Source organism: Serratia proteamaculans, from assembly GCF_013337185.1.
Lineage (GTDB): Bacteria > Pseudomonadota > Gammaproteobacteria > Enterobacterales > Enterobacteriaceae > Serratia > Serratia proteamaculans_D.
The window spans coordinates 459,934-569,109 of the sequence record NZ_SWDE01000003.1 but is presented as its reverse complement, the minus strand read 5'-3'; the positions used below and the strand labels follow the sequence as shown (position 1 = coordinate 569,109).

102 protein-coding genes, 4 tRNA genes, 2 pseudogenes and 1 other annotated feature (1 of these 109 only partly in view) are annotated in these 109,176 nt (G+C 54.8%); of the genes and pseudogenes, 51 read left to right on the top strand and 57 right to left on the bottom strand.

Annotated features, from left to right (window positions below; translation table 11 throughout):
- Positions 1–196: 196 nt before the first annotated feature.
- From clpB to rluD, 3 genes are all read right to left on the bottom strand, one after another.
- Positions 197–2,770, bottom strand: a complete 2,574-nt coding sequence (gene clpB / locus FCL49_RS16230) for an ATP-dependent chaperone ClpB (protein ID WP_174354342.1) — start codon at positions 2,768–2,770, stop codon at positions 197–199.
- A 130-nt stretch (positions 2,771–2,900) separates the two neighbouring features.
- Positions 2,901–3,632 (bottom strand): purine nucleoside phosphorylase YfiH, encoded by a 732-nt coding sequence (yfiH, locus tag FCL49_RS16225; RefSeq protein ID WP_174354341.1) that lies wholly within the window; start codon positions 3,630–3,632, stop codon positions 2,901–2,903.
- Positions 3,632–4,609 (bottom strand): 23S rRNA pseudouridine(1911/1915/1917) synthase RluD, encoded by a 978-nt coding sequence (gene rluD, locus FCL49_RS16220; RefSeq protein ID WP_135315212.1) that lies wholly within the window; start codon positions 4,607–4,609, stop codon positions 3,632–3,634. The genes yfiH and rluD overlap by 1 nt, the downstream gene beginning before the upstream one ends.
- Before the next feature lie 131 nt (positions 4,610–4,740).
- On the opposite strand from rluD, the gene bamD reads away from it, so the two are divergent.
- The 4 genes from bamD (at position 4,741) to pheA (ending at position 7,573) form a co-directional block, all read left to right on the top strand.
- A complete protein-coding gene (bamD, locus tag FCL49_RS16215) occupies positions 4,741–5,472 on the top strand; it encodes an outer membrane protein assembly factor BamD (RefSeq protein WP_012005328.1) in 732 nt (243 codons plus the stop codon).
- Between the two features lie 312 nt (positions 5,473–5,784).
- Positions 5,785–6,126, top strand: a complete 342-nt coding sequence (gene raiA, locus FCL49_RS16210; protein WP_012005327.1) for a ribosome-associated translation inhibitor RaiA — start codon at positions 5,785–5,787, stop codon at positions 6,124–6,126.
- Between the two features lie 122 nt (positions 6,127–6,248).
- Positions 6,249–6,375, top strand: a sequence feature (Phe leader region).
- Complete coding sequence (pheL, locus tag FCL49_RS24590; protein ID WP_198010413.1) at positions 6,250–6,297, top strand: pheA operon leader peptide PheL; 48 nt, start codon at positions 6,250–6,252, stop codon at positions 6,295–6,297. It overlaps the preceding feature by 48 nt.
- A gap of 40 nt (positions 6,376–6,415) precedes the next feature.
- Positions 6,416–7,573 carry a bifunctional chorismate mutase/prephenate dehydratase gene (pheA, locus tag FCL49_RS16205; RefSeq protein WP_174354340.1) on the top strand — a complete coding sequence of 386 codons (1,158 nt, stop codon included), beginning with the start codon at positions 6,416–6,418 and terminating at the stop codon, positions 7,571–7,573.
- Positions 7,574–7,614: 41 nt separating this feature from the next.
- On the opposite strand, the gene tyrA is transcribed toward pheA, so the two are convergent.
- Positions 7,615–8,736 (bottom strand): bifunctional chorismate mutase/prephenate dehydrogenase, encoded by a 1,122-nt coding sequence (gene tyrA, locus FCL49_RS16200; protein ID WP_115183247.1) that lies wholly within the window; start codon positions 8,734–8,736, stop codon positions 7,615–7,617.
- Positions 8,737–8,742: 6 nt separating this feature from the next.
- A complete protein-coding gene (locus FCL49_RS16195; protein ID WP_135315208.1) occupies positions 8,743–9,816 on the bottom strand; it encodes a 3-deoxy-7-phosphoheptulonate synthase in 1,074 nt (357 codons plus the stop codon).
- 584 nt (positions 9,817–10,400) lie between these two features.
- Here FCL49_RS16195 and FCL49_RS16190 point away from each other — a divergent pair.
- Positions 10,401–11,165, top strand: coding sequence for a DUF481 domain-containing protein (locus tag FCL49_RS16190; RefSeq protein WP_174354339.1), 765 nt, complete (start codon positions 10,401–10,403; stop codon positions 11,163–11,165).
- A 54-nt stretch (positions 11,166–11,219) separates the two neighbouring features.
- On the opposite strand, the gene FCL49_RS16185 is transcribed toward FCL49_RS16190, so the two are convergent.
- A complete protein-coding gene (locus FCL49_RS16185) occupies positions 11,220–12,116 on the bottom strand; it encodes a helix-turn-helix domain-containing protein (protein ID WP_174354338.1) in 897 nt (298 codons plus the stop codon).
- Between the two features lie 247 nt (positions 12,117–12,363).
- Between FCL49_RS16185 and FCL49_RS16180 the strand changes: the two genes are divergently transcribed.
- The 22 genes and pseudogenes from FCL49_RS16180 to FCL49_RS16075 all read left to right on the top strand — a co-directional run bounded on the left by FCL49_RS16180 (position 12,364) and on the right by FCL49_RS16075 (position 31,011).
- Positions 12,364–12,669: a hypothetical protein gene (locus tag FCL49_RS16180; RefSeq protein WP_037424877.1), complete on the top strand. Its 306-nt coding sequence runs from the start codon at positions 12,364–12,366 to the stop codon at positions 12,667–12,669.
- A gap of 74 nt (positions 12,670–12,743) precedes the next feature.
- A complete protein-coding gene (locus FCL49_RS16175) occupies positions 12,744–12,965 on the top strand; it encodes a TraR/DksA C4-type zinc finger protein (protein ID WP_174354337.1) in 222 nt (73 codons plus the stop codon).
- 4 nt (positions 12,966–12,969) lie between these two features.
- Entirely contained in the window at positions 12,970–15,033 is a 2,064-nt protein-coding gene (locus tag FCL49_RS16170) for a replication endonuclease (protein WP_174354336.1), read from the top strand.
- A gap of 63 nt (positions 15,034–15,096) precedes the next feature.
- Entirely contained in the window at positions 15,097–15,291 is a 195-nt protein-coding gene (locus FCL49_RS16165) for a hypothetical protein (protein WP_174354335.1), read from the top strand.
- Positions 15,292–15,496: 205 nt separating this feature from the next.
- Positions 15,497–15,700: a tail protein X gene (locus tag FCL49_RS16160; protein WP_012005318.1), complete on the top strand. Its 204-nt coding sequence runs from the start codon at positions 15,497–15,499 to the stop codon at positions 15,698–15,700.
- A gap of 3 nt (positions 15,701–15,703) precedes the next feature.
- On the top strand, positions 15,704–15,922 hold the full coding sequence (locus FCL49_RS16155; RefSeq protein ID WP_012005317.1) for an HP1 family phage holin: 219 nt from the start codon (positions 15,704–15,706) through the stop codon (positions 15,920–15,922).
- Entirely contained in the window at positions 15,906–16,418 is a 513-nt protein-coding gene (locus FCL49_RS16150) for a lysozyme (RefSeq protein ID WP_174354334.1), read from the top strand. The genes FCL49_RS16155 and FCL49_RS16150 overlap by 17 nt, the downstream gene beginning before the upstream one ends.
- Positions 16,419–16,457: 39 nt before the next feature.
- Positions 16,458–16,922, top strand: coding sequence for a phage tail protein (locus tag FCL49_RS16145; protein ID WP_174354333.1), 465 nt, complete (start codon positions 16,458–16,460; stop codon positions 16,920–16,922).
- Between the two features lie 88 nt (positions 16,923–17,010).
- Entirely contained in the window at positions 17,011–17,646 is a 636-nt protein-coding gene (locus FCL49_RS16140; RefSeq protein WP_174354332.1) for a phage baseplate assembly protein V, read from the top strand.
- Positions 17,643–17,993 carry a GPW/gp25 family protein gene (locus FCL49_RS16135; protein WP_174354331.1) on the top strand — a complete coding sequence of 117 codons (351 nt, stop codon included), beginning with the start codon at positions 17,643–17,645 and terminating at the stop codon, positions 17,991–17,993. The genes FCL49_RS16140 and FCL49_RS16135 overlap by 4 nt, the downstream gene beginning before the upstream one ends.
- Before the next feature lie 4 nt (positions 17,994–17,997).
- On the top strand, positions 17,998–18,906 hold the full coding sequence (locus FCL49_RS16130) for a baseplate assembly protein (RefSeq protein ID WP_174354330.1): 909 nt from the start codon (positions 17,998–18,000) through the stop codon (positions 18,904–18,906).
- A pseudogene (locus tag FCL49_RS24815) lies at positions 18,899–19,420 on the top strand (phage tail protein I); the annotation flags it as partial. The gene FCL49_RS16130 and the pseudogene FCL49_RS24815, both read left to right, overlap by 8 nt.
- Before the next feature lie 2,768 nt (positions 19,421–22,188).
- Entirely contained in the window at positions 22,189–24,168 is a 1,980-nt protein-coding gene (locus FCL49_RS24690) for a phage tail protein (protein WP_254611083.1), read from the top strand.
- Between the two features lie 3 nt (positions 24,169–24,171).
- Complete coding sequence (locus tag FCL49_RS16115) at positions 24,172–24,684, top strand: tail fiber assembly protein (protein ID WP_174354328.1); 513 nt, start codon at positions 24,172–24,174, stop codon at positions 24,682–24,684.
- A 143-nt stretch (positions 24,685–24,827) separates the two neighbouring features.
- Complete coding sequence (locus FCL49_RS16110; RefSeq protein WP_135315194.1) at positions 24,828–25,997, top strand: phage tail sheath protein; 1,170 nt, start codon at positions 24,828–24,830, stop codon at positions 25,995–25,997.
- 13 nt (positions 25,998–26,010) lie between these two features.
- Positions 26,011–26,520: a phage major tail tube protein gene (locus tag FCL49_RS16105; RefSeq protein WP_006323695.1), complete on the top strand. Its 510-nt coding sequence runs from the start codon at positions 26,011–26,013 to the stop codon at positions 26,518–26,520.
- Between the two features lie 65 nt (positions 26,521–26,585).
- Positions 26,586–26,873, top strand: a complete 288-nt coding sequence (locus tag FCL49_RS16100) for a phage tail assembly protein (protein ID WP_012005306.1) — start codon at positions 26,586–26,588, stop codon at positions 26,871–26,873.
- Positions 26,874–26,893: 20 nt separating this feature from the next.
- Positions 26,894–27,028 (top strand): GpE family phage tail protein, encoded by a 135-nt coding sequence (locus tag FCL49_RS16095; RefSeq protein ID WP_084797495.1) that lies wholly within the window; start codon positions 26,894–26,896, stop codon positions 27,026–27,028.
- Entirely contained in the window at positions 27,021–29,078 is a 2,058-nt protein-coding gene (locus tag FCL49_RS16090; RefSeq protein ID WP_174354327.1) for a phage tail tape measure protein, read from the top strand. Before FCL49_RS16095 ends, FCL49_RS16090 begins: the two co-directional genes overlap by 8 nt.
- 12 nt (positions 29,079–29,090) lie before the next feature.
- Entirely contained in the window at positions 29,091–29,552 is a 462-nt protein-coding gene (locus tag FCL49_RS16085; protein ID WP_174354326.1) for a phage tail protein, read from the top strand.
- On the top strand, positions 29,549–30,703 hold the full coding sequence (locus FCL49_RS16080) for a contractile injection system protein, VgrG/Pvc8 family (RefSeq protein WP_174354325.1): 1,155 nt from the start codon (positions 29,549–29,551) through the stop codon (positions 30,701–30,703). Before FCL49_RS16085 ends, FCL49_RS16080 begins: the two co-directional genes overlap by 4 nt.
- A gap of 89 nt (positions 30,704–30,792) precedes the next feature.
- On the top strand, positions 30,793–31,011 hold the full coding sequence (locus FCL49_RS16075) for an ogr/Delta-like zinc finger family protein (RefSeq protein WP_061807308.1): 219 nt from the start codon (positions 30,793–30,795) through the stop codon (positions 31,009–31,011).
- Positions 31,012–31,166: 155 nt separating this feature from the next.
- Here FCL49_RS16075 and rplS read toward each other — a convergent pair whose 3' ends face one another.
- The 5 genes from rplS to ffh form a co-directional block, all read right to left on the bottom strand.
- Positions 31,167–31,523, bottom strand: a complete 357-nt coding sequence (gene rplS, locus FCL49_RS16070) for a 50S ribosomal protein L19 (protein ID WP_012005300.1) — start codon at positions 31,521–31,523, stop codon at positions 31,167–31,169.
- A gap of 54 nt (positions 31,524–31,577) precedes the next feature.
- Positions 31,578–32,345 carry a tRNA (guanosine(37)-N1)-methyltransferase TrmD gene (gene trmD / locus FCL49_RS16065; RefSeq protein ID WP_012005299.1) on the bottom strand — a complete coding sequence of 256 codons (768 nt, stop codon included), beginning with the start codon at positions 32,343–32,345 and terminating at the stop codon, positions 31,578–31,580.
- A gap of 52 nt (positions 32,346–32,397) precedes the next feature.
- On the bottom strand, positions 32,398–32,946 hold the full coding sequence (gene rimM, locus FCL49_RS16060; RefSeq protein ID WP_037424830.1) for a ribosome maturation factor RimM: 549 nt from the start codon (positions 32,944–32,946) through the stop codon (positions 32,398–32,400).
- Positions 32,947–32,964: 18 nt separating this feature from the next.
- Complete coding sequence (gene rpsP / locus FCL49_RS16055; RefSeq protein WP_004932501.1) at positions 32,965–33,213, bottom strand: 30S ribosomal protein S16; 249 nt, start codon at positions 33,211–33,213, stop codon at positions 32,965–32,967.
- 216 nt (positions 33,214–33,429) lie between these two features.
- Positions 33,430–34,791 (bottom strand): signal recognition particle protein, encoded by a 1,362-nt coding sequence (gene ffh, locus FCL49_RS16050; RefSeq protein ID WP_135315188.1) that lies wholly within the window; start codon positions 34,789–34,791, stop codon positions 33,430–33,432.
- Positions 34,792–34,960: 169 nt separating this feature from the next.
- Here ffh and FCL49_RS16045 point away from each other — a divergent pair, with 169 nt between their 5' ends.
- Both FCL49_RS16045 and FCL49_RS16040 read left to right on the top strand, forming a co-directional pair.
- Positions 34,961–35,752, top strand: coding sequence for a cytochrome C assembly family protein (locus tag FCL49_RS16045; RefSeq protein WP_017891659.1), 792 nt, complete (start codon positions 34,961–34,963; stop codon positions 35,750–35,752).
- 40 nt (positions 35,753–35,792) lie between these two features.
- Positions 35,793–37,082, top strand: coding sequence for an HlyC/CorC family transporter (locus FCL49_RS16040; RefSeq protein ID WP_167796608.1), 1,290 nt, complete (start codon positions 35,793–35,795; stop codon positions 37,080–37,082).
- Positions 37,083–37,150: 68 nt separating this feature from the next.
- Here FCL49_RS16040 and luxS read toward each other — a convergent pair whose 3' ends face one another.
- From luxS to pncC, 13 genes are all read right to left on the bottom strand, one after another.
- Entirely contained in the window at positions 37,151–37,666 is a 516-nt protein-coding gene (gene luxS, locus FCL49_RS16035; RefSeq protein ID WP_037424812.1) for an S-ribosylhomocysteine lyase, read from the bottom strand.
- A 166-nt stretch (positions 37,667–37,832) separates the two neighbouring features.
- Positions 37,833–39,395, bottom strand: a complete 1,563-nt coding sequence (gshA, locus tag FCL49_RS16030) for a glutamate--cysteine ligase (protein ID WP_135315187.1) — start codon at positions 39,393–39,395, stop codon at positions 37,833–37,835.
- 82 nt (positions 39,396–39,477) lie between these two features.
- Positions 39,478–39,906, bottom strand: a complete 429-nt coding sequence (locus FCL49_RS16025; protein WP_135315186.1) for a YqaA family protein — start codon at positions 39,904–39,906, stop codon at positions 39,478–39,480.
- Positions 39,903–40,469: a fructose-1-phosphate/6-phosphogluconate phosphatase gene (yqaB, locus tag FCL49_RS16020; protein WP_174354324.1), complete on the bottom strand. Its 567-nt coding sequence runs from the start codon at positions 40,467–40,469 to the stop codon at positions 39,903–39,905. Before yqaB ends, FCL49_RS16025 begins: the two co-directional genes overlap by 4 nt.
- Positions 40,470–40,781: 312 nt before the next feature.
- Positions 40,782–40,858 (bottom strand) — tRNA-Arg (locus FCL49_RS16015).
- 50 nt (positions 40,859–40,908) lie between these two features.
- Positions 40,909–40,985, bottom strand: a tRNA-Arg gene (locus FCL49_RS16010).
- Positions 40,986–41,046: 61 nt separating this feature from the next.
- Positions 41,047–41,123, bottom strand: a tRNA-Arg gene (locus tag FCL49_RS16005).
- Between the two features lie 3 nt (positions 41,124–41,126).
- Positions 41,127–41,219 (bottom strand) — tRNA-Ser (locus FCL49_RS16000).
- Between the two features lie 310 nt (positions 41,220–41,529).
- Positions 41,530–41,715 (bottom strand): carbon storage regulator CsrA, encoded by a 186-nt coding sequence (csrA, locus tag FCL49_RS15995; RefSeq protein ID WP_002209449.1) that lies wholly within the window; start codon positions 41,713–41,715, stop codon positions 41,530–41,532.
- 252 nt (positions 41,716–41,967) lie between these two features.
- Positions 41,968–44,595: an alanine--tRNA ligase gene (gene alaS, locus FCL49_RS15990; RefSeq protein WP_174354323.1), complete on the bottom strand. Its 2,628-nt coding sequence runs from the start codon at positions 44,593–44,595 to the stop codon at positions 41,968–41,970.
- A gap of 133 nt (positions 44,596–44,728) precedes the next feature.
- Positions 44,729–45,235, bottom strand: coding sequence for a recombination regulator RecX (gene recX / locus FCL49_RS15985; RefSeq protein ID WP_174354322.1), 507 nt, complete (start codon positions 45,233–45,235; stop codon positions 44,729–44,731).
- A 64-nt stretch (positions 45,236–45,299) separates the two neighbouring features.
- The gene (recA, locus tag FCL49_RS15980; protein WP_012005289.1) at positions 45,300–46,361 is read right to left on the bottom strand and encodes a recombinase RecA; all 1,062 of its coding nucleotides are present in this window, start codon (positions 46,359–46,361) and stop codon (positions 45,300–45,302) included.
- A gap of 112 nt (positions 46,362–46,473) precedes the next feature.
- Positions 46,474–46,962, bottom strand: a complete 489-nt coding sequence (pncC, locus tag FCL49_RS15975; protein WP_174354321.1) for a nicotinamide-nucleotide amidase — start codon at positions 46,960–46,962, stop codon at positions 46,474–46,476.
- Between the two features lie 250 nt (positions 46,963–47,212).
- On the opposite strand from pncC, the gene FCL49_RS15970 reads away from it, so the two are divergent.
- Complete coding sequence (locus FCL49_RS15970; RefSeq protein WP_174354320.1) at positions 47,213–48,604, top strand: MFS transporter; 1,392 nt, start codon at positions 47,213–47,215, stop codon at positions 48,602–48,604.
- 26 nt (positions 48,605–48,630) lie between these two features.
- On the opposite strand, the gene chbG is transcribed toward FCL49_RS15970, so the two are convergent.
- The 6 genes from chbG to FCL49_RS15940 form a co-directional block, all read right to left on the bottom strand.
- A complete protein-coding gene (gene chbG / locus FCL49_RS15965; RefSeq protein WP_174354319.1) occupies positions 48,631–49,392 on the bottom strand; it encodes a chitin disaccharide deacetylase in 762 nt (253 codons plus the stop codon).
- 153 nt (positions 49,393–49,545) lie between these two features.
- On the bottom strand, positions 49,546–50,409 hold the full coding sequence (gene chbR, locus FCL49_RS15960) for a transcriptional regulator ChbR (RefSeq protein ID WP_174354318.1): 864 nt from the start codon (positions 50,407–50,409) through the stop codon (positions 49,546–49,548).
- Positions 50,409–51,794 (bottom strand): glycoside hydrolase family 1 protein, encoded by a 1,386-nt coding sequence (locus tag FCL49_RS15955; RefSeq protein ID WP_174354317.1) that lies wholly within the window; start codon positions 51,792–51,794, stop codon positions 50,409–50,411. Before FCL49_RS15955 ends, chbR begins: the two co-directional genes overlap by 1 nt.
- A 49-nt stretch (positions 51,795–51,843) precedes the next feature.
- Positions 51,844–53,205, bottom strand: a complete 1,362-nt coding sequence (gene chbC / locus FCL49_RS15950) for a PTS N,N'-diacetylchitobiose transporter subunit IIC (RefSeq protein ID WP_012005283.1) — start codon at positions 53,203–53,205, stop codon at positions 51,844–51,846.
- Positions 53,206–53,216: 11 nt separating this feature from the next.
- On the bottom strand, positions 53,217–53,534 hold the full coding sequence (locus FCL49_RS15945) for a PTS sugar transporter subunit IIB (RefSeq protein WP_020825274.1): 318 nt from the start codon (positions 53,532–53,534) through the stop codon (positions 53,217–53,219).
- Between the two features lie 492 nt (positions 53,535–54,026).
- Positions 54,027–54,941: a LysR family transcriptional regulator gene (locus FCL49_RS15940; protein WP_174354316.1), complete on the bottom strand. Its 915-nt coding sequence runs from the start codon at positions 54,939–54,941 to the stop codon at positions 54,027–54,029.
- 106 nt (positions 54,942–55,047) lie between these two features.
- Between FCL49_RS15940 and FCL49_RS15935 the strand changes: the two genes are divergently transcribed.
- From FCL49_RS15935 to mutS, 4 genes are all read left to right on the top strand, one after another.
- Positions 55,048–55,851 (top strand): SDR family NAD(P)-dependent oxidoreductase, encoded by an 804-nt coding sequence (locus FCL49_RS15935; protein ID WP_174354315.1) that lies wholly within the window; start codon positions 55,048–55,050, stop codon positions 55,849–55,851.
- Between the two features lie 34 nt (positions 55,852–55,885).
- Entirely contained in the window at positions 55,886–56,860 is a 975-nt protein-coding gene (locus FCL49_RS15930; protein WP_254611084.1) for an aldo/keto reductase, read from the top strand.
- A gap of 35 nt (positions 56,861–56,895) precedes the next feature.
- Positions 56,896–57,891 (top strand): hypothetical protein, encoded by a 996-nt coding sequence (locus FCL49_RS15925; protein ID WP_254611085.1) that lies wholly within the window; start codon positions 56,896–56,898, stop codon positions 57,889–57,891.
- A gap of 344 nt (positions 57,892–58,235) precedes the next feature.
- The gene (mutS, locus tag FCL49_RS15920; protein ID WP_174354314.1) at positions 58,236–60,791 is read left to right on the top strand and encodes a DNA mismatch repair protein MutS; all 2,556 of its coding nucleotides are present in this window, start codon (positions 58,236–58,238) and stop codon (positions 60,789–60,791) included.
- Between the two features lie 80 nt (positions 60,792–60,871).
- Here mutS and rpoS read toward each other — a convergent pair whose 3' ends face one another.
- The 4 genes from rpoS to surE all read right to left on the bottom strand — a co-directional run bounded on the left by rpoS (position 60,872) and on the right by surE (position 64,617).
- Positions 60,872–61,870: an RNA polymerase sigma factor RpoS gene (gene rpoS / locus FCL49_RS15915; RefSeq protein ID WP_012005280.1), complete on the bottom strand. Its 999-nt coding sequence runs from the start codon at positions 61,868–61,870 to the stop codon at positions 60,872–60,874.
- A 53-nt stretch (positions 61,871–61,923) separates the two neighbouring features.
- Positions 61,924–62,910, bottom strand: coding sequence for a murein hydrolase activator NlpD (gene nlpD, locus FCL49_RS15910; RefSeq protein ID WP_167796607.1), 987 nt, complete (start codon positions 62,908–62,910; stop codon positions 61,924–61,926).
- 325 nt (positions 62,911–63,235) lie between these two features.
- Positions 63,236–63,862 carry a protein-L-isoaspartate(D-aspartate) O-methyltransferase gene (locus tag FCL49_RS15905; protein ID WP_012005278.1) on the bottom strand — a complete coding sequence of 209 codons (627 nt, stop codon included), beginning with the start codon at positions 63,860–63,862 and terminating at the stop codon, positions 63,236–63,238.
- Positions 63,856–64,617 carry a 5'/3'-nucleotidase SurE gene (gene surE, locus FCL49_RS15900; RefSeq protein ID WP_012005277.1) on the bottom strand — a complete coding sequence of 254 codons (762 nt, stop codon included), beginning with the start codon at positions 64,615–64,617 and terminating at the stop codon, positions 63,856–63,858. The genes FCL49_RS15905 and surE overlap by 7 nt, the downstream gene beginning before the upstream one ends.
- 279 nt (positions 64,618–64,896) lie before the next feature.
- Here surE and FCL49_RS15895 point away from each other — a divergent pair, with 279 nt between their 5' ends.
- Positions 64,897–66,003, top strand: coding sequence for an acyltransferase family protein (locus tag FCL49_RS15895; RefSeq protein WP_174354313.1), 1,107 nt, complete (start codon positions 64,897–64,899; stop codon positions 66,001–66,003).
- A 41-nt stretch (positions 66,004–66,044) separates the two neighbouring features.
- On the opposite strand, the gene truD is transcribed toward FCL49_RS15895, so the two are convergent.
- Genes truD through ftsB form a run of 4 tightly spaced genes read right to left on the bottom strand, consistent with a single transcriptional unit; the run spans position 66,045 to position 68,611 of the window.
- Positions 66,045–67,091, bottom strand: a complete 1,047-nt coding sequence (gene truD / locus FCL49_RS15890; protein ID WP_174354312.1) for a tRNA pseudouridine(13) synthase TruD — start codon at positions 67,089–67,091, stop codon at positions 66,045–66,047.
- Between the two features lie 4 nt (positions 67,092–67,095).
- On the bottom strand, positions 67,096–67,569 hold the full coding sequence (gene ispF / locus FCL49_RS15885; protein WP_006317702.1) for a 2-C-methyl-D-erythritol 2,4-cyclodiphosphate synthase: 474 nt from the start codon (positions 67,567–67,569) through the stop codon (positions 67,096–67,098).
- Between the two features lie 10 nt (positions 67,570–67,579).
- Positions 67,580–68,287 (bottom strand): 2-C-methyl-D-erythritol 4-phosphate cytidylyltransferase, encoded by a 708-nt coding sequence (gene ispD, locus FCL49_RS15880; RefSeq protein ID WP_174354311.1) that lies wholly within the window; start codon positions 68,285–68,287, stop codon positions 67,580–67,582.
- A gap of 3 nt (positions 68,288–68,290) precedes the next feature.
- On the bottom strand, positions 68,291–68,611 hold the full coding sequence (gene ftsB, locus FCL49_RS15875; protein ID WP_012005273.1) for a cell division protein FtsB: 321 nt from the start codon (positions 68,609–68,611) through the stop codon (positions 68,291–68,293).
- Positions 68,612–69,017: 406 nt separating this feature from the next.
- Here ftsB and FCL49_RS15870 point away from each other — a divergent pair, with 406 nt between their 5' ends.
- From FCL49_RS15870 to FCL49_RS15860, 3 genes are all read left to right on the top strand, one after another.
- Positions 69,018–69,788 (top strand): basic amino acid ABC transporter substrate-binding protein, encoded by a 771-nt coding sequence (locus FCL49_RS15870; protein ID WP_174354310.1) that lies wholly within the window; start codon positions 69,018–69,020, stop codon positions 69,786–69,788.
- 116 nt (positions 69,789–69,904) lie between these two features.
- On the top strand, positions 69,905–70,624 hold the full coding sequence (locus tag FCL49_RS15865; protein WP_049767937.1) for an amino acid ABC transporter permease: 720 nt from the start codon (positions 69,905–69,907) through the stop codon (positions 70,622–70,624).
- The gene (locus tag FCL49_RS15860; protein WP_174354309.1) at positions 70,608–71,330 is read left to right on the top strand and encodes an amino acid ABC transporter ATP-binding protein; all 723 of its coding nucleotides are present in this window, start codon (positions 70,608–70,610) and stop codon (positions 71,328–71,330) included. The genes FCL49_RS15865 and FCL49_RS15860 overlap by 17 nt, the downstream gene beginning before the upstream one ends.
- Positions 71,331–71,382: 52 nt before the next feature.
- Here the strand turns inward: FCL49_RS15860 and FCL49_RS15855 are convergent, their stop codons facing one another.
- From FCL49_RS15855 to FCL49_RS15830, 6 genes are all read right to left on the bottom strand, one after another.
- On the bottom strand, positions 71,383–71,700 hold the full coding sequence (locus FCL49_RS15855; RefSeq protein WP_012005269.1) for a DUF3561 family protein: 318 nt from the start codon (positions 71,698–71,700) through the stop codon (positions 71,383–71,385).
- A gap of 85 nt (positions 71,701–71,785) precedes the next feature.
- On the bottom strand, positions 71,786–72,415 hold the full coding sequence (gene cysC, locus FCL49_RS15850; RefSeq protein ID WP_174354308.1) for an adenylyl-sulfate kinase: 630 nt from the start codon (positions 72,413–72,415) through the stop codon (positions 71,786–71,788).
- A 1-nt stretch (position 72,416) separates the two neighbouring features.
- Positions 72,417–73,862: a sulfate adenylyltransferase subunit CysN gene (cysN, locus tag FCL49_RS15845; RefSeq protein ID WP_174354307.1), complete on the bottom strand. Its 1,446-nt coding sequence runs from the start codon at positions 73,860–73,862 to the stop codon at positions 72,417–72,419.
- 11 nt (positions 73,863–73,873) lie between these two features.
- Positions 73,874–74,782 carry a sulfate adenylyltransferase subunit CysD gene (gene cysD / locus FCL49_RS15840; RefSeq protein ID WP_012005266.1) on the bottom strand — a complete coding sequence of 303 codons (909 nt, stop codon included), beginning with the start codon at positions 74,780–74,782 and terminating at the stop codon, positions 73,874–73,876.
- A gap of 9 nt (positions 74,783–74,791) precedes the next feature.
- A complete protein-coding gene (gene cysG / locus FCL49_RS15835) occupies positions 74,792–76,228 on the bottom strand; it encodes a siroheme synthase CysG (protein ID WP_174354306.1) in 1,437 nt (478 codons plus the stop codon).
- 187 nt (positions 76,229–76,415) lie between these two features.
- Positions 76,416–76,709, bottom strand: coding sequence for a hypothetical protein (locus tag FCL49_RS15830; protein ID WP_174354305.1), 294 nt, complete (start codon positions 76,707–76,709; stop codon positions 76,416–76,418).
- Positions 76,710–76,984: 275 nt separating this feature from the next.
- On the opposite strand from FCL49_RS15830, the gene FCL49_RS15825 reads away from it, so the two are divergent.
- The 3 genes from FCL49_RS15825 (at position 76,985) to FCL49_RS15815 (ending at position 78,763) form a co-directional block, all read left to right on the top strand.
- Positions 76,985–78,058 (top strand): aminopeptidase, encoded by a 1,074-nt coding sequence (locus FCL49_RS15825; RefSeq protein ID WP_174354304.1) that lies wholly within the window; start codon positions 76,985–76,987, stop codon positions 78,056–78,058.
- Between the two features lie 91 nt (positions 78,059–78,149).
- A complete protein-coding gene (locus tag FCL49_RS15820) occupies positions 78,150–78,425 on the top strand; it encodes a hypothetical protein (RefSeq protein WP_174354303.1) in 276 nt (91 codons plus the stop codon).
- Positions 78,426–78,436: 11 nt separating this feature from the next.
- A complete protein-coding gene (locus tag FCL49_RS15815) occupies positions 78,437–78,763 on the top strand; it encodes a type II toxin-antitoxin system RelE/ParE family toxin (RefSeq protein WP_174354302.1) in 327 nt (108 codons plus the stop codon).
- Between the two features lie 45 nt (positions 78,764–78,808).
- Here the strand turns inward: FCL49_RS15815 and FCL49_RS15810 are convergent, their stop codons facing one another.
- From FCL49_RS15810 to cysJ, 3 genes are all read right to left on the bottom strand, one after another.
- Positions 78,809–79,543 carry a phosphoadenylyl-sulfate reductase gene (locus FCL49_RS15810; RefSeq protein ID WP_174354301.1) on the bottom strand — a complete coding sequence of 245 codons (735 nt, stop codon included), beginning with the start codon at positions 79,541–79,543 and terminating at the stop codon, positions 78,809–78,811.
- A 71-nt stretch (positions 79,544–79,614) separates the two neighbouring features.
- Positions 79,615–81,330, bottom strand: coding sequence for an assimilatory sulfite reductase (NADPH) hemoprotein subunit (cysI, locus tag FCL49_RS15805; protein WP_174354300.1), 1,716 nt, complete (start codon positions 81,328–81,330; stop codon positions 79,615–79,617).
- On the bottom strand, positions 81,330–83,129 hold the full coding sequence (gene cysJ, locus FCL49_RS15800; RefSeq protein ID WP_174354299.1) for an NADPH-dependent assimilatory sulfite reductase flavoprotein subunit: 1,800 nt from the start codon (positions 83,127–83,129) through the stop codon (positions 81,330–81,332). The genes cysI and cysJ overlap by 1 nt, the downstream gene beginning before the upstream one ends.
- Before the next feature lie 437 nt (positions 83,130–83,566).
- Between cysJ and queD the strand changes: the two genes are divergently transcribed.
- Entirely contained in the window at positions 83,567–83,926 is a 360-nt protein-coding gene (gene queD, locus FCL49_RS15795) for a 6-carboxytetrahydropterin synthase QueD (protein ID WP_012005257.1), read from the top strand.
- Between the two features lie 29 nt (positions 83,927–83,955).
- Here queD and queE read toward each other — a convergent pair whose 3' ends face one another.
- Positions 83,956–84,627 carry a 7-carboxy-7-deazaguanine synthase QueE gene (gene queE / locus FCL49_RS15790; protein ID WP_174354298.1) on the bottom strand — a complete coding sequence of 224 codons (672 nt, stop codon included), beginning with the start codon at positions 84,625–84,627 and terminating at the stop codon, positions 83,956–83,958.
- 323 nt (positions 84,628–84,950) lie between these two features.
- Here queE and FCL49_RS15785 point away from each other — a divergent pair, with 323 nt between their 5' ends.
- The 8 genes from FCL49_RS15785 to FCL49_RS15750 all read left to right on the top strand — a co-directional run bounded on the left by FCL49_RS15785 (position 84,951) and on the right by FCL49_RS15750 (position 95,897).
- Positions 84,951–86,288 carry an MFS transporter gene (locus tag FCL49_RS15785; protein ID WP_174354297.1) on the top strand — a complete coding sequence of 446 codons (1,338 nt, stop codon included), beginning with the start codon at positions 84,951–84,953 and terminating at the stop codon, positions 86,286–86,288.
- A gap of 564 nt (positions 86,289–86,852) precedes the next feature.
- Complete coding sequence (gene hutU / locus FCL49_RS15780) at positions 86,853–88,544, top strand: urocanate hydratase (protein ID WP_174354296.1); 1,692 nt, start codon at positions 86,853–86,855, stop codon at positions 88,542–88,544.
- Complete coding sequence (gene hutH / locus FCL49_RS15775; protein WP_174354295.1) at positions 88,541–90,076, top strand: histidine ammonia-lyase; 1,536 nt, start codon at positions 88,541–88,543, stop codon at positions 90,074–90,076. The genes hutU and hutH overlap by 4 nt, the downstream gene beginning before the upstream one ends.
- 100 nt (positions 90,077–90,176) lie before the next feature.
- A complete protein-coding gene (locus FCL49_RS15770; RefSeq protein WP_174354294.1) occupies positions 90,177–91,568 on the top strand; it encodes an amino acid permease in 1,392 nt (463 codons plus the stop codon).
- Positions 91,569–91,620: 52 nt separating this feature from the next.
- Positions 91,621–92,586: an ABC transporter substrate-binding protein gene (locus tag FCL49_RS15765; protein WP_174354293.1), complete on the top strand. Its 966-nt coding sequence runs from the start codon at positions 91,621–91,623 to the stop codon at positions 92,584–92,586.
- A gap of 68 nt (positions 92,587–92,654) precedes the next feature.
- The gene (locus FCL49_RS15760; RefSeq protein WP_174354292.1) at positions 92,655–93,500 is read left to right on the top strand and encodes an ABC transporter permease; all 846 of its coding nucleotides are present in this window, start codon (positions 92,655–92,657) and stop codon (positions 93,498–93,500) included.
- A gap of 5 nt (positions 93,501–93,505) precedes the next feature.
- On the top strand, positions 93,506–94,363 hold the full coding sequence (locus tag FCL49_RS15755; RefSeq protein WP_174354291.1) for a quaternary amine ABC transporter ATP-binding protein: 858 nt from the start codon (positions 93,506–93,508) through the stop codon (positions 94,361–94,363).
- A gap of 10 nt (positions 94,364–94,373) precedes the next feature.
- Positions 94,374–95,897 carry an HAL/PAL/TAL family ammonia-lyase gene (locus FCL49_RS15750; protein ID WP_174354290.1) on the top strand — a complete coding sequence of 508 codons (1,524 nt, stop codon included), beginning with the start codon at positions 94,374–94,376 and terminating at the stop codon, positions 95,895–95,897.
- 35 nt (positions 95,898–95,932) lie between these two features.
- Here the strand turns inward: FCL49_RS15750 and FCL49_RS15745 are convergent, their stop codons facing one another.
- The 8 genes and pseudogenes from FCL49_RS15745 to FCL49_RS15710 form a co-directional block, all read right to left on the bottom strand.
- Positions 95,933–97,123 carry a methionine gamma-lyase gene (locus FCL49_RS15745; RefSeq protein WP_174354289.1) on the bottom strand — a complete coding sequence of 397 codons (1,191 nt, stop codon included), beginning with the start codon at positions 97,121–97,123 and terminating at the stop codon, positions 95,933–95,935.
- 46 nt (positions 97,124–97,169) lie between these two features.
- Positions 97,170–97,541: a hypothetical protein gene (locus tag FCL49_RS15740; RefSeq protein ID WP_174354288.1), complete on the bottom strand. Its 372-nt coding sequence runs from the start codon at positions 97,539–97,541 to the stop codon at positions 97,170–97,172.
- Between the two features lie 10 nt (positions 97,542–97,551).
- Positions 97,552–98,742, bottom strand: coding sequence for an NAD(P)/FAD-dependent oxidoreductase (locus tag FCL49_RS15735; protein ID WP_174354287.1), 1,191 nt, complete (start codon positions 98,740–98,742; stop codon positions 97,552–97,554).
- A gap of 312 nt (positions 98,743–99,054) precedes the next feature.
- On the bottom strand, positions 99,055–100,350 hold the full coding sequence (eno, locus tag FCL49_RS15730) for a phosphopyruvate hydratase (RefSeq protein ID WP_099063057.1): 1,296 nt from the start codon (positions 100,348–100,350) through the stop codon (positions 99,055–99,057).
- A gap of 81 nt (positions 100,351–100,431) precedes the next feature.
- Positions 100,432–102,069, bottom strand: coding sequence for a glutamine hydrolyzing CTP synthase (gene pyrG, locus FCL49_RS15725; protein WP_174354286.1), 1,638 nt, complete (start codon positions 102,067–102,069; stop codon positions 100,432–100,434).
- A gap of 367 nt (positions 102,070–102,436) precedes the next feature.
- Entirely contained in the window at positions 102,437–103,231 is a 795-nt protein-coding gene (gene mazG, locus FCL49_RS15720) for a nucleoside triphosphate pyrophosphohydrolase (RefSeq protein ID WP_174354285.1), read from the bottom strand.
- A gap of 57 nt (positions 103,232–103,288) precedes the next feature.
- Positions 103,289–105,520 carry a GTP diphosphokinase gene (gene relA, locus FCL49_RS15715; RefSeq protein WP_135315142.1) on the bottom strand — a complete coding sequence of 744 codons (2,232 nt, stop codon included), beginning with the start codon at positions 105,518–105,520 and terminating at the stop codon, positions 103,289–103,291.
- A gap of 9 nt (positions 105,521–105,529) precedes the next feature.
- Positions 105,530–105,970: pseudogene (locus FCL49_RS15710) on the bottom strand (hypothetical protein); the annotation flags it as partial.
- 80 nt (positions 105,971–106,050) lie between these two features.
- On the opposite strand from FCL49_RS15710, the gene barA reads away from it, so the two are divergent.
- Positions 106,051–108,771, top strand: coding sequence for a two-component sensor histidine kinase BarA (gene barA / locus FCL49_RS15705; protein WP_174354284.1), 2,721 nt, complete (start codon positions 106,051–106,053; stop codon positions 108,769–108,771).
- A 57-nt stretch (positions 108,772–108,828) separates the two neighbouring features.
- On the opposite strand, the gene degP is transcribed toward barA, so the two are convergent.
- On the bottom strand, positions 108,829–109,176 hold the end of the coding sequence (gene degP, locus FCL49_RS15700; protein WP_174354283.1) for a serine endoprotease DegP. It continues 1,095 nt past the right edge of the window; 348 of the gene's 1,443 nt are visible here — the last part of the coding sequence; its start codon lies beyond the right edge, outside the window — the gene reads right to left on this strand; it ends in the stop codon at positions 108,829–108,831.

Sequence of the window (109,176 nt, the reverse complement as noted above, 5' to 3'; positions counted from 1 at the left end):
GGCCGCAACCCCTAAATGCAAAAAATCTTTCAAGCGCTCAAATAACAATCAATAAAGCCATTTCAGGATATTTATTAGCCAGAAAAGTGGTGTTTTAAGGGCGTTAGCCCGGAAAACTCTATGAGAGTAATGAAAACAGATAAAGAAAAGGGAGCGGTCACCCGCTCCCTTTTATCGCAATGACTATAGATAGCCGTTACTGTTTGGCTACAATATGCTCGTCTTCTACATCCAGCGTCACCGGTATGCCCGGAATCAACTTGCCGGAAAGGATTTGCTGCGCCAATGGGTTTTCGATCTCCTGCTGGATAGCGCGTTTCAACGGACGCGCACCATACACAGGATCGAAACCGGTTTTGCCCAGCAGCTCCAACGCCGGTTCGGTCATAGTGACTTCGTAACCGCGTTCTTCCAGACGTTTGTACAGACGTGCCAACTGAATCTTGGCGATCTCGGCAATGTGTTTCTGACCGAGTGGGTGGAATACCACCACCTCATCTATACGGTTGATGAATTCCGGACGGAAATGATGCGTAACCATTTCCATCACCGATTCCTTCATCTGTGCGTAGTTCATCTGACCGAAGTGTTCCTGGATCAGATCGGACCCCAGGTTAGAAGTCATAATCACCACGGTATTACGGAAATCAACGGTACGTCCCTGACCATCGGTCAGACGCCCATCGTCCAATACCTGCAGCAGGATGTTGAACACATCCGGATGCGCCTTCTCCACTTCATCCAGCAGGATCACTGAATAAGGTCGACGACGCACTGCCTCGGTCAGATAACCGCCCTCTTCATACCCGACATAGCCCGGAGGCGCCCCCACCAGCCGCGATACCGAATGTTTTTCCATAAACTCGGACATGTCGATACGCACCATCGCGTCGTCACTGTCGAACAGGAACGAGGCCAGCGCCTTACAGAGTTCGGTTTTACCCACCCCGGTCGGACCGAGGAACAGGAACGAACCGATAGGACGGTTTGGATCTGAAAGCCCGGCTCGGCTACGGCGAATTGCGTTAGATACCGCGCTTACGGCTTCATCCTGGCCAATGACCCGAGAATGCAGTTCCTGCTCCAGACGCAACAACTTGTCACGCTCACCCTCCAGCATTCTGGCAACAGGAATACCGGTGGCACGCGCCAGCACTTCGGCGATTTCTGCGTCGGTCACCCGGTTACGCAACAGCTTCATGGTTTTGCCTTCGGCCAGCGTGGCGGCAGCAAGCTGTTTTTCCAACTCTGGGATCTTACCGTACTGCAGTTCCGACATCCGCCCCAGATCACCGACACGACGCGCCTGCTCCAGGGTGATCTTGGCCTGCTCAAGTTCCGCTTTGATATTCTGCGTACCGGAGAGTGAAGCTTTTTCCGCCTTCCACTCTTCTTCCAGCTCTGAATATTCACGTTCTTTCTGTTCCAGCTCACCGCTAAGCATTTCCAGGCGTTTCTTGCTGGCGTCGTCCGACTCTTTACTCAGCGCCTGCTGCTCCAGCTTAAGCTGAATAATACGGCGCTCCAGACGATCGAGCGATTCCGGCTTGGAGTCCATCTGCATGCGGATGCTGGACGCCGCCTCATCGATCAGGTCAATAGCCTTATCCGGCAATTGACGATCGGAGATATAGCGGTGTGACAAGGTCGCCGCAGCAACAATCGCCGGGTCAGTGATCTGCACATGGTGATGCAGTTCATAACGTTCTTTCAGGCCTCGCAGGATAGCGATGGTGTCTTCGACACTGGGTTCCGCCACATAGACTTTCTGGAAACGACGTTCGAGCGCCGCATCCTTCTCTATATACTGACGATATTCGTCAAGCGTGGTGGCACCGACGCAGTGCAGCTCCCCACGCGCCAGCGCCGGTTTCAACATATTGCCGGCATCCATAGCGCCATCGGCTTTACCCGCGCCGACCATAGTATGCAATTCATCAATAAACAGAATGACGCTGCCTTCCTGTTTGGACAGATCGCTCAGCACCGCTTTCAGACGCTCTTCAAACTCACCGCGATACTTGGCCCCGGCGATCAGCGCACCCATATCGAGGGACAGCACACGTTTATGCTTTAGGCCTTCCGGGACTTCACCATTAATGATGCGTTGCGCCAAACCTTCGACGATGGCGGTTTTACCCACGCCAGGCTCGCCGATCAACACCGGGTTGTTTTTGGTACGACGTTGCAGCACCTGAATAGTGCGACGGATCTCTTCGTCACGGCCGATAACCGGGTCAAGTTTGCCTTGCTCGGCACGTTCGGTCAGATCAATAGTGTATTTCTTCAATGCCTGACGTTGGTCTTCAGCACCTTGGTCTTCCACGCTGTCTCCACCTCGCATTTGCTCAATAGCCTTGCTGATTTTATCGGTTGTCGCACCGGCTGCTTTCAACAGATCGGTCAATGTTCCACGATCCTCAAGCACCGCCAGTACAAAGAGTTCGGAAGAAATGAATTTGTCCGCCCGCTTTTGCGCCAGCTTGTCGCACAGGTTAAGGACACGCACCAGTTCATGGGACGGTTGAACGTCACCACCGGTACCTTCGACTTGAGGCTGACGAGACAGTGCCTGTTCGATTTCAGTGCGCACGCGCCCTGCATCGATACCGGCAGAAGTTAAGAGTGGACGAACCGTGCCCCCGTCCTGATTGAGCAGAGCGCTCATCAGATGTAACGGTTCAATAAACTGGTTGTCGCGCCCAAGGGCTAAAGATTGGGCATCGGCGAGGGCAAGCTGGAATTTGTTAGTAAGACGATCCAGACGCATAACACCTCCAAGATTGGTCGAAATTGCTACTGGAGATTAAATGAGGTCATCCCTCAAAAATTCAAGGTTATTTCGACTGTATATTTTCGGTACTACATCATGCGTCTTTGGACCGTCCTAATTCAATAGGTTATATCAGCCAGATTAAACTTGCCAGACGTCCGGTTATTCCATCGCGACGATAGGAGAAAAAATGACTGATTTCGCTCACCGTACAGCGATCGCCACCGTAGATGGCGTGGATGCCTGCGCGTTGCAGGCGCTGACGAGCTAATAAATAGATATCGGCCAGGAATTTATCACCCAGGGGGGTAAAAGCTGCCGCCGCTGCGTCATCCACAGCAATAAATGCCGCACGAACCTCGGGCCCTACCTCAAACTGCTGCGGGCCAATCGCCGGGCCGAGCCAGGCGGTAATGCTCCCCGGTTCAGCAGCAAAAGCGGACAGAGTTTGTTCCAGCACGCCATTGCACAACCCACGCCAACCGGCATGGGCTGCAGCAACTTCATCACCGGCCTGCGAACAAAACAGCACCGGCAAGCAATCCGCCGTCATCACGGCACACACTTGCCCCGGAACATTACTGTAAACGGCATCCGCTTGCAGGTCGGCTGGCGTTTGCCCATCCAGCCGCACGACACGAGTACCATGAACCTGCTCCAGCCAGACTGGCATCTGCGGCAAGTCGGCACCCTCCACCAGCCGTTGGCGATTACCCGCTACCGCCTGCGCTTCATCACCCACGTGGGTTCCGAGGTTGAGCGCGTCATACGGCGGCAGACTAACGCCGCCATGACGGGTGGTGCTGCAGGCTTTTACCCCAGCAGGCAACGGCCAATCGGGCAGGATGAGCGAATCCATTACCAGTTCATCTGATCTTTAAATTCTTCGGTATCGGCTTTCAGCGCGTTAATCAAATCGACCATATCCTGAGGCAGCGGCGCATGCCACTCCATCTGGATACCGCTGATTGGATGATATAAACGCAGCATGGTAGCGTGCAGTGCCTGACGATCGAAACCGCGCAGCGTGGCAATAAATGCATCCGACGCACCTTTTGGCGGACGTGGACGGCCACCGTACAGCTGATCGCCCACCAAAGGATGGTTGATGTGTGACATATGCACGCGGATCTGGTGAGTACGGCCGGTTTCCAGACGCAGACGCAGGCGGGTGTGCGCACGGAAATGCTCCATAATACGGTAATGCGTCACCGCGGGTTTCCCCATCGGGTGCACTGCCATATGGGTGCGCTTGGTCGAATGGCGCGAAATCGGCTCTTCGACGGTACCGCCGGCGGTCATGGTACCAATGGCGACCGCTTCATATTCACGGGTAATATCCCGCGCCTGCAGCGCTTCTACCAGTCGGGTTTGCGCCGGAACAGTTTTGGCCACGACCATCAAACCGGTCGTGTCCTTGTCCAGACGGTGCACGATGCCGGCACGCGGCACATCGGCAATTTCAGGATAGTAGTGCAGCAACGCATTGAGCACCGTGCCATCCGGGTTGCCGGCGCCAGGGTGCACGACCAGGTCGCGTGGCTTGTTGATGACCAGAATGTCACTGTCTTCGTAGACGATATTCAGCGCGATGTCCTGCGGTTCCCAACGGGCGTCTTCTTCTATCTGTGCATCAATGGCGACCGTCTCTCCCCCCAGTACCTTCTCTTTCGGTTTGTTTATCGTTTTGCCATTAACCTGTACCCGATCGTCCAGGATCCAATCTTTTATGCGAGATCGTGAATAATCAGGGAACAATTCGGCCAAAGCTTGATCTAAACGTTGTCCGAGTTGAGATTCGGCCACCGTTGCGGTGAGTTGTACTTGTTGTGCCATATGCAGCTTCTTCGTTAACGTTGGGTTTTCACGGCGATGCCGTTTAATATAATGTGCTATTGTAACTGGTCTTTGTCGGGAGCTTAACGGACAGTCTCCCGGAATAACACCCTGAGGATAATCAAAACGTCATGACGCGTATGAAATATCTGGTGGCGGCAGCCACGTTGAGCCTGGCGCTGGCAGGTTGCTCCACATCCAAGGATGCGGTTCCCGACAACCCACCTTCGGAAATCTATGCTACTGCCCAGCAAAAACTGCAGGACGGTAACTTTAAGGGCGCGATTACGCAACTCGAAGCGTTAGATAACCGCTATCCTTTCGGGCCGTACTCTCAGCAGGTTCAGTTGGACCTGATTTATGCCTACTACAAATCTGCCGATTTACCACTGGCTCAGGCGTCTATCGATCGTTTCATGCGTCTGAACCCTACGCACCCGAACATCGACTACGTGATGTACATGCGTGGGCTGACCGATATGGCGTTGGATGACAGTGCATTGCAAGGCTTCTTCGGGGTCGATCGTTCAGACCGCGATCCACAGCATGCTCGCGCTGCGTTTCGCGATTTCAGCCAGCTGATTCAGCAGTACCCGAACAGCCAGTATGTAACCGATGCCAACAAGCGTCTGGTGTATCTGAAAGACCGCCTGGCCAAGTATGAGCTTTCGGTGGTGGAATACTACACTAAACGCGGTGCCTACGTCGCGGTCGTTAATCGCGCCGAACAGATGCTACGTGAATATCCGGATACCAAAGCGACGCGCGACGCGCTGCCGCTGATGGAAAATGCGTATAAGCAGTTGCAACTGAACGGTCAGGCCGACAAAGTGGCCAAAGTGATTGCCGCCAACCCGGCATAACCGAATTGGCAACGGCAGAAAAACAAAACGGCAGCTTCGGCTGCCGTTTTCATTTGCTGCGAACTTAGCCAGAGCTGGAAAAATACACAAGCAAAAACACGATGTTAGCAAGTCTGCCCCACCGCTTATCCTTTCAATAATGCGCGTTCCGCTCACAAGACTCAAGCGTTAGATAGCCAATTCAAATGCTGAATCACAGATTGAACTAACTTTGCAAAAAGTGACAAAAATACGTGATTTTCATCACGCATTTAAGCAAAAAGCGAGGTATGCTGGATCCATCCAAGACGGAAAGACAGAGAGGTAAGTTATATGACATTGAACATTACCAGCAAACAAATGGATATCACTCCCGCAATCCGCAGTCACGTCGAAGACCGTCTCACCAAACTGGAAAAATGGCAGGCCCAACTGATTAACCCACATATCGTCTTATCCAAAGAACCGAAAGGGTTTGTTGCCGACGCCACCATTACTACTCCTAACGGCCCGCTGGTCGCCAGCGCAAAACATGAAGACATGTACACCGCCGTTAACGATCTGATCGCCAAGCTGGAGCGTCAGTTGAATAAGGTGCAGCACAAAGGCGAAGCACGCCGTGCCGCGACCAGCGTGAAGGACATCATTCCGGAAGTCGAACCGGAACAGGAATAACCGTTTAGCGGCTGTTTCACATCAAACGCGCCTGAGGGCGCGTTTTTTGTCTGGTTTTTTTATTGACGAGATAAAGGCCTGCGGTTACTTTAAAACCTGTCTCATACATACTCTGGGTACCCCATGCTCCGTAAACCGTTTTTCTTCGCATTCTTTTTTACCTTCCCCTGATTGGGAGGCGTTTCGTCGTGTGATAAAGAATGCGAAGACGAACAGCAAAGCCTCCTGAAAACAGGGGGCTTTTTTTATGGCTATTTACGACGTATAAAAAATAAGGCAGAAGCTGATTATGACTGACAACCCGTTACTCGTGCTGCGCGAACGCATCAGCGCACTGGATCTGAAACTGCTGTCCCTGCTGGCAGAACGCCGTGAGCTGGCAGTAGAAGTAGGGAAAACCAAGCTTCACTCTCATCGACCAATCCGGGATAAAGAGCGTGAGCGCGACCTACTGGACGCCCTGATCGCCGCCGCCAAACCCTACGATCTGGACGGGTTCTACGTCACCCGCCTGTTCCAGCTGATTATCGAAGACTCGGTATTAACCCAGCAGTCGTTACTGCAAAACCAGCTCAATCAAATCAGTCAGCATTCAGCCCGCATCGCTTTCCTCGGCCCGAAAGGTTCTTATTCACACCTGGCCGCGCGCCAATATGCAGCTCGCCATTTCGACCAGTTGATCGAGTGCGGTTGCCAGAAATTCCAGGACATATTTACCCAGGTCGAAACCGGTCAGGCGGATTACGCCATTCTGCCAATCGAAAATACCAGCTCAGGTTCGATTAACGACGTCTACGATCTGCTGCAGCACACCAGCCTGTCGATCGTCGGCGAGCTGACCAACCCTATCGATCATTGCGTCCTGGTCGCCAGCGACACCGATCTTGCCCAGATCGAAGTCGTGTATAGCCACCCGCAACCATTCCAGCAGTGCAGCCAGTTCATTAATCGCTATCCACACTGGAAAATCGAATATTGTGAAAGCACTGCCGCAGCGATGGAAAAAGTCGCCAAATTGAACTCGCCAAAAGCCGCAGCGCTAGGCAGCGAAGCTGGCGGGGCACTGTATGGCCTGCAGGTGCTGGAGCACAATCTGGCCAATCAACAGCAGAACATCACCCGCTTCATCGTGCTGGCACGTAAGGCTATCGACGTCTCTGAGCAAGTGCCGGCTAAAACCACGCTGATCATGGCCACTGGGCAGCAGTCTGGGGCACTGGTTGAAGCGCTGCTGGTGTTGCGCGAAAACGGTATCATCATGACCAAACTGGAATCTCGCCCGATTAACGGCAATCCGTGGGAAGAAATGTTTTATATCGATGTGCAGGCTAACCTACGTTCTGAATCAATGCAGAAAGCATTGAGAGATCTTGCCCCAATAACCCGCTCACTGAAGGTATTGGGTTGTTACCCCAGCGACAACGTGGTGCCGGTTAATCCATCCTGATGAAGTAAAGAAGGGTTCGGCATTTGCCGAACCCGAATACTTTATTGTCGGCTGTCATTCGCCTGACGCAGCAGCGAACGGCTTTCCACCAGGAAACGCTGCGCATAGTCGCCAAACCAATGCTCGACCTTCTGGAAACTTTGAATAAACGCCTGTTTATCACCCTGTTCCAGCAGTTTGATCGCCTCACCGAAGCGCTGATAGTAACGTTTGATTAGCGCAATGTTCTCTTCTGACGACATGATGATATCTGCGTACAACTGCGGATCCTGCGCAAACAGCCGTCCGACCATCGCCAACTCCAACCGGTAAATTGGTGAAGAGAGTGCCAGCAACTGTTCCAACTGAACGTTTTCCTCCGCCAAATGCAGACCATAGGCAAAGGTGGCAAAATGGCGCAACGCCTGAATGAACGCCATGTTCTGATCGTGCTCAACCGCGCTGATACGGTGCAAACGCGCGCCCCATACCTGCAGTTGCTCCAGCAACCACTGATAGGCTTGCGGCTCGCGGCCATCGCAATAGACCACCACCTGCTTGGCCACGCTGCCTACGTCCGGACCAAACATCGGATGCAGACCCACCACAGGGCCAGAGTGCGCTGCCAACATGGCATTTAGCGGGCGATTTTTTACCGACGCCAGATCGACCAGGATACAGTCCGCCGGCAACGGAGGTAATCTTTCAATCACCTGCTCAGTCACGTGAATCGGCACACTGACAATCACCATTCCGGCGTCTGCCAGCAAAGTATCGGCCTGCGGCCAATCTTGCTGATCCAACACCTTGACCTGGTAGCCGGACAGCGTCAGCAGGCGATTAAACAACCGGCCCATTTGGCCGTTACCGCCAATGATGACAATCGGACGCAGCTGTGGATTCAGGGTTTTAAAGCCTTTGTCGTTCTCGCTGACATAAGACTCACGCATTACCCGGCGTAGCACGTCCTCGATCAGATCAGGAGGAACACCAAGATTTTCAGCTTCCTGACGCCGTGAGGCCAACATCGCCGCCTCACGTTCAGGAACATACACCGGTAACCCGTGGTGGCTCTTAACCTCACCTACTTCTGCCACCAGCTGCAGGCGTTTTGCCAGCAGCTCCAGCAGCGCCTTATCCACTTCGTCGATTTGATCGCGCAACGCGGTCAGTTCAGCCACCATAACTTACTACTCTCCAGTACGTGCCGTCAGCGCAGTGCCGAGTTCCTGGTGCATATGGCGCAGCAGCGTCTCTGTACTTTCCCAGTTAATGCAGGCGTCGGTAACAGAAACCCCGTAGCGCATATCTGCACGCGGTTGCTCAGAGGACTGGCTGCCTTCGTGCAGGTGGCTTTCCAGCATGATGCCGGTGATCGAACGGTTACCCGCTTTAATCTGCTCTACCACGGACTCGGCAACCGTCGGCTGACGGCGATAGTCTTTATTCGAGTTGCCATGGCTGCAATCTATCATCAAGGACGGGTGGAGTCCCGCCTCCTGCATCTGTTTTTCACAGGCCGCAACGTCTTCGGCACTGTAGTTCGGCGTTTTGCCACCGCGCAGGATCACATGCCCATCCGGGTTACCCTGCGTTTGCAGCAGGCACACTTGCCCTGCCTGGTTAATGCCGACAAAACGGTGTGGCATCGCCGCTGCACGCATCGCGTTGATTGCCGTGCCCAGGCTACCGTCGGTACCGTTTTTGAAACCCACCGGCATCGACAAGCCTGAAGCCATCTCGCGGTGAGTTTGCGATTCTGTAGTACGCGCACCAATCGCTGACCAACTGAACAAGTCACCCAGGTATTGCGGGCTGTTCGGATCCAACGCTTCTGTCGCCAACGGCAGACCCATACCCACCAGATCCAGCAACAGGCGACGCGCGATGTGCAAACCGGCTTCAACATCAAACGAACCATCCATGTACGGATCGTTAATCAGGCCTTTCCAGCCAACGGTGGTTCGTGGTTTTTCAAAATAGACACGCATAACGATATACAGCTGATCGCTCAATTCAGCCGACAGGGTTTTCAAATGACGGGCGTAATCCAGGGCAGCGTCCGGGTCGTGGATAGAACAAGGTCCGCACACCACCAGCAGGCGATGATCGCGCCCCTGCAAAATATCAGCGATGGTTTTGCGCGCGGTCGCGATTTCATTTTCATCGCTGGCGCTGAGCGGGAACTGGTTCTTCAGTTCTTCCGGAGTGATCAGAATTTGTTCTGCACTGATATGAACGTTATTGAGCGCGTCTTTTTGCATGATGCTGTTCCTGTCGTTTGCCGTTATGCGTAAGCGTTAATACAACCTTGAGCGTTTCAGGTCCTTACCATACCATGCGATGTAAAGTTTTCAATCCGATATCTGTAAATAAAAAATTACCACTAACAAATCATCTTGAAAGGCCGTATTGAAACAGACAGGGTAACAAGATCAATTTAATGATTTATAAATAAAAATATTCAAACACAACCAAGATTTTCGTTTATCTCTTTTAACCTTAAAGGGTGTACACCACCGCCACAAAGTGTAAATATAAATATACACTGCATTTTCCCCAACAATGTATTAGCCCGCGATACAGCTCTCGCTTTCATCAGGATTATCGAACACGGCTACCCACCCGCTGTTGCCACCAGACGACAACCTTGGCCAAAGGCCAGCCAAACGCTAAGGATACTCAGCATGATATGCCGCAGGAAGGGGTTAATTAAGTAGAAGAAAAGTGAATAAGTAAGGATGAGAAATTAAAAACTTAAGCTAATCGTAGCTATTTTGGTCGTCATGGCGAACCGATATAATGTGACTGACATCACTTATAATCACTCTTAACAACTGGATCCAAAATGCTCTCTTTACGCGCTCGCCGCGCTATTCCGCTGTTCATTAGCTGCTTAACGACTTTCACCAGTGTTTCAGCCCTTGCCGACAATACACTTTTCACCGCGATGGACGATCCGGCCACCGCTAAAAAGCCGTTTGAAGGTAACATTCAGGCAGGTTACAACTCGCAGTCTGGCAACTCACAAAGCTCGACGCTGCTGGCCAACAGCAGCATGACCTGGTTCAACAGCGATGCCGCCTACAGCCTGTGGGGAGCCGCCAACAACACCACCTCCTCTAACGTGCGCTCGTCTGAAAAGTATCAGGCCGGGGGTCGTACTCGTTATAACCTGTCCGATCGCAACTACCTGTTCGGTCAGGCAAGTTGGCTTAGCGACCGCTTCAACGGTTACGACTCCCGTTCCACGCTGACCGGCGGTTATGGTCGCCAACTTCTCAACGGGCCGCTCAGCGATCTGCGAGTGGAATTTGGTCCCGGCGTACGTCACGATGAATATCATGGCGGTGGTCGCTCCACCAAAGCGCTGGCTTACGGCGCAGCCAACTATTCGTATCAGCTGACCGACAACACCAAGTTCTCCGAAGGCGTTTCCGCACTGGCTAACGAAGAAACCACCTTGAACTCCGAAACCGCGCTAAGCGTCGCGATTAACGAAAGGTTCGCACTGCGTCTGGCTTATAACGTGACTTACAACAGCAAGCCGCCAGCCTCAGCGCCGAAGAACACCGACACCACGACGTCCATCAGCCTGGTATACGGCCTGTAATCTTTTCGCCCCATACCTCTGACGCCATCAAGCCCATCATCGATGGGCTTTTTTTTAGGCCTGAGGTGTCAGAGTCAACCAGACCATGCCCAAGGCTTTCAGCGCATCAGTGGAACACTGGAAGTCAGCATTTCCCCCACTGACCTGTACCTGATTGCCCGGCAAACGCGCAATATCATAGACGTCGATATTACCGTCGATATCGATCAGCCAACGGCCATTGGCAATGTGCGTCACAGCCAAATCCACCAGCCAGGATAACCGACCGCCGTCAACGTAAGCCGGTTGCGCTACCCCTGCCGGGATCAGCGAGCTGTCCGCCAGCCATTCTCCCGCATCTTTCAACTGCCCGGCGACGAGCCGGTATTTCGGCAGCGCCCGCCCGCCCGCAGGCACCGCCACCGCCGTGCCGCCACTGCCCATTTCCCCCTGCCCGGTCGCCAGCCACAACAGAGATACACCAGTATCCAGAGCGCAGGTCACCACGATATCTCCCGGGAAATAATTACGACGAACCCAGGTGCTCATGGTGCCCGACGAAATACCCAGTAAATCTCCCAGCTCTTTCTGCAGACTGAAACCATAGGCGTCGAGGATGCGACGCAGCACACCTTTACCGCCAGAAGCCAGAACCCGATCGTAAAGCGCTTTTCCCTGCGCGGGTTGAATCGGCTTACGTTCACTTTTTGCTTTTGCAAGCTCCCCGGTCATAAGCCAGGCCAAATCAGCGCCCGTAGCCAGCGCGCAGCTGATGATCACATAGCCGGGCACACTGCCACGCTGCTGCCAACTGCTGATGTTGTTAGGGGCTATCCCCAGGATTTCACTCAGCTCTTTCTGCGTGCCAACACCATAAGATGAAAGGATCCTTTCAATCACTGCGCCTACCGAGGCGTTATCGTTCACAGTCTCTTCACGCATATCATCACCGATTAAAATCAAAATTTGCATTTACAAGTCGCATTTTGCGATCTAAAGTGCCACATAAATGTTTCACAAACGGCTTAAATGTCACTTTAGTTAAGATGATGCGACATGATTGATGAAAATGCAAACATCGCGGTAGTCCAATAGCAAGTTACTGCTGCCATTGGTTCACGATAAGCAGGCACACTGCTCACACAGTGATGACGATCCGAACCGATATTCGCCTCGCTTTTGCAAGCCCATTGATCACTTAGCATCCAGGGAGGTTGCCATGCTGTTGGCGAATGAAGAGCAACGGGCTATCGGTCTACGGCGTATCGCTGAAATCCGCCGCACGCTATTCGCCCAATATAAAAATCAGGCCGAGGAGATCTACAACACGGCACCGCTGCATCTACGCCACACGCTCTGCTTTCATGCAGGCCTGACCGAGCGTCACGTGATGCTGCAGTTCCACGAGATGAGTTATCCCCAGCGACAGAAAATTGTCGCCGCACTCAATGCATTCATTGAACTGGGCAAATCGCTACCTCGCTATATCAGCGAAGAGGATTGCCTGCTGAATCAGAAAAAATAGCCGTTCTGCAAATTCTGGCGTGCAACCCGCCGGATGCCGTTCGGCGCAAATTTACCCTATCTGGAGAACACACCATGGCTGATACCATAGATATGGCGCAAGAACGCCAGGCCTTGATGCTCGAAAAGCAGATCGCGCACGCCAGGCCCGTAGTCACCCAAGCCTCAGCGCATTTTTGCATAGACTGTGATGGGGCGATCCCGGAAGTACGCCGCCGCGCTATTCCCGGCGTAAGCCGCTGCGTAGCCTGCCAGGAGATAGCAGAGGCTCAGCAACGTCACTTTATCCGGCGCTAAGACGATGCCAGCTCCCCCCGACCTTATTGGCCCCCCGCCTTCCCCCTTGTTTGAAGGTGTCTATTCCTGGAATGCCCCGCGGCCAGCCATTGGCCGCGAACCCACGCTTAACCGCGATCGGCTACGCCAGTGGCAGGCCGCGCTGCGCCGCATCAATACTCTGCCCTATTATTTGCGCATAAAGTTTACCGAGCGCCACCAACTTCTGTTGCGTCAGCAAGGCGCGCAGGCTGCCTGGCACTACCTGGTGCGGGTTTTCGACCGCCGCATATGGCCACGGATCCAACAAGTGAACCATAAATTTGGCCAAAATCACCAAGCCTCAATGCACTTTGGCAATGAGGCCGACAGCTATAGCGCTTTGCCAACGCTGGGCGACAAGGCGCTGGAGCAATTGGCAAAACGGATCGCCGGTCAGTTACTGGCACTTTATCAAAGCGAGTGCGACAGCCTACTGACCAGGCATGCAGGAGACTCCTCTGTCCTGCTGCGGGACGAAATTCAATCAAAACTGTATGGCCAGATTGCAAGCATGGCACGCGCTTTTAATATTCAGCCCATGCACTGGCACTGTTATCGCAAAGGGTTGCTGGACAGCCACCGCGCGGTAGCGACACTGTCCAGACTGACCAGCGATCGTTGGTGGCTACGGCGCCTGAAGATGCAACGTATGCAGTGGCGCGAAGCGCTGCTGATCGCCATTGGCAACGTCAGCCGCAACACTTCCCCCTATGCCAGCCGCCAGGCCATTCGTGACGTGAAGGCACGCCGTCAGTCAAATCAGGATTATCTTCGCCGCTGCGATTTGGAAAATACCCTTACCGGTGAACGTATCGATCTGATGGAGAAAGTGCTGGGCAGCATTGCCAACCCGGCGATCCGCCGTATGGAGCTAATGAATACCCTCGCAGGTATTGAAACCTACGCCGCGCGCAGCAACCATATCGGGCTGTTTGTCACTCTGACGACTCCCGCACGTTTTCATCCCACTCGAACCCTTGGCGGCCACGGCAAGGCACGCTTCAATCACCGCTGGGATCGTGAAAACTTCACCCCAAAAGACGGCCAACGCTACCTGGTGAAGCAATGGAGCAAAATGCGCTCCGCATTTAAGGATCGTCAACTGCAGGTCTACGGTATCCGGGTGGTGGAACCACACCACGACGGTACGCCGCATTGGCACCTGATGCTGTTTACTCCCCAAACTCACCGTCAACCGGTGATCGATATTCTGCTCCGTTATGCACTGCAGCAGGATGCCGGGGAACCCGGAGCGCAAGAGAATCGTCTCCAGCATAAGCACCTGAATCGAGGGGGTGCGGCAGCTTATATGGCCAAATACATTGCCAAGAATCTCGATGGCTATGCGCTGGAGGAAGAACTCGATCATGAGACCGGAACCCCGCTGAGTGAAACCGCCAATGCCGTCAGCGCCTGGGCCAGCACCTGGCGTATTCCGCAGTTTCACCCTTTTGGTTTGCCCAGCATGGGCGCATACCGCGAGTGTCGTCGCATTCGTGGGCAAAGCCTGACGCAGCTGTTCGATGCGCGAACCGAAGCCGTACGCGCCGCCGCCGATACTGGCGACTTTTCCGGTTATATCGATGCCCAGGGCGGTGCCAACGTGCCCCGCAGCCGGCAATGGGTACGTGTAGCGCGTGATGACGCGCCCACACTGAACAGTTATGACGAACGGGGGCAAAAAGTGGTCGGTATTTATGCTCCCCATCTGGGCCCCGATCGGGTATACCGAACACGGACGCTGCAATGGCGCATCGTCGCCAAAAACAGCGAATCTGCGACACCTTGGAGTTCTGTCAATAACTGTGGATTACCCCTTTTTAACGCCCCAAAACCGGCGCCCTCCGCACGTCTGACCCCAGCACAACAGCAGTATTGTCTGACGATTGCCCGCAATCTTCGGCAGACAGGCATCGATCCGCAGCGCTGGCAGTTGGAAGTCTTAGCAAGAGGAGGGAAAATCAGCTTTGACGGACGACTTGTACAATTTCCGCTAATCAATGACTGGGCCAAATTTTACTGCACAAATGATAAATCCAATCATTGACGCCTTTAGCGTTTTGCTTAATACTGTATAAATAAACAGTATACTTAAGAGAGGGCAAGAACAGTGGAAATTATGGATAAACAACAGCTAACACTGTCCCGCATCCAGTTCATCGCCGATGTTTCGCAGGCTGCGCAGTGCAATGCCTCCGAATTTCTGATCGCCATGTCGCTGATTTCGGATCTGGCCGGCCAGGTGCTGCCAGACAATGATTATCAAGAAATATTTTACCCGGCCGACGGACAAGACTCTCGTTAAACCAGTCCCTGCTTACGCTAACCCCCCTTTTCCAACACCCGCCGCCGGCGGGTGTTTTCGTTTCTGCATTCGGCATTTTCTCCCTTCGGTTGTGCCAGCCCATCCACAACCCCATCGCGTTGCCGACGTCTGCCTGCTACGGGAAACTGGCGCATATCCAGGGCCTCCGCGCCTACCGCATTTCCCCCCACGCAGGAGCGTAATGATGAAAATTTATGCACAACAAGGCGACACCATCGACGCGATTTGCTGGCGCTATTACGGCAGCACTCAGCGTCTGGTGGAACAGGTCTATCTCGCTAATCGCGATCTGGCCGACGCAGGCCCGCTACTCCCCCACGGTCATCCGGTCGAACTGCCGGATCTGCCAGCGGCCGCTCAACGAGAAACCGTCAAACTGTGGGACTAAGTGATGGAGAAACTCACCTCAACACTTGCCTACCTCACGGCGGCCTGCCTGGCCTGGATGGGGCGACATTCCACACAGGACATTGCCCTCCTGGTCGGCGCTGCAGTCGGTGTCGGTACTTTCGCAGTGAATTGGTACTACCGGCGTAAAAGTTACCAGCTGTTGAAATCGTTAAAAAAAAACGGTTTGAAACGCGGAGTCTACGATGAGCTCACTCGCTAAACGCTGCAGCGTGGCGGCTATTCTGGCCCTCGCCACCCTGCTGCCGCAGTTCAATACCCTGCACACCTCTGAGCAGGGATTGCGCCTGATTGCCGATTTCGAAGGCTGCCGGCTCTCTCCCTATCAGTGCAGTGCCGGAGTCTGGACCAACGGCATCGGCCATACCGCCGGTGTGAAAGCCGGCTCCGTCATCAACGAACGTCAGGCAGCGGCCAATCTGATCGAGGATGTCCGCACCGTCGAACGAGGGATAGCCCGCTGCATGGCGGTAGATATGCCTCAGCCGGTTTACGACGCAGTCAGCGCCTTTGCCTTCAACGTTGGCGTCAGCGCTGCCTGCAATTCCACATTGGCCACCTTTATCAAACGCCAACAATGGCAGGCAGCTTGCGACCAGCTACCGCGCTGGATCTATGTCAACGGCGTTAAAAGCCAGGGGCTGGAACGCCGTCGCACTGCCGAACGGGCGCTGTGCCTGCAAGGTGTCCACCGCTGATCGTGGCGGCTTCGCTTCAACCACTCAAGGAGAGACATCATGTTAAAACCCGAGCAGTTGCGTACTGCGCTGACCGCCGCTCTGCCAGACCTGCAGACGCACCCAGATAAGTTACGCATCAGCCTGGATAACGGCCGCGTAGTCTCGACATTAGGCCCTTCGCTGTCATTCGAATACCAATACCAACTCAATCTTACGCTGAGCGACCAGGCAGCCGAAGAAGACCTGGTGATGGTCACTGTCCTGGCCTGGCTACGCAGTCACCAGCCCGACATTCTCGCCACCCCGGAAAAACGTAACAACGGTTTTGGCTTTAAACGCGACGTCAGCGCCGCCGGCCAGCTTGATCTTCAGTTGCAATTGACCGAGCGCATTCAGGTGGAACAACGCGAGGGCGCTCTGCATATCACTCCTCTGGCCGAGCCACCAGAGCCGGAGAACGTCATTCGCTTCACCCGCGTTTACCTGCACGGCGAGCTGATCAGCCAATTTCAGCAGCCATAAACTGACCCGAGGGACGGCTTCTGTTGTGCTGGCGTCAGCTAAACGCCGCCGCGTTGTCGCCCCCCTTACACGGCGGCATTCTTAACAGATGAACACAGACAACTTCGATATTCAGCGCCTGGTGCGCAACCTGATACGCATCGGCACCATCAGCGAGCTCGACCTCGAACGCGGGCGCTGTCGCGTTGCCACCGGTGGCAACCTCACCGACTGGCTTAACTGGCTAACCGGCCGAGCCGGTGATGCCCGCTACTGGTGGGCGCCCAGCGTAGGTGAACAGGTGCTGGTGCTGTCGCTGGGAGGCGAGCTCGACACCGCCTTCGTGCTACCCGGCATTTTTTCCGATGCCCATCCCGCGCCGTCAACCTCGGCTCAGGCGGCACACATCACCTTCCCTGACGGCGCGGTGATCGAATATGAACCGGCAGAGGGGGCACTGAAAGTCACGGGTATCAAAAGCGCCACCATTGAAGCCACAGAGCAGGTGAGCGTCACTGCACCGGCCATCACCTGTCGTGCAACGAGCAAGATCACGCTGGATGCCCCCGAAGTGGAATGCACCCAGCTATTAACCACCGGCACCATCGCCATCCGGCAGGGCGGCTCGATGACCGGCGATCTCAACCACTCCGGCGGCAGCATCAGTTCTAACGGCGTGGTGGTACATAGCCACACCCACGGCGGCGTGCAAAACGGCGGAGGCCAAACGGATAAACCAGCATGAATAACGCGAAATATCTCGGCATGAACCGCGGCTCCGGTCGCACGATCACCGATCTTGACCATATCCGCCAGTCGGTTAGCGACATTTTAATCACTCCGATCGGCTCACGCATCATGCGCCGCAATTACGGTTCGCTGCTGTCCGAGCTGCTGGATCAGCCGCAAAACGACGTGCTGCGGCTGCAGATTATGGCCGCCTGCTACAGCGCACTGCTGCAGTGGGAGCCGCGCATTCAACTTGGCGGCATCACCTTTAACACCACCATCGACGGAAAAATGGTGGTCGACATTACCGGCAACCGTACCGATACGCCGGATACCTTTTCTCTTTCTGTTTCTGTGAGCTGACACCATGGCAACCATTGACCTGAGCTTATTACCCGCCCCCACGGTGGTAGACCCCCTCGACTACGAGTCGCTGCTGGCCGATCGCAAGGCCACGCTGATTTCCCTTTACCCGGAAGAACAGCGTGAAGCCATGGCACGCACGCTGACGCTGGAGTCGGAACCGATCGTCAAACTGCTGCAGGAAAACGCATACCGCGAACTGATCCTGCGCCAGCGCATCAATGAGGCCGCTCAGGCGGTGATGCTCGGCTATGCCGGCGGCAGCGATCTCGATCAGCTTGGCGGTAACTTCCAGGTTGAACGCCTGGTGGTCCAGCAGCCTGACAATAGGGTCACTCCACCGGTGGCGGCGATTATGGAGTCCGACAGCGATTTCCGTGTGCGCATCCAGCAGGCATTCGAAGGTCTGAGCGTTGCCGGCTCCAGCGGCTCCTACGAATACCACGGCCGTTCCGCCGATGGCCGGGTAGCCGATGTTTCTGCCACCAGCCCCAGCCCGGCCAACGTACTGATTTCGGTACTCTCACGTGAAGGTGATGGCACCGCCAGCGCCGAGTTGGTGGCGATTGTCGATAAAGCGCTGAACGATGAAGACGTGCGCCCGGTGGCGGATCGGGTCACCGTCCGCTCCGCCACTATCGTCAATTACAATATCGATGCGCTGCTCTATCTCTACCCTGGTCCGGAAGCCGAACCGATCCGCCGCGCTGCCGAAGCCAAGCTGAAAAGCTACATCAGCGCGCAGCACCGCCTGGGCCGCGATATCCGTATTTCGGCGATTTATGCCGCTCTGCATGCCGAAGGGGTGCAACGGGTGGAACTGAAAAGCCCGCAGGCCGATATCGTGCTGGATAAAACCCAGGCGTCGTACTGTGCCAGCTATCTTCTGGCGGTAGGAGGCTCCGATGAGTAACCGCCTGTTGCCGGTCGGCTCTTCTCCTCTGGAGGTCGCTGCGGCGGCCGCCTGCGCCGAGCTGGCCGCAATGCCGGTACCGCTGCGCGAACTGTGGAACCCGGCCACCTGCCCTATCAATCTGCTGCCGTACCTGGCCTGGGCGTTTTCGGTCGATCACTGGGATGAGGGCTGGACGGAAGAAAGCAAACGCAGCGTCGTCTCCTCTGCCTTCTTCGTGCATCGCCATAAAGGCACCATTGGCGCCATCCGCCGCGTGGTAGAGCCGTTGGGCTATCTGATCAAACTGCGTGAATGGTGGGAAACCAACGCGGAACCCGGCACATTTTCACTGGATATCGGCGTGCTGGAAAATGGCATCACCGAAGAAATGTACCTGGAAATGGAACGGATGATCGCCGACGCCAAGCCGGTCAGCCGCCACTTGACTGGCCTGGCGCTGAATCTGGAGGCCGCAGGCAATATCGAGGTGGCCGGTGGCCATTACGACGCCGAGATAACCACGGTATATCCGGATTATGTCGAGTTCGCCCGCCAGATGCTGGAGGGCCACTATCAGTTTTTACAACGTAATACCGGCACCACCCTGGATTCGACCCAACAACATTTTGTTCTCAACGCAGAACACGTTCTGGCCGACTCGCGCCATGAACGAGAGCTTTCCCGCATGGCGGGATTGCCCAATGACGCCACCACCGAGGGGCAGGCGTTGCAAGTTCTCGGCTATGCCCATGCCTACCTGGCAACCCAACAACAGAAGTATCTGGATCAGGCCATTGCCTGTTTCGATGCTTATGTGACTCATTTTTACGACGGTGCCCCGATCCCGGAAACCCCTCAGCGTTGGGTAGCCAACTGGATCGTCAATGCCAAGGAGCCGGTACCTGCCAACTGGCCGGTAGACAGTAAAGATCCGACGCACAGCGGTTTCAAAGGCGTCCCCATGACTTTCATTAAAGGCAAAACGCAAATCCCGCAGGGCACGCCTTACTGGGGAGAATATCTGGATATCGCTACTTTCGCCTTTGACGGCACCCTGGCCTGGGATGCCATCAATGCGCAGGTGCGTGCGGTTGACGCCTCCGGCAACGTGGACTGGAACAGTGACGGCAAGCGTTACGACGTCGCGTGGATCATTAACTGGCAGGGTTATCAGATTAGCGCCGACGGTGACGTTCTGGCCCAGGGTCTGCCCGCCGCGCAGGTTGGTACCGTTCAACTGAAAGATGGCACGCTCAACGGCAGTCATAAGCTGAACTTCGCCAATCGTCAGCCCGTCGAGCACGGCGGCATCATGATTGAACGTAATCAGGTTCAGCACAATCGTCCGTTGCACGTACCCGTCCCGCACAATGCCATGGGCAATGCGGCAGACGCCGAGCTATGGTTCGCCGATGCCTGTCACCTGCTGCACAAAATCACCGGCGAGCAGCGCTATTTCAACGCCTGGAAAAGCGTTGAATTCACCGCCATGGAATACACCGATATTGACGCGCAGGATAAGTTCTTCCGCCAGAGCTTGCATGCCAATACTCCCTTCACCGACGGCATCTCCTACGACTGGTCATATCCTGCCGATGCGCCAGTCAGTTATGCACGCAACGCCGAAGGCATGATCAGCCTGCGCAAAGAAGTGGCGTCGCAACAGTCGCTGGAGCAGCAGGCGGTGTGGTTCCGCATCAACAACCAATCGAAAATACGCACCAGTTTCGGCGGCGTTGATGACAAAAACCAGCCGATTTCCTGCAAATTACAGCTTGCTATCGCACCTGAAAAAGATGCGGCACAAGCCACTGCCTGGGGCATAGGTCTGCCGCAGTCCACCCAAACTCAGGTAAAAACTTACGATATCCCACTCACCAGTCTGGCGGCGTTGACCCGCCAAGACGGCAGCGATTATCTGCTGGCCGACCTGCGTGCCGTGACCGATTACGGCGGTTGCACGATCAGCAGCCTGTTTGAGGAGCTAGTTTACGATCGGCGCAGCGCAACGGTAATCAACGCACACTACCCTAACGATGACGCCGGAATGGTGATCGGTGCCTGGCTGACGGACGAAGAACGTTTTCCTGTTAACCAATTGGTTTACCGCGCCGATGCCGACTTCAACCTGCGGCTAGAGGACGACGACAAATGGCGCTGGTACTGGATGCTTCCTGCCACCGGTGGCCAATGGAGGCTGGCGACCTTTGACCCTGCAAGCGCGGTACTAAGCGGTTATCAGCCGGACCATCAGGATACCGATGAGAAACCTGCCCATCCTAATTTCAGTACGGTTGACCAGGTCACTATCCTGCAAGACGGCAACGTAGCGGACGCCAACTTCAGTTACTACGTACTGAATGATATTCCGCCGACCTTCAGCGCCGACGATGGTTACACCATCAAATACCGCGTCACGCTACAGGCAGAAAATCCTTATACCGCGCTTTTAGGGGATTGCACCCTGCTGGGCCACCGTCAGGACAGCCTGTTCTGCACGCCCGGCGTGATCCCCTTTTCCAACATCTATCAGGCTGACAGCCAACAGTTCGACGGCTGGCACGGCATGCCTTATCCAGGCTACCAGTACCCCTTCATTTTCGTGTATGCCGATGCCGATCCTGACGGCCTGATGCTGAACAACATGACCGAGTTTCTGTGGCAGTCACAGCAATGGTACCAGCAGCAGTTTGGCGTATTGGGGCCCGGCGCTTCCGCTTATATCTGGAATCGCTGGGACAACCTGAGCTATGGCAACGCGGACTGCTGGACCATGTATCACTGGGGCGATGGGACTGCCTGGTCCGGTTATCAGCCGCGAGCTTTCTTTGGCGCTGCACGCACCTGGTACGAGTTGAAACTGGCGGGGAAAACACCGACGGCCAAATTGGTCAGCTATGTCGAAAACTGGTTGAGCTGGCTGATTGGTTTTACTCAGGATTCTGGCGGTGTTACACCGACCGATTTCCCGATGACCGGCATCCCACAGCCCGACAAACATGACTTTACCGGCCATATGTGTGGCCTTTGGTTGGCCGGGGCCGTGATGGCAAAAATGGCCGGTAGCGAGGTCATCGGTACAGAACACTTTATTGAACAATGCGTTACAGAGTTACAGAAGAATTATCTCACCAGTGGGGATGTGATGGATGGCGCCTGGTCACCGGCACCGCGTCCCGACACGGATAACGGGATGTTCTTCGGTTTTTGGTCGGGTGAAATCCTGCGCGGATTGAGCCTGTATGTGATGTACAAGAGCGGCCTCAACTATCCGGCCGACAAACAGAAGAGAGCAACGACATGACAGCAAAATACCGCGCCCTGCTCACCGATCAGGGCAAAGCGCTGCTGGCTAACGCCGCGGCAACCGGCCAGAAGCTGGAGATCACCCAGATGGCCGTCGGCGACGGCGGTGGCTCAGCCACTTTGCCCAGCGAAAACCAAACCAAACTGGTGAACGAGAAGCGACGCGCCGCGCTCAATTCCCTGCAGGTTAACGCCAACAGCAGCAACCAGGTGATCGCCGAGCAGATAATCCCCGAAGATACTGGCGGCTGGTGGATCCGCGAACTGGGGCTGTACGATAAAAATGGCGTGCTGGTGGCCGTGGCTAATACCCCCGACACTTACAAGCCGCTATTGGCCGAAGGTGCCGGTCGCACCCAGGTAGTGCGCATGGTTCTGCTGATCAAAGGTGATGCCAGCGCAGTGATCGTGGCGGACAAAACCGCCGTGCTGGTTTCCCGCGATACGCTGGATGCGGCTATCGCCGAACATGCTCGTTCACGCAACCACCCGGATGCCACCCTGTTGGCCAAAGGGTTTGCCCAATTGAGCAGCGACAGCAACAGCAACAGCGAAGTCCTGGCGGCGACGCCAAAAGCGGTTAAGGCGGTTAATGATGCGAGCCTCAAAAAAACCAATAACCTTTCGGATCTGACCAACAAGGCCGTCGCGCGTGGCAATCTCGCACTGGGCAATGCGGCAACGAGAAATGTGGGGACTGAAGCTACAAATTTGATGGAGGTCGGCGCTTTCGGTTTCGGTGCAGGTATAAAGCATCATGCCGATGCCTATAGTAACCTTGGTGAAATTTATCGGGTGAATAACTTATCAAAAAATGCTCCTGGATCAGGTACCTATGGTGTTCTCAATCTCCCTTGCGATGGAGGACCTTCCAGCGGTTATTTGGCAATACAAAACAGCGCGGCTGCCTATATCGGTATTTCTACCGTTCCGGAGAAACCGCTGTCGTGGTACCGAATTTATACCACAGCCTATAAACCTACAGCAGCAGATGTTGGGGCTTTAACAGATAATGATGCGGAAAAAAAATATGTACTCCGCACGACAAAGATTAATGGAAAACCACTCACTGGCGATATATCACTATCAGCTAATGATATTAACACCTGGAGCAAACCAGAATCTGATACGCGTTACTTAATGCTCTCTGGTGGCACGCTACAGGGAGTTGTTAAAACGTCATCTGACATTCAATCACTCAATATAGATAATTTCAGGATTGCATCAGAAAATTACGGAACTTTCTGGCGAAATGATGATTCAAATTTCTATTTAATGTTAACAAATAAGGGGGACAAGTTTGGAGGATATAATGATCTCCGACCTCTATCCGTTAACCTAATCTCGGGGAATATTAATATGGGACATGCTTTATGGGTGGAAAAAACCGTTTCCTCTCGAGCCCATATTGCTTTGACTAAGGAAGCAACCCCAGAGGGGAGCGGCTCATTCGCAGCTCAGCTTGATACTGCGGCATCGTTTCATCAGCAGAGATTTGACTGGACGGTAAATACTGGTGGGCATTACGTTCCTATCGTAAAAGGGGTATCTAATCGCAAAGACATCGGCTATCCGACAGCGGTTAGCTTTGGCTATCTTCTCAAACCAGAGAATAGCTTTGCTCATCCGGTGATCCATGTTCTTGGAGATAATAATTTCGATTGTATATGGGATTTTGATCCCAACACAGGGTTAATAGCGAGCAAGGCTGGGACTTTTTGTACTCAACAAGATGCACAAAATCGAGCTAACACCGCACAAGAAAATGCCAAAGGCTGGGCTTATCAAAATCTTGTCAATCGAGTACAACGTGGCGCCCAAAGTAGCCTAAATATGGACGGAAATCTTGTTGAGGCGCCAGGAGGCTGCTTTCTAACAGGAGGAAACGGTAACGAAGGTAACCAAGTCGGTGTTGCTCTATATCGCCCTATACAAATTATGCGAAATGGCATTTGGGCCACAATTGAGGGGTAATCAATGAAATTATTTAATCTTCAACGCTATGTACCTGAGGAGTTTTTCCTAGGTGAAGGCATTCAGTATTTTATAGATAAAAATGGAAATGATTGGTTTAAATCGTTGTCTAAATTCAATAAAAAATACACTATTGCAATAGAAAATGAAACAGGAATAATTCGTAGCATTAGTGAAGATGCTGCTCGTATTTACCCCTTAAATTTAAGTATCATTGATATCGATGATTTACCCTCCGGCTGTAATATTCTTGGTGACTGGATGTATACTGAGGAAGGTATTAAACGAAGAGAATACTCTCTACATGAGATGATCATTCAAGCACGGCAAAGAAAAAGTGCCTTACTCATGACAGCAAATAATAGGATTTCACCGTTACAAGATGCCGTGGATTTAGACATCGTAACAAAAGAAGAAAAAAAGTCGTTAACTACGTGGAAAACCTATCGTGTTCTGCTTAGCAGGGTCGATCCTGGCACCGCCCCAGACATCGACTGGCCACAGCCACCGCAATAACCACACGATCAACGCCCCGCCCGGGGCGTTTTTTTTATCTTGATTTTCCTGCTGTTGTACCAGTTCTCATACATACCCAATGAGATGCGCGACCCCGTCACGAAAGGCATTCTGTTGTTACCAACCACAAACGGAGTAATGCTATGGGTGATTATCACCACGGCGTGCGTGTCCTCGAAATCAACGAAGGCACCCGCGTAATTTCCACCGTCTCGACGGCGATTATCGGCATGGTTTGTACGGCAGAAGATGCCGATGCAACCCTGTTCCCCCTCAACACTCCGGTGTTGATCACTGACGTTCTGGCCGCCAGTGGCAAGGCCGGCAAGAATGGCACCCTGGCACGCTCGCTGCTGGCGATCGCCGAACAGGCCAAACCGGTCACCGTCGTGGTACGCGTGGCGGAAGGCAAAGACGAGGCCGAAACCACTTCCAATATCATTGGCGGCGCTGATGAGAACGGTAAGTACACCGGCATGAAAGCCTTGCTGGCGGCACAGGCCGAGCTGGGCGTGAAGCCGCGGATTCTGGGGGTACCCGGCCACGACAACCTGGAAGTCGCTACCGCACTGGCCGGCATCTGCCAGCAACTGCGTGCCTTCGGCTATATCAGCGCGTACGGTTGCAAAACCGTTTCCGACGCCATCAAGTACCGTGCAGGCTTCAGCCAACGCGAACTGATGCTGATCTGGCCGGACTTTGTTAACTGGAATACCACCACCAACAGCAGCGACATCGCATACGCCACCGCTCGTGCACTCGGTCTGCGCGCCAAAATTGACCAGGAAACTGGTTGGCATAAAACCCTGTCCAACGTCGGCGTCAACGGCGTCAGCGGTATTTCGGCCAGCGTATTTTGGGATCTGCAAACCGTCGGCACCGACGCTGACCTGCTAAACCAGGGCTGTGTGACCACCCTGATCCGCAAAGACGGCTTCAAGTTCTGGGGCTCACGCACCTGTTCCGACGATCCGTTATTCCAGTTCGAAAACTACACCCGTACCGCGCAGGTATTGGCTGACACCATGGCCGAAGCGCATCTGTGGGCCGTTGACCGCCCGGTGACGCCAACGCTGATCCGCGACATGATCGACGGCATCAAAGCCAAATTCCGCGAGCTGAAATCCGCCGGGCTGATCATTGACGGCGACTGCTGGTATGACGAAAGCGCCAACGACAAGGAAACCCTGAAGGCCGGCAAGCTGTTTATCGATTACGACTACACCCCGGTACCGCCGCTGGAAGACTTGACCCTACGTCAGCGCATTACCGACCGCTACCTGGCGAACTTCGCCGCGTCCGTGAACAGCTAAGGAGACCTGAATCATGGCACTGCCAAAAAAACTGAAATACCTGAACCTGTTTAACGATGGCTTCAACTACATGGGCGTGGTCTCCGCCATGACCCTGCCAAAGCTGACCCGCAAGCTGGAGAAATTCCGCGGTGGCGGTATGAGCGGTGCGGCGTCGGTGGACTTCGGTCTGGACGACGATGCGCTGGTGGTCGAATGGACCATGGGCGGCATCGATGAGCTGGTGCTGAAGCAATGGGGCCGCGTCGATGCGGTACCCCTTCGCTTCACCGGTTCTTTCCAGCGCGATGACACCGGTGAAGTATCGGCACTCGAGGTAGTCATGCGCGGTCGCCACAAAGAAATCGACAGCGGCGACTTCAAACAAGGCGAAGACACCGAGACCAAGGTTTCTACCGACTGTACCTACTTCAAGCTGAGCATCGACGGCAAAGAGCTGATCGAGATCGATACCGTCAACATGATCGAAAAAGTCGACGGCGTGGATCTGCTGGCGGCCCACCGCCGCGCTATCGGTCTGTAATTATCACTTCAATGGCCAGCCTTGGTGCTGGCCCTGTTTCCCCCTGACAATAATTGGATACCCCCATGGAACTGAATGCATCACCAGAAAATACCGTTGTACTGGAAACCCCGATCAAACGCGGCGACAGCGAGATCCGTGAAGTACAGGTCACCAAACCGAATGCAGGCAGCCTGCGCGGTATCGGTCTGGCAGCGCTGGCCAACGCCGACGTCGACGCCCTGATCACCATCCTGCCGCGCGTGACCTATCCAAACCTGACCAAAGAAGAGTGCGCCCGCCTGGAACTGCCGGACCTGATTGCGCTGGCCGGCCAGGTGATCGGTTTTTTGTCACCGAAATCGGCCGAGTAAACATCGACCCCGTTCTGACCGTGGACGACCTGATGGCGGATATCGCAGTGATTTTTCACTGGCCGCCATCGGAGATGAACGGCATGACGCTGACCGAGCTGATGGACTGGCGCTATAAGGCCCTTCAACGTAGTGGAGTAAATACAGATGAGTAGCAGCGGCAGCAAAAAAACGTTGGCAAACGCGGACACCAGCATCCGCAACCAGCAAAAGCGGCTAAAAACAGAACAAAAAAACCAGGCTCAACTAACCCAATTACTGAAGATAAAAGCGGCGCAGGCCGACGTACTGATTGAGCTTGATGCGATTCAAAATACCCGTATGGCTTTGCCCGCATTTTTATCTTCCCCCAAAGATATTGAAACGGCACAGCAGGCGACTCTCAATCACGTCGTGCAAAAGGCCCGTGGAGCCATTTTATCGCTCCAGCAAGGCCATCTGGAAAAACAGCTCCAGGGCAAAGGGATTGATACCGCCAATTTAACCGGCGCCCAGCAACGCTCACAAGTAAATTCAGAGACCGCCCAAAACCTTCTTAGCCGCCAACAACGCGCCCGCCAAAAACTGAGTCAGCAAAGACGCACAGAAGTGCTTGGTGATTTTCAAACCCGACAGAACGGAATTGGAAAGATTCACGATGTTGCTTCAAAGGGGTTGGGACTGGCAGGTACTGCCTTCAACACCGGTAAAGATTTGCTGGCACCGGGTATGAAGTTTGAACAGCAGATGTCCGGTGTGCAGGCGCAGTTGGGATTAAACAAAGATGACCGCCGGTTAACAGCCCTGCGCCAGCAGGCAACCGGCAGGGTGTCCAAGGGACAGTCCCCGCAGGAGGTCGCTGAAACGCAATCCGCTCTGGCCGCCGCTGGCTACAACCCTCAGGAAGTTTTGGCTGCTGCACCCGCAGCACTGAATCTGGCCAAGGCCAGCGGCAGCAGCATCGAGGAGGCAGTAAAAGCGTTGTCGGGTATCCAGCAGGCGTTTCAGCTGCCGGCCGATCAGGCTGAAAATATCGCCGATATCATGGCCAAAGCCAGCAGTAGCTATCAGTGGAGCCTTGATGAGTTCGACAAAAAAATGCGGACCGCCGCACCGGCAGCCCTCCAGAGTGGACAGGGCCTGGAGCAAACCGCCGCACAGTTGGCCCCACAAGGGCACAGCCTGGGGAGCGTTGATGGCGCCGCTCAGGCGATGGTCACCGTACGGGGGGATAACCTGGATGGCGATATCAAGAAACTGTTCGCCTCCTGGGACAGCATCCGCATCGACCTGTTCGATGGGCAAAACTCAGCCCTACGGCAGTTGACGCAAACCGCAACCGGCTGGCTGAACACCCTGGGCCAATGGTCAAAAGAAAACCCCGCGTTGGCCAATACCCTGATGACGGTAGCCATTGCCGTAACCGCACTGATTGGCGGCCTGTCAACCATAGGTACCTTTATCGTGCCGGCGCTGAGCGCCGTTAATATGCTGATGGCCGGTGCGGGTCTACTGGGCACCGTATTCACTTCCGTTGGCGGCATGATAGCCGGAGTCTTTACCGCCCTCAGCCTGCCCATTGTCGCCGTAGTCGCAGCGATCGTCGGAGGGGCCGCCTTAATCTATAAATATTGGGAACCGATTAGCGCCTTTATCGGCGGAGTCGCGGAAAGTTTCAGTACGGCAATGGGGCCTATTGGTGAGGCATTTTCTCCAGTGATTGCAGCCTTCAACAGCCTCATGGACAAGTTAAAACCGGTCTATAACTGGTTTATGCAATTATTAACGCCGATAAAAAGCACTCAGGAAGAACTGAACACCGCAGCGGCTTACGGAAAAATGCTGGGCGAATGGCTGGTTTGGGCATTCAGGCTGCCCGGCGATGCGCTTAACCAGTTGATTGGCTTAATCGGCAAGGCGCGAGGCATCATTGATTCGGCCATTGGATGGTTTAGCAATGAAAAACGGGATCCAACCTCGGAAAAATATGACACCAGCCTTTCCCCCAGCGGTGGCGTGTTGAGTTTGGGCAACGAAAACTATCGTGCCGTTCGCCCAACCGCGCCCCCTAACCTTTCGGATAACAGCGTACTAACCAATAACATCGCCATCAACGTACCGGAGGGAACTACCCGTGACGAAATGGAACGTGTCGTCCGTTCAGCCATGATGGACATCGAAAATACTCGCCGTAATCAGCACCTCAGCGCTTATGCGCAGGTATAAGGAGCCAGACTAATGATGCTAACTCTGGGACTGTTCGTATTTATGTTACGCACCCTGCCCTACCAATCCATGAACCGTCAGCTGAGCTATCGCTGGCCGACAGGAAGTCGCGTCGGCCAAAGACCAAGTGCTCAATTTCTGGGCGTGGATGGCGAAACGATCACCTTAAGCGGACAACTGATGCCTGAGTTAACTGGTGGACGGCTATCTTTACTGACGCTGCAAACCATGGCCGAACAAGGGCGTGCCTGGCCGCTTATTGAAGGCAGCGGTACCATTTACGGTATGTTCGTGATCGAGAAAATCACTCAGGACAGCAAAGAATTTTTCGCTAACGGTCAACCACGCCAAATTTCCTTCACCATCACATTAAAGCGCGTAGATGAATCGCTGCATGCCATGTTCGGCGATTTGCGCCACCAGGCTGCTGACCTGCTGACGAAAGCGCAAAAAGCGACGGGAATATCATTATGATCGCCGATGTTTATCAACCTATGGGGGCCAAACCGGCCCCCGACTTTATCCTGACGCTGGCAGATAAGGATATTACCAACGATATCCGTCAGCGACTGATCTCGTTAAACATGGTCGATAATGGCGGCCTGAGCGCCGATCAATTGACCATTAATCTGGACGACAGCGATGGCCTGATGTCCCTGCCCAGTCGGGGGGCTATTCTGGAGTTGTTTCTTGGTTGGAATAACTCAGCACTGGTTGGCCAGGGCAAGTTTATTGTCGATACTATCATCCACACTGGCGCTCCAGATCTCATCTCAATCACAGCCCGTAGCGTTGATTTTCGTGGCTCGTTAAACGAATCCCGCAGCGAGTCTTATTCAGACAAGACCTTTGGCGAAATCGTGCAACAAATTTCAACGCGTAATGGGCTGAACGCCCCCTATTTAAGCGATGAGTTGGCCGCAATAAAGATTGCGCATATCGACCAAACCAATGAGACCGATGTTCAATTTCTTTCCCGGTTGGCCTTGGCAAATAGTGCACGAGTGACTATCAAATACCAGCGCCTACAGTTTATCAAACCCGGGTTTGGTCGTAGCCCGCGTGGCGATCCAAACCCTATTAAAACACTGACCCGCAGTGACGGCGACACTCACCGTTTTGAACTGAAAGATCGCGGCGGTTACACCGGTGTCAGCGCCAGTTGGCTGAATACCGAACATCCGGAGCGAACCAACAGCAGCGTACAAATAGAACGGGAAATCCCACAGGCAAACGCCAGTACATCCCGGCATCCTGCCGCCAAATTCGCTGACAAAACAGCTACCGCCCCACAGCAAACCAGTAGCTATATGGTCGGTAAAGAGAAGCATGTCTGCCACATTGCAAAAATCTATCGTGATAAAGAAACCGCCATGCGGGCAGCTCAGTCACTGTTTGAACAATTACAAAGAGGGATCGCAACCTTCAGTATCAGCCTGGCCACCGGACAGCCATACCTGTTCCCTGAGACCCCTATCCGAGTTTATGGTTTTAAGGAAGCTATCGATCAGCAGCTGTGGGTGGTTAATAAGATCACTCATACCTTAAGCAACAGTGGCTTCTTCAGTAATCTGGAACTTAACGTCTACATTGAGGGTGTTGAGATCACTACCAAAGAAAATTAATCTCGCTTTCGAAATTGAATCTTGCTTTTGCAAGTTAATGGGCTATCATAAGTCATATAACTTGATGCAGTCGAAAGAGGGATTCAACTATGATGCACTGTCCACTTTGCGGTAGCGTGGCCCATACTCGCTCCAGCCGTTACCTGAGTGAAGCGACCAAAGAGCGCTATCACCAATGCCAGAACATTAACTGTAGCTGCACCTTCGCCACGCATGAGTCCGTCGCGCGAGTGATTGTAAAGCCTGGCGATATTATTCCGGCCCAGCCGCACCCGGAAAAAACCAAGCCGCGCGCCGCCGCGCTGTAATGCAAAGAGCCTGCCACCGCAGGCTTTTTTATGCCTGCTATAACTTATTTTTACAAGAATTAAATCTTGCAAATACGACCATTGAATTTTAAGCATAAAAAAAGGGGTCGGCATATTGCCAACCCCTTCATAGTTATTAACTTTTGGATGCAGCGTTAGCCGACGCGGTTCAGACGCTCTTTGATACGAGCAGACTTACCAGTACGCTCACGCAGATAGTACAGTTTGGCTTTACGAACGGCACCACGACGTTTAACAGCAATGCTGTCAATTACTGGTGAGTGAGTCTGGAATACACGCTCAACACCTTCGCCGTTGGAAATCTTACGAACAGTGAATGCAGAGTGCAGACCGCGGTTACGGATAGCGATAACCACGCCCTCGAATGCCTGCAGACGTTTTTTGCTACCTTCAACGACCCATACCTTAACTTCCACGGAATCACCCGGACGGAATGCAGGTACGTCTTGCTTCATCTGCTCTTGTTCAATTTGCTTAATAATGTTGCTCATAATATGTCTCTTACCCTAGGTAAACTGATATATCGGTCCCGTCGAGCCAATTGCTCAGACGTTCCCTTCATAGTCCTGCTGCTTGGTCTGATGTTCCCGTTGGAACTCAGCCAGCAACACCGCTTGCTCGTCAGTCAGAGCTAGGCTTTCCAGAAGTTCAGGTCTTCTAAGCCAGGTACGGCCCAGCGACTGCTTTAAGCGCCAGCGACGTATCTCGGCATGGTTGCCCGACAGTAAAACTGGCGGAACCTCCATCCCTTCCAACACCTCAGGACGGGTATAGTGCGGGCAGTCCAGCAATCCATCGGCAAAAGAATCTTCTTCTGCTGAAGCCTGATGGCCCAGCACACCCGGTATAAAGCGGGCGACTGAATCAATCAGGGTCATTGCCGGCAGTTCCCCGCCGCTGAGGACGTAATCGCCGATTGACCATTCTTCATCAATTTCGGTTTGGATTACGCGCTCGTCTACCCCTTCATAACGACCGCACACCAGAATCATCTTCGGGTTGGCCGCCAGTTCGCACACGCCGGTTTGATCCAGCTTGCGCCCCTGAGGTGACAGATAAATCACCTTTGCTCCCTCGCCTGCCGCTGCTTTTGCTGCATGAATGGCTTCCCGCAAGGGTTGCACCATCATCAGCATTCCCGGGCCGCCGCCATAAGGGCGATCGTCCACGGTACGATGCCGGTCGTAGGTGAAGTCACGTGGACTCCAACACTGCACGCTCAGCAGGCCATTTTTTACTGCCCGGCCAGTCACCCCGTAATCGGTGATCGCGCGGAACATCTCAGGAAACAGGCTTACAATACCAATGAACACAAGCCAATCCCCATACTGTCATTCCACTTGTTTCGACCGTTTAATTCGGAGGTCAAAAACCAGGATCCCAATCTGCTTCAATCACGCGAGCAGTGAGATCGACTTTCTTGATAACCTGCCCATGAAGAAACGGGACCAACCGCTCCTTCATGCCGAATGCATCTTTCAGGTTAGCTTTCACAACCATCACATCGTTCGAACCGGTTTCCATCATATCGATGACTTTACCCAGTTCGTAGCCGGTGGTGGTGACGACCTGGCAGCCCATAAGGTCTTTCCAGTAATAATCATCACCCTCCAGCGGAGGAAGTTGTTTTGAATCTACCAGGATCTCGCGATTGGTCAGTAGATTCGCAGCATCCCGATCGTCAACGCCTTTGACTTTGATGATCAGGTCCTGACTGTGGCGCTTCCAGTCTTCCAACTCGACAAGCTGCCATTGACCCGCCTGCTGGATAAACCACGGCTGATAGTCAAAAATGCTTTCGGCGTTCTCGGTGGATGAAAATACTCTGAGCCAACCACGGATGCCGTAAGTAGACCCCATTTTACCGAGTACAATCGGCGCGATCGGTGCTACCGGTTTGAGTTGCTTGCTCATTGCCACCACCGCGACAGATTAAGCTGCTTTCTTAGCGTCTTTGATCAGCGCGTGAACGCGATCAGAAACAGTTGCACCCAGGCCGACCCAATGTTCGATGCGGTCCAGGTCCAGACGCAGTGCTTCAGCCTGACCAGATGCGATCGGGTTGAAGAAGCCTACGCGCTCGATGAAACGACCATCACGAGCATTGCGGCTGTCGGTCACTACTACTTGATAGAACGGACGCTTTTTTGCGCCGCCACGTGCCAAACGAATTGTTACCATAACATCCTCTTTAGTTAATAAAACAGCCGGGCCCCATTGAGGGAACGGGGCCCGGTTGCAATATAAAAAGCCCGAAAATTTTACTCATTTTGGCGCAAAAAGCAATCGAAAGCGTAGATCGTCGTCAACTACTTTTTTTCGCCAGTAATATTTCGGGCGGTTTTCACCGCGAACGGCAAATGCTTAAACAGGCTCACCCCAGAGGGCAAGCGGCTGTCAGCGACCTGGGAAGCCCGGCGGCATCATACCTTTCATGCCACGCATCATCTTCGCCATTCCGCCTTTCTTCATCTTTTTCATCATGCGTTGCATGTCGTCGAACTGCTTTAACAAGCGGTTAACATCTTGCACCTGCATGCCGGAACCCACCGCAATACGTCGCTTGCGCGAACCTTTGATGATTTCCGGTTTGGCGCGCTCTTTGAGCGTCATCGAGTTGATCATCGCCTCCATGCGCACCAAAACCTTGTCGTCCATCTGCGATTTCACATTGTCCGGCAGTTGGCCGGCACCGGGCAGTTTGCTCAGCATGCTGGCCATACCGCCCATGTTACGCATCTGCTTGAGCTGTTCCAGGAAATCGGTCAGATCGAAACCGTCGCCCTTCTTCAGCTTGTTAGCCAGTTTTTCCGCCTGTTCGCGGTCAACTTTGCTTTCGATATCTTCGATCAGCGACAGTACGTCGCCCATGCCGAGAATGCGCGATGCCACGCGGTCCGGATGGAATGGCTCCAGCGCTTCGGTTTTCTCGCCCACGCCGAGGAATTTAATCGGTTTGCCGGTAATGTGACGGATAGACAGCGCAGCACCGCCGCGCGCGTCACCATCGACCTTGGTCAGCACCACGCCGGTCAGCGGCAGCGCTTCGTTAAAGGCCTTGGCGGTGTTGGCCGCATCCTGACCGGTCATGGCGTCGACCACAAACAGGGTTTCCACCGGCTTGATCGCCGCGTGCACCTGTTTGATCTCGTCCATCATCGCTTCGTCAACGTGCAAACGGCCGGCGGTATCGACGATCAGAACATCGTAGAATTTCAGCTTGGCCTGTTGCAGTGCACGGTTAACGATGTCGATTGGCTTGTCTTTAACATCGGACGGAAAGAAATCGATGCCGACACTTTCCGCCAGCGTTTCCAACTGTTTGATCGCCGCTGGGCGATAAACGTCAGCGGAAACCACCAACACTTTTTTCTTCTGTTTTTCCTTCAGGAACTTGCCGAGCTTGGCGACGCTGGTGGTTTTACCGGCGCCCTGCAGGCCCGCCATCAGCACCACTGCCGGCGGTTGCGCCGCCAGGTTCAGCTCGGTGTTCACTTCGCCCATCGCGGCAATCAGCTCGCTCTTGACGATTTTTACAAACTCTTGCCCCGGCGTCAGGCTTTTGTTGACTTCATGGCCTACCGCGCTTTCTTTTACGCGATTGATAAAGTCCCGCACCACCGGCAGCGCAACGTCCGCTTCCAGCAATGCCATGCGCACTTCACGCAGGGTTTCCTTGATATTTTCTTCGGTCAGCCGCCCACGGCCGCTGATATTGCGCAGGGTGCGCGACAAACGATCGGTTAAATTTTCAAACATCGTCTCTTGCTCAACGTGTAATAACAGGCCGCTCTGGCGACATAATTACGGCGATGATAACACGAAGCGAAAAGGATCTCTGCCTCAGCGTTGGAGATCGGTTGGAGTGGGACGCGCTCAACGCTATACTGACAATCCCATTCACCACGCCGAAGCAAAATTAAACGCTATGCCAGTTTTCTCCATTGTGGCTTTGATCGCCTACCTGCTCAGCCTTGGACTGATTATTCCCAGCTTGTTGCGGAAGAACAGCGCATACCGTCGGCTTGCTCTCGTCTCGGCGGTGGTGGCACTGGTTTGCCACGCCATCGCTCTGCAGCAGCGTATTTTTGACGTCAGTGCCGGACAAAATCTCAGCCTGTTGAACATCGGCTCGATAGTCAGTCTGATCATCTGTTCGGTCATGACCTTCGTCGCCTCACGCGATCGTGGCTGGTTCCTGCTGCCGATTGTTTACAGCTTCGCGATGATCAATCTGGCCTTCGCCAGCTTTATGCCAGGTGAATTTATTACCCATCTGGAAGCCAGCCCGGAACTGATGGTGCACATTGGCCTGGCGCTGTTTTCCTACGCCACGCTGATTATTGCGGCGCTGTATGCGCTGCAACTGGCCTGGCTGGACTATCTGCTGAAAAACAAAAAGCTGTCCTTCAGCGCCGATATGCCGCCGCTGATGAGCATCGAACGCAAAATGTTCCACATCACCCAGATCGGGGTCGTGCTGCTGACGCTTACACTGTGCACCGGCCTGCTGTATATGGATAACCTGTTCAGCAAAGAAAACGTGCACAAGGCCGTCCTGTCGATCATGGCATGGTTTGTCTATATCGTTTTGCTGTGGGGCCATTACCATGAAGGCTGGCGTGGTCGCCGTGTCGTGTGGTTCAGCTTTGCCGGCGCCTTTCTGCTAACCCTGGCCTACTTCGGCAGCCGTCTGATCCAGCAAGTGATGGTTCGCTAAGCCCTCTGGCTATCTTTCTCCATACATAAGGAATACCGCGTTGGAGCACGTTTCGACAGGGACCCTGATCATTATCCTGGTGGTTATGATCGTGGTTTCCGCTTACTTCTCAGCATCCGAAACCGGCATGATGACGCTAAACCGCTATCGTCTCCGTCATCTCTCCAAGCAGGGCAACCGCTCTGCTCGCCGGGTCGAGAAGCTACTGCAAAAACCGGATCGTCTGATCGGCCTGGTGCTGATCGGCAATAATCTGGTCAACATTCTCGCCTCGGCGCTGGCAACCATTGTCGGTATGCGCCTGTATGGCGATTTGGGCGTCGCTATCGCCACCGGTATCCTGACCTTTGCCGTACTGTTGTTCGCCGAAGTGCTGCCGAAAACCTTCGCCGCGTTATATCCGGAGCGCATCGCCTTCCCCAGCAGCGTTTTACTGGCACCGCTGCAGAAAGTGATGTTCCCGCTGGTGTGGCTGCTTAATGGCATCACCACGCTGGTCTTACGGCTGTTCGGCATCCACACCAACGTGCGAGTCAGCGATGCCGTCAGCAAGGACGAGTTGCGCACCATCGTTAATGAATCCCACTCACAGATTTCTCGACGCAATCAGGACATGTTGATTTCCGTGCTGGATCTGGAGAAGGTGACGGTCGACGACATTATGGTACCCCGCAACGAAATCGTCGGTATCGATGTCAACGACGACTGGAAGTCGATCATGCGCCAGCTCACCCACTCGCCGCACGGCCGCATCGTGCTATACCGAGGCTCACTGGATGATGCCATCGGCATGCTGCGGGTACGTGAAGCCTACCGCCTGATGACCGAGAAGAAAGAGTTCAACAAAGAGAATCTGCTGCGCGCCGCCGACGAGATTTACTACGTGCCTGAAGGCACCCCGCTCAACGTTCAGCTGGTGAAGTTCCAGCGCAACAAAGAGAAAGTCAGCATCGTGGTGGACGAATACGGTGATATTCAGGGGCTGGTGACAGTCGAAGATATCCTGGAAGAAATCGTCGGTGATTTCACCACCTCCATGTCACCAACGCTGGCGGAAGAGGTCAATCCGCAAAGCGACGGCTCAGTCCTGATCGACGGTACTGCCAACGTGCGCGAGTTAAACAAGGCATTCAACTGGACACTACCGGCCGCCGATGCACGTACCATTAACGGCATGCTGCTGGAAGAGCTCGAAGAGATCCCTGAGGTGGGCACCCGGGTCCGGGTTGGCCATTACGACGTTGATATCCTTGACGTCCAGGACAACATGATCAAACAGGTGCGGGTCACGCCGATAAAATCGCTGCAATCGAGCGTTCAACAACACTGACAGCCCACCAGAAAGGAAAAAAGACGCGAACATCGCGTCTTTTTTTATCGCTGTAGCCAGGTGACGAACTAGATATGCAGTTCCTGCAGCTTCTCTTTCGGCAGCGCCAGCTCTTCGTTGTGGTTCACTACCACGTCGTGATCAAGAATGTGCTTGGCGATTTCCTGTGCTTCTTCCAGCGAGTGCATGTGGTAAGTACCGCACTGGAACTCATTGAGTTCAGGAATTTTACGCTGATCGGTCACTTTCAACACGTCACCCATCGCCGCTTTCCACGCATCGGCAACACGCTGCTCTTCCGGCACGCCAATCAGGCTCATGTAGAAGCCGGTACGGCATCCCATCGGGGAGATATCGATAATCTCAACGCCCTGGCCATTCAGATGGTCACGCATGAAGCCTGCAAACAGGTGTTCCAGCGTATGGATGCCACGCTCAGGCATCACTTCCAGATTCGGGCGGCAAAAGCGCAGATCGAATACGGTGATGGTATCGCCATGAGGAGTTTTCATGGTTTTCGCAACGCGGACAGCCGGGGCTGCCATGCGGGTATGGTCTACGGTGAAGCTATCCAGCAGTGGCATTTCGTTACCTCCTCGTAAAAGAGTATTTATTTCGAAACTTTTTTATCTATCCAGGAAACCTTTTCTAACTCAGCGAGTCTGAATATGTGAAAGACGCGCATTTGTTATCATCATCCCTGTCATCAGAGATGCATATTTGGCCACATTGATGTGGCCTTTTTCTTTTTCAGCTCCCGCCATGTAGCTTCAGGAACTCTTCAAAGCTTAGCGTATCACTGGCTTCTATGTTGCGTTGACGCTGCCATGAGGCTTCCTGCTCCTTCGCCAGCTCGGCTTCAGTCAGGATTTCCAACGGCTCTTCAATCAGCATCTGACGGTATTGCTCAGCCAATTGCAGACCCACACGCCCGGTACCCTCTTCCTTCATCGCTTTCAGGATGCGGGCCGAGAACGTCAGCTCCGGATCGTCAAACGCTGCAACCAGTTCGTCACACACTTGCTGATACTGGCGATCGCCCGCTTCACTATCCAACACTTCTGCCACGCGGCGCAAATCGTCAAACAAGGCTTTGCCTACTTTTGCCAACGGCTCACGGCTGTCATCACAACCGATGCCAATGGTCTGGCCCGGTTTACGCCCTTCGAGGATCACCCGGTTCCAGTTTTTGCGCGTGCAGAGCAATTCATCACTGCTCATCTCCGGTGCATCGGCCAACACACACCATACCAGGAACAGGTCCAGGAAACGTGCCTGCACCGCATCCACGCCGATTGGCGAGAACGGGTTGATGTCCAGCGAGCGAACCTCGATGTATTCGATACCGCCGCGCAGCAACGCATCTGACGGTGTCTCACCGCTTTTAGTCACCCGCTTCGGTCGGATCGGCGCATAGAGTTCGTTTTCGATCTGCAGCACGTTACTGTTCAACTGCAGATGACGATCGCCATCTTTCACACCTAATTTGGCAAACTCCTCCGAAGGCGTAACAATCGCCCGCTTCAGGCCTTCAACATAGCTTTGCAGGTCGTTGAAGGTAATGCCCAGATTGCTTTGTGATTTATTGGTGTAACCCAGGTCACTCAACCGTAGCGAAGTGGCATACGGCAGATAACACATCCCTTGCTCGGTTCGCTCAAATGGCAACGAGGTCTCACGCCCTTTCAGGAACGAGGAACAGATCGCCGGCGATGCGCCGAACAGATACGGGATCACCCAGCCAAAACGATAATAGTTGCGGATCAGACGGAAATAGCCCGCTGAAATCTGTTCCTTACCGCTTTCGGCATCTTTAACGCCGGCCCATGCCTGCCAGAACTCCAGCGGCAGGGAAAAGTTGTAGTGCACGCCAGAAATGGTCTGCATCAGCGCGCCGTAACGGTTCTTCAACCCTTCGCGGTATAACGTCTTCATGCGGCCAATATTCGACGAGCCGAACTGCGCCAGTTCAATGTCCTGCTCGGCTTCAATAAAGCACGGCATACTGAGCGGCCACATGCGCTCCTCACCCAGATTACGCGCTACGTGACGATGAATATCGCGCAAGAACGTCAGCAGGTGATCGAGATTGTCATCAACCGGCGTAATAAATTCTAACAGCGCCTCGGCAAAGTCTGTGGTTATCCAGTGGTGCGTTAATGCCGCCCCCAATTTTTCCGGATGCCCGGTTGTTGCCAGCTTTCCGTCTTCGGTGACGCGCAACGTTTCACGCTCAATGCCGCGACGAATGCCTTTTAATGCATGGGGATGGGCTTCCAACCAAGAAAGCGCCTGGGATACGTCCGGGATCAAATTGACCTCCCGCTTCTAAAAACAAGAACTCGTAAGCATACTGAATCTGCACCCGAGAGAATATTGAGTTATATTCACGTCGTTAATGCCACCAGGCCATTCCCTGTAGCGTTATCATAGTCAAAATGATGTAACGCAGCGCCTTTCCGATACACAGAAATAGCGTAACAGGGCCCCAGGGCATGCGCAGCCAGCCTGCCAACACGCACAATAAATCGCCCACTACCGGTACCCAACTGAGCAACAGCGCAGCCGGGCCGAAGCGTTGCATCCACCCAAGCGCTGTATCCAGCCCTCGCTGTGGTTTCAACGCCGGTAACAGGCGCCCGATAATGACATTGGTCAGCCCACCGAGCGTATTGCCCAACGTCGCGGCCAGCACCAGTAACTCCGGTGAGACACGGCTGTTGGTCAGCAAGGCGACCAAAATAATTTCTGAATTTCCCGGCAGCAACGTCGCACTGAGAAAGCTGCCGCCGAATAACGACATCACGGCCAGCGTACTACTCACAGCGTACGAACGTCTACCACGGCCATATTGGCGCTTTTCGCCGCCTGGATGCCGAAATCTGCGTCTTCAAACACCACGCATTTCTCCGGCGGTACTCCAATCAGTTCGGCACAGCGCAGGAAAGTGTCTGGTTCCGGCTTGTGACGCTGCACATCATCGGCGCCCACGATCGCATCAAAGCAGTGGAACAGGCCCAGATGGCGCAGCAGAGCTTCTGCCATGCGGTGCTCACTACCGGTACCCACCGCCATGGGACGGCGGCCATGGTAGGCCTTCACCACCTCAATCAACGGCAAGGGCTGTACGCTGTCCAGCAGCATCACCTCAACAGCACGAGTTTTCTCTGCAGCCAACTGATGGGGATCAAGATCGGCCTGATGGCTGGCAATAATCGCCTGGGCAATACGCCAGGTCGGAGAACCGCTCAACGCCATCACCGCGGGCTCATCAAACGTCATACCGTAACGGGACAACACTTCACGCCACGCCTTTCGGTGCGTCGGCTCGGTATCGAGAATGGTGCCGTCCATGTCGAAAATAAGACCCTGATAGCGGTCGTACATCGTTACTCCATGATCGTTGAGGAAAGAAAACTACTTTAGCGTAAAGCCGGAGGGTTGTCGCTGATCGCGTAATAGCGGAATGTGCTGTGTGCAAGAGGAAAGATGATGGAATTACAGCAGCGTATCGCCGAATGCCAGAAAGCGAAAAACCCGCCAAGGCGGGTTTTTCTTAGATGGTGCATCCAGGAGGATTACTCAGCGTAAACGCTTCGCCCTACGGGCCGTTGCTAAAGCAACGTTATCCTCCTTCGTGCGACCTTCCAGTTCGTATCTATCTGAAAGTGAAGACTTAGAGATAACTACTTTAAAATATGGTGCATCCAGGAGGATTCGAACCTCCGACCGCTCGGTTCGTAGCCGAGTACTCTATCCAGCTGAGCTATGGATGCATTACTATTTTTGGTTTGTCTGCTTGAAGAAACAAGTTTGACAGAAAGAATGGTGCATCCAGGAGGATTCGAACCTCCGACCGCTCGGTTCGTAGCCGAGTACTCTATCCAGCTGAGCTATGGATGCACAGGAATTCTTTTTTGATACCGTATGGTACGTTGTTACTACCCCACCATACTGCAAAATATGGTGCATCCAGGAGGATTCGAACCTCCGACCGCTCGGTTCGTAGCCGAGTACTCTATCCAGCTGAGCTATGGATGCAAATGGCGGTGAGGCGGGGATTCGAACCCCGGATGCAGCTTTTGACCGCATACTCCCTTAGCAGGGGAGCGCCTTCAGCCTCTCGGCCACCTCACCATACGCTTCTTGCGAATTGTGCCTAACTTGCTTTGGAGAAGCTCATCGGCACTGCGTGGCGCACATATTACTTTCTCCGACTTTTAAGTCAAACAATTTTTCCCATCTCATGTGCGTTTGCACAATTCACACTCAACATGGGCGATTTCACGTCAAAAAGATTGTTTTATCAACAGACAATAACAGTGGATCAGCAAACAAAGTGGGAGGAACTGCAGGAAGATTTAACAGGGTAAGTCAGAGGAAGGTCTGTAGGGGGCACAAAAAAGCTCAGTAGCGTCTCGCTGAGCAACGAGACGCTGCATCGAAATCAGTAAGTCGTCGGTTGAGACTTCTCTGCCTGAATGCGCTGATAGATTTCTTCGCGGTGAACTGACACCTCTTTGGGGGCATTCACACCAATACGAACCTGGTTGCCCTTGACCCCTAACACTGTGACAGTGACCTCATCGCCAATCATGAGGGTTTCACCAACTCGACGAGTCAGAATTAACATTCTTTGCTCCTTGAAAGATTAAAAGAGTCGGGTCTCTCAGTTTCCCCGTCATTATCCATCATATGCTGCGAAAACGTAAGTCATGTAACCCACAATAAATGTAAGCAGACTTGGTCTCACCTCAGATAATGATAAGTTTAGCCGACCTGAAAAACTTTGTTCCCGTAATTGTAACCAAATTGTGTTAGCACAGGTTAAAAACGCCATAATCAGTAATGAGTTATGGCGTTTGTAAGTGCTATTTATTTATATTCACAGTTTCGAGGCCACCCAGGCTTCTACGCTGTCTAACGCCGCTGGCAGGGCGCTGACATCAGTCCCCCCGGCCTGCGCCATATCAGGGCGTCCGCCCCCTTTACCGCCAACCTGCTGCGCTACGTTACCGATCAGCTCGCCGGCTTTTACCCGGTCGGTCAGATCTTTGGTCACGCCGGCAATCAGGCTCACCTTATCATCGGCCGTAGTGGCCAGCACGATAATCGCGGAACCCAGTTGATTTTTAAGATCATCAACCATAGTTCGCAGCATTTTGGCCTCAACGTTATCCAGTTGGCTGACCAACAGCTGTACGCCGTTAACCATTTTCGCCTTGCTGGACAATGAAGCGCTTTCTTGCGCCGCCTGCTGGTCTTTCAACTGCTGCAGTTCTTTTTCCAATGCGCGGGTACGATCGAGCACCGCACGCACTTTGTCCGTCAGGTTATTGCTGTCACCCTTAACCAGATGAGCAACGTCCTGTAACAGATCGTTTTGCTGATGCAAGGTCGCAATCGCACCATCACCGGTTACCGCTTCAATACGGCGGATACCCGCGGCGGTACCAGACTCACTCAGAATGCGGAACAGGCCGATATCACCGGTACGGCTGGCATGGGTGCCGCCACACAGCTCCGTTGAGAAGTCGCCCATAGTCAGTACGCGCACGTTGTCGTCGTACTTCTCACCGAACAGCGCCATAGCGCCCTTCTCTTTGGCATCATCCAGCGCCATAACCTCGGTTTGCACCGGCAGGTTACGACGAATTTGTTGGTTCACCAAGTCTTCCACGGTGCGAATTTGCTCCGGCTTCATCGCTTCAAAATGCGAGAAGTCGAAACGCAGGTATTTATCGTTAACCAACGAGCCTTTCTGCGCCACGTGCTCGCCCAGCGTCTGACGCAGTGCAGCGTGCAGCAGGTGGGTTGCGGAGTGGTTCAGACGAATGCGGTTACGGCGAACGGTGTCGATCTGCGCGTCAACGCGGTCGTTCACCTTCAGCGAGCCATGAGACAGCTTGCCCTGATGGCCAATAGCCTGGCCGTATTTCTGGGTGTCGCTCACTTCAAAATCAGCATTGGCGGCTTTCAGCACGCCTTTATCGCCAACCTGGCCACCAGACTCACCGTAGAACGGGGTCTCGTCCAGTACCACCACGGCTTCTTCACCGGCGTGGATCTCGTTCACCGGTTGACCATCACGGAACAGCGCGGTCACGGTGGACTGCTGTTGCTCGTGGTCATAACCGCTGAATTGGCTGGCACCCTCAACGCGGATCATGCTGTTGTAGTCTGCACCGAAGCCGCTGGACTCACGCGCACGGCGGCGCTGTGCTTCCATTGCCTGCTCGAAACCGGCTTCATCCACTTTCAGACCACGTTCACGGCACACATCTGCAGTCAGATCGACCGGGAAACCATAAGTGTCGTACAGACGGAATGCGGTTTCACCATCCAGGGTATCGCCCTGCAAGTTGGCCAGTTCTTCGTCCAGCAACGTCAAACCACGTTCCAGAGTACGGGCAAACTGATCTTCTTCGGTTTTCAGCACTTGCTCAACCAGTGACTGCTGACGTTTCAGTTCGTCGGCTGCCGGGCCCATCACTTCGATCAGCGGGGCAACCAGTTTGTAGAAGAAGGTGTCTTTCGCGCCCAGCATGTTGCCATGGCGAACGGCGCGACGGATGATGCGGCGCAGAACATAACCACGACCTTCGTTGGACGGCGTCACACCGTCCGACACCAGGAAGGCACAAGAGCGAATGTGGTCGGCGATAACGCGCAGAGATTTGTTATCCAAATCTGTGGCACCGGTCACCTTGGCCACCGCGGCAATCAGCTTGCTGAACAGGTCGATTTCATAGTTGGAGTTCACGTGCTGCAATACTGCGGCAATACGCTCCAGCCCCATACCGGTATCTACCGAAGGTTTTGGCAGCGGCAGCATAGTACCGTCGGATTGACGGTTGAACTGCATGAAAACGAGGTTCCAGATCTCAATGTAGCGATCGCCGTCTTCTTCCGGACTGCCCGGCGGGCCCCCCCAGATATGATCGCCGTGATCATAGAAAATCTCGGTGCACGGGCCGCATGGGCCGGTATCACCCATCTGCCAGAAGTTGTCAGAGGCAAAGGCACCGCCCTTATTGTCGCCAATGCGGATAATGCGTTCTGCCGGCACACCAATCTGCTGCTGCCAGATGTCGAAGGCTTCGTCATCGGTTTCATAAACGGTCACCCACAGTCTTTCTTTCGGCAGGTTGAACCAGTTTTCACCGGTTAACAGTTCCCACGCGTAGCTGATGGCATCGTGTTTGAAATAGTCGCCGAAGCTGAAGTTGCCCAGCATTTCAAAGAAGGTGTGGTGACGTGCGGTATAACCGACGTTCTCCAGATCGTTATGCTTACCGCCCGCACGGACACAGCGCTGTGAGGTGGTGGCTCGGGAATAGGCACGCTTGTCCAGCCCCAGGAAAACATCTTTAAATTGGTTCATGCCGGCATTGGTAAACAGCAATGTCGGATCATTGTCAGGCACCAGGGAGCTGCTCGCTACAACCTGATGGCCCTTACTATGAAAGAAATCGAGAAACGCTTGACGGATCTCAGCGGTGCTCTTGCTCATAATTTTCCCGGAAAGGCTAGAATAACGACACGTGAGCAAGATACGCGACATCCTGACGATGGCACCTAGCTCACGAACAAAAAGTGGGGATAAGATAAATTTTCTTCAGAGGGAAGTAAAACCCCGTGTGCGTTCATTGCGCAAAATCACGGTAAATTGACTGAATTTCTTCCTGGAAGAAGCCACGATAGAGCAGATAGCGCTGCACTTTGGCTTTCTCCTTCCAGTCCGTTGGCAGTGATTCGCCAAATTTACGTTGAGCCACCTGTTTGGCCTGCTCACACCAGTCAATCTCGCACTCCGCCAGCGCTGTCTGCGTCAGTTCTTTATCCACACCTTTTTGCATCAATTCGGAGCGGATGCGCTGCGCGCCATAGCCTTTACGGCTGCGGCTACCTATATAACTGCGGGCAAAGCGTTGATCGTCCAGCCAGTTATGCTGGTAGCAATAGGCAATAACCTGTTCTATAACGGCAGGATCGACGGGTTCTTCAGGGAGCGGAGCGGAGGACGAGGGAGTTTTGGTGCCAAATCTGGCTTTCGCCATAAATGGCTGCGCCGCAAGTTTGCGGCGCAGTTCAGCTTCACTATGATCGCGTTGCGACAGCAGGCGCATGGCGCGGCTTAGCAAGTCATTCATTTTTCAAGCCTGATTTAGTTGACGTCCGTGAACCTGTAACGGTGTTCACGGACGCCAGCAGCGATTAAAACTCTTCGCTGGTTTCAGCTTCGTCATCGAAGCCTTCGTTGGTTGCCGCAACCAGTTCACCGTTGCTGTGCAGCAGCAGGTCACGCAGTCTTTTATCCAACTCAGCAGCAACCGCCGGGTTTTCTTTCAGGAAGTTACAGGCGTTTGCCTTACCCTGACCGATTTTATCGCCGTTGTAGCTGTACCAGGCGCCGGCTTTCTCGATCATCTTGTGCTTCACGCCTAGATCGACCAGTTCACCACGGCTGTTGATACCTTCACCGTACAGGATTTGGAACTCTGCCTGTTTGAACGGCGCAGCGATTTTGTTTTTTACCACTTTTACGCGGGTTTCGCTGCCGACCACTTCATCGCCTTCTTTCACCGCGCCGATACGGCGGATATCCAGACGGACAGAAGCGTAGAATTTCAGAGCGTTACCACCGGTGGTGGTCTCAGGGTTACCGAACATCACACCAATTTTCATACGGATCTGGTTGATGAAGATCAGCAGGGTGTTGGCGTTTTTCAGGTTACCGGCCAGCTTACGCATCGCCTGGCTCATCATACGCGCCGCCAGGCCCATGTGTGAGTCACCGATTTCGCCTTCGATTTCCGCTTTTGGCGTCAGCGCCGCTACGGAGTCAACGATGATCACGTCAACCGCACCGGAGCGGGTCAAGGCATCACAGATTTCCAGCGCTTGCTCACCGGTGTCCGGCTGCGAACACAGCAGGTTGTCGATATCAACACCCAGCTTTTTCGCATAAATCGGATCCAGCGCGTGCTCGGCATCGATGAACGCACAGGTTTTACCTTCGCGCTGTGCCGCAGCGATAACCTGCAGCGTCAGGGTAGTTTTACCGGAAGACTCCGGGCCATAAATTTCAACGATACGACCCATTGGCAGGCCGCCCGCACCCAGTGCGATGTCCAGTGACAGTGAGCCGGTGGAGATCGTTTCTACGTCCATAGAACGGTCTTCACCCAGACGCATGATGGAGCCTTTGCCGAACTGTTTCTCAATCTGGCCCAGTGCCGCAGCTAGCGCCTTTTGCTTGTTCTCATCAATAGCCATTTTTGCTCCTTCGTTACGCAATGTCGGTGTTACCCCACACTGCCACTGATTGTATGTTGTGCAGGAAATGTCACTAATTATACTGTATGGTCATACAGTATCAAGCCTAATTTTACAAAAAATCATCAAGCGCGGTTTGCAGTGCAAAAATCGTCGCCTGAAGCCGCACTGCATCGCGATCGCCGGAAAATTGCTTCCTGTATGCCAGTACCCGCCCAGAGCCGTCGGCAAAGCCAAACCAAACGGTACCCACCGGTTTTTCCGCACTCCCGCCGTCCGGCCCGGCAATGCCGCTGACCGACAGCGCCAGACTGGCCCGCGCTGCATGTAACGCCCCCTGAGCCATCTCGCGCACCACCTCTTCGCTCACTGCGCCATGGGACGTCAGAGTCGCTTCTGCCACGCCCAGCAACTCATGTTTCGCCGTATTGCTGTAGGTGACAAAGCCACGATCGAAATAGGCAGAACTGCCGGCAATATCGGTGATGGCTTTGGCGATGCCGCCACCGGTACAGGACTCCGCGCAGGTGATCCACTGGCCGTTGGCCTTCAGTTTTTCGCCCACCGCAATACTGAGTTTACGCAGTTGATCTTCGCTCATAACCTCTCCTTAACGAATCAGGTATATGCGCCCGATAGTAGCATTTATCAAGCTTGCCTGACGCCGCGATGACAGAAATGCGCACCGTTTCGCAGGCGAGGCGGTGTTAAGCGGCAAACCAAACTGCTAGTATCGAATGTAACGCTCGGGTTAACGGGCAGTGTTTTGCACGAGGGATCTCACCGGGTTGCCTTTGCCGCCGGCAGGGTCAGCCCCAGGGCAAACCAGGATAAAAGATTAGGATGATAGAGTGAAAAAAACGTTAGGCGTCTTCTTTCCGTTGTATACCACCACCCTGCTGATGCTGCTGGGTTCAGGGTTGCTCACCACTTACATCTCCCTGCGTTTAACCTCTATCCACGTGACCGGTGCGCTGATCGGGGCAATTATTGCCGCCAACTACATCGGCCTGGTGATCGGCGGCAAGGTCGGCCATTTTCTGATTGCCCGCGTCGGCCATATCCGCGCCTACGTTTCCTGCGCCGGCATTATCACCGCGGCGGTGCTGGGGCACGGCCTGACGGAATACATTCCCGTATGGGTAGTACTGCGGTTGATTATCGGCATGTGCATGATGTGTCAATTCATGGTGCTGGAAAGCTGGCTGAACGATCAGGCGGAATCCAATCAGCGCGGTATGGTTTTCGGCTTTTATATGGCAGCCACTTATCTGGGCATGTCATTGGGTCAGGTGGTGTTAATGCTGCAGAGCAATCTCGGTATCACCACCCTGCTGGTGATTGCCCTGTGCTTTGCACTCTGCCTGGTACCTATCGCCCTCACCACCCGCACCAACGCGCGCCATATGTCACCGGCCCCTATGGAGCTACGTTATTTTATCGGGGCCATTCCCAAAGTGCTGGCGACCACGCTGGTGATCGGCATGGTGGTGGGCTCTTTCTATGGTTTGGCGCCGGTGTACGCAAGTCTGCAATCGCTAACCACCCAGCAAACCGGCCTGTTTATGGCCATAGCCATCTTCGCCGGGCTGGTGGCGCAGTTCCCGCTCAGTTGGCTGTCAGACCGTTACAATCGTACGCTGCTGATGCGCATCAACGCCATTTTATTGATCGTTGCTTCCCTGCCGCTGGCGCTGCTGCCGCACATTGATTTTCCGGTGTTGCTGGTCGTAGGCTTTATCGTCAGCATGTTGCAGTTCACGCTGTATCCGCTGGTCGTTGCCCTGGCGAATGATTTGATCGAACCGGAACGGCGCGTATCCCTGGCCGCCTGCTTGCTGATGGCCTTCGGCGTCGGTGCCAGTATCGGCCCATTGGCGGTCGGCTCACTGATTGAACCGCTGGGCGGTAATATTCTGTATGCCTTCTTCTCGCTTTGCGGCGTGCTGCTGGTGGGCTTCAGTCGGACGGTAAAACAGGACGAATCGCAGTTTGTGCAGGATGCGCCATTGCCGCATATCCCGCTGCCGGACAGCCTGACCAGTTCCCCGCTTTCGCCGGCGCTGAACCCAACCTTCGATGAGCAGATCATCCATGACACCATGCCGCCACCGGAAGCGGCACCTGATCCGGTAGAGCCGCAGGCCAGTGAAATTTCGGAAGAGGAAGCCGATGAGCCCATCCCGCAGGGTGCCGATCCTGATGAGGATACCGGGCTGAAGAAGGCCCACTCGATGCTTTAAGCAGGCCAATTGCTACGTCGGAAGCGTCACAGATCCAGGAAGGATCCCAGACGGTAGCCGCGCTCTGCAATCCTGTTTTTAATGCCTGGCGAGGTCAAAACATCCACCTCAGCCAGCCGTGGGTAGCAATACTTGCTCGCCAAAATGGTCCTGTCCAAAAACGCCGGATGGCACATCATCTCCACCGACCGGGCGCCACGTTGATCGGTGCGCTCAAGCACCTGTAAAAACAGCGCCTCGGATATTTCCTCACCATAAAAGCCCGCATCAAACCATTCGGTGCTGCGGCCATAGCGCAGTGGAATGCCTTGCCGTTCCACCTCCTCGCGTCCTATGCGCAGCGGCAGGGATTTAGACTGGGCAAAAGCCTCCACCAGCGGATAAATCTGCGGCAACATATGCACGTGATGATGGCTGTCGATATGCGTCGGCGCTTTACCAAACACCGCCACGAATTGGTCATATTGACTCACCAACTCGTCGTGGATTTCGTTCAGATCCAACAGTGCGGATTCAGCCCTTTCCCATAACCACTTGCCCAATTCCCCACGTTCGTTGACCAGCGACGGCATGGCAGTCAGGGGCTTCCCGTGGGTCAACACAAAGTGCAGGCCAATCTGCAGCCCGGAATAAAGCTGGCTGAGCCTGGCAGCATGGTGTACATCCGCGCTATTGACCATGGCAGTAGTTGAAGAGACAACCCCGTAGTGATATGCCTCGATAACGCCATAGTTTTGGCCCTTGCTCAGACCAAAATCGTCAGCATTCACTATCAGTAACTTTTCCATTTTGGTATCCATTTAACAAATTTTTGGCAAGGGAATACCGTCCGTCAGGTACGGCAATTCCCCTTCGCTTAAGCAAAGAAATTTATCTCATCAGGCTATTGGCGGCCTGAAAGGCATTCGGAATATCGGCGTTGATGCTTATCGGGATCGGCCCTAAATAGGGCCGTAGAACTTTTTTCGGTAATTACCCGGCGTCACTTCAGTGAGTCTTTTAAAGTTTTTAATAAACAGACTCACGTCGCCATAGCCCGAATCAAAGGCGATATCCGAGACCGAATAGTTGGTGACCTCAAGCTGGGTTTTGGCGAAATTAATGCGGATTTCATTAATCACCTGCATCGGCGTTTTATGGTAATAACGCCGCATTGCCCGGGTCAGGTATTCCTGGGTTTTCCCCGACAGCTCAACCATATTGAGCAGCGCCTTTTCACCAAACATCGCTTTATCATGCATGCCGGCCAGGGTGTTCTTCAGCCACTGGGGAATATCATCCCCCTCACCGCTCTCTTCCTTATAATGACGAATGCGGCTGATGATATAAAAAGTCAGCGTTTCCAGAAATTCGGCAAAATCATCCTCACGGAACTGTGGTGAACTGACCACCGACTCGATATAAGCCAGGAACTCATTCTTCAGGCTGTAGGCCTGAGAAGCGACAAAACAGCGAGGCAGCTGCTGCAGATAGTTTTCTTCAAAGAAAACCTTGCCGACCGCCACGTTAAAGATTTTCGCAGCGCCGAACTCATAGAAGCTCTGGTGATGCGAGCCAATGGGGATAAACACAAAATCCCCCCGCTCCAGCAGCACCCGCTTGCCGTTGATCTCCTGATAGCATTTGCCGCTCAGGACGATGGTGAATTCGTAATAGTCATGCTGATGCAGCCCGGTGGCGCTCTCCACCTTGTTATAGATAAACAGGTGGAAATCTTTGCAGTTAAAAAAATCCTGCTCCCGAATCAGCTTAACGTCGTTCGCATTCAGCGAAACCAGGTTGTCAGACACTGCGCGCGCTCCCATTAATCAAAACCGTTTTGCCTGGCCGTCTCGGCAAACCAATAACCGCTCTTTTTGATCGTGCGTTGCTGGCTGTCCCGCTCCAGCCGAACCAACCCGTAGCGATTTTTGTAGGCATTCAGCCAGGACCAGCAGTCAATAAAGGTCCATAGGTGGTAGCCCTTGCAGTTAGAACCCTCGGACAACGCCTGATGTAACCATTTCAGATGGTCGCGAATGAAGTCGATTCGATAATCGTCCTCTACCCGCCCACTGGCACCGATGAAAGCCTCTTCGCCTTCTACCCCCATGCCGTTTTCTGAAATATAGCAGGGAATGTTGCCGTAGTTTTCCTTCAGATCCATCAGGATGTCATACAGGCCTTTTTCATAGATTTCCCAGCCGCGGTGCGGGTTAATCTTGCGGCCCGGCATCTCGTAATAACTGAACAAGTCTTCCGGCATCGTTACCGGGTCGCTGGCCCGATAGCCTTGCTTCGCTTTAACCCTGCGCGGTTGGTAGTAATTGACGCCCAGAATATCCACCACCCCATCGGCAATCAGCTGCGCGTCTTCCGGCGCGGTCTGCGGCAACAAGTCATTGGCGCGCAGTATATTCACCAGATCTTCCGGATAGCGCCCTTTGGTCACCGGGTCGAGGAAACTTTTGTTCAACAGCAGATCCGCATGATGGGCGGCAACCAAGTCTTCCTGGCTGTCCGAACGCGGATAGGTCGGGCTCAGGTTCAAAATAATGCCTACGGAGCCCTGGTTCCCCAGTGCCCTGAACTCGCTCACCGCCTTGGCATGGGCCAAAACGCTGTGGTAAGCCACTGCAATCGCCCTTTTGAAATCAACGACACAAGGATAATGCAGGTCGTTCAGATACCCGGCTTCGACCGGGACAATCGGTTCATTGAAGGTGAACCAATGGCTGACTCTGTCGCCGAACAGGCTGAAACAGGTTTTGGCATAACGCGCGTAGGCATCAACCACCGCCCGGCTTTCCCAGCCACCCTGTTGCTGCATGCACAGCGGCATATCGAAATGGTAAAGATTGATAAATGGCGTGATGCCCTGAGCCAGCAGGCTATCGATCAGCGCATTATAGAAAGCGACCGCTTTCGGGTTCACTTCGCCATCCCCTTGCGGGATCAAGCGCGACCAGGAGATCGAGGTTCTAAAGCTATTGTGCCCAAGGGCCTTTAACAGCTGGATATCCTGCTGGAAATGATCATAAAAGGTGGAGGTTTCGGATGAGCCAACCTGATGATGAAAGCGTTCTGGTGCAATCTCATACCAGTAATCGAAGATGTTCTGGCTTTTGCCATCCCGCGCGGCTGCTCCTTCCGACTGAGGCGCCGAAGTGGCGCTTCCCCACCAGAAGTCGTCAGCAAATTGATATTTCATCCGAAGCCCCTCTAAAACCGGGGCAGCGGATTGCTGCCCCAGACTGCAGTTAGAATTTCAACGCCTTGGCGATGTCTTCTTCACTTTCCGTCGCCTGATCGATCTGGCTCTGTGCCTTGTTGGAGATCATCACGAACGGCAGGTAAATCAGGGTTGCTACGCCCAGGTTGAAGAAGCTCAGCAACATGGCAACGATACTGCCGTTGGTGTTGAAGAACGCCCCCAGCCCCACCGGCATGGTCCATGGCGCAATATTGGTGATTGGCGGGATCAATCCGGTGTAATAAGCCACGGTGGTAATAATCGTCAGTACCGGCTGAACCAGAATAAACGGAATAAACATCACCGGGTTCATAATCACCGGCAGGCCGAACAGGATAGGTTCGTTGATCTGGAAGATGCCCGACGGCGTCGCCAGCTTGGCGACCTGACGATAATCTTCACGGCGTGAGGCGATGAAGATGGCAATAATCAGCCCCAACGTCGAACCTGTCCCGCCCAGATAGATGTAGGAGTCAACGAACGGCTTCGCCCACATGTGGAACTCTTTACCCGCAGCCACCGCGGCTTCGACGGAACCGTACTTGTTGTACAGCTCGACGTTCTCCAGTGCGAATGGCGTCATGATGCCGCTGTCCAGTGCGGCCAGCGCCATGGAACCATGTACCCCGAAGAACCACAGCAGCGAGGAGAACATCACATAAACCCAGCCCACGACGCTGCCCATTTTTGCCAGCGGTGCCGAGATACTGTCCATGATGATTTGGTGGAAGTTGGTGCCCCACAGCGTCAGGCAGTAGGCCAGTACACCCATGATCGACAGGATAAGAAAGCCGGGGATCAAGGCCGAGAACGAACGTGACACTGAAGAAGGTACGCTGTCCGGCAGGCTGATCACCCAGTTGCGACGAACCACAAAGGTAAACATCTCCGCCACCACCAGGCCGATCACCATACCGGAAATGATGTTGGCCCCCCCCAGCCAGTTAGCGCCTACGGCATAAGCTTCGCCGACGCTGAACGGGGTCACGGTCATAAAGGCGGCAACCGCCAGCAGCGCTGCGGCCAACGGGTCGACTTTGCGCTCTTCAGCTAAAGCCATACTGATAAAAAAGGGCGTCATCAGGGACATAATCCCCAGGGTGCCGTTATAAACGCTGCCACCGATGGCCTTCAGGCCATTCAACGTCTCAATGGTAGATGCATCCAGCCGCACCCCCATTGAAAAGAAGAACGATCCTTCACCGAAGCTAAGAAACACGTTGTTGATCAAAACGAACATCGCCCCGGTCAACGTCAGTGGCATCAAGCGAATGAACCCGTTTTTGATGGCATTAACGTGGGGCTGTTTACCAATTTTCACGGCAAAGGGCAGAATGACCTTTTCCAACGAGGCAATTAACGTATTCACGGCAGACCCCTTTATTGGTTAGCTTTTTTTATGGTGGCGACTGCGGCCTTCAATACGCCAAGGCCATCGAGCTTGCCGTACAAAGCAGAGTCGATCACTTCAACAGGCTTGTTGGGTAACTGCTTTTGCACTTCGGCTAGCGTGTAGGCAATCTGTGGCCCGAGCAGAATCAAATCTGCCTCGGCACCCTTTTCTGCGGCCAACGCCTCAGGATAGGCGGCAATGATCACCGGCACTTCGTACTTCTCGGCCTGTGCTTTCATTTTTGAAACCAGCAGGGAAGTCGACATACCGGCAGAACAAAACAGATAGATTTTTTTCTTTTCCATACCCAATCCCTCAAGATAATCAAAAAAGCCCCGTGTCATTTGTTTGCCAGATGCAATAGCCATTGCCTCACGCACATTCCTTATGAAAATTTCCGTCACTTTGCCCTGGTTGCAGACAGTATACGGAGGCAGTGCAGTGGATCGGTAAGCCACCAGCAGTAATAACCGTCTCTGCTTGACCTCCCTGATTGACCCTCTTCACATTTCACATAAAAAAATAGTGTGACCTGTCTCGCAAATAACCTTTAATTACTGAATAAAACCGTCAAATATAAACAAATAACAATTATAAACAGTAAGTTATAAACATGCAGAGTGTTTATGGATAATTCTGTGCACGGGGTCGCCCATCGGTCGATTGATGAGCATAAAATCGTTCGCCCTTGATTAGAACAGGTTGCAAAGATAAGGCGATCCACAGAATGGAAAAGAAGAAGTCAATGGTGGAATTTTGTGTGGCCGGGGGGCGGACCCGGCCCAGAAAGGGCGATATTACTCTTCCGGAAGCTTCGCCTGGTTGGGGTAACGCATTATATTGATCACGGTGGTCAGTGCCACCGGATGGTTTCTGCGGTTTGGGTAATAAAGATAAAAACCAGGGAACGGCGCGCACCAGTCGGCCAACACTCGCTCTAACCGCCCGGTTGCCAGATATTCATTCACTTCTTCTTCGATAGCGAACGCAATGCCTGCATGAGCTAACGCGGCCTGTAGCATCAGTCTTGCATCATCGAGTATCAGCGGGCTGTTCACCGAGACGGTAAGCACCTGAGCACCTTTTTCAAACTGCCACTTGTAGAGTTCTCCAGAGGCAATCTTTCGCCATCCTATACAGCGATGCTCCAACAGATCTTCAGGATGATTCGGCTTTCCGAACTGTTGGAAATATTCAGGCGTTGCCACTATGGCCAGTCGCAAATCAGGGGTAACGCGCACCGCCCGCATGTCGTTGTGCAGATCCTTGCCGAGCCTGATGCCGGCATCAAAGCCTTGTTCGACGATGTTGGTAAAACCCTCTTGCGCCACGATTTCCAGCGTAATGCCCGGGTAATCGCGGGCCAGTCGCCCCAGATGGGGGACCAGCGCAAGTTCGATTGCCGTTCGTGGCGCATTGATCCGCACCAGTCCCTGAGGCTGTTCGCGAAAGGTATTCAAGCTTTCCAACGCGGTATCTATATCCGTAAACGCTGGCACCAGCTGTGCCAACAGGTGTTCCCCGGCCTCGGTCGGCGCTACGTTACGGGTAGTCCGGTTCAACAGCCGAATACCGACCTGCTCCTCCAGCTCGCGCATGGTATGACTGAGCGTTGGCGGCGTCACACCAAGCCTGGCGGCGGCCCGTCTGAAACTGCGCTCCTGGGCAATAGCGACAAAAGCCACCAGCCCTGACAAGTCGGTTTTTTTCATTGGATTGATATAAATAATCTAATAGTGAAGTGAATTTTTAACGGATAGTTATCTTTTTGGCAACAACATAGCATGGTGAGGTGTTCAATAACCGAGTATTAATGCCATGACTCAATACGCTGATGCTATACAAATTCCCTCCCGTAACCGTCTGGAGGGCAAAGTGGTTCTGGTCACTGGTGGAGGCACCGGTATCGGGCGCGCCGCCGTACTGGCCTATGCTCGCGAGGGGGCGAAAGTGGTGTTGGCCGGGCGCCGTGCTGCAGAGATAGAAGCCACTGCTCAGGAGGTTGTGCTGGCCGGCGGAGAAGCACTGCCCGTGGTAGCGGACGTTTCGCAGGAAGAAGATGTCCGCCAACTGCTCGCTGCAGTGTCCTCTCACTACGGGCGGCTTGATATCGCTTTTAACAACGCCGGTATTCTCGGCAACTTTGTGCCAATTCATCAGCAAACCAGTGCGGATTTCGATGCGGTGATCGCCATCAACCTCAGAGGTGTGTGGCTCTCTATTAAGTACCAGGTAGAGGCTTTCCTGGCGCAAAACTCGGGCGGCGTGATCGTCAACACCTCATCCTGGCTAGCCAAAGGGGCACTGGCCGGATCATCAAGTTATTCCGCCAGCAAGGGCGCGCTCGATTCGTTGATCCGTGCGGTCGCACTTGAGTATGGCAATCAGGCTATCCGTATCAACAACATCAATCCCGGCATCATCGACACGCCAATGGCCCATAGCAGCATATCCGACGCTTCCGCCTTCACGCCTTTCATCGCTCATACACCCGCCCAACGTCTGGGTCAGCCTGAAGATATCGCTGATGTTGCCGTCTGGCTTTCGACGGATGACGCCCGCTTTATCACCGGACAAAACATTCTGGTGGACGGCGGCTACACCATCGCCGGTATGCGCTGATAGGAACCCTACCGCCAACGCCCCAGGAGGGAAGATGATGAACTATGTACGTCTTGGTAATAGCGGTCTGAAAGTCTCTCGGCTTTGTCTTGGCTGCATGACCTATGGCGATCCCGCTTGGCGTCCCTGGGTATTGCCGGAGGCACAAGCCCGCCCTTTCATTCGGGAAGCACTGGAAGCCGGAATTAACTTTTTCGATACCGCCAATATCTATTCTTCAGGCGAGAGTGAACGCATTCTCGGGCGTGCGCTGAAGGATTTTGCCCACCGCGATGACATGGTGATCGCCACCAAGGCGTATTTTCCAATGGGCGAACAGCCCAACAATCGCGGCCTGTCACGCAAACATATCATTCAAAGCGTGGAGGCCTCGCTGCAACGTCTGGGGACCGATTATCTCGATCTGTTCGTCATGCACCGTTTCGATGAGGACACTCCGATGGAGGAAACGGCCGAAACGCTCGATGCACTGGTGCGGGCCGGCAAGATCCGCTATCTCGGCGCATCCTCGATGCAGGCCTGGCGTTTTATGAAAATGCTGGATTTTCAGCGCCACAACAAATTGGCCGCCTTTATTTCCATGCAAAGCCAGTACAACCTGGTCACACGTGAGGATGAAGAGGACCTTATCCCGCTTTGCCTGGAGGAAGGGATCGGCCTGACTCCCTGGTCGCCTTTGGCCAGGGGGGTACTGGCAGGGGCAAAAGGGATCGGGACAGTGCGCGCCGAAACCGACGAACAAGCTCCCCGCTGGTACGGCGGCAGAAAAGAAGTCGAACAATCCATTACGGCCGTTGAAAGCATCGCCGTCGAGAGAGGGGTTCCGGCGGCCCAGATCTCTCTGGCATGGGTGCTGGCCAAAACGGCGGTTGCCGCGCCGATTGTTGGTATGTCCAAGCCACATCATCTCCAGGATGCGCTCAAGGCGCTCCCTCTCACGCTGTCCCATGAGGAAATTGCACAACTTGAAGCGCCGATGAAAGAACAGACCCGCCCCCAGCGTTGGTAGGACTTTGCCCCATCATCAATCACAGGAGAGGCTTAATGTTATATGCCATAAAATATCGCCCGGCACAGACTGTGCTGGTGGCCCTGATGCTCGTCATCGCAACACCTGCAGCAGTTTCCGCGGCCGCTACCTGCACATCAACCAGCCTGACATTACCGCCAGGCGCGCTCTACCCTAATGGCATTGCCCGCGCATCCGATGGCACCCTGTATGTTGGCCTGGTGACCAGTGGTCGCATTCTGCGCAAACGCCCGAACGAAGATTGGGAGACCTTCTTTGCCGGCGCCGATACCGTTTTCGCCTCAACCACGCTGAGGCTGGATGAACAACATGGTCTGTTATGGGGAAACTCTCCAGATTTCCTGCCCACAGGAAAAACTCGTCCCCATCGCGTTTTTGCCCTGAATGTCCCCAGCGCCACGATTAACCGCAGTTTGACCTTACCAGAGGGGGGAATGGGCAATGACCTGGTTCTCGCCAAAGACGGCACGGTTTATCTGACGGAGACCAAAGCGGGCAGCATCATGAGGCTACGCCCGAATGAAGCCAATTTTCAGATAATCTTCCGTGATCAACGCTTGTCCGGCCCCAATGGTATCGGCGCCGCAGGCATTGTCCTGCTGAATGACCGGATAATGGCGGTTGCCAACTTTGGCAGCGGAAAGCTCTATACCCTGAGCTATGGGGAGGCGACGCCGCAACTGGCTGAAATCCTGCTGCCTCGCACTATCGAAAACCCGGATGGAATGGGATTAGCACCGGACGGCTCGCTGATCGTGCTCGAAAATGGCATTAAAAGCGGCCAGGGCAGGATCCTGAGAATTACCGATCCCGGTGCTGCAGGTATGCATACTATTGAAGTCATTCGTGAGGGAATGGAGTCGCCGGTCAATCTGGACATCACACCGCAGGGCTGCGCCTTTGTCACTGAATCGCGCATTCGCCACCGCCTGCTACCCGGCCACGAAGCCGAAGTTCCAGACAGCTTTCGCATTTACCAACTTCAGTTGCCTTTAACCACCGCCAACTGACACCTCTCCCACCCTGGGCTTGCAGGAACATAGGCTTCCCAAGCCCAACTCCCCATTTCTCCCCTTTTTTCATTTGCGCATAGCTGTGAAAAACAATGTGTTCTATTGATTGCAACACTCTTCCCCGCCTTACAAACCGACTTTGCGTAAAGCTTCCCATTTTTACCTGTGACAGCCGATTGCCCGCTGGGCTAGTATAGCGACAGTATTAAGGGCTTATTGATCCTTACCGCCGTCAACCACTGCTCTATCGAGTGGTTTTTTTGTGCCGCGGCGTGAACCTTAATGATGACAATCAACATCACAACCAACTTTAAATTCAATGGATTGGAAACAGTAATCTTATGAATAGTACCGATAAGCTCGACTCACACACGCCGATGATGCAGCAGTATCTGCGTCTCAAGGCTCAGCACCCCGAGATCCTGCTGTTCTACCGCATGGGCGACTTTTACGAGCTGTTCTATGACGATGCCAAACGCGCTTCCCAACTGCTGGATATCTCGCTGACCAAACGCGGTGCCTCAGCGGGCGAGCCTATTCCCATGGCCGGCGTCCCTCACCATGCGGTCGAGAACTATCTGGCCAAACTGGTGCAGCTCGGTGAATCCGTCGCTCTGTGCGAACAAATCGGCGATCCGGCCACCAGTAAAGGCCCGGTGGAGCGCAAAGTGGTGCGTATCGTCACACCAGGCACCATCACCGACGAAGCGCTGTTGCAAGAACGTCAGGACAACCTGCTGGCGGCAATCTGGCAGGACGCACGCGGCTTTGGCTACGCCACGCTGGACATCAGCTCCGGGCGTTTCCGCGTGGCGGAACCCGCTGATATCGAAACCATGGCGGCAGAGTTGCAGCGCACCAATCCTGCCGAGCTGCTTTATCCCGAAACCTTTGAACAAATGTCGCTGATTGAACAGCGCCACGGCCTGCGTCGTCGCCCACTGTGGGAGTTTGAACCCGAGACCGCACGCCAACAGCTGAACCTGCAGTTCGGTACCCGCGATCTGACCGGTTTCGGCGTTGAACAGGCCCATCAGGCACTGCGCGCCGCCGGTTGTCTGTTGCAATATGTTAAAGATACTCAGCGCACCTCATTACCGCATATCCGTGGCATCACCATGGAGCGTCAGCAGGACGGCATTATCATGGATGCCGCCACGCGGCGTAACCTTGAGCTGACTCAGAACCTGTCCGGCGGCAGCGAAAATACCCTGGCGGCCATCCTCGATCACAGCGTGACGGCGATGGGTAGCCGTATGCTCAAGCGCTGGCTGCATATGCCAACCCGTGACATCAAAGTCTTGAATAACCGCCAGCAGGCGATCGGTTCCCTGCAGGATCTGTATACCGATCTACAGCCTTCGCTGCGTCAGGTGGGCGATCTGGAGCGCATCCTCGCCCGTCTGGCATTACGCAGTGCCCGTCCACGCGATCTGGCCCGTATGCGTCATGCTTTCCAACAATTGCCGGATATCCACGCGTTACTGAAAGGGGTAGAAACCCCGTATGTGCAGCAGTTGCTGTCACAAGTCGGTCAGTTTGATGAACTGCAGGATTTGCTGGAACGCGCAGTGGTTGAAGCCCCGCCGGTACTGGTACGTGACGGCGGCGTTATCGCTCCCGGCTACAATAGCGAACTGGATGAATGGCGCGCACTGGCCGATGGTGCCACTGACTACCTCGATCGTCTCGAGATCCGCGAACGTGAAAAGCTGGGGCTGGATACGCTGAAGGTCGGTTTCAATGGCGTGCATGGTTATTATATTCAGGTCAGCCGTGGGCAGAGTCACCTGGTGCCGATCCACTACGTGCGCCGCCAGACGCTGAAAAACGCCGAACGTTACATCATTCCCGAACTGAAAGAGTATGAAGACAAGGTACTGACCTCCAAAGGGAAAGCACTGGCGATCGAGAAGGGTCTGTACGAAGAATTGTTCGATTTGCTGTTGCCGCACCTGGGTGCGCTACAGCAAAGCGCCGCGGCATTGGCCGAACTGGACGTGCTGGCCAACCTGTCTGAACGTGCGGAGACACTGAACTACGCCTGCCCAACCATCAGCGAACAGCCCGGTGTGCGCATCACTGAAGGCCGCCACCCGGTGGTCGAGCAGGTGTTGAGTGAACCGTTTATTTCCAACCCGTTATCGCTGTCGCCTCAGCGGCGGATGTTGATCATTACCGGCCCCAACATGGGTGGTAAAAGTACCTATATGCGCCAAACGGCGCTGATCGTGCTGATGGCACACATCGGCAGCTACGTGCCGGCGAGCAAGGCGATTATCGGCCCGGTAGACCGCATCTTTACCCGCGTGGGTGCGGCGGACGATCTGGCCTCAGGCCGCTCTACCTTTATGGTGGAGATGACCGAAACCGCCAATATCCTGCACAATGCCACCGAAAACAGCCTGGTACTGATGGATGAAATTGGCCGCGGTACCTCAACCTACGACGGTCTGTCCCTGGCCTGGGCCTGCGCCGAGAACCTGGCCAGCCGCATTAAAGCCATGACGCTGTTCGCCACCCATTACTTTGAGCTCACAACCCTGCCGGAAAAAATGGAAGGCGTAGTCAACGTGCATCTGGATGCGCTGGAGCATGGCGACACTATCGCCTTTATGCACAGCGTGCAGGACGGCGCGGCCAGCAAGAGTTATGGCCTGGCGGTAGCGGCACTCGCCGGTGTGCCACGTGAGGTGATCAAACGTGCGCGCCAAAAACTGCGCGAGCTGGAAGCGATATCCAGCCATACCGCGACGGGTACCGTTGATGCCACCCAGATGACGCTGCTGAATGAGGAAACCTCACCGGCGGTTGAAGCGCTCGAGGCGCTGGATCCGGATTCACTGTCACCTCGTCAGGCGCTGGAGTGGATTTACCGCCTGAAGAATATGGTCTGACCCTTCGCAGATTGCAGGCATAAAAAAACGGTGAGCATGGTGCTCACCGTTTTTATTTTGATGCGATTCAACTGCCTGGGTTACTCGCGGAACAGTGCCTCAATACTCAGGCCCTGCATTTGCAGAATTTCACGCAGACGGCGTAAACCTTCAACCTGGATCTGACGTACCCGCTCGCGAGTCAGGCCAATTTCACGGCCCACATCTTCAAGCGTTGCCGCTTCGTAGCCCAACAGGCCAAAACGACGCGCCAGCACTTCACGCTGTTTGGCGTTCAGTTCGAACAACCATTTAACGATGCTCTGTTTCATGTCATCGTCTTGCGTGGTGTCTTCCGGGCCGTTGTCTTTCTCGTCGGCCAGAATGTCCAGCAAGGCTTTCTCTGAATCCCCACCCAATGGCGTATCGACAGAAGTGATACGTTCATTCAGGCGCAGCATACGGCTGACGTCATCAACCGGCTTGTCGAGTTGCTCGGCAATCTCTTCAGCGCTCGGTTCATGATCCAGTTTATGAGAAAGCTCGCGCGCGGTGCGCAAATAGACATTCAGTTCTTTAACAATGTGGATAGGCAAGCGGATGGTACGGGTTTGGTTCATGATCGCCCGTTCAATCGTCTGCCGGATCCACCAGGTTGCATAAGTCGAGAAACGGAAACCGCGTTCTGGGTCAAACTTTTCCACTGCGCGGATCAGACCGAGGTTACCCTCTTCAATCAGATCCAGCAGCGCCAGGCCGCGATTGCTGTAACGGCGGGCGATTTTCACCACCAACCGCAGGTTACTTTCAATCATTCGGCGGCGGGACGGCACGTCACCGCGCAGTGCACGCCGCGCAAAATAAACTTCTTCCTCTGCGGTCAGCAGCGGAGAATAGCCGATTTCGCCAAGATAGAGCTGCGTCGCATCCAATACGCGTTGGGTCACGCCTTGTGACAACAACTCTTCTTCCGCTAGATCACTCTCACTGGCCTCTTCTTCAACCAGTGCTTTTTCGTCGAATGATTCCGCTTCCGTTGCGTTCTCGTCGAAATCCGCATCGTCATGTAACTCGTTAACTTTCAGCGTATTTTGGCTCATATGCTGCTCCTACCCGTGATACCGCGAGCAGAATACAGCGTATTCTGCCCAATCTATCGCTGCGGAAGATAACGCAGCGGGTTTACGGATTTCCCCTTGTAACGAATTTCAAAATGCAAACGTACTGAACTGGTTCCGGTGCTACCCATGGTGGCTATTTTTTGACCCGCCTTCACTTCTTGTTGTTCCCGGACCAGCATTGTGTCGTTGTGAGCGTAGGCGCTCAGGTAATCATCATTGTGTTTGATGATGATTAGATTACCGTAACCCCGTAAAGCGTTGCCTGCGTACACTACACGACCATCGGCGGTAGCGAAGATAGGCTGCCCACGAGTCCCGGCGATATCGACACCTTTATTCCCACCTTCTGATGAGGAAAAGTTATCAATAATCTTACCGTCAGTTGGCCATCTCCAGGTACTTACTGGGGCGCTGTTGCTGACGGTGCTGCTCACTGGTGGAGCAACGACCGGTGCGGTAACAGGGGCTGTTGCGGTAGTTGCCGCCACTGCGCCTGCTGTAGGTAACATCTTACCTACATTCTGTTTACCCGAATTATCAGAATACGCGTTAGTTGATGGAGAATCAACCGTTGCAGTTTGTATCTGAGAGGTCGATGGCGGCTTCGGAACACCGCCGCTGGTCGCGTCTGTTGCCGCCAGCATACCGCCGTTTCCGTTGGCGGAACCATTACCAAGCTGAATGTTTTGACCCACATTCAGGCTGTATGGTTCAGGAATATTGTTGCGCTGGGCCAGGTCACGGTAGTCGTTTCCGGTGATCCAGGCGATATAAAACAGCGTGTCTCCGCGCTTAACCGTATAGGTGTTACCGCTGTAGCTCCCTTTGGGGATCGAAGTGTAACTGCGGTTGTAAACAATGTGCCCTTCAGCGTTAGCCTGTGCTCCAGCATTGCTGGATGCAGCGGCTCCGCCACCGTCCACACTACTGATAGGGGCCGATGTCGATTCAGTGTTCGTACAACCTGCCAACCACAAACTTACCATCGTACACACCGCAACCCGGCGTAATGTAATCATTGGGCTTCCCGTGCTCATGCTTCCCCCATGACAGCAATATCAGCGATATATCCAAAATACCCTTTACATGGTAGCTGAGCTTTTAACATTCTCTCGATTCCTTCCATGAAAGGTGCCCACGGCCGATCCCTGAATGTCAGGAAACCTCATGCCGGAGCCTCAAAACAGCGCGCCAATGCTAACCACATTAGCGCCGCTGCACCATAAGACAACTACGCAGAAAGGCAATTGTATTGAAAATTAGTTTTATTGAAACGTTAAAACCTTAACCGGAGATGATGAAAGTGCAACAGATTTCGTTTCCTGTCGAAAATTCAGACAATCGCTAGGCCAGTTCCCCCTTCACCAGCGGAACAAAACGCACCGCTTCGACGGTATCGATAACAAATTCACTGCCCTGACGCCGAATATACTTCAGCGTTTGGGCCTGCTCGCCGACCGGCAACACCAGAATGCCGCCATCGTCCAACTGCTCCATTAGCGCCGGCGGGATCTCCGGCGGAGCTGCCGTGACGATGATGGCATCAAACGGCCCGCGCGATGCCCAACCCTGCCAGCCATCGCCGTGACGGGTGGAAACATTGTGCAGATCGAGTTGCTTCAGCCGGCGTTTGGCCTGCCATTGCAACCCCTTGATGCGCTCAACAGAGCAAACATGCTGTACCAGATGCGCCAGGATAGCGGTTTGATAGCCGGAACCGGTGCCGATCTCCAATACCCTGGAGGTTGGCGTCAGGTTCAGCAGTTCGGTCATGCGTGCAACCATATAAGGTTGAGAGATGGTTTGGCCGGAGCCAATGGGTAACGCAGTATTCTCATAAGCCTTGTGTTCAAGTGCTTCATCAACAAAGCGTTCACGCGGCACCGCTTCGATCGCCTGCAGCAACCGTTCGTCCCGGATCCCCTGTTGACGCAGCTGCGTCAGCAATGTTTGCATACGCTTGTTCACCATTCCCCGCCGACCCCTGCTTTGGTTAACCACGTTTTTACCACGTCCTGAGCCGCATAGGCGGTTAAATCCACCTGCAGTGGCGTGATGGCCACATAACCCTGTTCTACCGCAGCGAAATCCGTGTCCGGCCCGGCATCAAACTTATCACCAGGCGGCCCGATCCAATAGAGATTTTGCCCGCGTGGATCTTGTTGGCAGAACACTTTGTCAGCCGGATGGCGACTGCCGCAGCGGGTCACACGAATACCCTTGATTTGGTCCAGCGGTAAATCCGGCACGTTGATATTCAGAATTTTACCGGTACGCAACGGCTCACGCTGTAACGCACGCAGCACCCGACAGGTAATTGCCGCGGCGGTCGCATAATGCTGATGACCGTTCAGTGACACGGCCAGTGCGGGTAATCCCAAATGGCGTCCTTCCATGGCGGCCGCTACGGTGCCGGAATATATAACGTCATCGCCCAGATTGGGACCCGCGTTAATACCGGAAACCACAATATCCGGCGCAGGCTGCATCAGGGCATTCACTCCCAAATACACGCAGTCGGTCGGCGTTCCCTGCTGTACGGCGATATCTCCATTGGGCATCGTCAGGGTGCGCAATGGGGATTCCAGCGTCAGCGCATTGGAAGAACCGCTGCGGTTACGATCGGGCGCTACAACTTGCACTTCGGCGAACTCTCTCAATGCCGCCGCCAGCACCTGGATGCCCGGGGCGGTCACGCCGTCGTCATTACTCAGCAATATCCGCATAAGAGGTTGTCTTCTTTTTTATCTCTCAACCAGAACGCCTTTAACGCGGCCCGGCATTTAAATACTCGGAATCAACGCCCAAAAGGAGGGACTTAACCAGCAGATATTATGTTCACTGCCCCCGGCATGTCCAGTCAACAGGGGAAAAGACAGCTTACACCCCAGACCCGATGCAGCAGATAAGACCTGAAGATCATCACACAATCCTTACGGAAAACTGACAATACGGTAGCGCTTTAGTAAGATCACGATTCACTGATTGCAAGGTTTATCCCCTCAATGCCAACAACAAGACTAAAGTATTTGGATGGTTTACGCGGTATATTTGCATTGACCGTAGCGCTGAGCCATTTTTTTGGCAGCCAATATGGCTGGCATGACTACCCATTCCAAAATGCATATATTTCCGTTGATTTCTTTTTTATTCTCTCAGGTTTTGTGCTGGCTCATGTTTACGGCCAAGCCCTATCCTCAGGCTTGATGAGCGATAGGAAATTTATCTTTTATCGCTTCGCGCGTATGTACCCATTGCACATTGTCACTATGGTCGTCGTGGGTGTCATTTACCTGTTGACGCAACGCGCATTTCCCTTTGACGAACCGTTTTTCTCTGGCATCGCCAATATATTCCTTCTGCAAAATATGGGTTTTGTCAGCAACTGGAGTTGGAATGACCCTAGTTGGTCAATATCTGCCGAGTTTTGGGTTTCTGTCTTTTTGGTTCCCTGGTGTATCCGTCGAGTTAAAACCAACCAGCTGTTATTTATAGCTTTAATGTGCTACACCCTTTTATATACATCCTTTGGCTCGCTGATGGTCGCTCATGAAATGATGTATGGTATCGTCACCTCAGGCTTTGTCAGATGCATCGCTGGCGTCACGTTGGGGATCGCTGTTTGCCGTATGGTCAAAGGTATGGGGCAGATAGAACTTCACCACATGCAGAAATCTATTATTGGCTGTATTGACATGATTCTTTTCGCAGCCGTGGTGTACTTGGTTTATCAAAAAACGCCGATTGGAAAACTCAGCTTCTTGCCAATCCCCCTAATTGCGTTGCTGATTTTAAGTCTGGCCACACTGAATTCATGGTTTCATAAAATTATCGGCAGTCGAATCCCAGGCTGGCTTGGTGATATCAGCTATTCTGTTTATCTGATACACACCCCCATTATTCTGGTTATGGGGTCTGTACTCGCACCACTGAACTTACCTTTCGCAGTAAGACTCACCGTCTTTATCACATTGACACTAGTGCTTTCACATCTTACTCATCGCTTGTTTGAGAAACCCTGTTACGAATGGCTAAAAAAACGCTTTTCCGGTCAGGTACAGGCCAATGTGAACGAGTTGAAAGCTGAAAAAAAGTTTGTCACTCAGCGCTAAAACATTCGAAAAAAAACCTGCAAAAGCAGGTTTTTTTATTATTACTCACCAATATCCGCATCACTACTGTCCTGCCGCATAATTTCACGCACCACGCTGGTGGCGAAACTGCCGGCAGGCAGCCAAAAACGCAGTTCAACGGTGGCATCATCCCACCAGTCCCACTGCATATTTTTGGGTTGTAACAACAGAGCACGGCGGGCCGGATCAACACGCTCACGCTTTAAAAGCGCCATCAGTTCCGGTTGTTCCAGCAGGCACTGCTGTTCAAAATGGAGCGCTTCACCGGCGGTACCCGGTTCGCCATCGCCCGGCAAAGGGGCGGTAATCATCAGTTCGCCGGCATCCAGCCGCTGTTGCAGCGCTGCCAACTCTTCCGGCTGGGCAACAAACCAACTGCCGCGACCGCTGAGCTGCAAGGCATCGCCTTCCAGCACGGTGTGTTGCTGCTGATTGGCCAAACGTCGGCTGGCAATCAGGTTAAACAGCGCACTGCGGCTGGCGGAAAGATAAAAACTGCGCTTGCTGCGCTCTTTAACCCGGATCTCATCATTCGCCCAACGGCGCGCCATCACCAGGTTATTGCCACCACGACCAAAGCGTTGACTACCAAAATAATTTGGCACGCCGCCAGCGGCAATCGCCTGCAGGCGCGGCTCCACATCCTGACGATCGGAGATATGACGCAGAACCAGCGTGAAGGCATTACCTTTTAGCGTGCCAATACGCATTTTGCGCAGATGGCGGGCGCTGGCCAGCACTTCGCAGCCCTCCAGTGAGAACTGTGTAAAATCAGGTGTCTCTTTGCCCGGTAGATGCAGGCAAAACCATTGCTCGGTCACCGCATGACGATCTTTCAGACCCGCGTAACTGACAGAGCGGGCGTGAATGCCGGCAAAGCGCGCCAAATAATCGGCGACAAACTGGGTGTTGCAGCCGTTCTTGCGAATGTTCACCAGCACATGTTCGCCTTCGCCATCCGGCTCAAAGCCCAGGTCTTCCACCACCACGAAATCTTCCGGGTTGGCTTTCAACACCCCGGTGCTCTGCGGCTGGCCATGCAGCCAGGTCAGGTTAGCCATATCCATGCGTTTATTCCTTGATCAACAAGGCGACCGCTTCACAGGCAATGCCCTCGCCGCGCCCGGTAAAACCGAGCTGTTCGGTGGTGGTCGCCTTAACGTTGACGTCGTCCATATGGCACTGCAGGTCTTCCGCCAGGAAAACGCGCATTTGCGGGATATGCGGCGCCATTTTAGGTGCCTGGGCGATAATGGTGATATCCAGGTTACCCAGACGATAGCCTTTGGCGCGAATGCGTTTCCAGGCTTCGCGCAGCAGCTCACGGCTGTCGGCCCCTTTGAACGCCGGGTCGGTATCCGGGAACAGCTTGCCGATATCCCCTAACGCAGCCGCCCCCAACAGAGCATCGGTCGCCGCATGCAGCGCCACGTCACCGTCGGAGTGAGCCAGCAAACCTTTTTCATAAGGGATACGAACACCACCGATCACCAGCGGCCCTTCGCCACCAAATTTATGTACGTCAAAACCGTGACCGATACGCATGATGCGCTCCTTAATTGTCCAACTGAGTTAAATAGAAGGCCGCCAGCGCCAAATCTTCCGGGCGCGTGACTTTAATATTGTCCGAGCGTCCGCTGACCAGCAGCGGATGATAGCCACAATGCTCGAGGGCAGAGGCCTCATCGGTGACCGTCGCACCGTCATCCATCGCACGCTGCAGGCAGAGCTTAAGCAACGCCAGCGGGAACAGTTGCGGAGTTAACGCATGCCACAAATCCTGACGTTCAACGGTGTGGGAGATCTCACTACGACCAGGTTCGGCACGCTTCATGGTATCACGCACCGGCGCGGCCAAAATGCCCCCCACCTCGCTGTGTTCTGTAATCGCCAGCAGGCGTTCCAGATCCTCGGCATGCAGGCAGGGTCTTGCCGCGTCATGTACCAGCACCCATTTGGCCTCACCGGCCAGTTGCAGCCCGGCCATCACCGAATCGGCGCGTTGCTGACCGCCGACGGTGACCCGCACGCGCGGATCTCGGGCAATTGGCAACTGGTGGAACTGCTGGTCATCGGGACCGATCGCCACAATCACCTGCGGAATACGCGGATGGCGCAATAGCGCATGGATCGCGTGCTCGAGAATGGTTTGGTGGCCGATGGTTAAATACTGCTTCGGGCAATCCGCCTGCATACGGCTGCCGATACCGGCAGCGGGCAGGACGGCAATCACCGGTGGAAAGGTTCCTGCGGAGTGATTCATGCGTTACTTTTGTAGGTTATTTTGCGAGGAGGACGCCGCGTTGCGTCTGGATTGGTCAGGAACCAGACGATAGAAAGTCTCACCGGGCTTAATCATGCTCAGTTCATTGCGCGCACGCTCTTCGATCGCTTCCTGACCGCCGTTCAAATCGTCGATTTCGGCGAACAGCTGATCGTTACGCGCTTTCAATTTAGCATTGCTGCCCTGCTGGACCGCAACGTCATCATTGACCCGCACGTAATCGTGAACACCATTTTTGCCCAGCCACAGTGAATACTGTAACCAACCGAGCAATGCCAGCAATAACAGCGTAAGTTTTCCCATCTCCGCCCCCTGAAAAACCGCCTAATCATCCCACAACTTTTCGTTGGACTCCACACTGGGAACGGCATTTCACCGCCAAATTCAGAGTAGGATGAGAATTTCTTGAGTTTATAACCTAAATTCGCGCCGAAAGCGGCAAAAAAAAGCACTTTCACCCGATAAGTCACCGCTCGACATCTCTATATTCCCTCTCTCAGGTTTTTTATCGGTTATGCAGCAAGAAAAACTGGCTGCCCCGCCATTTCGCCAACGCTTCCGCCAGTCACATTCAAAAAGTGAATATTTAACACCACTGTAAATCACAGCATCAGGTAGGAGTTGTGTTTTTATTCATTGAGAGTTATTTTTATGCACTCATAGTGCATAAATAAATCCAATGAATAACTTTTAATTACCGGGGATAGTGATGTTAAAACGCATAGTTCTGATTGGCGCCTGCCTGGCTGCCACCCTGTCGGCTTCTGCCCTGGCGGCAGAACCTACTTACGTCGTCGGCTCCGGCGGTACCTATCGTCCTTTCGAATTCGAAAACAGCAGCAAACAGCTGGAAGGCTTTGATATTGATATCATCAAGGCCGTCGCCAAGGCCGAGGGCTTCCAGGTCAAGCTGGTAAATACCCCCTGGGAAGGCATCTTTGCCACGCTGAACTCCGGCGATCGCGACATCATTATTTCCGGTATCACCATCACCGATAAACGCAAGCAAATGGTTGATTTCTCTGCCCCTTACTTCCCGGCGGAGCAGACCATCGTGGTTCCCAAAGACTCTACGGTGAACTCCATCGCCGCGCTGAAAGCGCTGAAGGTCGGCGTGGTGAACTCCAGCACCGGCGACATCGTGGTCTCCGACGTGCTGGGTAAAAACAGCACCGCCATCAAGCGTTTCGACAATACTCCACTGCTGCTGCAGGAGCTGTACGAAGACGGTATCGGCGCAGCCGTGGGCGACGTTGGCGTGGCCAAGTTCTACATCAAAACCCACCCGGAAAAAGAGTTCAAACTGGTGTCCGACGCCAAATTTGAACGTCAGTATTTCGGCATTGCCGTTGCCAAAGGCAACGATGAACTGCGCAGTAAGATCAACGCCGGCCTGAAGAAAATCATCGCCGACGGTACCTACGCCAAAATTTACCAGACCTGGTTTGACAGCAACGTACCGACACTGCCTGCCGAATAAGTCTTAAGTGACCGGAGCTCGCCCGAGCTCCGGAGCAACACTATCGTGAGAACACCGAGAAGGAACACCCATTGAATTTCCGTTGGGAGATTATCCAGGAATATGCCCCGTTGTTTATGGAAGGCGCCTGGATGACCATCAAATGCACCATTATCTGCGTGATACTGGGCACCACCTGGGGGCTGCTCCTGGGGTTAGGCCGCTTGGCGCAAGCGCCACACGGCATCTGGAAACCGATACTGCATTACGGCGTACAGTGGCCGGTGCGCATTTATATCAGCGCTTTCCGCGGCACGCCGCTGTTCGTGCAGATTATGGTGGTGCACTTCGCGCTGGTGCCGCTGTTTATCAACCCGCGTGACGGCCTGTTGGTCACCAACGGTCTGATGAGCAGTGATTTCGCCCGTGCATTGCGCTCCGACTACGGCGCGTTTCTGTCCTGCGTGGTGGCAATCACGCTTAACGCCGGTGCCTACGTCTCGGAAATTTTCCGCGCCGGTATTCAGTCTATCGATCGCGGCCAGATGGAAGCTTCGCGCTCGCTGGGCATGGGCTACGGCAAAACCATGCGCAAGGTGATCCTGCCGCAGGCCTTCCGTCGCATGCTGCCACCGCTGGGCAATAACGCCATTGCCATCGTCAAGGATTCCTCACTGGCCTCCGCCATCGGCCTGGCCGATTTGGCCTATGCCGCCCGGACGGTTTCCGGCGCCTATGCCACCTATTGGGAGCCCTACCTGACCATTTCGCTGGTCTATTGGGTCCTCACCTTCCTGCTTTCGCTGATGGTGCAACACATGGAAAAGAGGTTCGGGAAAAGTGATTCGCGTACATAACCTGCAAAAACAATTCGGCGAAAGCCACGTACTGCGTGGTATCTCCTGCGAGATCGCGGCCAACGAAGTGGTCTGCGTCATCGGCCCGTCCGGCTCCGGTAAAAGCACCTTTTTGCGCTGTATCAACGCGCTGGAGACGCTTTCCGGTGGTGAGATCCTGGTGAACGGTTTTGCCATCCACAGCCAGAAAACCGATATCAATAAAATGCGCGAGAGCGTGGGGATGGTGTTTCAGCGCTTTAACCTGTTCCCGCATATGACGGTGCTGGAAAACATCATTATGGCGCCGATGGGGGTGAAAAAGCTGTCTCGCGCCGACGCTACTCTGCGTGCAGAAGTGCTGTTGCGCAAAGTGGGTCTGTTGGACAAGATTGATGCCTATCCCAGCAGCCTGTCCGGCGGCCAACAACAGCGGGTGGCGATTGCCCGGGCGCTGGCCATGGAGCCGAAAATCATGCTGTTCGACGAGCCTACTTCAGCGCTTGATCCCGAGTTGGTCGGCGAAGTGCTGGCGGTGATGAAGTCATTGGCACACGAAGGCATGACCATGGTGGTGGTCACCCACGAGATGGGCTTTGCCCGCGAAGTGGCCGATCGGGTGTTGTTTATCGATCAGGGGATCATTCAGGAAGAAGGCACACCGCAGCAGATTTTCAGCAACCCTGCCAACCCGCGCACTCAGGCTTTTCTAAGCAAAGTTTTGTAACCTTCGGCACGGCTTTGCAATGCTTCGGGCGCAGGCAACTGCGCCCACTCTCTCACCAGCCGGTCAGAAAACTGAATACCAGCCAGAACAGACACAGCACGATAGCGCCGGTCAGCAGCAGCGTCAGGATCAGACGGCCGCGCAACAGCATGCTGAGCGTGATGCCAATCAGTACCGATACCGGCATCAGGGCCAGGAAGAACGGCCAGGTGTAGAGCAGGAAGAAGAGTGTGTTGGAACCGTAGACCACAAAGGGCACCGCGAACGCCAGCCAGTAGAAAACAAAGCCGCAGACGCCGCCCAGGAAAGAATAAGAGGGCTCCTCTTTCTCCTGGTTTGAGTCAATCAAGATAGGCGAGACATTTTGCATAGTGTTCCCTGGTTATTCGGCACGCTCTCCGGCGGGCTTAGCGTAAAAAGCGTATGGCGCAAAAACGCCACACGCTTTTCTGAATTCAGGGTTTGATAATAGCCCGACCACGCAGCACGTCTAACAATTGCGCAATCAAATTTGTTACCAATTGTTGGCCATCAAGGTGAATATCCGGCCGTTGCGGCGCCTCGTAAACCGAGTCGATTCCGGTGAAATTACGCAGCTCTCCGGCCCGGGCTTTTTTGTACAATCCCTTCGGATCGCGCTGCTCACAAATCGCCAGCGGCGTGTCGACGAACACCTCAATAAAGCGATCTTCATCGAGCAGTTCGCGCACCATCTGCCGTTCTGTGCGGTGCGGTGAAATAAACGCGGTGAGCACCACCAGCCCGGCATCCACCATCAGTTTGGACACTTCCCCCACACGGCGAATATTCTCGCGCCGATCGTCGTCGGAGAATCCCAGATCGCGACACAGACCGTGACGCACGTTATCACCATCCAGCAAATAGGTGCTGACGCCAAGAGCGTGCAGCGCCTGTTCCAGCGCACCGGCAACGGTGGATTTACCCGAGCCGGACAGCCCGGTAAACCACAGCACCACGCCTTTATGGCCGTTACGGACTTCGCGATCCGCACGCGCTACCGCATGCGGATGCCAGACCACGTTGTCATCATCCGGCCCGGTTGATCGTTGCTCTACGTCGGTCACGTTACTTGCCCCCGATCAGGTCGCGTGCGCCCCAATGCGGGAAGTGTTTACGCACCAGGGCATTGAGTTCCAGCTCGAATGCGCTGAAGTCTCCAGCAGCCGCCTGAGCATCCTGCAAGGTTTCGCGGATCAGCCCGGCGCCAACCGTGACGTTACTCAGGCGATCGATAAAGATCAATCCGCCGGTGTCATGATTACGCTGATAGCTGTCCAACACCAACGGTTCGTCGAAGGTCAGTTCCACCAGGCCAATGCCGTTCAGCGGCAAGGTGTCGGCCTGATGCTGGGCCAGCGAGTTGATTTCAACCTGGTGGCGAATGCCTTCCACCCGTGCGCGAGTCTTTTTGCCAGCGACCTTGATGTCGTAGCTCTGCCCCGGTAACAGCGGCTTCTCGGCCATCCACACCACGTCAACCAGTGCGCTTTGCGCCGCCTGCAGGGTTTCCCCGGCATCGACCAGCAAATCGCCGCGGCTGATGTCCACCTCATCCTTCAGCACCAGCGTGATGGCCTCACCCGGTACCGCTTCCTGCAAGTCACCATCAAAGGTGACAATACGTGCAACGGTGGATTCCACGCCGGAAGGCAACACCTTCACACGCTGGCCCACGCGTACCACACCGGCCGACAAGGTGCCGGCATAGCCACGGAAATCCAGATTTGGACGGTTAACATATTGCACCGGGAAGCGCAGCGGTTGCGTTTCGCGCTCGCTGACAACATCCACGCTTTCCAATACCTGCAGCAGCGTTGGGCCGTTGTACCAAGGCATCTGGGTGCTTTCGCTGGCCACGTTATCGCCATCGAGTGCCGACAGCGGGACAAACTTGATGTCCAGATCGCTTGGCAACTGCTGAGCAAAGGTCAGATAGTCCTGCTTGAACTGCTCGAATACCGACTCTTTGTAATCCACCAGATCCATCTTGTTGACCGCCACCACCAAATGGCGAATGCCGAGCAACGTGGCGATAAAGCTGTGTCTGCGAGTTTGATCCAGCACCCCTTTACGCGCGTCGATCAGCAAAATGGCCAGATCGCAGGTGGAGGCACCGGTCGCCATATTGCGGGTGTACTGCTCATGTCCCGGTGTATCGGCGATAATAAATTTGCGCTTTTCAGTCGAGAAATAGCGATAGGCCACGTCAATGGTGATGCCCTGCTCACGCTCGGCCTGCAGGCCGTCGACCAGCAATGCCAGATCGAGTTTTTCGCCCTGGGTGCCAATGCGCTTGCTGTCACTGTGCAGCGTGGACAGCTGATCTTCGTAGATCTGGCGGGTATCGTGCAGCAGGCGGCCGATCAGGGTGCTTTTACCGTCGTCGACGCTGCCGCAGGTCAGGAACCGTAACAGACTTTTATGTTGCTGCGCGTGCAGGTAGGACTCGACCCCGCCCTGTTCAGCGATTTGTTGGGCAATTGCCTGGTTTTGCGAAACTATAGTGTTCATCCGGCGGCTCCTTAGAAATACCCTTGACGCTTTTTCAGTTCCATCGAGCCGGACTGATCGCGGTCGATCATCCGTCCCTGACGCTCACTGGTGGTGGACACCAACATCTCTTCGATGATTTCCGGCAGCGTTTGCGCTTCGGACTCCACCGCGCCGGTCAGCGGCCAGCAACCCAGGGTGCGGAAACGCACCATGCGCTGGCTGATCACTTCACCCGGCTGCAGATCGATGCGATCGTCGTCCACCATCAACAGCATGCCGTCGCGCTCTACCACCGGGCGGGGTTTCGCCAGGTATAAAGGGATGATGTCGATCTTTTCCAGGAAAATGTATTGCCAGATATCCAGCTCGGTCCAGTTCGACAGTGGGAATACACGAATGCTTTCGCCCTTGTTGATCTGGCCGTTGTAGTTGTGCCACAGCTCCGGACGCTGGTTCTTCGGATCCCAGCGGTGGAAACGGTCGCGGAAAGAATAGATACGCTCTTTGGCGCGTGATTTTTCTTCGTCACGGCGAGCGCCACCAAAGGCGGCATCAAAACCGTATTTGTTCAGCGCCTGCTTCAGACCTTCGGTTTTCATGATATCGGTATGCTTGGCACTGCCGTGAACGAACGGGTTGATGCCCATCGCCACGCCTTCAGGGTTTTTGTGTACCAGCAGCTCAAAACCGTACTCCTTGGCAGTGCGGTCACGGAATTGGTACATCTCGCTGAATTTCCAGCCGGTATCCACGTGCAGCAGAGGGAACGGCAGCGTACCTGGGAAGAAGGCCTTACGTGCCAGGTGCAGCATCACGGAGGAGTCTTTACCGATGGAATAAAGCATCACCGGGTTGCCGAATTCAGCGGCGACTTCACGGATGATATGGATACTCTCCGCCTCCAATTGCCGCAAATGAGTGAGTCGTTTTTCGTCCATAACAGATCCTTAAGCCAAATTCACGACGGCTGGGCGTGATACCCCTTCCGTCTGCGGTTGATGCCCAAACCAGGCGATTTGGTGATGTAATTCCACCACTTCGCCGATCACCAGCAGCGCCGGTAACGGTGCCTGTTGAGCCAATTGTTCGAGTTGTTGCAGCGTGCCGGTTTGCACCAGTTGGTCCGCCCGCGTGCCGCGGCTGATTACCGCCACCGGCGTAGTAGCCGCACGCCCATGAGCTATCAGGCGCTGGCTGATATCCGCCGCCTTCATGGTGCCCATGTAGATAGCCAGAGTCTGGCGCGCACGCGCCAAATCGGCCCAGTCCAGCCCATCGCCATCGCCATCGGGGCGACAGTGGCCGGTAATAAAGGTGACGCTCTGTGCGTGATCGCGATGCGTCAGCGGGATACCGGCATAGGCGGTTGCCCCGGCGGCGGCGGTCACACCCGGCACTACCTGGAACGGGATGCCGGCCTCGGCGGCCACCTGCAATTCTTCGCCACCGCGGCCAAAGATAAAGGGATCCCCCCCCTTCAGCCGCACCACACGTTTGCCCTGTTGCGCCAGTTCCACCAGCAGGCGGTTGGTTTCTTCCTGGATCACCGAGTGTGCGCCGGCGCGTTTGCCCACGCAGATGCGTTCGGCATCACGACGAACCAAATCAAGAATTTCATCGCTAACCAGATGGTCATACAGCACCACGTCGGCCTGCTGCATCACCTGCAGCCCGCGCAGGGTCAGTAACCCCACGTCGCCCGGCCCGGCCCCCACCAGGGCAATTTCGCCCTGAGTGCCTTCGCTGCCCTGTGCAAACTGCTCTAAGTCCTGCTCCAGTTGCCGCTGCGCCTCGGCGGTTTGGCCATTGGCCACCAGCGTTGCGAAGCGGCCGCCAAAGGTTTTTTCCCAAAAACGGCGGCGTTGGCCAATGGAATTCAGCCGTTGCTTTACCTGACCACGCCAGCGCCCGGCGACCTGAGCCATCTGGCCCAGACTGGCGGGCAACAAGGCCTCAAGTTTTTCACGCAGCATGCGTGCCAGCACCGGTGCCTGACCGCTGGAAGAGACGGCTACCACCAGGGGTGAACGGTCGATAATCGACGGGAAGATGAACGAACAGCGCGGCTGATCGTCCACTACGTTGGCCAGCACCCGGCGTTTATCCGCCTCGCTAAATACCTTGGCATTCAGCGCACTGTCATCGGTGGCGGCAATCACCAGAAAAACCTCATCGAGTTGCTCAGCGGCAAAAGCCTGCCCCAGCCAGTGGATTTTCCCCTGCTGACGAAGTTGTTCGAGTAACGGTGAGAGTGACTGCGCAACTATCCGTATTTCAGCCCCGGCGCGCAGGAGGAGGTCAACTTTGCGCGCAGCCACTTCACCGCCGCCAACGACCAACACCGGACGTTGTTTCAGGTCGGCAAATATAGGTAGATAGTCCACAACAGCCTTTTCATCTATGCGGGAAGATAGTGTGACTATACGGGCTGAGATTTAGCCTCTGAAATGACGAAAAGGAATGACTAGTTCTTTTATGGAATATAGGCCGCAGCATCAGGGTTTGCGGCGGTTAGATAGCCGGTAAGTCCGCGGCAATGATCCAGCCCAGGCAGGCGGATAGTGGCGGAAGTTAAAACCAAAATTTCGCGGCGGTCATACACAGCCCAGCGACAGCCAATATGGTACTAATCATCCATTTAGTCTGACTAACCATCCATTTGGTTTGATTAGTCATCTCTTTATGAACCAACCCGATCTCCCGGTGCAGCAATCCCACTTCCTTATGCAAGTCGCCTTTGGTGACAAACTCGGCTGAACGCATGGTCAGCGTCGCCAAATCGGTTTTGACCTGATTGAGAGTATGTTCCACATACTCGGCTTTCTTCTCTATCAGGCCGAACCTGTTATCGCACTTGTCCAGCATCAGGGTTTCTCCTTCGATCCGTATGAACCTTATCGCTGAATAATAAACCACACCATGGACAGGGTTAAATACCGATTCCTGTAATATGCCCAGCATTTCGCAAAGTATTTTGCTCGGCACAAGGTTCGATATCATTAGTTGCGCACAGCACCGAAATTTTGCCCGTGCCGCGTAAATTTAAGAGCGGTGGAAATTGTTTAATCTGCCGCCGAGTCTCATACTGAGAGCCGCAAAAGAATCGGTATGACCGACATTAAAAAGAAGGATTTTTCGGTATGTTTTCCCGCTTTTATCTGAAGGCCGGCCTGTTGGTGGCAGTGCTCGGCGGTGTTTTCAGCGTTTCTGCCGCCACACAGCCCGCGAAAGATCTCCCGATGGGTAAATTCGCCGCTGACCAAATCCGTCATATCGCGACCTATTTCCCCGGCCGTATGGCAGGCAGCCCGGCCGAATTGCTCACCGCAGACTATCTAAACCAGCAGTTCAGCAAGATGGGTTATCAGAGCGATATCCGCAGTTTTAAAACTCGTTACCTCTACACCAGCAAAGACGGCAAAAAGAACTGGAATAATGTTACCGCCAGCTCGGTGATCGCCGCTAAAAATGGCAGCAATCCGCAGCAAATTCTGATCGTGGCGCATTTTGATACCTATACGCCACAAAGCGACGCCGATCTGGATAACAACCTCGGCGGCCTGACGTTGCAGGGGGTCGATGACAATGCCTCTGGCATCGGCGTCATGCTGGAATTGGCAGAGCGTCTGAAGAACCTCCCCACGGCTTACGGCCTGCGCTTTGTCGCCACCAGCGCCGAAGAGATAGGCTCGCTGGGCGCACAGAACTATCTGCAGCGTATGAGCCCGGAAGAAAAACGCAATACTGTGCTGGTGATTAACCTCGACAGCCTGATCACCGGCGATCGTCTCTATTTCAACGCCGGTCGCAACACACCGCCGAAGTTGGTGAAGCAGAGCCGCGACCGCGCACTGGATATCGCCCACCGCTATGGCATCGCCGCTGCCACTAACCCGGGCAGCAAGGCGCATCCGAAAGGCACCGGCTGCTGTTCCGATCAGGAAGTGTTTGATAAAGCCGGTATTCCGGTGCTGTCCGTCGAAGCCACCAACTGGTCGCTGGGCAATAAAGACGGTTATCAGCAGCGTGCCGTCAGCCCGCACTTTCCGCAGGGCATGAGCTGGCACCGCCCGCAGTACGATAATCTGCAATACCTGGAGCGTAATTTGCCAGGGCGGATCGACAAGCGCAGCCGCGAGAGCGTGCAGATCCTTTTACCCCTGATCAAAGAGCTGGCGCAGGCACATCCGCCTAAAGTACCAAAGAAAAAATAGTCGTATCGGGGGCAAAATTCAGTACAAATTTTGTACCCAAAAGCTTGACTGAGTATACTGTTGCCAGGATTTCGCAGCAGGAGCCTGACTGATGAGCACACAAAAGACCCTGTCGCAGAAAGCGACGCGGGAAAGCCTCGGCTCTCCCGAAATTTTCAAGGGAGGTGTTTGGGTGACGAGAAATGGAACCGCTGAATTATTCGTTCAAACTGCAGCCGAGCGCCAGGAAGAGCTGGCTGCCTGGGAACGAGAACGGCAAACGCATGCTTTGCTGAAACTGACATTGAAGGCTAAACAGGATGTCACTGAAGGCAGAACACTTTCTGCCGAAGAGGCATTAAAAAGGTTACGCGCATCACGGGGGTAAGGATCACCACCATGTATGATGTTCACCTCACTAATACCGCATTGCAGTGCCTCAGTGATATTGAGTCTTTTAAAGCCATCACTCTCGGCCCACCGGGTTCGGCAAGATTCGTTGACACGATATTTGCCGAAACTCTCGAACATTTGCGCGTTGACCCACTACGCTGCCGTTATAACTCTCAGTTAGCCGAGTTTGGCCTGGCAGTACGTGAACGTCTGGATCGTCATGACTACCGCACGCTGTATGAAGTGACAGAAAATCGCGTAGATATTCTACTGATTTTGCATACCCGCCAAGATATCGGTGCAGCACTCTGGCGGCATATGCTACTGAATTAACAAGGGCCCAGCCAATGCTGAGCCCTTGGTCAGTTTAATCGGGTATTAGCCTTCGTGCAGGCCGCACTCGCGCTTCAGGCCGAAGAAGCGGGTTTCTTCCTCGCTCATGCCCGGTTCCCATTTCTGCGTGGTATGGGTATCCCCCACCGACAGATAGCCTTGTTCCCACAGCGGGTGGTAACTCAGGCCGTGCTCAGTCAGGTATTGATAAATCTTGCGGTTGTCCCAGTCGATAATCGGCAGGATTTTGAACACCCCGCGCTGTACCGCCATTACCGGCAAGTGAGCACGACTGCCCGACTGTTCGCGACGCAAGCCGGCGAACCAGGTCTGCCCGCCGAGGGTTTCCAGCGCGCGGTTCATCGGCTCAACCTTGTTGATTTGGTTGTATTTCTCAATACCCTCAACGCCCTGCTCCCACAGTTTTCCGTAGCGTGCTTCCTGCCAGGCAGGCGACTGCTCGGCGCGAAACACTTGCAGGTTCAACTTCAGCTTGTCAGCCAACTGATCGATAAACTGATAGGTTTCCGGGAACAGATAGCCGGTATCGGTGAGGATCACCGGGATATCCGGCTTGATCCGGGTTACCAAATGCAGACACACCGCCGCCTGAATGCCAAAGCTTGAAGAGAGTACAAACTCGCCCGGCAAATGCTCCAGCGCCCATTCGACACGCTGCTCGGCAGAAAGGGTTTCCAACTGACCATTAACCACCGCCAGTGCCAACGCCTGCCCTGATTTGGGCAGCGCATTGAGCTCCGCCAGATTAAATTCAGCCATGTTGCCTGCCTCCTGATGCTTGAATCATACCGCGCAAATCCAGCCCCCTGTGTCAGCGGGGCCAAATGGCGTCAGTCCCAGAAATCCTGCGCCGGATCAACCACCGGTTTGACCACACCGGCGCGAATGGTGAAATCACCAAAGCCCTCGCCTGCCGTGCGCTCAGTGGCCCAACGGCCTACCAGTTGGTCAATCTCTCGCAGAATTTCTTCTTCGTTAATATTTTCACGGTACATACGCGGTATACGCGTGCCTTCCCGGTTACCGCCCAAATGCAGGTTATAGCGGCCTACCGCTTTACCCACCAGGCCAATCTCCGCCAGCAGCGCGCGGCCACAGCCATTCGGGCAGCCGGTGATGCGCAGTACGATATGCTCGTCACCCACGCCGTGCCGATGCAGGATCCCTTCCACCTTGGTGACGAACTCCGGCAGGAAACGCTCGGCCTCCGCCATTGCCAACGGGCAGGTTGGGAAGGATACGCAGGCCATCGAGTTTTGGCGCTGTACGCTAACCCCATCGTCGATCAGACCATGATCCCGCGCCAGCGCTTCGATCTTCGCCTTCTCGCTTTCCGGCACGCCGGCAACGATCAGGTTCTGGTTGGCGGTCAGGCGGAAATCACCTTTGTGGACCCGCGCGATCTCGGCAACGCCGGTTTTCAGCGGGCGCCCCGGGTAATCCAACAACCGGCCGTTCTCAATAAACAGCGTCAGGTGCCATTGGTTATCAATGCCTTTTACCCAACCAATGCGATCGCCACGGCCGGTGAATTCGTACGGGCGGATCGGCTCAAATGTGATACCAGCACGTTTTTCTACTTCGGCGCGGAAAGTATCCACCCCGACGCGCTCCAGCGTGTATTTGGTTTTGGCATTTTTACGATCGGTACGATTACCCCAGTCGCGCTGGGTGGTCACTACCGCTTCGGCTACTGCCAACGTGTGTTCCAGCGGGATATAGCCGAACTCGCTGGCCTGGCGCGCATAAGTTTTCTTGTTGCCATGTTCAATCGACAGGCCGCCGCCCACCAGCAGGTTGAAGCCCACCAGCTTGCCGTTTTTGGCGATCGCCACAAAGTTCATGTCGTTGGCGTGCAGGTCAACGTCGTTCTGCGGCGGGATCACCACCGTAGTTTTAAACTTGCGTGGCAGATAGGTCGCACCGAGGATCGGCTCTTCGTCGGTGGTCGCCACTTTTTCCTGATCCAGCCAAACTTCTGCATAGGCGCGGGTGCGCGGCAACAGGTGTTCGGAAATCTTCTTCGCCCATTCATAGGCTTCCTGATGCAGTTCTGACTCCACCGGGTTAGAAGTACAAAGCACGTTACGGTTAACGTCGTTGGCGGTAGCCAGCGCGTCCAGCCCCAAACGGCCCAGCAGTTGGTGAACCGGCTTAACGTTGCCCTTCAAAATGCCATGGAACTGAAAGGTCTGGCGGTTGGTAATACGAATGCTGCCGTACAGGGTGCTTTCCTGCGCGAACTTATCAATGCCCAGCCACTGCTGAGGAGAAATAATCCCCCCCGGCAGACGACAGCGCAGCATCATCGCGTGGCGCGGCTCCAGCTTCTGCTCGGCACGTTCGGCACGGATATCACGGTCGTCCTGCTGGTACATGCCGTGAAAACGGATCAGCAAAAAGTTGTCACCGGTAAAACCACCGGTCAGACCGTCCTTCAAATCTTCAGCGATGGTGCCGCGCAGGAAGTTGCTTTCTTTCTTCAAACGCTCGGCATCGGCCAATTTGCCTTCAACCACCAGAGGCCCCGGGTGTTTATCACTCATCAGTAAACATCTCGCTGATAACGGCGCTCAAGGCGCAGCTCACTTAAAAATTCATCCGCCAGCTCGGTATCCATGCCACCGTGCTCGGCCACCAGTTCCAGTAATGTATTTTCCACGTCTTTTGCCATGCGGTTGGCATCGCCACAGACGTAGATATGCGCGCCTTCCTGGATCCAACGCCACACCTCTGCGCCCTGTTCGCGCAGTTTGTCTTGTACGTAGACTTTATGCTGTTGATCGCGCGACCAGGCCAGATCGATGCGGGTCAGCAGACCATCCTTAACATAGCGCTGCCATTCGACCTGATACAGGAAATCTTCGGTAAAGTGCGGGTTGCCGAAGAACAGCCAATTCTTGCCGCCGGCACCATCAGCGTCACGCTGCTGCATAAAGGCGCGGAACGGCGCAATGCCAGTGCCTGGGCCAATCATGATCACCGGCGTTTCCGGGTTGGCCGGCAGGCGGAAGTTGTCGTTGTGCTCGATGAAGACGCGCACATCGCCATCTTCTTCCAGGCGATCGGCCAGGAAGCTGGAAGCTCCGCCGGCACGAACACGGCCGTCGATGTCGTAGCGCACCACGCCAACGGTAACGTGCACTTCGTTTTCGTTCTCAGCCTGTGAGGAAGCGATGGAATACAGGCGCGGCGTCAACGGACGCAGCAGACCAATCAACTGTTCGGCGTTGAGATCGGCCGGAGCCTGACGCACCATGTCAACAATCGGCGTATTGTGCGCGTAATGCTGCAGCGCAGCTTTATCTGCCAGCAGACCAATCAGCTTCTCGTCACGCGACAGGGCCGCGTATTTGTCGACGATCAGCGTAGTGTTCTGCGTCAATTCGAAATGGCTGCGCAACGCTTGCGCCAACGGCAGGGTTTTACCTTCAACCTCCACCGGCTCGTCGCCTTTCAGCCACAGCAGTTGTACCAGTTCGTCCACCAGCGCAGGATCGTTATCGAACCAGACCCCCAGCGCGTCACCCGGTCGGTAGCGCAGACCAGAATCGCCCAGATCAATCTCGATATGGCGGACGTCTTTATCTGACGCACGGCCGGTAATTTTTTGTTTCACCGCCAGTTGCGCGGTCAGCGGCTGTTCTTTGCTGTACGGGCTGCTATCAAGTAGATCAACTGCGCCGCTGGCCAACACGCCCGGTGCGGCATTTTCCGCCGGCGCGCGTGCTTTCAGTACTTCCACTACCTGTTTACGCCAGGCCGTGGCCAGTTCCTGATATTCCACGTCGGCGTCAACCCGCTCAACCAGGCGCTCTGCCCCCAGTTCGGCCAGCTTGCCATCGAAATCTTTGCCCGACTGGCAGAAGTTTTCGTAGGAGGTGTCCCCCAGGCCGAATACCGCAAACGCGGTCTCATTAAGCTTGGGTGCCTTCTTCGAGAACAGGAATTTATGCAGCGCCACCGCCTCTTCCGCCGGTTCGCCTTCCCCTTGCGTAGAGGCGACGATCACCAGCAAACGTTCCTGGGCAATCTGCTTGAACTTGTAGTCACCGGCATTCACCAGGGTGACGCTCAGCTTGGCGGCCAACAGATCGTCGCGCAGCTGTTCCGCCAGGCGGCGTGCATTGCCAGTCTGCGAAGCAGAAATCAGCGTAATGCTGGCGGCAGCGGAAGCCACCGGCGCAATGGCAACGCTGCCAGGCTGTTGATTTACCATTCCCCAGAAATAGCCTGACAGCCACGCCAGCTGCGTTGGTGAATATTCACCAATCGCCGCCTGCAGGCGCGCCAGCTGTTCGGGCGTCAGCGGGAGCAAAGATGTTGGAGGTGCCTGAGTCGTCATTGCAGTACTTATTTCCTATACATGGCACCTATCCAGCCAGGTGCTCGCCAGTGTCAGCCGCTATTTTTTCGTTCGGTCTGCGGTCCTGAAAAGATCAGGAGAGTTTGTAAGGTTACCCAGCCGATTGGCAACGATTAAATAAGGGATAGCAATAAATAATAACTAAAATGACTAAGCTGTTTTTCTGGTAACGGATAGTGCTTAAAACGCTAAGCGGATTTTTTTATCCACATGAAAACAAAACCATTTTTTTGACGATTGTTGAATGAATCGCATTTGGCACTCATTACCCCAATCGATAGGTCGCGTTCACACCAAACAAAAAAAGTGTTAAGCCAACTTTGCTCGCGCTGCCGGTAGACCAAAGCGGTATAAATGGCAAGAAAGCTCCGTTTCCGGTAAACTTCGGCGGTTTTTGAGTCAATGAGGCCGTAATAATGGCAACCACGCTGTTTAAAGATTTTCAGTTTGAAGCCGCACACCGCTTGCCGAACGTAGCGGAGGGCCATAAATGCGGCCGTCTGCACGGGCATTCGTTTATGGTGCGTCTGGAAGTGACCGGTGAAGTGGATGCACACACCGGTTGGGTGATGGATTTCGCCGAGCTTAAAGCCGTGTTCTCCCCAATCTGGGAGCGCCTGGATCACAATTATCTCAATGATATTCCAGGATTGGAAAATCCCACCAGCGAAGTCCTTGCCGCCTGGATTTGGCAGCAGCTCAAACCCCAGTTGCCGGAACTGACTGCGGTGATGGTGAAAGAAACCTGTACCGCGGGATGCGTGTATAAAGGTTAAACTAAGGGCGCCCTATGGCGCCCTGAATTTTAGGCGATATTCAGATACTTATGGGTCTGCATCGACAGGCGCCAGTTGCGCGCTATGCAGGTTTCAATACACAGGCGGGTCGCATCTTCCTTCTGACTGATCGGCTGCAACGCGATAATCCGCGACTTCTCATCGTGCAACGTCGACAGCAGCGCATCCAGCGCTTCAATATCACGCTCGCGTCCGACCGGATGCTTCACTTCATCAGCACGTTGCAAAGCCTGGTTCAACACCTTCATGCCACCGCGCATATTCACCTTGGGTGAAACCGTCACCCAGGTTTTCGCCGAACATTGGATCTCATGAGTGCCGCTGGTTTCAATCTGGCAACCGTAGCCATGGTCTTCCAGCAGTTCGGTCAGCGGGGTCAGATCGTAAATGCAAGGTTCGCCGCCGGTGATCACCACGTGGCGCGCGGTGTAGCCTTGTTGGCGAATGACTGCCAGTAACTGCTCGGCACTGGCGCTGCCCCAGGCATCGCTCTCTTCGGTTTTCACCAGAATCCGTTGCATATCCACTTCCCGATTGGCTTCCTTTTCCCAGGTATGTTTGGTATCGCACCAGCTGCATCCTACCGGGCAGCCCTGCAGGCGGATAAAAATGGCCGGAACGCCGGTAAAAAAGCCTTCGCCCTGCAAGGTTTGGAACATTTCATTAATCGGGTACTGCATCGGTTTCTCAATCTGGATAGGTAAAAAGGGATTATCGCAGATTCCGGCCCGGTGACCAAACAGGCGAAATTGTATTAAATTTTATCCTCCGCATTGCAACCAGCTCATCCGACCGGCTATCAGCTTCATTTAATTGGTTTACTGAACCATCCCCTTGCACTGACGATGTAATCTGCTTCGCAAAAACAACATTTAATTAACGTATAAGATAAATATATTTGACATAAACCGCTCACATGCAGATGTATATACAGGCAAGCACAAGTCGGACGCCAGTTCCGGCGGTTCATTCATCACAATCACATCTGCGTTTAGAGGGTGCTATGGCTCATTCCACCGAGTTGAATATTCAGCAGGCCATCGACGACAGCAAATTCTCGCTGTTTCACTGGACCTTGATCATTTTGGGATTCCTGATCCTGGCCATTGATGGCTTTGATACTGCGGCCATGGGGTATATCGCCCCTTCGGTCGCCAAAGACTGGGGCATTGTAAAACAGGATCTCGGTCCGGTGCTGAGCGCCGCCCTGTTGGGTCTGTCACTCGGTGCGCTGGTTGCCGGGCCAATCTCCGACCGTATCGGTCGCAAACGGGTGTTGGTGTTTTCATGCCTGTTCTTCGGTCTTTCAAGCCTGGCCACCGCCTATGCCGGCTCACTCAATAGCCTGACGCTGTGGCGTTTTCTCACCGGTCTGGGGCTGGGAGCGGCCATGCCGAACGCCATCACGCTGATTTCCGAATATGCACCGCAGCGCTGCCGTTCATTGGCGATTAACACCATGTACTGTGGTTTCCCTCTGGGCGCCGCAGGCGGCGGAGCGATTTCGTCATGGCTTATCCCGGCCTATGGCTGGCACAGCGTGCTGTTGCTGGGAGCGATTGCTCCGCTGGTGTTGACGGTGTTGTTGATCCTGTTCCTGCCGGAATCGGTGAAGTACATGGTTAACCGCGGCAAAGACGCGATCAAAATCAAACGCATTGCCCAGCGTTTTGTCAGCCAGGGCCTCGACAAGGTAACGCGCTTCTATCTGTATGAAGAGAAATTGGCGCAGTCAAAAACCAGCGTCGGGCTGTTGTTCACCCGGCCTTATCTGACCGGTACGCTGATGCTGTGGCTGACCTATTTTATGGGGCTGGTGATTTATTACGTGTTGCTGAGCTGGATGCCTATCCTGATGCAGGGACTGGGCTATCAGTTGGAGCAGTCGGCGATCCTGACCTCGCTGTTCACCTTCGGTGGCACCCTCGGCATTCTGGTGGCCGGCTGGCTGATGGACCGCTGGAACGCCCATAAGGTGGTGTCGAGCGGCTTTGTGATTACCGCGCTGCTGATCGTGGCGATGGCCACCGAAGACAGCCATATCGTGCTGCTGGGCACCTTTATCTTCCTGATGGGCATCACCATGAACGGCGCGCAGTCCGGCCTGCAAACGCTGGCGGCGACCTTTTACCCAACCCATAGTCGCGCAACCGGCATTGCCTGGATGCAGGGCATCGGTCGCTTTGGTGGCGTGGCGGGAACCATGATGGGGGCGCAGCTGCTGGCTATGCAGTGGGAAGTGCAGAGTATTTTGATGTTCCTGTGCGTGCCGGCGTTGATCGCCGCTATCGCCACGGTATTCAAAATGACCCGCCGGGCGGTGTTACAGCCTGCAGCATAAAGAAAAATGCCCGCCTTCTGGCGTAATGCCGGTCAGTTAAGAAAAGTTCTGAATCAGAATGTACGACGTTGTTTAAGTTGGCGTCCCCCTCTCCAGAGGGAGAGGGCCGGGGTGAGGGGCTTTCGCGTTGGTGTTTATCCCCTCACCCTAACCCTCTCCCAAAGGAGAGGGAACAATATCACCTTAACTGACAAGCATTACGCCTTCTGGCGGGCGTTTTGCTTCCAGCGATAGGACTTTTTTATCACAGCGCCTAACTTGTAATGGGTATGTAAAATTATTGTGATTGGACGCGCAAAATTGACCCATTTTTAATTCATTTTTGTTGAATGGCTCACTGTTCTCTCCTGTCCAGCTAATGGACATACCGCCTGATTAAATATCATCACATTGATTAATAACAAAAATAACTTTTTCTTATGCCATTTTTGTCCTTCACTGGTCGGTGTTGCATATGCTTGTACATACAAGTATATGTTAATAAACCCTACGCATTGTTATGGCGTGGTGATTCACCCCACCGCGTTATGGGATTCTGCACCAATACTGTTTGAGGAAAATGCTGTGACTGCAAATAACAAAGTTCGCAATGTCGAAGTACGCGCGCCACGCGGCACAAAATTAAATGCAAAAAGCTGGCTGACCGAAGCGCCGTTGCGCATGCTGATGAACAACCTTGATCCCGAAGTGGCGGAGAATCCGAATGAGCTGGTGGTATACGGCGGCATCGGCCGCGCCGCACGTGACTGGGATTGCTACGACAAAATCGTCGCCACCCTGAAAACCCTCGAAGACGACGAAACCCTGCTGGTGCAGTCCGGCAAGCCGGTAGGGGTTTTCAAAACCCACAGCAATGCGCCACGCGTGCTGATTGCCAACTCCAACCTGGTCCCTCACTGGGCAACATGGGAACACTTTAACGAACTGGACGCCAAAGGCCTGGCCATGTACGGCCAGATGACCGCCGGCAGCTGGATCTACATCGGTAGCCAGGGCATCGTCCAGGGCACTTACGAAACCTTCGTGGAAGCAGGTCGCCAGCATTATGACGGCAGCCTGCAGGGTCGCTGGGTGCTGACCGCCGGTCTGGGCGGCATGGGTGGCGCACAGCCGCTGGCTGCCACGCTGGCAGGCGCTTGCTCGCTGAACATCGAATGTCAGCAGAGCCGCATCGATTTCCGCCTGAAAACCCGCTATGTCGATGAACAAGCGGTGGATCTGGACGATGCACTGGCCCGCATCAAGAAATACACCGCCGAAGGCAAAGCCATCTCCATCGCCCTGTGCGGTAACGCGGCAGACATTCTGCCAGAGCTGGTACGCCGCGGCGTGCGTCCGGACATGGTCACCGACCAGACCAGCGCCCACGATCCGCTGAACGGCTACCTGCCTAAAGGCTGGAGCTGGGAAGAATACCGTCAGCGTGCGCTGACCGAACCCGCTCAGGTAGTGATCGCCGCCAAGCAGTCAATGGCCGAACACGTCGAAGCCATGCTGGCGTTCCAGAAAATGGGCGTGCCAACCTTCGACTACGGCAACAACATTCGTCAGATGGCGAAAGAAATGGGCGTCAGCAACGCCTTTGACTTCCCGGGCTTCGTACCGGCCTATATCCGCCCGCTGTTCTGCCGCGGTGTTGGCCCGTTCCGCTGGGCCGCGCTGTCTGGCGATCCGCAAGACATCTACAAAACCGACGCCATGGTTAAAGAGTTGATCCCGGATGACGAGCATCTGCACCGCTGGCTGGATATGGCACGCGAGCGCATCAGCTTCCAGGGTCTGCCGGCACGTATCTGCTGGGTCGGTCTGGGCCAGCGCGCCAAACTGGGTCTGGCGTTCAACGAAATGGTCCGCAGCGGCGAGCTGTCCGCCCCTATCGTCATCGGCCGTGACCATCTGGACTCCGGCTCGGTCGCCAGCCCGAACCGTGAAACCGAATCAATGAAAGACGGCTCAGACGCCGTGTCCGACTGGCCGCTGCTCAACGCCCTGCTCAACACCGCCAGCGGCGCGACCTGGGTTTCCCTGCACCACGGCGGCGGCGTCGGCATGGGCTTCTCCCAACACTCCGGTATGGTTATCGTTTGTGACGGCACCGATGAAGCCGCAGAACGCATCGCCCGCGTATTGCATAACGACCCGGCCACCGGCGTAATGCGTCACGCCGATGCCGGTTACGACATCGCCATTGAATGCGCCCGCGAGCAAGGGTTGAACCTGCCGATGGTGGCTGCGACTCAAGGAGACAAAGCATGAAAGCGCTGACTATCCGCCCTGGCCAACTGACACTGGCGCAACTGCGTGAAATTTATCAACACCCGGTCACCCTGACTCTGGACGACAATGCCTACGCAGATATCCAGAAAAGCGTTGCCTGCGTTGAGCGCATCGTTGAGGAAAACCGGACCACTTACGGCATTAACACCGGTTTCGGCCTGCTGGCCTCCACCCGCATCGCCCGCGAAGATCTGGAAGACCTGCAGCGTTCTATCGTGCTGTCACATGCCGCCGGCGTCGGTGCCCCCACCGACGACAATCTGGTGCGCCTGATTATGGTGTTGAAAATCAACAGCCTGTCGCGCGGCTTCTCCGGCATCCGTCTGGAAGTGATCCAGGCGCTGATGGCGCTGGTCAACGCCGAAGTCTATCCGCATATCCCGCTGAAAGGCTCCGTGGGCGCCTCCGGCGACCTGGCACCGCTGGCCCACATGAGCCTGGTGTTGCTGGGTGAAGGCAAGGCCCGTTATCAGGGCGAATGGCTGCCTGCCACCGAAGCGCTGGCCAAAGCGGGCCTGAAGCCGCTGACGCTGGCGGCCAAAGAAGGCCTGGCTCTGCTGAACGGCACCCAGGTTTCCGCTGCCTTTGCCCTGCGCGGCTTGTTTGACGTGGAAGACCTGTACGCCGCGGCAACGGTCACCGGTAGCCTGACGGTGGAAGCCGCTCTGGGCTCACGCAGCCCGTTTGATGCGCGCATTCATGCCGTGCGCGGTCAACGTGGCCAGATCGACGCCGCCGCCGCTTACCGCCATCTGCTGGGCGAGCGCAGCGAAGTGTCCGATTCACACCGCAACTGTGAAAAAGTGCAGGATCCCTACTCCCTGCGCTGCCAGCCACAGGTGATGGGTGCCTGCCTGACGCAAATTCGCCAGGCCGCCGAAGTGCTGGAAATTGAAGCCAACGCGGTATCCGACAACCCACTGGTCTTTGCTGACCAGGGCGACGTGCTGTCCGGCGGTAACTTCCACGCCGAACCGGTCGCCATGGCCGCCGACAACCTGGCGCTGGCGTTTGCCGAAATCGGTTCACTGTCCGAACGCCGCATCTCGCTGATGATGGATAAACACATGTCGCAACTGCCACCTTTCCTGGTGGACAACGGCGGCGTGAACTCCGGCTTTATGATTGCCCAGGTGACCGCCGCGGCGCTGACCAGCGAAAACAAGGCACTGGCGCACCCGGCCAGTGTCGACAGCATTCCGACCTCGGCCAACCAGGAAGACCACGTTTCCATGGCACCGGCCGCCGGTCGTCGCCTGTGGGAAATGGCGGATAACGTACGCGGCATTCTGGCCGTCGAGTGGCTGGCCGCCTGTCAGGGGCTGGATCTGCGTAAAGGGCTGAAAACCACCGAAAGCCTGGAGCAGGCCCGCCGCACACTGCGCGAACAAGTCAGTTACTACGACAAGGATCGTTTCTTCGCCCCCGACATTGAAGCCGCCAGCCTGCTGTTGGCGGCCGGTCACCTGACCGCGCTAATGCCTGCAGCACTGCTGCCTAGCCAGGCATAAATAAAACCTACCACGCAGTTTGTTCTGTCCCACCGGGCGCTATCCGCCCGGTGCGGATAGCGCGTGCCTGTTCTGCCGTAAACACTCGACGGGAAGCAACATGCATAACGAAACACCACAACTCAGACGCGGATTAAACGCGCGACATATCCGCTTTATGGCACTCGGCTCCGCCATCGGCACCGGTCTGTTCTATGGCTCCGCCGGGGCGATCCAACTGGCCGGTCCTGCGGTGCTGCTGGCCTATCTGGTAGGCGGCGCGGCGGTCTTTATGGTCATGCGCGCGCTGGGAGAAATGGCGGTACATCAGCCGGTTTCCGGTTCGTTCGGCCACTACGCCAGCCACTACCTTGGCCCGCTGGCCGGCTTCCTCACCGGCTGGACCTATACCTTCGAAATGGTGATTGTCGCCCTGGCGGACGTGACCGCCTTCGGCATTTATATGGGGCTGTGGTTCCCGGACGTCGCCCAATGGGTGTGGGTACTCAGCATCATCATGTTTATCGGCGCGCTCAATCTGTGCAGCGTGAAAGTATTCGGCGAAATGGAGTTCTGGCTGTCGCTGATCAAGGTTGCCGCCATTGTGGCGATGATCGTCGGCGGTGCCGCCGTGATGCTGTTTGGTTTTGGCCAGACTCAGCACGCCACCGGCATCAGCAATCTGTGGGCGCACGGCGGCTTTATGCCTAACGGTATCGGCGGCGTGGTCGCTTCATTGGCGGTGGTGATGTTCGCCTTTGGCGGCATTGAAATCATCGGTATTACCGCCAGCGAGGCAAAAGACCCCGCGAAAGTGCTGCCGAAGGCGATCAATGCCGTACCGATCCGCATTTTGCTGTTTTATGTGCTGACACTGCTGGTGCTGATGGCTATCTATCCGTGGAACAGCATCGGTCAGAATGGCAGCCCCTTTGTTGAGATCTTCAGCAATCTGGGCATCAGCTCGGCCGCCAACGTGCTGAACGTGGTGGTGATCACCGCCGCCATCTCCGCCATTAACAGCGACATCTTCGGTGCAGGCCGCATGATGTACGGCATGGCGCAGGATGGCCAGGCACCGAAAAGCTTCTCCAAACTGACTTCCAGTGGCGTGCCCTGGATGACGGTGTTGGTGATGTCGGTCGCCCTGCTGCTCGGCGTGGTACTCAATTACCTGATGCCAAAACAGGTATTTATGATCATCGCCTCCATCGCCACCTTCGCCACCGTCTGGGTATGGCTGATGATCCTGCTGTCACAAATTGCCATGCGCCGTACCCTGACATCGCAGGAGGTCAGCAAGCTGAGCTTCCCGGTGCCGTGGTGGCCGGTTGCACCGGCGCTGGCAACCATATTTATGCTGTTCGTTATTGGCCTGCTCGGTTACTTCGAAGACAGCCGCATCGCCCTGTACGTCGGGCTGGTGTGGGTGGCCTTCCTTACCCTGGCTTACTGGGTGTGGGTACGTAAAAAAGGCGGGGGTTCACCCGTCACATCGTCACCCCAGTATTAACCCCATGAGCCCGCCGTTCCCGGGCTCTTAGTCATTACACTGGAGTATCATTATGCAAACACGACACAAATTATGGATACCACTTATCGCGATCGGCCTGCTGACCGGCAGCCTGTCCGCACGCGCAGCGGGCTGGTGCGAATCCGGCAAGCCGGTCAAATTCGCCGGGTTGAACTGGGAAAGCGGCATGCTGCTGACCGACGTCATGCAATACGTGCTGCAAAAGGGCTACGACTGCAAAACCGACGCGCTGCCGGGTAACTCCATCACCATGGAGCAGGCGGTTGGCAACAACGACATTCAGGTCTTCGCCGAAGAGTGGATTGGGCGTAGCGAAGTCTGGAACAAGGCCGAGAAAGCCGGCAAAGCGGTCAGCGTCGGCGCACCGATTGTCGGGGCAGTCGAAGGCTGGTACGTGCCCCGCTACGTGATTGAAGGCGACGCCAAACGCAGTTTGAAACCGCTGGCGCCCGATCTGAAAAGCGTCCCAGATTTGGCCAAGTATGCGCAGGTATTCCGCGATCAGGAAGAACCGGACAAAGGCCGTTTCTACAACTGCCCGGCCGGCTGGACCTGCGAACTGGACAACACCGCGATCCTCAAAAAATTCAAGCTGGACGACAAGTTCACCAACTTCCGCCCTGGCACCGGCCCGGCACTGGATACCGCGATCCTCTCCAGCTACCGCCGCGGCGAACCTATCCTGTTCTACTACTGGTCACCAACCCCGATCATGGGCCAGCTCGACCTGGTGAAACTGGACGAACCGGGTGTGAACAAGAACATCCACATCAAGGTCGGCCTTTCCAGCGTGTTTAACCAGCAGGCACCTGAACTGGTGCAGGTGCTGTCAAAAGTCAATTTGCCGCTCGACCTGGTTAACCAGAATCTGGCGCGCATGAGTAAAGAACGCATCAGCTCAGAGAAGCTGGCGCTGGAGTTCTTCAAGCAGCACCCGGAAATCTGGAAACAGTGGGTCAGCGAAGACGCAGCGAAAAAAATTCAAGCCTCCTTGTAATCGCTTTGGCATTCAGTAAACACCAACCCGAAGCCGATGCGCTTCGGGCCTGACAGGGGTAAATACTTATGTTTCCAGATCGTTTTACTTTCTCCATCGCCGATTGGATCAATCGCTGGGTCGATGTCCTGGTCAACAACTATGGCGATACGTTCCGCAAGATCTCCGACACCCTGCTGTGGGCGGTGATCCACCTGGAAAGCCTGCTGCGTGCTACGCCCTGGTGGCTGATGCTGGCAGTGGTTGGGCTCCTGGCCTGGCACGCCACCCGCCGCTGGCTGCCGACGGTGGTGATCGTCGGCCTGCTGTTGCTGGTCGGTACCGCCGGCATGTGGGACAAATTAATGCAGACCCTGGCACTGGTGCTGGTCGCCACGCTGCTGGCGGTGATTATCGGTATTCCGCAGGGCGTACTGGCGGCGCGTAACGATCGGGTTCGGGCAGTGATGATGCCGCTGATGGACGTCATGCAAACCATGCCAAGCTTCGTGTACCTGATCCCGGTATTGATGCTGTTCGGGCTGGGCAAGGTGCCGGCAATTCTGGCGACGGTGATTTACGCCACGCCACCGCTGATCCGCCTGACCGATTTGGGGATCCGCCAGGTGGACAAGGAAGTGATGGAATCCGTCACTGCCTTTGGTGCCAACCGCTGGCAGAAGCTGTTCGGCGTGCAGTTGCCGCTGGCGCTGCCAAGCATTATGGCCGGTATCAACCAGACCACCATGATGTCGCTGTCGATGGTGGTGGTGGCTTCAATGATCGGCGCTCGTGGTCTGGGCGAAGACGTGCTGGTGGGCATTCAGACACTGAACGTCGGTCTGGGCCTGGAGGCTGGCCTGGCGATCGTTATTCTGGCCGTGGTCATTGACCGTATTACTCAGGCTTATGGCCGCTCCGCCGTTGCGAGGTAACCCCAATGAACAAAATCGAAATCAAAAACGTCTACAAGATCTTCGGCCATAAAACTGCGGCGGCACTGGCCATGAGCGAACAGGGCAAAACCAAGCAGGAAGTTCAGGCAGCGACCGATTGCGTGATCGGCGTGCACGATCTGTCGATGTCGATCGAGGCCGGTGAGATCTTCGTGATTATGGGTTTGTCAGGATCGGGGAAATCCACCCTGGTGCGCCACTTCAACCGGCTGATCGATCCCACCAGCGGCCAGATCCTGGTGGACGGCGAAGATATCCTGCGTTACGACGAAAAGCAGCTTGAGCACTTCCGCCGTCACAAGATCAGCATGGTGTTCCAAAGCTTTGGCCTGCTGCCGCACAAGACAGTGCTGGATAACGTGGCCTACGGGCTGAAAGTCCGCGGTGAGACAAAAGAAGTGTATCAGGAGCGCGCCCTGCACTGGATCAACACCGTCGGGCTGAAGGGCTATGAGAAATCGTACCCGCATCAGCTTTCCGGTGGTATGCGTCAACGTGTCGGGCTGGCGCGCGCGCTGGCCACCGATACCGATATCATCTTGCTGGACGAAGCCTTCAGTGCGCTGGATCCGTTGATCCGCGCCGAGATGCAGGATCAACTGCTGGCGCTGCAAAAAGAGCTGCACAAGACGCTGGTGTTTATCACCCACGATCTGGACGAGGCCGTGCGCATCGGTAACCGGATCGCAATCCTCAAAGACGGCAAACTGATCCAGGTCGGCACGCCGCAGGAGATCCTTAACAACCCGGCCGATGAATATGTTAACCGCTTCGTGCAACGCCGTCTGGCGCTGGATGAAAACGTACAGAAACCGCGCCCTGTGATGGTATCCCGTGCCTGAGGAGAGCAATATGCACTATCCCATTTCGGTCACTCTCGACACTCAGCCGTTACGTTGGCAGGACGTGGTGGCGGTGGCCCGATATCAGGCCCCACTCAAGCTGTCTGACGCTGCCTGGGCGCGTATCGACAATGCGCAGGCCATCGTTCAAAAGATTGTCGCCAGTGAACAACGCGCCTATGGCGTCAATACCGGTCTGGGGGCGCTGTGCAATCAGGCGCTGCACGGCGAACAACTGGCGCAACTGTCCCGCAACACACTGATGAGTCACGCCTGCGGCGTGGGGGCACCGCTGAGCGATGAGCAGACCCGCGCCATTATCTGCTGCGCTATCGTCAACTATTGCCACGGCAAATCCGGTATTCAACGCCCGGTAGTAGAAACCCTGCTGGCACTGTTGAACCGGGGGATTACCCCACGGGTGCCGTCGCAGGGATCGGTTGGCTACCTGACCCATATGGCACACGTCGGCGTCGCGCTGCTCGGGCTGGGCGAAGTCAGCTACCGCGGCCAACTCGTCAGCGCAGCCCAGGCTTTGGCGGAGGAAGGCATTGTGCCGCCACCGCTGGGCGCCAAAGACGGTCTGTGCCTGGTCAACGGCACGCCGTGCATGACGGGGTTGAGCTGCCTGGCGCTGGCCGATGCCTGGCGGCTGGCCCGCTGGGCGGACGTGCTCTCGGCGATGAGCTTTGAAGCGCTGGGCGGGCAGGCAGCCGCCTTTGACAGTGAAATTTTGGCGCTGAAACCCCATCCAGGTATGCAACGGGTCGGCAGTAATCTGCGGATGCTGTTGAACGGCAGCGAAATGATTGCCGCCAGTGAGGGTATTCGTACTCAGGATGCGCTGAGCATCCGTTCAATCCCACAGGTGCATGGCGCCTGCCGCGATCAAATCGCGCATGCCGAACGACAGATTGAAACCGAACTGAACGGCGCCACCGATAATCCCCTGCTGCTCGGCACGCCGGACAACTTTCGCGTAATGTCGCAGGCCAATCCGCATGGCGAATCAGTGGCCATGGCTGCCGATCTGTTGGCAATCGCCATCGCCGAACTGGGCGGTATCGCAGAACGGCGCATCGATCGACTGATTAACCCGCTGGTCAGCGGTTTGCCGGCATTTCTGGTCAGCGAACCTGGGGTGAATTCGGGCATGATGATTGCGCAATACGTGGCAGCATCACTGTGTGCGGAGAACCGCCAACTGGCGCAGCCTTGCGTGGTGGACAACTATGTGACCTCAGCCCTGCAGGAAGATCACCTCAGTCTGGGGACCGGGGCGGCGCTGCGGCTGCATAAGGCGCTGGCCAACCTGAACCAGATCCTGGCGATTGAATACCTGCTGGCCGCGCAGGCCTTTGAGTTCCTGCAGCAACACCGTTTCGGCGACGGCACCCAACGCGCCTGGCAACGGCTGCGACAAGCGGTGGCCCCTTATCATCAGGACCGCTGGCTGGCACCGGATATCGCCAGCAGCGCCGCACTGTTACAGGACGAGCAGGCACTGGCGGAAATTGCCCCGGCCCTGCTGTAACCCCTGCCCCTGCCTATTGGGCGGGGGCATCGAACCTAGTGCTGGGCCAATGCCTGACGGATATCCGCTTGCAGATCTTCAGGATCTTCCAGTCCGGCGGACAGCCGCACCAAACCGTCGCTGATATGGTGACGCTGCCGCTCTTCGGCACTGTAGGCCGAGTGAGTCATGCTGGCTGGGTGCTGGGCCAGAGACTCGCAATCCCCCAGGCTGACGGCTCGCAAGATTAGGCTTAACCCATTGAGGAAGCGGATCCCCGCCGCCATGCCGCCTTTCAATTCAAATGCCAGCATGCCGCCCGGTCGCGCCATTTGCCGCTGCGCCAAGGCATGCTGCGGGAAGTCCTCCAGACCGGGATAATAAACCCGTTCCACCGCCGAATGCTGCGCCAGCATTTCTGCCAGGCGTTGCGCGTTATCACAGTGGCGCTCCATTCGTAACGGCAAAGTTTTCAGGCCACGCAGCAACAGTGCGGCATCCTGCGCCGACAGTACCGCCCCGTTCATATCCTTCAGCCCGACCAAACGAATGTCCTGTGCCAGATCCTGACGCGTTACCGCCAGCCCGGCCAGCAGGTCACCGTGTCCGCCGATGTATTTGGTGGCGGAATGCACCACAATGTCGGCCCCCAATTCCAGCGGCCGTTGCAGATACGGCGTGCAATAGGTGTTATCCACCAACAGCAGCGCCCCCTGACGGTGGGCAATCTCGGCCACTGCTGTAATATCGACCAGGCGCATATTCGGGTTTGCCGGCGTTTCGCAATACACCAGCCGGGTATGCGGACCTATCGCCGCCGCCAACCGCTCCGGCCGGGTCAGGTCAACGTGGGTAATTTTCACGCCGTAGCGCGCCAGCCCATGATGAAAATAACTGAAGGTGCAGCCATAAATTGTCTCATCGGCGATCAGCTCATCACCCGGACTAAGCAGCGTCCAGCAGCAGGCGGTAATCGCGCCCATGCCGGAGGCAAACGCCACTGCTGCCTCTCCGCCCTCCAGATCGGCAATTCGCTGCTCCAGCAGATTGACCGTTGGATTGGCAATGCGCGAATAAAAATAGCCTGACTCAGTACCGGCAAAACAGGCACCGCCGTATTCCGCCGTCGGGAAGGTAAAGGTCGAACTCATAAACACCGGTGGGCAGAGCGCTCCCAGGTATTGCTGGGGATCGTAGCCATGGTGGATCGCACGTGTGGCAAAACCGTGCCGAAATGTGGCAGACATGAAAACTCCTTTCCTGAGTGAGTAAAAGCAATTTCAATGATTCAGCTTAAACATCCGGCGGTAACGCGCTGCTGCGTACCCGCTGGCCGATGATTTGCAGGGTGCGCAGTACCAGCATCAGACCCAGCAAAGTATCCGGCTGCCGTAACAAGGCATACAGCGAGCGAAAATTAGCGGGTGACGGATCCAATTGCAGCTCGGTATGCGCCATCTTTAACGCCATTCCCCCTTCCCAGCCTGCCGCCACCAGGTCTTCAAACACGCCGGACAATTTTTCCACCAGCGCGTTATCGGCGATATCCACCAGGTCCGACAGCAGTGATAATAAATCGACCACGTTATCGAGCCGCCCACCGGCCAGCAATGGCTGAAACTTGTCGAGCAAGGGTGCCAGGGATGCTTGTTCAGATGCGTTCATAAACCCTCCATTAAATCAGCCCGCGTACCGTCGCCCAATACAGCCCACGATTGAAGCCGTTGCGCAGCATGCCGCCCACTTTGGTTGACGGCGTCGGCAATACATCATGGCGATAGTCGTAAACCAGCGGCATACCGGCCTGCAGCCCCATTTGGGCGATCGCCTGCACCTTGCCGTCGTAGTGGCTGACGGTCTGGCCCAGGCGCAGTTCAGCCACGATATTGTCGGCGATCACCGGAGCCTGATTGTGGCAAGAGCCGCCGGCCTTGCTGACCGGCAGATCCACCGTATCGCCAATGACGTAAACCCCTTGCTGACCATAGACCTGCAGCGTCTGATGGTCGGTCGGCAGCCAGCCTTCACCCTTGTTGCCCTCACTGAGGCCGGTATTGCGCACTGCCTCTACGGCGCGGATCGGCGGCGTGGCCATCAGGATATCGAACGGCTGTTCCTCTCCCTCAGCGGAGTAGGCGATTTTTTGCTGTGCATCGACCCGGCTGAGGGTAAACCCACGCTGGTGGCGAATATCACGCGCCGCAAAGATGCCCGGCAAGGCTTCGGCCGTCGGGCGTTGCAAAAACAGGCAGTTACGCAGCAGCTGCGAGACGCTGGGATAGGTATAAACAATTTCAACCGCCTTACGCACCCCGCGCCGACGCAGGTAATCATCGAGCATCAAGGTAGTTTCTATCGGGGCAATGCCGCACTGATGTGGCACGTTAGGGGTTTCGGGGAAGGAGACGGTAATAAAAATGCGGCCTTTTTCTATGGTTGCCAGCTTTTGGGCCAGCTGCCGGGCGGCCTGATATTGGTAAAAGTGATCGCCCGCCTGTGCCAACCCGTCGATACGATCCGGCCAGGGTACACAGCCGGTGGCAAACACCAGAAAATCATAGGGGTAATGTTTACCGCTTTGGCAATAAATCGACCTTTGAGATAAATCGAATCGCTCGGCTTTATCGACAATGAATTTTATTTCCGGGCGCAGCAGACTTTGCTGAGAGCGGGTTAATTCCTGTTGGAAAAAAGCGTTAAAGGCAACGTACATAAATGCCGGTTTATAATAGTGGACCGGAGAGTCAGAAATCATTAATAACTCAACTTTATTATTCAAAATCTCCCGGTGTAATTTCGCCGCCAGTAAATTGGCCAAAATGGTGCCGCCGGTACCACCGCCGACAATCACTATCCGCTTTCGCATCAAGCCCTCACCCAGCTGACCTGCAGGTCAACACATGTTTTAGGAAATGAACGGAGGCAGGACAACGGAGGTAAATACTCTGCCTTATTGGCAGTCTAGTAACTAAAAGATATAACGCAATGAAAAAGGATATTTATAAATAAGAATTTTATTACACTAATTAAATTATAGAGTTAAAAACCATCAGGACAACAATTAATAAGCCACTAATAAATAACATACTATAACTGACTGTAATTATAGTTCAGTGAATAATACCTATAAAAAAACCCGCCGCAGCGGGTTTTTATTTAACAACGAATCGAGCCGTTATTACTGACCTTTAACTTCTTTCAGGCCATTGAATGGTGCGCGTGAACCCAGCGCTTCTTCGATACGGATCAGTTGGTTGTATTTGGCAACGCGGTCAGAACGGCTCATGGAACCGGTTTTGATCTGGCCAGCCGCAGTACCTACCGCCAAATCAGCGATGGTTGCGTCTTCGGTTTCACCTGAACGGTGAGAGATCACCGCGGTGTAGCCTGCGTCTTTCGCCATCTTGATAGCAGCCAGGGTTTCGGTCAGAGAACCGATCTGGTTGAATTTGATCAGGATGGAGTTAGCGATGCCTTTGTCGATGCCTTCTTTCAGGATCTTGGTGTTGGTAACGAACAGGTCGTCGCCCACCAGCTGGATTTTGTCGCCCAGCACTTTGGTCTGGTATGCGAAACCATCCCAGTCAGATTCGTCCAGGCCATCTTCGATGGACACGATTGGGTACTGTTTGGTCAGGTCTTCCAGGAAGTGAGTGAACTCTTCAGAAGTGAAGGCTTTGTTGCCTTCGCCGGCCAGTACGTATTTACCGTCTTTGTAGAACTCGGAAGCCGCACAGTCCATAGCCAGGGTCACGTCTTTGCCCAGCTCGTAGCCTGCTGCTTTTACCGCTTCAGCGATAACTGCCAGCGCTTCAGCGTTGGAACCCAGGTTTGGTGCGTAGCCGCCTTCATCACCAACAGCCGTGTTCAGGCCTTTGGCCTTCAGCACTTTGGCCAGGTGATGGAAAACTTCAGAACCGATGCGAACGGCTTCTTTCAGGGATTTCGCGCCAACCGGCTGAATCATAAATTCCTGAATATCGACGTTGTTGTCAGCGTGCTCGCCGCCGTTGATGATGTTCATCATAGGCAGTGGCATAGAGAATTTGCCTGGGGTGCCATTCAGCTCAGCGATGTGCTCATACAGCGGCATACCTTTGGAAGCCGCAGCCGCTTTGGCAGCAGCCAGAGAAACCGCCAGAATGGCGTTAGCGCCGAACTGGGATTTGTTTTCGGTGCCGTCCAGGTCGATCATGATCTTGTCGATGTTAGCCTGGTCTTTGGCATCTTTACCCAGTACTGCCTGAGCAATCGGGCCATTTACTGCAGCAACGGCTTTCAGTACGCCTTTACCCAGGAAACGAGACTTGTCACCGTCACGCAGTTCCAGTGCTTCACGGGAACCGGTAGAAGCACCTGACGGCGCAGCAGCCAGACCTACGAAACCGCCTTCCAGATGCACTTCGGCTTCAACAGTCGGGTTACCGCGGGAGTCGATGATTTCACGACCGATGACTTTAACGATTTTGGACATTAGGTTTTCCTCAGTACAAGTTAAACTAAAACTCCAGACAAACAGCGCGCGGTTCTCACCGCGCGCCGCCTACCAAATATTTTATTTCACCTGGCGCTTCTGATACTCACCAGCGGCCTTCACAAAGCCGGCGAACAACGGATGACCATCACGCGGCGTCGAAGTAAATTCCGGGTGGAACTGACAAGCTACAAACCACGGGTGATTCGGCAGTTCGATAATCTCAACCAGCTTGTTGTCTGCGGAACGGCCGGCAACACGCAGCCCGGCGGCTTCGATCTGCTTCAACAGCATGTTGTTAACTTCATAACGGTGACGATGACGTTCAACAATGGTCGGTTCGCCGTACATCTGACGCACCAGGCTATTGTCGGTCAGGTGGCATTGCTGGCCACCGACACGCATCGTGCCACCCAAATCGCTTTCTTCAGTACGCACTTCGACGTTGCCGTCTTCGTCACGCCACTCGGTGATCAACGCCACCACCGGGTACTTACAGTCTGGCACAAACTCGGTAGAGTTGGCGTTCTCCATACCCACCACGTTGCGGGCGAACTCCATCAGTGCCACCTGCATCCCCAGACAGATGCCCAGGTAAGGGATGTTGTTTTCACGCGCATAACGCGCGGTCATCACCTTGCCTTCCACACCACGGTAACCGAAGCCGCCCGGGATCAGGATTGCATCCAGACCTTTCAGCACTTCTACGCCGCGGGTTTCCACATCCTGCGAGTCGATCAGCTTGATGTTCACGGTCAGACGATTTTTCAGGCCGCCGTGTTTCAAGGCTTCAATCACCGACTTATAGGCATCCGGCAGTTCGACATATTTGCCGACCATACCGATGGTCACTTCGCCGCCCGGATTGGCTTCTTCGTAAATCACCTGCTCCCATTCGGCCAGGTTGGCTTCCGGCGCATTGAGGCTGAATCGTTTACAAATATAATCATCAAGCCCCTGAGATTTCAAGAGGCCTGGGATTTTATAAATAGAATCAACGTCTTTCAGGGAGATAACCGCTTTTTCCGGCACGTTACAGAAAAGTGCGATTTTCGCACGTTCGTTAGCAGGAACGGCGCGATCGGAACGGCAAATCAGCACATCAGGCTGAATACCGATGGAAAGCAGCTCTTTTACGGAATGCTGGGTAGGTTTGGTTTTCACTTCACCGGCAGCGGCCAGGTACGGCACCAGCGTCAGGTGCATGTACAGGGTGTGCTCACGGCCCACTTCCACGGCCATCTGACGAATGGCTTCCAGGAACGGCAGCGATTCGATATCGCCCACGGTACCGCCAACTTCCACCAATACCACGTCGTGACCTTCGCCACCTTCGAGGATACGCTCTTTGATCGCGTTGGTGATGTGCGGAATAACCTGTACGGTTGCGCCCAGATAGTCGCCACGGCGTTCTTTACGCAGAACGTCGGAGTAAATACGACCGGTAGTGAAGTTGTTGCGGCGCGACATTTTGGTACGGATGTAGCGCTCGTAGTGACCCAAATCCAGATCGGTTTCTGCGCCGTCTTCGGTGACGAAAACTTCCCCATGCTGAATCGGGCTCATGGTGCCCGGATCCACGTTGATGTACGGGTCCAGTTTCATGATGGTAACGTTGAGGCCACGGGCTTCAAGAATAGCCGCCAGAGAGGCTGCGGCAATGCCTTTACCCAGAGAGGATACGACCCCGCCGGTCACAAAAATATAATTAGTTGTCATGCTGAACCTGAGAGTTTAGGTTTAAAGACGATGGAAGAACCAAGACGGGAAAGTAGTATACCCGAACCTCTTCAGACCTACAAACGATCGTTTTACTGTCCATCATCTCTTTTCCCCTCGGGAGTTCATCCGGGTTTACTCTCTCGACCCGCCAGCAACGGTCTTTTTAAAACAATGAGTTAGCACAGAAAAACTCAATTTACCGCCCTTTCGAGATATTAAAACGCCTTACAATTCAGTTTGTTGGCGTTTTACTGTCGACAGGCCGCGGTTCAGCAAACCATGGCCCTGAGCTTAACCGTTTCAGCTTAGATAAATCTTGTCGCCGATCAACATTGCGATAATCATAGGACAGCACTGCTGCCGATTAGTTTTCCTGGCGTTTAACCTGTTGCCACGCCTCTTCCATCTGCTCCAGCGTGGCTTCGCCCATCTGCAGCCCGCGCTGTTTGACGATCTCTTCCACCTGACGGAAACGGCGCTCGAACTTGCGATTGGCGGCTTGCAGCGCGTTTTCTGCCTTGTGACCAAGATGGCGCGATAAATTCACCGTGGCGAACAACAGATCGCCGATTTCCTCTTCCAGCTTCTGCTCGTCAACCACCGCCTGCCGCGCTTCATGCATCACTTCGTCGATCTCTTCGTACACCTTGTCCAGCACCGGGCCCAGGGTGTGCCAGTCAAAACCGACCGAGGCGCAACGTTTCTGGATTTTATGCGCCTTCATCAGCGCCGGCAGCGCCTGAGGAATATCATCCAGCGCCGAATGCAGCTCTTTCTCGGCGCGTTCACCGGCCTTCAGTTGCTCCCAGCGCGCCGCAACGGCTTCACTGTCCGCAGCATCGGCTTCGCCAAAGATATGCGGGTGACGGCGTTCCAGCTTGTCGCTGATGGCATTGCACACCTCGTCGAAGTCAAACAGCCCCTGCTCCTGGCCCATTTGAGCGTAAAACACCACCTGGAACAGCAGATCGCCCAGTTCATCACGCAGATCGCCGTAGTCCTGGCGCTCAATGGCATCGAGCACCTCATAGGTTTCTTCCAGCGTGTAAGGGGCGATAGTGGCGAAGGTTTGCTTGCGATCCCACGGGCAACCGGCCTGCGGATCGCGCAGCGTTTTCATGATGTTCAGCAAGCGTTGCAGCGGAGAAGATTGGGTCATGACGAAGTCTCTGAAAGGTGCGGGGCCCAATATATGGGCCCCGATAAAAATGTAAGGTTAGCTGCCGTGCAGTCGTTTGGCGTCTATCACATCCGGCAGTTGGTTGAGCTTGGCCAATACCCGGCCCAGCACCTGCTGGTTGTAGATTTCAATATCCATATCTATGGTCGCCAACTGCTTTTTGGTGTCGCTGCGGCTGGCCACGCCCAGCACGTTGACCTTTTCGTTGGCCAAAATGGTGGTGATGTCTCGCAGCAGGCCGCTGCGATCGTTGGCCATCACGCGGACGACCAAAGAGTACCCGCTGGAGTAGCTCTCGCCCCACACCGCATCCACGATACGTTCCGGCGCGTGCGACTGCAGATCCACCAGTTGATCACAGTCTGCCCGATGGATGGAGATACCACGCCCCTGGGTGATAAAGCCGACAATATCGTCGCCCGGGATCGGCTGGCAGCAGCGGGCAATGTGGTGCATCAGGTTGCCTACCCCTTCCACCACCACCCGGCCGTTGTCCTTGCTGCGAGTTGCCGGCGGCGCCTTGTGCTGAACCAGTTGGCGTAACGCTTCGCGATCCTGCTCTTCGGCGCTCGGTTTGTTGAACTTGCCCTGCAGGAAGTTCACCATCTGATTGAGACGGATATCCCCGCCGCCAATCGCCGCCAGGATTTCATCTAGCGAATTCATGTTGTAACGCGGGATCAACAGCTTCTCGGCCTCTTTCAGGCTGATACCGAGGTGTTCCAGCTCGTTGTCCAGCATCTGGCGACCTGCCAGGATGTTCTTGTCGCGATCCTGCTTGCGGAACCAGTTATGGATCTTGGAACGCCCACGGCTGGTGGTGACATAGCCCAGGTTCGGGTTCAACCAGTCGCGGCTCGGGTTCGGCTGCTTCTGGGTGATAATTTCAATCTGATCGCCCATCCGCAGCTGGTAGGTGAAGGGCACAATGCGGCCGCCAATTTTGGCGCCAATGCAGCGGTGGCCGACGTCACTGTGAATATGATAGGCAAAGTCGAGCGGCGTAGAGCCTGCCGGCAGATCCACCACGTCGCCTTTCGGGGTAAACACATAAACCCGATCGTCGAATACCTGGCTGCGAACCTCGTCGAGCATCTCGCCGGAATCCGCCATTTCTTCCTGCCAGGCGATCAGTTTGCGCAGCCAGGCGATACGTTCTTCATAGCCGGAACGTACCGTCGCAACCGCGCCCTCTTTGTATTTCCAGTGCGCGGCTACGCCCAGTTCGGCATCTTCGTGCATCTGGCGGGTGCGGATCTGGATTTCCAGCGTTTTACCGCGTGGCCCCAGAACCACGGTGTGGATCGACTGATAGCCGTTGGGTTTCGGGTTGGCGACATAGTCGTCGAACTCATCCGGCAGATGACGGAAGTGGGTATGCACAATCCCCAGCGCCGCATAGCAGTCCTGCAAGCGCTCGACCACCACGCGCACCGCGCGCACGTCAAACAGCTCGTCAAACGCCAGCGCTTTCTTCTGCATCTTGCGCCAGATGCTGTAGATGTGTTTTGGCCGACCGTAAATGTCGGCCTTGACGCCCTCGTCCCCCATCGCGCTACGCAGCGAGGCAACGAAATCATCGATAAACTGTTCGCGATCGATACGGCGTTCATGCAGCAGCTTGGCGATACGTTTGTATTCGTCCGGGTGCAGGTAGCGGAAGCAGAAATCTTCCAGCTCCCATTTCAGTTGCCCGATACCGAGACGGTTGGCCAGTGGTGCATAGATATTCGAACACTCTTTGGCCGCCAGCACCCGTTCGTCTTCCGGCGCATCTTTCACTTCACGCAGGTGGGCGATACGCTCCGCCAGCTTGATCACCACGCAGCGGAAATCCTCCACCATCGCCAACAGCATGCGGCGCACGTTGTCGACCTGTTCGGAGGCCATCGAATCGTTTTGGGTGGCTTTCAGTTGGCGGATGGCGTCCATATCGCGTACGCCATGTACCAGATAGGTGATGCCCTTGCCGAAGGCTTCGGTCAGGGTTTCTTCCTGTACAATACCGGCATCCACCAGCGGGAACAGCAGCGCGGCGCGCATGCTGTCGTTGTCCATGCTCAGGGTGGAGAGGATTTCAACCATTTCCAGCCCACGCCACAGCAACAGCGGCGCGTTGGGATGGTTCTGGGTCTGTTGCTCACAGTAGCGCCAGGTTGCGGCTAATCGCTCACATGACTGCGGGTTAGGTAGCCCCAAGCTGGCTATCCACTCATCGAGTGCAAATTCGCCAGCCGTGTTCAGATGTGCACTTCTTACCGCAACCATAACCTCTCCCTACTTTGCAGCGAACTCTGGCGCACCACCGTTAATCAACAGCGCCATTGACTCAAGATGCCCCGTATGCGGAAACCTGTCCAACATCCACACACGCGCAAGACGATAAGATAAGAAGCCAGCGTGACTCAGCCTATTCTTATGTGCATTATATTGCCCATTCGCTCCCGGTGTGGCAACACCTTCTCTACCTGCCACCGCAGCGGCGCAGCGCGCCAACGGCAGGGTAAAAAGCCCCAGGCCGCAGAACAGATCCAATACCCGATCATTGGGTTGAATAGCTAACCATTCAAGGGCAGGCCCCATCATTAACTGATTTAATAAGCTATTTATCTGAATAAAGTCACACCAACCAAAGTCTAAGCGTAGCCCGTCGCTCCGATAATACGGCGTTTCAGCGCACAGTTTTTCGAGGCTATCGCTGCCCGCTGCCGAATAAAGAATTGCGCCATAGTTTGTCGATCGAGTGCCGGTTCATTTAAAGTAGAGGCTGTCCGGCAATTTTCCCACACTGGAATCCCATGACCAAATACAGCCTGCGGGCGCGCATGATGATCCTGATTCTGGCCCCAACGCTGTTGATTGGTCTGTTGCTCAGCACCTTCTTCGTGGTGCATCGCTACAATGAATTACAGGAACAATTGGTTGACGCCGGTGCCAGTATTATCGAACCCCTGGCGGTGGCCAGCGAATACGGCATGACGTTCCGCAGCCGCGAATCGGTCAGGCAATTGGTCAGCCTGTTACATCGTCGCCACTCAGACATCGTCCGTTCCATTACGGTGTTCGACGCGCAGAATAATCTGTTTGTCACCTCCAATTACCATCACAACTTTACCCAGCTGCAGTTGCCGAAAGGGGTGCCCATCCCCACCGATCTGATGCTGACACGGCGTGGCGACTCACTGATCCTGCGCACCCCGATCCTGGCAGAGAGCCAGTATCCGGATCAAACCGCCAGCAGCGATCCTCAGCAGGACAACCGCCTGGGCTATGTGGCGATCGAGCTGGATCTGCAGTCGGTCCGTTTGCAGCAATACAAAGAGGTGTTTGTCTCCACCCTGCTGTTGCTGCTGTGCATGTGTATCGCCATTCTGTTTGCTTACCGCCTGATGCGCGACGTCACCGGCCCGATCCGCAATATGGTGAACACCGTTGACCGCATCCGCCGTGGCCAGCTCGACAGCCGCGTCGAAGGTTTTATGCTCGGCGAACTGCACATGCTGAAGAATGGCATCAACTCGATGGCGATGTCGCTCACCGCCTACCACGAAGAAATGCAGCAAAATATCGATCAGGCGACCTCCGATCTGCGCGAAACGCTGGAGCAAATGGAGATCCAGAACGTCGAGCTGGACCTGGCGAAAAAACGCGCCCAGGAAGCGGCGCGTATCAAATCCGAGTTCCTGGCGAACATGTCGCACGAGCTGCGTACCCCGCTCAACGGCGTGATCGGCTTTACCCGCCAGATGCTGAAAACCGAAATGAGCGTCACCCAGACCGACTATCTGCAAACCATCGAGCGCTCGGCCAATAACCTGCTGACCATCATCAACGACGTGCTGGACTTCTCCAAGCTGGAGGCCGGCAAGCTGGTGCTGGAGCATATTCCATTCTCGCTGCGTGAGACACTGGACGAAGTGATTGTGCTGCTGGCGCCCAGCGCCCATGAGAAAGGGCTGGAGCTGACGCTGGACGTGCATAACGACGTGCCGGAACAGGTGATTGGCGACTCCTTGCGGCTGCAACAGATCATTACCAACCTGCTGGGCAACGCGATTAAATTTACCGAAACCGGCAACATTGATATCCGCGTCGAACTGCGTGGCCAGCAGGATCGCCAGATGGAGCTGGAAGTACAAATCCATGACACCGGCATTGGCATCTCGGAACGGCAGCAGTCGCAGCTGTTCCAGGCCTTCCGTCAGGCGGATGCCAGTATTTCACGCCGTCACGGCGGAACCGGGCTGGGGCTGGTGATCACTCAAAAACTGGTGAAAGAGATGGGGGGCGATATCTGCTTCCACAGCCAGTTGAACCGGGGTTCGACCTTCTGGTTCCATATCACTCTCGACCTGCATGAGGGCATGCTGTCGCTGCCGTCAAACCTGCCGGACCTGCAGGGCAAGACTCTGGGCTATATCGAAGCCAACCCGATGGCGGCGCAGGCAACGCTGAATATGCTGAGCGTCACCCATTTGGTGATCACCCATTCACCAACGCTGGCCCAGTTACCGAAGAAAAATTACGACTTCCTGCTGGTGGGAGTGCCGATCCCGTTCCGCGAGAATATGGCGCAGCACGAAAGCAAGCTGCTGGCAGCGTTGAAGATTGCCGACCGGGTGATTCTGGCGCTGCCCTCTCAGTCACAGATCAATGCCGAGCAGCTTAAACAGCAAGGCGCCGCCGGCTGCCTGATCAAACCGATCACCAGCAACCGTCTGTTCCCGCTGCTGCGTATGGAAACACCGCTGCGCCTCGCCGCCGTGCCGGAACATAAGCGCCTGCCGCTGACGGTGATGGCGGTCGACGATAACCCGGCCAACCTGAAGCTGATTGGCACTCTGCTGGCCGAACAGGTGGAAAAGACCCTGCTATGTGAAAGCGGAGAAGAAGCATTGCTGCTGGCGCGCGACAACGTGCTGGACTTGATCCTGATGGATATTCAGATGCCCAATATTGACGGCATTCGTACCAGCGAGTTGATCCGCCAGCTGCCGCACCACAATTCGACGCCAATCGTCGCCGTCACCGCCCATGCCGTCAGTGGCGAGCGTGAGCATTTGCTGCAGGCCGGGATGGATGACTATCTGGCCAAGCCGATTGACGAAGCGATGCTGACCCGCGTATTGGCGCGTTATTACAGCGGCGAACCGGAGCCGGAAACGGCGGTCAATCAACCGCTGCTGTCGCTCGACTGGCCGTTGGCACTGCGCCAGGCGGCGAACAAACCCGATCTGGCACATGATCTGTTGCAGATGCTGCTCGATTTCCTGCCGCAGGTCAGCGACCGGGTGCAAGCAATACTGGACGGCACGCCGGATGACGGCATTCTCGATTTGATCCACAAACTGCACGGCAGTTGCAGCTACAGCGGCGTACCGCGCCTGAAACAGCTGTGTTTCTACCTTGAACAGCAGTTGCGTCAGGGCGTCAGCAACGATGAGCTGGAGCCGGAATGGCTGGAACTGTTGGATGAGATTGAGCTGGTCAGCCAGGCGGCTCGTACTCATCTGGGCTGATACCGCACGCAATAAAAAGGCACGCCGAAGCGTGCCGTTTTAGCCGGGGCTGATTAATTACTGCATCAGCAGATACAGCGTGGTATCACCGCGCAGGATATTCAGCGCCAATACCGACGGTTTGCTGTCGAGAATTTTACGCAGTTCGCCCAGGTTCTGGATCGGCTGCTGGTTAACCCCAAGGATAAAGTCGCCTTTTTTCAGGCCGATGCGCGCAGCAGCGCTGCCTGCCTTGACGTTATCGACCTTCACGCCTTTCTGAGCGCCAGCCTGACCATTGCTCAGTTCGGCACCTTCAATACCGGTGTAGATATTGCCGGATTCAACCTGAGTCTGAGAACTTTGCTCCAGGGTAACGTCCACGGTGACAGGCTTGCCGTCGCGGATGATCCCCAGCGACATTTT

What these genes read in the sequence shown, in the direction of transcription:
- FCL49_RS15760 (WP_174354292.1), top strand. Translation starts at nt 92,655, where the DNA reads ATGTTTCCAGATCGTTTTACTTTCTCCATCGCCGATTGGATCAATCGC.
- FCL49_RS16080 (WP_174354325.1), top strand. Translation starts at nt 29,549, where the DNA reads ATGATCGCCGATGTTTATCAACCTATGGGGGCCAAACCGGCCCCCGAC.
- rpoS (WP_012005280.1), bottom strand. Translation starts at nt 61,870, where the DNA reads ATGAGCCAAAATACGCTGAAAGTTAACGAGTTACATGACGATGCGGAT.
- FCL49_RS16100 (WP_012005306.1), top strand. Translation starts at nt 26,586, where the DNA reads ATGGAACTGAATGCATCACCAGAAAATACCGTTGTACTGGAAACCCCG.
- ftsB (WP_012005273.1), bottom strand. Translation starts at nt 68,611, where the DNA reads ATGGGAAAACTTACGCTGTTATTGCTGGCATTGCTCGGTTGGTTACAG.
- rplS (WP_012005300.1), bottom strand. Translation starts at nt 31,523, where the DNA reads ATGAGCAACATTATTAAGCAAATTGAACAAGAGCAGATGAAGCAAGAC.
- recA (WP_012005289.1), bottom strand. Translation starts at nt 46,361, where the DNA reads ATGGCTATTGATGAGAACAAGCAAAAGGCGCTAGCTGCGGCACTGGGC.
- ffh (WP_135315188.1), bottom strand. Translation starts at nt 34,791, where the DNA reads ATGTTTGAAAATTTAACCGATCGTTTGTCGCGCACCCTGCGCAATATC.
- FCL49_RS15830 (WP_174354305.1), bottom strand. Translation starts at nt 76,709, where the DNA reads ATGCTGGACAAGTGCGATAACAGGTTCGGCCTGATAGAGAAGAAAGCC.
- mutS (WP_174354314.1), top strand. Translation starts at nt 58,236, where the DNA reads ATGAATAGTACCGATAAGCTCGACTCACACACGCCGATGATGCAGCAG.
- FCL49_RS15825 (WP_174354304.1), top strand. Translation starts at nt 76,985, where the DNA reads ATGTTTTCCCGCTTTTATCTGAAGGCCGGCCTGTTGGTGGCAGTGCTC.
- mazG (WP_174354285.1), bottom strand. Translation starts at nt 103,231, where the DNA reads ATGACCCAATCTTCTCCGCTGCAACGCTTGCTGAACATCATGAAAACG.
- eno (WP_099063057.1), bottom strand. Translation starts at nt 100,350, where the DNA reads ATGTCCAAAATCGTTAAAGTCATCGGTCGTGAAATCATCGACTCCCGC.
- FCL49_RS15895 (WP_174354313.1), top strand. Translation starts at nt 64,897, where the DNA reads ATGCCAACAACAAGACTAAAGTATTTGGATGGTTTACGCGGTATATTT.
- FCL49_RS16110 (WP_135315194.1), top strand. Translation starts at nt 24,828, where the DNA reads ATGGGTGATTATCACCACGGCGTGCGTGTCCTCGAAATCAACGAAGGC.
- relA (WP_135315142.1), bottom strand. Translation starts at nt 105,520, where the DNA reads ATGGTTGCGGTAAGAAGTGCACATCTGAACACGGCTGGCGAATTTGCA.
- FCL49_RS16090 (WP_174354327.1), top strand. Translation starts at nt 27,021, where the DNA reads ATGAGTAGCAGCGGCAGCAAAAAAACGTTGGCAAACGCGGACACCAGC.
- FCL49_RS16150 (WP_174354334.1), top strand. Translation starts at nt 15,906, where the DNA reads ATGAGCTCACTCGCTAAACGCTGCAGCGTGGCGGCTATTCTGGCCCTC.
- FCL49_RS15905 (WP_012005278.1), bottom strand. Translation starts at nt 63,862, where the DNA reads ATGGTGAACAAGCGTATGCAAACATTGCTGACGCAGCTGCGTCAACAG.
- luxS (WP_037424812.1), bottom strand. Translation starts at nt 37,666, where the DNA reads ATGCCACTGCTGGATAGCTTCACCGTAGACCATACCCGCATGGCAGCC.
- FCL49_RS15735 (WP_174354287.1), bottom strand. Translation starts at nt 98,742, where the DNA reads ATGCGAAAGCGGATAGTGATTGTCGGCGGTGGTACCGGCGGCACCATT.
- yqaB (WP_174354324.1), bottom strand. Translation starts at nt 40,469, where the DNA reads ATGTACGACCGCTATCAGGGTCTTATTTTCGACATGGACGGCACCATT.
- FCL49_RS16130 (WP_174354330.1), top strand. Translation starts at nt 17,998, where the DNA reads ATGGCAACCATTGACCTGAGCTTATTACCCGCCCCCACGGTGGTAGAC.
- ispF (WP_006317702.1), bottom strand. Translation starts at nt 67,569, where the DNA reads ATGCGTATCGGTCACGGTTTTGACGTACATAAATTTGGTGGCGAAGGG.
- nlpD (WP_167796607.1), bottom strand. Translation starts at nt 62,910, where the DNA reads ATGATTACATTACGCCGGGTTGCGGTGTGTACGATGGTAAGTTTGTGG.
- FCL49_RS16145 (WP_174354333.1), top strand. Translation starts at nt 16,458, where the DNA reads ATGTTAAAACCCGAGCAGTTGCGTACTGCGCTGACCGCCGCTCTGCCA.
- FCL49_RS15810 (WP_174354301.1), bottom strand. Translation starts at nt 79,543, where the DNA reads ATGGCTGAATTTAATCTGGCGGAGCTCAATGCGCTGCCCAAATCAGGG.
- FCL49_RS16085 (WP_174354326.1), top strand. Translation starts at nt 29,091, where the DNA reads ATGATGCTAACTCTGGGACTGTTCGTATTTATGTTACGCACCCTGCCC.
- FCL49_RS16170 (WP_174354336.1), top strand. Translation starts at nt 12,970, where the DNA reads ATGCCAGCTCCCCCCGACCTTATTGGCCCCCCGCCTTCCCCCTTGTTT.
- csrA (WP_002209449.1), bottom strand. Translation starts at nt 41,715, where the DNA reads ATGTTAATTCTGACTCGTCGAGTTGGTGAAACCCTCATGATTGGCGAT.
- bamD (WP_012005328.1), top strand. Translation starts at nt 4,741, where the DNA reads ATGACGCGTATGAAATATCTGGTGGCGGCAGCCACGTTGAGCCTGGCG.
- FCL49_RS15955 (WP_174354317.1), bottom strand. Translation starts at nt 51,794, where the DNA reads ATGAAATATCAATTTGCTGACGACTTCTGGTGGGGAAGCGCCACTTCG.
- chbR (WP_174354318.1), bottom strand. Translation starts at nt 50,409, where the DNA reads ATGGGAGCGCGCGCAGTGTCTGACAACCTGGTTTCGCTGAATGCGAAC.
- tyrA (WP_115183247.1), bottom strand. Translation starts at nt 8,736, where the DNA reads ATGGTGGCTGAACTGACCGCGTTGCGCGATCAAATCGACGAAGTGGAT.
- FCL49_RS16075 (WP_061807308.1), top strand. Translation starts at nt 30,793, where the DNA reads ATGATGCACTGTCCACTTTGCGGTAGCGTGGCCCATACTCGCTCCAGC.
- FCL49_RS15785 (WP_174354297.1), top strand. Translation starts at nt 84,951, where the DNA reads ATGGCTCATTCCACCGAGTTGAATATTCAGCAGGCCATCGACGACAGC.
- cysD (WP_012005266.1), bottom strand. Translation starts at nt 74,782, where the DNA reads ATGGACGAAAAACGACTCACTCATTTGCGGCAATTGGAGGCGGAGAGT.
- FCL49_RS16190 (WP_174354339.1), top strand. Translation starts at nt 10,401, where the DNA reads ATGCTCTCTTTACGCGCTCGCCGCGCTATTCCGCTGTTCATTAGCTGC.
- queD (WP_012005257.1), top strand. Translation starts at nt 83,567, where the DNA reads ATGGCAACCACGCTGTTTAAAGATTTTCAGTTTGAAGCCGCACACCGC.
- surE (WP_012005277.1), bottom strand. Translation starts at nt 64,617, where the DNA reads ATGCGGATATTGCTGAGTAATGACGACGGCGTGACCGCCCCGGGCATC.
- FCL49_RS15940 (WP_174354316.1), bottom strand. Translation starts at nt 54,941, where the DNA reads ATGAAAAAAACCGACTTGTCAGGGCTGGTGGCTTTTGTCGCTATTGCC.
- FCL49_RS16180 (WP_037424877.1), top strand. Translation starts at nt 12,364, where the DNA reads ATGCTGTTGGCGAATGAAGAGCAACGGGCTATCGGTCTACGGCGTATC.
- FCL49_RS15865 (WP_049767937.1), top strand. Translation starts at nt 69,905, where the DNA reads ATGGAAGGCGCCTGGATGACCATCAAATGCACCATTATCTGCGTGATA.
- FCL49_RS15740 (WP_174354288.1), bottom strand. Translation starts at nt 97,541, where the DNA reads ATGAACGCATCTGAACAAGCATCCCTGGCACCCTTGCTCGACAAGTTT.
- FCL49_RS15750 (WP_174354290.1), top strand. Translation starts at nt 94,374, where the DNA reads ATGCACTATCCCATTTCGGTCACTCTCGACACTCAGCCGTTACGTTGG.
- rpsP (WP_004932501.1), bottom strand. Translation starts at nt 33,213, where the DNA reads ATGGTAACAATTCGTTTGGCACGTGGCGGCGCAAAAAAGCGTCCGTTC.
- truD (WP_174354312.1), bottom strand. Translation starts at nt 67,091, where the DNA reads ATGGATATGGCTAACCTGACCTGGCTGCATGGCCAGCCGCAGAGCACC.
- yfiH (WP_174354341.1), bottom strand. Translation starts at nt 3,632, where the DNA reads ATGGATTCGCTCATCCTGCCCGATTGGCCGTTGCCTGCTGGGGTAAAA.
- cysJ (WP_174354299.1), bottom strand. Translation starts at nt 83,129, where the DNA reads ATGACGACTCAGGCACCTCCAACATCTTTGCTCCCGCTGACGCCCGAA.
- raiA (WP_012005327.1), top strand. Translation starts at nt 5,785, where the DNA reads ATGACATTGAACATTACCAGCAAACAAATGGATATCACTCCCGCAATC.
- queE (WP_174354298.1), bottom strand. Translation starts at nt 84,627, where the DNA reads ATGCAGTACCCGATTAATGAAATGTTCCAAACCTTGCAGGGCGAAGGC.
- FCL49_RS16175 (WP_174354337.1), top strand. Translation starts at nt 12,744, where the DNA reads ATGGCTGATACCATAGATATGGCGCAAGAACGCCAGGCCTTGATGCTC.
- FCL49_RS15770 (WP_174354294.1), top strand. Translation starts at nt 90,177, where the DNA reads ATGCATAACGAAACACCACAACTCAGACGCGGATTAAACGCGCGACAT.
- rimM (WP_037424830.1), bottom strand. Translation starts at nt 32,946, where the DNA reads ATGAGCAAGCAACTCAAACCGGTAGCACCGATCGCGCCGATTGTACTC.
- FCL49_RS15755 (WP_174354291.1), top strand. Translation starts at nt 93,506, where the DNA reads ATGAACAAAATCGAAATCAAAAACGTCTACAAGATCTTCGGCCATAAA.
- FCL49_RS15820 (WP_174354303.1), top strand. Translation starts at nt 78,150, where the DNA reads ATGAGCACACAAAAGACCCTGTCGCAGAAAGCGACGCGGGAAAGCCTC.
- FCL49_RS16195 (WP_135315208.1), bottom strand. Translation starts at nt 9,816, where the DNA reads ATGCAAAAAGACGCGCTCAATAACGTTCATATCAGTGCAGAACAAATT.
- FCL49_RS16185 (WP_174354338.1), bottom strand. Translation starts at nt 12,116, where the DNA reads ATGCAAATTTTGATTTTAATCGGTGATGATATGCGTGAAGAGACTGTG.
- FCL49_RS15815 (WP_174354302.1), top strand. Translation starts at nt 78,437, where the DNA reads ATGTATGATGTTCACCTCACTAATACCGCATTGCAGTGCCTCAGTGAT.
- FCL49_RS16045 (WP_017891659.1), top strand. Translation starts at nt 34,961, where the DNA reads ATGCCAGTTTTCTCCATTGTGGCTTTGATCGCCTACCTGCTCAGCCTT.
- chbG (WP_174354319.1), bottom strand. Translation starts at nt 49,392, where the DNA reads ATGGAAAAGTTACTGATAGTGAATGCTGACGATTTTGGTCTGAGCAAG.
- FCL49_RS16160 (WP_012005318.1), top strand. Translation starts at nt 15,497, where the DNA reads ATGAAAATTTATGCACAACAAGGCGACACCATCGACGCGATTTGCTGG.
- FCL49_RS16105 (WP_006323695.1), top strand. Translation starts at nt 26,011, where the DNA reads ATGGCACTGCCAAAAAAACTGAAATACCTGAACCTGTTTAACGATGGC.
- FCL49_RS15945 (WP_020825274.1), bottom strand. Translation starts at nt 53,534, where the DNA reads ATGGAAAAGAAAAAAATCTATCTGTTTTGTTCTGCCGGTATGTCGACT.
- cysN (WP_174354307.1), bottom strand. Translation starts at nt 73,862, where the DNA reads ATGAACACTATAGTTTCGCAAAACCAGGCAATTGCCCAACAAATCGCT.
- FCL49_RS15745 (WP_174354289.1), bottom strand. Translation starts at nt 97,123, where the DNA reads ATGTCTGCCACATTTCGGCACGGTTTTGCCACACGTGCGATCCACCAT.
- rluD (WP_135315212.1), bottom strand. Translation starts at nt 4,609, where the DNA reads ATGGCACAACAAGTACAACTCACCGCAACGGTGGCCGAATCTCAACTC.
- FCL49_RS15930 (WP_254611084.1), top strand. Translation starts at nt 55,886, where the DNA reads ATGATGAACTATGTACGTCTTGGTAATAGCGGTCTGAAAGTCTCTCGG.
- FCL49_RS15870 (WP_174354310.1), top strand. Translation starts at nt 69,018, where the DNA reads ATGTTAAAACGCATAGTTCTGATTGGCGCCTGCCTGGCTGCCACCCTG.
- FCL49_RS16135 (WP_174354331.1), top strand. Translation starts at nt 17,643, where the DNA reads ATGAATAACGCGAAATATCTCGGCATGAACCGCGGCTCCGGTCGCACG.
- pncC (WP_174354321.1), bottom strand. Translation starts at nt 46,962, where the DNA reads ATGAGCGAAGATCAACTGCGTAAACTCAGTATTGCGGTGGGCGAAAAA.
- cysI (WP_174354300.1), bottom strand. Translation starts at nt 81,330, where the DNA reads ATGAGTGATAAACACCCGGGGCCTCTGGTGGTTGAAGGCAAATTGGCC.
- alaS (WP_174354323.1), bottom strand. Translation starts at nt 44,595, where the DNA reads ATGAGCAAGAGCACCGCTGAGATCCGTCAAGCGTTTCTCGATTTCTTT.
- barA (WP_174354284.1), top strand. Translation starts at nt 106,051, where the DNA reads ATGACCAAATACAGCCTGCGGGCGCGCATGATGATCCTGATTCTGGCC.
- pheA (WP_174354340.1), top strand. Translation starts at nt 6,416, where the DNA reads ATGACTGACAACCCGTTACTCGTGCTGCGCGAACGCATCAGCGCACTG.
- ispD (WP_174354311.1), bottom strand. Translation starts at nt 68,287, where the DNA reads ATGAATCACTCCGCAGGAACCTTTCCACCGGTGATTGCCGTCCTGCCC.
- FCL49_RS15925 (WP_254611085.1), top strand. Translation starts at nt 56,896, where the DNA reads ATGTTATATGCCATAAAATATCGCCCGGCACAGACTGTGCTGGTGGCC.
- FCL49_RS15765 (WP_174354293.1), top strand. Translation starts at nt 91,621, where the DNA reads ATGCAAACACGACACAAATTATGGATACCACTTATCGCGATCGGCCTG.
- FCL49_RS24690 (WP_254611083.1), top strand. Translation starts at nt 22,189, where the DNA reads ATGACAGCAAAATACCGCGCCCTGCTCACCGATCAGGGCAAAGCGCTG.
- FCL49_RS16155 (WP_012005317.1), top strand. Translation starts at nt 15,704, where the DNA reads ATGGAGAAACTCACCTCAACACTTGCCTACCTCACGGCGGCCTGCCTG.
- FCL49_RS15935 (WP_174354315.1), top strand. Translation starts at nt 55,048, where the DNA reads ATGACTCAATACGCTGATGCTATACAAATTCCCTCCCGTAACCGTCTG.
- recX (WP_174354322.1), bottom strand. Translation starts at nt 45,235, where the DNA reads ATGAATGACTTGCTAAGCCGCGCCATGCGCCTGCTGTCGCAACGCGAT.
- clpB (WP_174354342.1), bottom strand. Translation starts at nt 2,770, where the DNA reads ATGCGTCTGGATCGTCTTACTAACAAATTCCAGCTTGCCCTCGCCGAT.
- FCL49_RS16115 (WP_174354328.1), top strand. Translation starts at nt 24,172, where the DNA reads ATGAAATTATTTAATCTTCAACGCTATGTACCTGAGGAGTTTTTCCTA.
- FCL49_RS15855 (WP_012005269.1), bottom strand. Translation starts at nt 71,700, where the DNA reads ATGCAAAATGTCTCGCCTATCTTGATTGACTCAAACCAGGAGAAAGAG.
- pyrG (WP_174354286.1), bottom strand. Translation starts at nt 102,069, where the DNA reads ATGACAACTAATTATATTTTTGTGACCGGCGGGGTCGTATCCTCTCTG.
- hutH (WP_174354295.1), top strand. Translation starts at nt 88,541, where the DNA reads ATGAAAGCGCTGACTATCCGCCCTGGCCAACTGACACTGGCGCAACTG.
- FCL49_RS16140 (WP_174354332.1), top strand. Translation starts at nt 17,011, where the DNA reads ATGAACACAGACAACTTCGATATTCAGCGCCTGGTGCGCAACCTGATA.